Here is a 115,343-nt window from a genome sequence, read left to right as displayed (position 1 = left end):
CTTCACCATAGCTGGAATTGGCAACGGTAAACTGCACCTGCTTGCACCGTTCCGGCAAGACATTCTGTTCGGCAGCGACGAATTCAAAACGCTTGGCTTTCAAGCCCGGGATAAGCGAGCCGAATGGCGTGACCGTCCAGTCAACTTCTTCAATGCCAAGTTTTTTGAAGATCGCTGCCGCCACGTCAGGGCCAATACCCTTCGCCGCCCCGCTTTCGTCCATGTAACCATAGGGCATCTCGTTGGCTGTTGCGCCACGGACAAAGCCAGCGCTTTTCAGATCGTCGATCGTGACGGCGTGAGATGGCAGGGTGAGGGCAATGGTTGCTGCCGCAGAAAGCAGGGTAGAAATCGTATAAAGTTTCATACGCATTGTGTTCACTCCTCTTTGAAATTACCGGTTTGTTTTAATCCGGCTTATTGCTTCGGTAGTTCAATGGGTTTCAGTTAACGCGCTACGGGTTCCTCGCAGATTGTGGCAATGACCGAGAGGCAGTCACCCATCTTGACGAGCCCCGGAAAGTGACGGGCAGCCAGAACACCGTCGAGCTTGGCGCGGTGTTCCTGCGGTGCACTGCCGGTTCGCGCTATGTTATGGACGCGGGCGATGAGGTCACCCTTCCAAATTTCGGAACCCAGATCGACGAGCGGTTCCAATAGGCCGTCTGTGTCTGCAAAGCCGAAACAATCCTTTGACGGCATATCGAGCCAGACCGTCGGCGACTGTTCAATCTCACCTTCCAGAATGCCGGAATGGCGCAAAAGGTTGCGCACGCCGCGTTTTGCTATTGCGGCCGTGCGGGCGGATATGGTTCCACCACCTGCGAGCTCGGTTGTCACAAAGACCTTCCCAGCTTCTTCCGCAGTGGTGTCATACATGCCCACCGCATCTATCTCGACCATGCGCATGGAATAGGGCGCGGAGAAGGCCTTGACTGCGGAAAAGCAGCGGCTTTCCTGTACCTTGTCGGGCAGAGCATGTGCAGCCGCATAGGGTAGGAAATCCAGCGTGCGCCCCCCTGAATGGAAGTCCAATACGATGTCGGCTTCTGGCATAAGATAGCGCGTGAAGTAGTCGGCGATTTTCTCCGTGACCGTACCGTCAGGACGGCCCGGAAAACTGCGATTGAGATTGCCCTTGTCGATTGGGGAGGTGCGGGTGCCCTTCTGAAAGGCTGGGAAATTCATCGCAGGAACGATGATGACGCGACCATTGATTTGCTCCGGCTTCAGACTTGCTGCGAGATCATAGAGCGCCACAGGCCCTTCATATTCGTCGCCGTGATTGGCGCCGGTCAGCAGTGCCGTCGGACCATCACCGTTGCGGATCACGCAGATTGGGATCATCACTGAGCCCCATGCGGAATCGTCCCGCGACCACGGCAGCCGCAAATGGCCATGCTGGATTCCATCCCGCGTAAGATCGACAGTGGGTGTGATCGGGGAGGGGCGTGGAGGTGGCGTTGTGTGCATCATGAAACTAGTCCTTGACCACCAGCTTGCGTGGTACCTTTGAAAGGCATTCGACGCCGGTTTCGGTGATGACGATGCTTTCTGTGATTTCCAGCCCCATGGTTTCAAGCCAAAGCCCCGTCATGAAGTGAAAGGTCATGCCTGGCTGCAATTCAGTGCGATCACCAGGCCTCAGGCTCATCGTGCGCTCACCCCAATCTGGCGGATAGGAAAGACCGATCGAATAGCCTGTGCGATTATCTTTAATGATGCCATATTTCTTGAGAACACCGAAAAATCCTGAAGCAATGTCTTCACAGGTGTTGCCGGGCCGGGCAGCCGCGAGACCAGCCTCCATTCCCTCCAGTGTGGCCTTTTCGGCATCGAGAAATGCCTGTGTCGGCTTGCCCAGGAAGACAGTTCGAGACAGCGGGCAATGATAGCGCTTGTAGCACCCCGCAATCTCGAAGAACGTACCTTCGCCGGATTTCATCGGCAAATCGTTCCATGTGAGGTGGGGGGCGGAAGCATCTGCACCAGAGGGCAAGAGCGGTACGATGGCTGGATAATCACCGCCAAATTCGCCCACACCTCGTATTCCGGCGTCATAGATTTCTGCCACAAGATCGCATTTGCGCATGCCCGGTTCTATTGTATCGACGATACGTTTGTGCATCGCTTCGACAATGAGGCCCGCCTTGCGCATGTAGTCGATCTCTGTGGGGCTTTTGACGGCACGTTGCCAATTCACCAGTCCCTGAGCGTCCTTGAACCGCGCATTCGGCAAGTGCCTTTGCAGAGCGTGATGGGCCGCTGCCGTATACCAATAATTGTCGAACTCCACCGCTATCGTTTTATAGCCCCAACCTTTGTCGTCAAGGATGGATGCCAGCAAATCCATGGGGTGACGTTCCAGTGACTGCACATAATGATCCGGATAGCCGATAATGCTGTCGTGGCTGATCCAGGCCGTGCGTTTTGCGCCGTTTCCGTCTTGACGGCGCCCATACCAGATTGGTTCTCCATCCATTGCAAGGACGATGCATTGATGAACATAAAAGGACCAGCCGTCATAACCGGTCAGCCAATGCATGTTGGACGGATCGGTTACAATGATGATATCGAAACCAGCCTTCTCCATAGCGCGTCTGGTCTTGGCAATTCTGGCGTCATACTCGGCGCGGGTGAAATTGAGTTCAACGCTCATTGATTGGCTCCAGCAGATTTGTTCGAGTCGATTTTGGCACCAGCGTCGCGCTTGGTTGCGCGTTCCGTGGCAAGACGTGCAATGGCCGTGTCCTGAACGCCGGTGCCCGTCAGGTCGCAAAATGTGATGTCTTCGGCATTACGGAGGAAACTGCCCCCCTCTGAAATGATCTGTCCGAGTTCAGGGAAATGGGCATCGGCAGCAACGATCCCGGCGTCGATTGCGTGATGCAATTCTCCTAACCTGCGCGTCTGGCTGAGGCTGTCCGCGACATACAGGATCGGTCGGCGAAAGATCTCGGGTTCTATTTCGTTCTTGTGTTCGGCATCCGAACCCATGGCGGTGAGATGTTGCCCCGGCTCCAGCCAGTCAGCCTCGATGAGTGGCTTTTCTGACGGTGTGGTCGTGACGATGATATCGGCCCCCGCACAGGCCTTTCGCGCATCTTCAACGGGAACGACCGGGATTCCTAGCTTCTGTTCCAGGACCGCCGCTGCGCTTGTCGCTTTCTTGAAATCGCGTGCCCAGATGCGGGCTTCCCCGATCCGGCGCACCAGAGTGAGGGCTTCGAGCTGCAATTGGGCCTGTATACCCGCGCCAAAGATTGCGGCTGTGTTGGCGTCTTCTCGGGCCAGATATTTTGCAGCGACCGCGCCCGCTGCTGCGGTGCGCAAGTCAGTCAGATATCCATTGTCGAGCAGCAGGGCTTCGATCAGCCCGGTTTTTGCGGAAAACTGGATCATCAGGCCGTTGGTCGAAGGCAAGCCAATGGAAGGATTGTTGAAGAATCCAGGGCTGATCTTGATCGCGAAACTATCGAGCCCCGGAATATAGGCGGTTTTAACATCGACTTCCCCGCGCTCGGCGGGAATGTCGAGCCGTAGGATCGGCGGCATACGGACGTCTCCACCTGCAAGCGCGCGAAACGCATCTTCGACACAGACGATGGTTTCCAGACCGAGCATAATGAACTGACGAAGATCTGCTTCGCTTAATATCCGCATTTCAGCCATCAGCTCGCTCCCCCACAAAGCCATTCATGATCATGCGATGTTGTTTGGGATCGATATTGCCACCAGAAACAATAATCGCGGTTGGGGTTGAAACTTCAAGTTTGCCACTAAGAAGCGCGCCAACACCAACGGCGGCTGCGCCCTCGATGACTTCATTTTCGTGAAGGGCCATGTGTCTCACACCTGAGGCAATCTCTTCTTCGTCAAGCAAAAGCACGTCATCCAGCAGATCGCGGCACATGGCGAAGGTCCAGCGATTATCTAGACCGATGCCGCCGCCTAGCGAGTCCGCCAGCGAATCCACTTCTTCTACATAGACAGGATGGCCGACGGCGAGACTTGCCTGCATTGCAGCGCCCCGCCGCATTGAGATACCAACTATTCGGGCTTTGGGTTTATGTGCTTTGACTGCGGCGGCGATGCCTGCCGCCAGCCCACCACCGGAAAGCGGGATAAGCACGGTTTCCATGTCAGGCATAGTTTCCAGCAACTCAAGCCCGATGGTTCCTTGGCCCGCGATCACGTGTGGATCATCGAAAGGCGGAACCGCATTCATGTTCTCATCGCGCACAAGACGGACGACTTCCTCCATCGCGTCATCTTGAGACTTTCCGACAATGCGAATATTGGCACCCAGTCGCTCAATCGCCTCGACTTTGTTTCGCGGAACGAGTGAGGAGAGGCAGATAGTGGCTGTGAGACCTTGCAGAGAAGCCGCATGGGCCAATGCGCGGCCATGATTTCCTGTGGAAGCGGTGACAAGTCCAAACTTTCGCTTGGAAGCAGGCACGTTGAGAGCGGCGTTCGTTGCACCACGCAACTTGAAGCTGCCGGTGGTTTGGTGATTTTCAAGTTTGAGGAAGATCGGTGCCCCGGACATTTCACTGAGGCGTTTTGTGCGAACGAGCGGGGTCCGCACAATTTGGCCACGCAGCCTGTCGTGCGCCTGTTCGACTTCCCGGATACTCACCATTGCGGACACGTCTTTCGCCTCTCAAAACTAGTCGAGGAACGGAAAGGCTGCGGCCAATTGCATTGGTGCTGAAATGCAGGACGCAATAATGCACCGTATGCGAAACCGTGTGGTCGCAAGCTCGTTCCCCATGTCTTGAATATTTTCGTTGCAATATGTGTGAAAGACGGGAAAGATCATGTCAATGATTATATTGGATCATTACAATTAGATTTGCGCCACTGTTCTGGCGGCTAGCCTTGCCAGCCCTGTTTGCTCATGCAAGGAAGAGCGCACTGAATTCTCACTGGAACCGGATCAACCGAATGAAATCTGCCCTTAAGCTCGATGCTGTTGATCTGCGTATTCTCGATGCGGTGCAGGAGAATGCGAAAATCACAAAACTTGCATTAGCGGAAAAGGTCGGGCTGTCGCCGACGCCGTGTTGGCTGCGCCTTCGCAAACTGGAAGAAGCTGGCATAGTGACCGGTTATCATGCGCATATCGCCTACCGTAAAGTCGCTCCCATCGCGCATGTCATTGTGCAGATTACACTTGGTAATCATCGTCAAAGTGACTTTGATCGGTTTGAACGTGCCGTTTCGGCGTTGCCGGAAATCATTTCGTGCTGGTCGGTTGGTGGTGGTGTGGACTATTTCCTGATGGTCGCTGCGCGCGATATTGATGGCTACCAGCGGCTGATCGACCGGCTTTTGGACCAGAATATCGGTATCGAGCGCTATTTCACCTATATCGTGACCAAGCTGGTCAAGCATGCGAAGGGCGCTGCGCCACTATCGCTTCTTGCCGACGATCAAGCGTAGACCAAGCGGACTATGCACTGGGCCAAGTTTGGTCCAAATAACCAGTGGCGTCGGTCGCTTTGGTCCAAATCAACGGTGCTCCTATGAGATGCTTTTCCTGAATTGGGAGAAGCATTATGAATGCCGTTCTGGATCATCCGATACAACATGACGGGCTAAAAAGGCTGCGTGAGAAACATCTCTTTCGCGAGCTGGCCTATATCAACGGGCGTTGGGTGGCTGGAGAGAAGGCGGAGACATTTCCGGTTGTGGACCCCGCGACAGGGCAGCGCCTGGCACGGGTCGCAAGCCTGAATGGAACCCAGACGCTTACAGCAATAGATGCGGCGGAAAAGGCCTTTCCTGAATGGGCGCTGTTGCTCCCACAGGAGCGGGCGCGCATTCTGCGGCGATGGTACGAACTGATCGTCCAGAACCAGGATGACCTGGCAGTACTGATGACGCTTGAGCAGGGCAAGCCGCTGACGGAATCCCTCGGCGAGATCGATTATGGCGCGTCTTTCGTTGAATGGTTTGCAGAAGAAGCAAAACGCCTGAACGGTGAAACAATAGCGAGCCATCTGCCCGATGCAGACATGCTGGTACGTCGCGAGGCTCTCGGCGTTGTGGGGCTTGTAACGCCATGGAATTTTCCAAACGCGATGATTACGCGGAAGGCCGCTGCCGCTATCGCAGCGGGTTGTCCGGTCGTTGTTCATCCGTCATCCGAGACGCCGCTTTCCGCACTTGCTCTCGCGGAACTTGGCGAAAGAGCGGGTTTTCCCGCTGGCATCTTCAACGTTGTGACAGGCAAGGCGGCGCCAATCGTCGATACGCTTTGCAATGATACGCGCATACGCGCTTTGAGCTTCACGGGTTCTACTGAGATCGGCAAGCTGATCGCTTCCAAATGTGCGGCAACGGTCAAGCGCCTTGTCATGGAACTTGGCGGGCATGCACCATTGATCATTTTCGATGATGCCGATCTGGAGCGAGCTGTAGACGTGGCCATGGCCGCGAAATTCGCAACCTCCGGTCAGGACTGTTTGGCTGCAAATCGTATTTTTGTTCAGCGCGGCATTCTCGCGTCTTTCACCGAAGCCTTTGCGGCGCGAATTGCTGCGCTCAAGGTGGGCCAAGGCTTTGAAGCGGGAGTAGATATCGGGCCGCTGATGCATAGCCGCGCGGTCGAGAAGGTCGAAGAACACGTGGCGGATGCGCGTTCGCAAGGAGCGCGGGTACTCGTTGGCGGCAATCGCATCGGTGACAATACGTTGTTTTATGAACCGACTTTGCTTGTCGATGTGCCTGATGATGCGGCTATCATGCAGGAAGAAACCTTTGGCCCGGTGGCAGCTATTGCTGCATTCGATCAGGAAGATGAGGTCATCGCGCGGGCCAACGATACAGAATACGGCCTTGTCGCTTATGTTGTGACCGCCAATGGTGCACGGCAGCTGCGGATGGGGCGTGCTCTCGAATACGGCATGGTCGCCATCAATCGCGCCAAGATCACCGGTGCGCCCATACCCTTCGGCGGTTGGAAACAGTCCGGACTGGGACGCGAAGGTTCCCATCACGGCATCCACGCTTTCACTGAACTCAAATATCTCTGCATCGATACCGCCGCATGAATGTGTCGCGCAATGAAAGGAAACTGACAGTGTTAAACAACAGCAACGAATTGACCGCGTGGGACCGCGATCATTTTTTCCACCCATCGACACATATGGGCATGCATGCACGTGGTGAGACTCCAACCCGTGTGTTGGACGATGGCAAGGGTGTGTTTATCACCGACGTGAATGGACGTCAGAGCCTTGACGCCTTTGCCGGACTATACTGTGTGAATGTCGGCTATGGCCGTAAGGAGATCGCCGATGCGATCGCTGAACAGGCCCATAAACTCGCCTACTATCATGCCTATGTAGGCCATGGTACGGAAGTGTCAATTACGCTTGCCAAGATGATTATCGATCGTGCGCCCGATCATATGAGCCGCGTCTATTTCGGCTTGTCGGGTTCCGACGCCAATGAAACCAACATCAAACTGATATGGTATTACAACAATATTCTGGGGCGCCCCGAGAAGAAGAAAATCATCTCGCGCTGGCGCGGTTATCATGGCTCCGGCGTCATGACCGGCAGTTTGACCGGTCTTGCGACTTTCCATAACGCCTTTGATCTGCCGCGTGCGCCCATCTTGCATACGCAGGCGCCTTACTTTTTCCGCCGCGAAGATCGCTCGATGAACGAAGAGCAATTCTCACAATATTGCGCCGACAAGCTTGAAGAGATGATCCTGGCGGAAGGGCCTGACACAATTGCTGCTTTCATCGGCGAGCCTGTGCTGGGTACGGGGGGTATCGTGCCGCCTCCAGCAGGATATTGGCAGAAGATACAGGCCGTGCTCGACAAATACGACATTCTGCTCGTGGCAGACGAAGTCGTGACAGGCTTTGGCCGCCTCGGCAGCATGTTTGGCTCAGACCATTACGGGATGAAACCCGATCTGATTACCATCGCCAAGGGATTGACATCGGCATATGCGCCACTTTCCGGATCGATCGTCTCGGATCGCATGTGGGAAGTGTTGGTCAAGGGATCAGACAAGATGGGAGCGATTGGTCATGGCTGGACCTATTCGGCGCATCCGATCTGTGCTGCTGCCGGTGTAGCAAATCTGAAGCTCATTGACGAACTGAAGCTGGTGGAGAATGCTGGTTCAACCGGCGCTTATTTCCGCAAGGCGCTTCAGGACGCTATCGGCGATCACAAGCATGTCGGAGATGTGCGCGGTGAGGGGCTGATGGCTGCTATCGAGTTTGTGGAAGATCGCGATGATCGTCAATTCTTCGACCCGTCACTCAAGATTGGCGCACAAATTTCGGCCGCCCTTCTTGCCAATGGCGTCATCGGGCGTGCAATGCCCGAAGGTGACATTCTGGGCTTTGCGCCTCCGCTTTGTCTGACGCAGGAAGAAGCGGATCAGGTCGTTTCTGCAACGAAAGCGGCGATTGAAAGCGTTTTCGCAGACCGGTGATAACAAGGCCGCACGGGGCCAACTTCACGAGGAAGTGGCCCCACCTTGTTGACGATATTTCTGCATTCTGCGACATTCGCTTTATGCAGAACTCCATCCCCATTAATCAGGACTACCTTGTTACAAGGCTTAAAGCGCTTCTTTCGATACCAAGCCCAACGGGTTTTACGGATGAAGCCGTCCGCTATGTCGCCCGTGAACTGGAAATGCTCGGTCTGGAAGTGATGCTGACCAGACGCGGTGCAATTCGGGCCCGTAGACCGGGCGCATCCCGGCGCCCGGCGCGGGGTATCGTATCGCATGTGGATACATTAGGCGCGCAGGTTAAGTACCTGAAAGATAACGGTCGTCTTGAACTGGTCTCTATCGGAAACTGGTCTGCCCGTTTCGCAGAAGGCGCACGGGTTTCCATCTTTTCCGGCAAGGGAACCTATCGCGGGTCCATCCTGCCATTAAAGGCATCCGGGCACACCTTCAACGAAGAAGTCGACACTCAGCCGGTCGGCTGGCCCCATGTCGAATTGCGGGTTGATGCACTGGCACGCAACAAGGAAGACCTTGTTCAGCTTGGGATTGATGTGGGCGATATTGTTGCTGTCGATCCCGCGCCAGAGTTTATTGATAACGGCTTCATCGTCTCTCGCCATCTGGATGACAAGGCAGGCGTGGCCATCATGCTCGCCTCACTCGAAGCCATGCAGCGAGGCGGGATCGAAACGCCGGTTGACACCTATTGGCTCTTCACCATCGGCGAAGAAGTTGGGGTCGGCGCGTCGGCTGTGGTGGTTCCCGATATTGCCTCTCTCGTTGCCATCGATAATGGAACGACCGCGCCGGGGCAAAACTCGTCGGAATTCGGCGTAACGCTCGCTATGGCCGACCAGACGGGGCCCTTCGATTATCATCTGACCAAGAAGCTTTATGAACTCTGTGGCGAACAAGATATTCAGGTACAGAAAGACGTGTTCCGGTATTATCGCTCGGATGCGGCTTCTGCCGTGGAGGCAGGGCATGACGTACGGACCGCGCTGTTAACATTCGGCGTTGATGCGTCCCATGGGTATGAGCGCATTCATTTGAGCGCCTTGACCTCAATTGCTAAACTGGCCGTTCATTATGCAATGAGCGACGTGGAAATTAAACGTGACGCCGAAGAAACAGCCAAGGGTTTGAAGGGCTTTACGCATCAAAAATCCACCAAAGCCGAGCAGGATTTGAAGCCTGAAGACACTCCCGCCGAATAGCAGAAACCTTCACAGTTTAAGGGCGGGCCGAGGTCCGCCTTTTTCAGCAGTATGAAATTTATTATGATAATTAGTTGATCCAGAAAAGTTTATGCCTATAAATTAGTGTTAGCTAAATAGGCATAACGAAAGGGGATCGCTCGATGAGAAGATTATTTCGTGCTGCGCTGGCGGCAATGGCGCTCGCAATTGCGGGGCCGGCAATGCCGTCACTGGCTCAAACGCCGCCCAACGTGCTGATCGTGGGGCAGATTGCGGAGCCGCAATCGCTCGATCCGCATACAGTCACCGCAACCAATGATTTCCGTATTCTGGTCAATATCTATGATGGTCTCGTGCGCTATAAGGATGGGACACTCGAGGTTGAGCCTGCATTGGCCGAAAGCTGGACCATTTCAGATGACGGCAAGACTTATCGGTTCAAGCTGCGTCAGGGTATCAAATTTCATGATGGGTCCGATTTCAACGCCGAGGCGGTGAAGTTCAACTTTGATCGGATGTTGAAGGAGGATCATCCTTTCTACAACACCGGGCCATTTCCCCTTTCCTTCAATTTCTCGTCGATTGAAGCCGTCAATGCGATTGATCCGACAACAGTCGAGTTCAAATTGAAAGAGCCATTTGCGCCATTTCTGTCCAATCTGGCTTATCCGACGGGTCTTATCGTTTCGCCCGAAGCTGTGAAGAAATATGGCAAGGAGTTTGGGCGGCATCCATCGGGAACAGGTCCGTTCAAATTTACCGAATGGCAATCCGGTCAACGCGTTGTGGTGGAACGAAACCCCGATTACTGGGACGGCGCGCCCGCTTTGGAAGCCGTTGTGTTCCGCCCAATAACTGATCCGAATACCCGCGTTGCAGAAATGATGGCTGGTGGCCTCGATGTCATGGTGGAAGTGCCGCCAGACAATCTTGCCACGTTCAAACAGGACGCGAATTTTGCCGTAGCGGAACAGGCCGGACCTCATGTCTGGTTCACTATTCTGAATGCAAAAACTGGCCCTTTCGCTGATAAGAAGGTACGGCAGGCTGCAAATTATGCAGTCAACAGACAGGCGCTTGTCGATAATGTTTTGCAAGGCTCCGCGACTGTTGCAGCCGGTCCCATTCCACCGGCGTTCAACTGGGTTGAAGACAAGACGGAGGCTTATCCCTATGACCCCGAAAAGGCCAAAGCATTGCTGGCCGAGGCCGGTGTCACCAATCCGGAAATCACTTTCTATGTGACAGAGGGCGGCTCTGGCATGCTTGATCCCATCACCATGGGGGCGGCGATCCAGGCGGATCTTCAGGCCGTTGGGTTCAAGGTTAAAATCGAGACTTACGAATGGAACACCTTTCTGGGCCGCGTGAACACGGGTCTCGAAGGCAAAGCCGATATGGCCGAAATGGCGTGGATGACCAATGACCCGGATACTGTGCCGTATCTGACGCTGCGGACTGATGCCTTGCCTGACAAGGGCGGATTTAATTCCGGCTATTATTCCAACCCGCAACTGGACGCGCTTCTTGAAAAAGCGCGCACGTCGAACAGCCAGGCCGAACGCGGCAAGCTCTACGGCGAGGTACAGGCGATTGTGCATGACGACGCGCCATGGCTTTTCGTAGCCAATTGGAAACAGAATGCGGTGACAACCGCTGCCGTCAAAGGCCTCAAGCTGCAACCGTCCTTCCTGCTGCATCTGAAAACGGTGACAAAGGAGTAAGCCTCAAACCCGCTTGCCAAAGTCTAGGGCAGCAGTATCTCGGATTTAAAGGAGGGCTTGAAATGCCAGCCTATATTTTAAAACGCCTTGTAGCGGTGATCCCCGTGTTGCTGGGACTTTCGATCATTGTTTTTCTCGTGATGGCCATGATCCCCGGCGACACGGCAACCGCATTGCTCGGCTCCTATGCAACGCCTGAAAACGTCGAGCGGGTAAACCGCGATCTTGGTCTGGATAAGCCTCTCGTGCAGCAGTATTTCATCTGGATCAGCAATCTGCTGCATGGCGATTTCGGCCGTTCCTTCGTTCTCAACAGGCCGGTACTCGATGAGGTTCTGGAACGATTTCATGCGACACTGATCCTGGCTGGCGTGGCGCTCGTCCTGTGTTCCATCGTCGGATTGCTGGCGGGCATCGTCTCAGCCGTACGTCAGTTTGGTTGGGCGGACAGGGCGATCACCTTCGTCGTTCTTGCTGGAATTTCCATCCCCTCATTTTGGCTCGGTCTCCTGCTGATTTATCTTTTCGCTGTTCATTGGCGAATTCTGCCCGCATCCGGTATGTATGCCGTCTATGGCGGCGGTGATCTGAAGGACTTGATCTGGCACCTGATCTTACCTGCTGCAACACTTGCCGTTGTGGCGGCGGGTGTTATCGCCCGATTGACGCGCAGCGCGATGCTGGAAGTTTTGCGACAAGACTATATCCGCACCGCCCGCGCCAAGGGGCTGAACGAGCGACGAGTGATCTACCGCCATGCGTTTCGCGCTGCACTTGTCAGTGTCATTCCCGTGATCGGTATACAGGCAGGGTTTGTGCTGGGCGGAGCGGTCTATATCGAAACCGTATTTCAATGGCCGGGCATAGGCGCGATGCTGGTGAAGGCAATATCCACGCGCGATATTCTGCTGGTCCAAGGCGGTGTGCTTGTGGTGGCTGCGAGCTACGTCCTTTTCAATCTGGTTGCCGATATTTTCCAGACCATGCTTGATCCGAGGATTCGCACATGAGTTTGCTGACACAAAGTGCGGCGGTTGCGGCGCAGACACGATTGACCTCATGGGGGCTGCTCATGAGCAATCGGCTGGCCGCTTTCGGCTTTTTTCTACTGGTCGCGATCTGCCTTGTCGTTCTGGCGGCGCCTTTGCTGCCGTTACCCGATCCGGATGCCACGTCACCCGCGACGCGGTTGCAGCCCTTGTTCACGTCCGGCCATTTGCTTGGAACGGATCAACTGGGCCGGGATATCCTAAGCCGGGTCATCTGGGGGACGCGTGTATCGGTCGCAGTGGGTTTTGCTGCTACTTTGATCGCGGCTGTTATCGGTTCTTCTATCGGTCTGGTCGCTGGCTTTGTGGGTGGGCGCACCGATAATCTGATGATGCGCGGTGTCGATATGCTGATGGCATTTCCCTATATCCTGCTTGCTTTGGCGATTGTCGCAGTTCTTGGCCCCGGACTGATGAATGCGCTGTTTGCAATAGCCGTCGTCAATATCCCGTTCTTTGCGCGCAATGTACGCGGTGTTACGCTGGGTCTCGCACATCGCGAATTCATCGACGCGGCGCGGCTTTCTGGAAAAAGCCCCATCTCGATATTAGCGAGCGAAGTCCTTCCCAATGTGATGCCGGTAATCGTCATCACCATGTCTACGACTGCCGGCTGGATGATCCTCGAAACGGCTGGTCTCAGCTTTCTCGGTCTGGGCGCGCAGCCGCCACAAGCTGATCTGGGTTCGATGCTGGGTGAGGGCAGGGCGCAGCTCTTCAATGCCGCGCATGTGTCGATTGTTCCGGGGCTGATGATTTTCCTGCTTGTGATTAGCTTGAATGTCCTTGGAGACGGTGTACGCGACGTTCTTGATCCACGCCTACGGTCCGGTGCCCTTGCGCGTCCCGGTGCACGAACCGACGTCGCCAGAGATCGAGTTACAAAACCCGAAATATTGGGCAATGCGGCATTGTCGATTGATGGGTTGGAAACAGGGTTCGTCAGCGGCGGGCATTTCTCCCCTGCCGTCAAAAATGTTTCTCTCCAGTTGGAACGGGGGGAATGTCTCGGCCTCATTGGAGAAAGCGGATCAGGAAAGAGCGTTACTGCGCTTTCAATCATGGGGCTTGTCGCATCGCCGCCCGGGCTTATCCGCAATGGCTCCATATTTCTTGAGGGCAGGGATGTGCTTTCCATGCCGGAGACTGAACTGACGGCCCTTCGCGGCAGCAAGGTGGCCTATGTGTTTCAGGACCCGCTCACGACATTGCATCCGATGTATTCCATCGGCTGGCAGGTCGAAGAAGCGATCGGAGCGCATCGGCGCATCACCGCAACGGAGCGGCGCGCGCAAGCAATAGCACTGCTTGAGAAAGTTGGCATTCCAGACGCCAGGGAACGCGCCAGTCACTATCCGCATCAGCTTTCCGGCGGCCAGCGCCAGCGTGTTGGCATTGCAATGGCTCTGGCAAATGATCCCGATATCATCATCGCCGACGAACCGACGACGGCGCTCGATGTAACGGTACAGGCCAAAATTCTCGATTTGCTGCGCGAATTGCAGCGTGAACGCGGCATCGCGCTGTTGTTCATCACCCATGACTTTGGCGTGGTTTCAGAAATCTGCGATCGCGTTGCGGTGATGAAGGATGGCGAGATTGTCGAGACGGGCACGGCGAGGGCAGTCCTGTCCAACCCGCAGCATGACTATACCAAGCGGCTCATTGCGTGCGTGCCAGAACTCGGACAGGGCGCAAGTTTTTTGAACAAAGTAGCTAAAGTCTTTGGACGCGGGAATAAAGGCATGACAGCATGAGTGAAATTGCTATCAGTGCACGCGATCTGACCAAAACCTTTGGCGGGGGACGAACGCTCTTCGGTCGAAAACGCCATCAGGTTGATGCGGTTAAAAAAGTATCTCTTGATTTGCGGCGGGGGGAGACCCTTGCCGTGGTCGGCGAAAGCGGCTCCGGCAAGAGCACCCTTGCGCGCATGTTTGTCGGGCTGACGGAACCCACAAGTGGGACCATGACAATCGCGGATCGCGATGCGACCGATCTGCGCAAAGCGGGGGCTTCAGCATTTGGCAAGGTCATCCAATACGTCTTTCAGGACCCTGTCGCTTCGCTCAACCCCCGCAAGACAATAGGACAAATTCTTGACGTTCCGCTTAAGCTTCTGGGCAAACTCGACACGGCGCAGCGCAAGCAGAAGATGGTGCAACTGCTTGATGCCGTGCAGATGCCAAAAGACACGCTGGAACGCTATCCGCATGAGTTCTCTGGCGGGCAAGCACAGCGGATTGCAATAGCGCGAACACTCGCAGCGGAGGCCGAGATTATCGTGCTGGATGAACCAGTCAGTGCACTTGATGTTTCGGTGCAGGCTCAGGTTCTGTTGCTTCTGGACCAGCTCAAACGGGAGTTCGATCTCTCCTATCTTTTTATAAGTCACGACCTTGCGGTTGTGGAAGCAATTTCAGATCGGGTGGCGGTGATGTATTTCGGAGAAATTGTGGAAGAAGCCCCGACCCGCGATCTTTTCGCTCATCCGCAACACGCCTATACGCGACAATTGCTGGAAAGCGCACCCCGCATCAGGAAAGAGTAGAAGCGTATGGTCAAGACGGACCTTAAAAACAAGGACGAAACACGGGCGCGTGCGCGCGTGAATAAAGCCAAGCGTAGGCCGGAAGAGATCGCCGATCGCATCAAGGATTTCATTAGGGCGAAAACCTTGGAGCCCGGGGACCGGTTGCCTCAGGAAAAGGAATTGATCGATCAGTTCAAAGCCGCCAAGGGGACTGTTCGTGAGGCAATGAAAGCACTTGAAACGCAAGGGCTTATCTATACGCGCAGCGGGCCGGGCGGCGGCGCATTTGTGGCGGAGCCATCGGCACGACATGCTATGGAAATGCTGGGCAGCTTCTTCTTCTTCGATCAGCCAAGCTTGAGCGAAATCTACTCCATCCGCAAACTTCTGGAACCGGAAATTGCGGCATTGCTGGCAGGCAGGCTCATGCAAGGCGATATCATCCAACTGGAAAACACCATGCGCCTTTATGATCGCCCGCCTATCGATCTGGACGACCAGTGCCAGCAGCGTGTGGCGGAACTCGATTTCCATTCGCTGCTGGCGCGATTGTGTCCTGACCGACTGCTCGGTTTCATCTGCGGGCTGACGCACCATCTTCTGCGGAACCTGCCTGTCGCACGGAGCATCTATGCAGATCCCACGCCTGCATCCCGTGAAGCTGGCCTTGTTTTCCAGCACCGCCTGCTGGCCGCACTTATAGAGGACAGACCAGAGGATGCACGACGCATCGCCTACGAACATATGCTAGCTGCCGAAGATTATATGCTCGCGAAGGCCAAGACAGTTGGCGGAGCGGATTAGGAAAAACCGATAAAATTGGGAACCATCCCGGCGCTCCTGCATTTGCAACTATGAGGGCCGCCGCCAGTTGTTATGCGACGGCCCCTTTCGTGAGGGCATAGCCCGTAAGCTGTGAAGCAATTTTCGGGCTGTGCAATGAACGAGGGCAGGGACAAACGGATTTCCGTTTGAAGCGGCTCTCGTGATGACAATGGAGGTTTTGACCCTTTTTATGTGTGGAATTTGCGGAGAAGTCAGGTTCGATGGCGGTACGCCATCGGTTTCGGCAGTCTCGAAAATGGCGGATGTTTTAAGCCCCCGCGGGCCGGACGCATCTGGTATCGTCATCCGGGGCAATATTGGCTTCGGTCACAGAAGACTGAGGATCCTCGATCTTTCCGAAAAATCGCAGCAACCAATGATCGACGCCGACCTCGGTCTCACACTGGTTTTCAATGGATGCATCTACAATTTCCGCGAGTTGCGCGCAGAACTTGAAGCAAAGGGTTATCACTTCTTCTCCGATGGAGATACGGAAGTGATTTTAAAGGCCTGGCATGCATGGGGAGAAAATTGCGTCTCTCGATTTTTGGGAATGTTCGCATTCGCAATCCACGAACGGGACACGGGAAGGATCATTCTCGCTCGCGACCGTTTCGGGATAAAGCCGCTCTATCTTGCCGAGGTCAACGGCGCGTTGCGTTTTGCGTCTTCGCTGCCCGCATTGGTGAAAGCTGGCGGCGTTGATACTTCAATCGACCGCGCTGCTCTCCACAATTACATGAGCTTTCACGCGGTCGTTCCACCGCCGCGCACGATCTATGAAGGTGTGCGTAAGCTTCCACCTGCAACGATGCGCATTTATGAAGCCAATGGCAATTTCAAAGACCGGATTTACTGGCAGGCGCCCTATCGCCGACTGCCGGGTGACAGCACTCTGAGCCGTGAGGAATGGCAGGAGCAATTGTTGGACATGCTCCGTGTGGCAGTCAAAAGACGCATGATTTCTGATGTTCCGGTCGGCGTTCTTCTTTCCGGCGGCGTGGATTCCAGCCTCATTGTAGGGCTGCTGGCTGAAGCAGGTCAGACCGGCCTTATGAGTTTTTCTGTCGGCTTCGAAGAAGCCAATGGTGAGAAAGGCGATGAGTTCGTCTATTCGGACCTGATAGCCGAGCATTTCGGAACGGATCACCACAAAATCTTTGTTCCTTCGGCGGTTCTCATGGACGCCTTGCCTGGAACCATTGCCGCCATGTCGGAGCCGATGGTTTCCTATGACAATGTGGGCTTTTACCTCCTCTCGAAGGAAGTGTCGAAGCACATCAAGGTTGTCCAATCGGGGCAGGGCGCAGACGAGGTGTTCGGTGGCTATCACTGGTATCCGCCTCTCGTCGATTCCAACGATGTGGTCAGCGACTATGCCAAGGGATTCCGCGACCGGACGCATGCAGTGCTCGCAACGCAATTGTCTCCGGAGTGGATGTCTGAACAGGATTACAGCCAGCAACTTCTGGAAGAGAGGCTGCTTGAGGATGGCGCCGATACGCCCGTGGATCGCGCGTTGAGGCTCGATACCAATGTGATGCTCGTGGACGACCCGGTCAAACGCGTCGATAACATGACGATGGCATGGGGTCTGGAAGCGCGGGTGCCCTTCCTTGACCATGAGCTCGTTGAACTGGCAGCGCGGATACCTCCTGAGGAAAAGCTGCGCGACGGCGGCAAAGGTATCCTCAAGGACGTTGCGCGGAAGATCATCCCAAGCGAGGTCATCGACCGGAAGAAGGGTTATTTTCCGGTGCCGCAGCTCAAATATATCGCCGGGCCCTATCTCGACATGTTGCGCGATGCGTTGTCATCCCAGAAGGCGCGCGAACGTGGGCTTTTTCAGCGCGACTACCTGGAGCGTCTGTTCACAAAACCCTCAGACCACATCACGCCATTGCGTGGGTCGGAATTGTGGCAGGCGGGCCTGTTGGAGATGTGGCTCCAGACGCAGGAGGCATAAATGCATAACCATGGTGAGGAACGTATGACCCGGCAGAAAGCCAGGGGCGGTAAAGCTCTTTCGCATCGTCTGACACGCTTGCGCACGCCTGAAAGTGCAGGGTTTTACCAGGAGCATTCTCAAGGCCATAAGGCGGAAACTGATAGCAGGCATCGCAATGTAGCACTCGATTGTGGATGGGGCCGTTTGTTGTTTGCTCAGACATTTGACAGCAACCAAGCCATTGTTGACGCGATGCGGGCCGAAGCTCCGGCAAGTAGAGATATCCTGTTTTATGTCAGCGATCCGCATGTGCTATTGTCGCTGGCACCGCACGAGATTTTTCTCGATCCGTCGCATACTTACCGTCTGGAACTGTCGACCTACCGGGCTGGCGGGCGTCGCACACGCGGCATCACCATTCGTCGCGCCATTTCGGAAACTGATGCAGATGGTATCAATGGGGTCTATACAGCGTGCGGGATGGTTCAGCTTCGGGAAGATTTTTTCTCAGCCGAGCGCGTCAACCGCGCTGTGACCTATTTTGTCGCTCAGGACGACGCCACTGGCGAAATTGTTGGAACGGTCACTGGCATCGACCATCAGCGCTTGTTCGACGATCCTGATCGCGGGGCGTCCCTCTGGTGCCTCGCGGTTCATCCGCAGGCGCGTCAACCCGGTATTGGTGAAAAGCTGGTGCGCATGCTGGCCGAACATTTTCAGGCGCGTGGGTTGCGTCATATGGATTTGTCGGTGCTGCATGACAATGAAAACGCTATCCGTCTGTATGAGAAACTTGGATTCAATCGCGTTCCGCTTTTTGCGGTTAAGTGCAAAAACGCCATCAATGAAAAGTTCTTCGCATCTCGTCTCGAAGCCGTTGAGGCACTTAATCCCTATGCGCGGATCATTGTGGATGAAGCAATGCGCCGGGGTGTCCAGGTTGATGTAACAGATGCGGAAGGCGGCTTCTTTCGTCTCTCTTACGGGGGGCGTTCGGTTCATTGTCGCGAAAGCCTGTCTGAGATGACCTCCGGCGTTGCGATGTCGATCTGTGATGATAAGGCCGTGACCAGACGGGTTGTTGAAAAAGCGGGACTGAGCGTGCCTGCACAGATTTCCGCCGACGCCCCCCCTGAAATACTCGAAGCTTTCTTGCGTCAACATGGGAAGCTTGTCGTCAAACCGGCGCGCGGAGAACAGGGCCAGGGGATCTCTGTTGGAATATCCGATATGAAGCAGCTGCAAACGGCAATCAAACAGGCGCGCACTGTTTGTGATCGGGTTCTGCTGGAAGCTTGTTTTGATGGGGAGGATTTGCGTCTGGTTATTATCAATTATCAGCTCGTCGCAGCAGCGGTGCGTCGCCCCCCACGTGTGGTGGGTGACGGAAAGACACCTGTGCGAAAGCTCATCGAGATTCAATCACGTCGTCGCTCTGCCGCTACTGGTGGTGAAAGCCGCATCCCTATCGACGCTGAAACTAAAAGATGTCTCCAAGAGCAGGCGCTATCGCTCGATAGCGTACTTGAAGACGGCCATGAGATCACGGTGCGCAAGGCTGCCAATCTGCATACTGGCGGGACCATTCATGACGTCACATCTATTGTCGATCCTGAGCTTGTCGACGCGGCTCGTGGTGCCGCGCGTGCAATCAATATTCCGGTGGTCGGCATCGACTTTATGGTCAAGAAACCGGATAGACCGGAGTACATTTTCATTGAGGCCAATGAGCGACCAGGGCTAGCCAACCATGAACCGAGACCAACAGCGGCCAAGTTTGTTGAGTGCCTGTTTCCGCAGCTTCACCACGACGGTTGAAATGGTTATGCATTGACATACTACACGAATAAGTCAGGTTAAGCTGCTATCATATAACGGTAATTTCTTAGTACAAAAGTAAAACATGTGGCCCGCTTTCCGGCGGGCCACATGTTTTGTGTCATGGTCGGGTTGGGGCAGGGGCTGCCCCAAGTGGGTTGTTTGTTATGCCTTGCCGAGACGCTTGCGCAATTCGGTGTTTTCGGAGCGAAGCTTTGCAGCCAGTTCCTTGCGCAGCTTGAGGTTTTCAGCTTCCAGTGCAACAAGCGCCTTGAGATCGTCGCTCGACGATGCCTTGGCAGCAGCCGGTGCTGCGGTCTTTCCAGCAGCATTCTTCCAGTTGTAATAGGTCTGTTCGCTGACTTCAGCCTGCTGCAATGCAGCTTTCAACGTGACCTTGCCACCCTTGGTAGCCTTTTCAACGGAGGCAAGAATAGAAGCGCGTTCGGCTGGCGAATATTTCTTCACCTTGCGACCAGCTGGTGCTGCAGCAGCTGCAGCGGCCTTGGGTGCGCTCTTGGCAGCTTTGGGAGCCTTGGCTGCCTTCGCCGCAGGCTTTGCAGCGGCTGCTTTAGGCTCGGCCTTCTTGCGCGGTGCGCGGGTTTTCGGCTTGCTGCTTGCGGGCTCTGCGGCAGCGGTCTGGTTTGCTTCTACAATGGTTTCATCAGCCATGTTCAGTTTCTCCTGAATTGATACTCGGGTAAGCTTTCCGGGTGCCGAATATATGGGACAATGCTTAATGCAACCATAAGTGCCATTACTTTGACAATTTGTGAAGAGATGCCATCCAAAGACATGCGGCGAGCGATCTATTGTGAAGGCGGATTGATTGTTGAAAACGGGCCCCGAAATCTATAGGTAGAGCGCAGTACCTGTCGTACACTTCCATGGAATTTGATCGAGAAAGCTATTTTCGGATGAAGAATCCAATCCGCAATGTTGTGGTTGAATATAAGAACCGGCGTGCGCGCAAGAGCGGCAACTCTCTTTGGGGCAACCTTGATCTGAAATCGATTGCCCGTGAAGTGGACGAGGATGTCAAGGCGCCGCTCGCAGTCGAGCCGTCAAAGCCCGCTATCTCGCAAACTGGCAGCAAGCCTGCTGAGACCATCGAAGAACCCGCCCCACAGGGGAAAGCCGTTGTTGAGCCGGTAATCTTGGAAGCAATCGCGTCACCGCAAGAAACCGAAACCCTTCCGGCTATCGCCGCTCTCGTCTCGGCAACGCCTGAAAAGAAAAAGCGAATTCCTCGCCGTCACTTGAAGCCGATTGCTGACAAGCCGGTAAAGGCAAAACCATCTCCGAGAGCGAAACTTGATATTCTGGATGAACTGCAAGCGCTTGAGGCCGAGAATACTGCACTAAAACGGCAGTTGGCTGAAAAGCTCAACGCCGAAAACCAGAAAATGCGAAAAATGCTTATGAGGTAGAGGTTAATAATTTATCCGATTGATTGTTTGAATATCTTTCCCGGCGCCTAAACCTGTATTCCCGCCTAAGCAGTAATTATCGTGTCTTATTTGATTTGGAAAAATATGTCGATTTAGTATAAACAATCCGGCGACTGGGGAGCTTTTCGACTTCTTCAGCATCGAAGAGGCGAGACATGGATGCAAAGTCGGTCTATATCACAGTGATGCTGATCATTCTTGCGAATGGCGGCGTCCTGAGTGCAATCCTCTCCGATTTTCCAACCACGCTAAGACCTGCCGCACGGATATGGCAATGGGCGACACTGCTCGTCGCCCTTGGATGTGGAATATTCGCTGCCGAAGTTTACTTGCCGTCGAACCTGGCGATCATTACGGCAAATGTGGTTTTGATGATAGCGCTGAGCATGTATCATCTGGCCATCAGACAGTTTCACGGTTTGCCCCTTTACTCGCACGTTCTGTTGGTGCCGGTCTTGGGTATGCTCCCGTTTCTTTATTACGTTGTCTTCGTTCCAGACATCAAAGTGCGGGTGGTCATCGTTTCGATTCTTTGGACTATCATCATGTTGGCCTCGACAGCTATCCTGATCAGTCCCGAACACTCAAAGGAGTATCAATCCCGTAGTCGGTTTGCGATGGCTGTAATTTACATAATGGCGGCGCTTACTACGATACTGCGCGCAATCCTTTACGTTTCGCTAGATACACAACCGAATTTCACGATTGCGGACAACACCCACTGGATGAACAGCGTGACGCCAGTGTTTCTATCGGTATTGCCGGTTATTGGAACCACAACATTTTTGCTCATGTGCTCCGATCAGGTCAAACGCCGTTGGCAGAATGCTGCATCACGCGATTATTTAACAGACCTGCCAAACCGGCGTTCCCTGATTGCCTATGGCACGTCGATCATAGGGTCCACCGAGGAAACATCCAGTCACCGGGCAGTTGCAATCCTCGATATCGATCAGTTCAAATCCATCAATGATCGTTATGGTCATTTTTCAGGCGACGTCGTTTTGCAAACGCTTGCACAAAGACTAAAAGCCGTTCTGCAGGCTGATGATTTTATTGCTCGTACAGGCGGTGAGGAGTTCGTAATCATTTTTGGCGAAAAAAGCAGCCGTGATGCAGAAATGGCCGCCGAACTAGTCCGTAACACCGTTGCGAGAAATCTGTTTTCTATAGGCGACGCGTCAATATCAGTCACGGTGTCGATCGGACTTGTCGTCCAGAACAAAACGATGAAGTTCGATGACGTGATGATACATGCTGACAAGGCGCTGTATGTCGCAAAGAATAATGGACGCAATCGGATTGAAGTCGTTGCGATAGACACGGAGTGAAACCTTGGCCGTTGCAGGTGAAGGTTCCATAAGATAGATTACGCGATCCAATTGTATAACAGCGGTGGGTTCTAGCTTGAAGTGCGACTTGCAAGCGAGGTAGTTTCGTATCAAGGGTTGATCCATTCAGAGGCCATGACCACGCCAGCAGGGTCATAGCTGAATCGCGCCCTGCGATTGCCCTCCCGCCGAAGCTGAAACCAATCCAATGTGTCGGCGCGGAAAGCCAGCACGCCGAAGTGCTCTTTACCATCAGCACCGTCTGCAAGTTCCGATACAAAGGGCTGCTCGTCAGTTACAAAGGCAAGCTCATCTCCGGGTGGGCCTCCTGCATAGGTCGCACGCGTCCTAGCAGGGAGCATTTCCCAAGCTGTTTCGGCAACTGGGCTACCCGGCGCGTGAAGCTCTACCGTTCCCTGCAATCGAAGCTGCAAACGCGTCTGTGAACAGTAACCGAGCAAGGTCGCATAAGGATGCGCGCCAAATTCACGCCATTTGGCGCTGCGTGTATCCGTGTGGAATTCAAGCATCCGTTTGGTCACGTCGGTTCGCCGAAGCACAACCATTCGCGCCTGAGGGAGGTTTTCGGCATCAACCGAACAGAGATTCACATAACGGAAGCAGGATTCCGGAGAAGACGCCGCCGCTTCAAGCTCGGCCCAAGCAGCAAGTTCCACTTCCTCGATAGGTTCCATTCTATGTCACTCCATATGATAAAAAGCGGCGCTGGCCCAATGACCGACACCGCTTCTTGATTGTTCCAAACAAGAACCGATCAAACGGAACGGGTCACACCACCGTCAACGCGAAGGTTCTGCCCGGTGATGTAACCTGCCCCATCAGACACCAGAAACGCGATCGTCGCGGCGATTTCCTCTGCCGTGCCATAGCGATTCATCGGCACGCTGTCGCGCCGCTCATCAGTAGACGGAAGACTGTCGATCCAGCCGGGCAGCACATTGTTCATACGGATGTTCTTGGCGGCATAGTTATCCGCGAAGATCTTGGTGAAGCTGGCCAGACCCGCCCGGAATGTTGCCGAAGTCGGAAACATAGCCGAAGGCTCCGAGGCCCATGCCGTCGAAATATTGACGATAGCGCCGCCGCCCTGTGCTTCCATAATCGGCGTTACCAGACGGATCGGGCGCACGGCGCTCAGGAAGTAAACCTCCATGCCCTTGTGCCAGTCTTCGTCGGTCAGCTCAAGGATCGGCGCACGCGGACCATGACCGGCAGAATTAACCAGTGCATCCACCCTGCCCCACTTGTCCATCGCCAGATCGACAAGTCGCTTCACATCGTCATTGACCAGATTTGAGCCGGTGACGCCCACGCCGCCCAATTCCTGCGCCAGCGCTTCGCCCTTGCCGGACGAAGACAAGATCGCTACGCGATATCCGTCCTGTGCCAGCTTTCGTGCAGCCGCAGCGCCCATGCCGGAACCGCCAGCGGTGATGATTGCAACTTTTTCTCCAGACATCAAAGGCTCCTTTGTTTCGATATTGAGCACACTATGCCAAATTTTGATAAGACTTTCGCGCCAGAAAGAAACGCATTATACTGTAGAAAATCTACAGGCTAATCCATGAACCCGTCACGCCGCAAATTGCCTCCATTAAATGCCCTGCGCGCCTTTGAAGCTTCGGGCCGCAGGCTGAATTTCCGCGCCGCAGCGGACGAATTGCGTGTCACGCAAGGCGCTGTTGCACAACAAGTCCGTGCGTTGGAGGATCATCTCGGCCTGACGCTTTTTCATCGCCTGCCACGTGGATTAGCCCTGACGACGCAAGGTGCGAACTATCTGGCGGATGTGACCCGTGCCTTCGATACGCTTGGAGACGCCACCGGACGGCTTCTGGACAGACCGGAGACGGTTACGATTAGCGTTACGCCGACTGTCGCGGCGAAACTTCTTATTCCACGACTGGCCAGACTTCATGCAGATCTCGCAGGCGTGGAATTGCGCACCGTTGCGACGGAGGCGGTTTCCGATTTTGACCGGGACAATGTGGACATTGCGGTGCGCCTCACGCGGCCGCCTTTCCCGTCTACGCTTGATGCAAAACTGTTGTTTCGTCAGGAACTGGTAGCTGTTGCCAGCCCCTATCTCATCGACGGTAGGTCTTTGCCACTGACAAGCGAACAGCTTCGGGAAATGCCGCTTCTGCACGATGCGCATAATCACTGGCCCGAGCTTCTTGGCTCAAAAGGAAAACTGCCAGGTGCGATGTTCAACCAGACAGCACTTGCACTGGATGCTGCTCTCGCCGGTCAAGGCGTCGCTCTCGCATGTAGAGCCTTCGTCGCGTCCGACCTGGCGACCGGACGACTGGTGCAAGTGGCCGAGCCTACAATCATGATAGAACCAGATTATTACCTTATCCGCAAACGCTCAACCTCACCGAGAAAGGCGGTCGATGCCGTTTGGACCTGGTGCTCTGAGCGGTTGCTTCTGCCCGAAATGAAGTAAGGCTGAAACAGCATAGTCTTGCTAAGGGTTAGCCGACGTCCCGAAACTGTCTGTTTTCTAGGACCCAGAAGAAGACAATTGTTATGACGAGCACGATCAGAAGCAGGATGAATGCTGCTGCCGAACCCTCGTTGAGGGAGAGTCCAAGAAACGCCTGTCTATAGGCGAAGAAGCTCAAGACTTCCGTCGACGTGCCGGGGCCACCCTTTGTGAGAACATAAGTCAGATCATACGTGCGGAACTCATTGATCAGCTGGATGATGATGGCGATAGCCGCAACGGGACGCAACATCGGCAGCGTCAAGTACCAGAACTGTTCGATCTTGCCAGCGCCGTCTACTTCCGCCGCCTCGTAAGGATCGCGCGGCAACGAAGCCAGTCCAGCCGCAAGGATAAGCACGACAAAGGATGTTTGCTGCCAGATATCGATGGCTGCCATAGACCAGATCGCGAGGTCGGACGAGCCAAGCCAGTCAAGCCTTGGCAGACCTATGGTCTCCATCATGTGGTTCACGATACCCAGATTGGGCTGCAGCAGCATACGCCAGATAAGGGCGACACTTACCGGAGACATGGCCATCGGTATGGTCAGGATTGCGAAGTAGATGGGTTTGGTTTTCACGACCGCGTTCAGCATGAGCGCAATCCCCAACCCGAGTATAAACTCGGCAACCACGGTGACGATCGAGTATTTGACTGTCAGCCATAGTGAACTCCAGAACTGCGCATTGCTCATGATCCGCGCGTAGTTTTCAAAGCCCGTGAACGGTAACAGCGATGGCCGCATCAGTGTCATCGAGGAAATCGACATGAGAACGGCATACAGAAGCGGCAGCCCCATGACGACTGCAAGTGTCAGTAATCCTGGCAAGGAAAACGCCCAGCCGGTTTTCCAGGTTCGGTCGATTGCAGTGGTGGACGTGGACATACGAATGTTTCCTAGAATGCCGTCGGGATGAAACTGAAAATTTTCTGCCGCCCTCCCTTCAACAGGGAGGGCGGCAAAGCATTATTTCTTGAGAAGGTCTTCCAGACCGGAAGCGGCTGCCTTTATGGCTGCGTCCGGCGCAATCTCGCCGCCTGCCGCCTGCGATACTTGCGTGCCGAGAACATCTTCATACTGCGCCGAATAGGCGAATATCGGGAACGACTTTCCAGAAGCGACAACATCCAGAGCCTGTTCATAGAACGGGTACTTCTTCAAGACGTCGGCGTCCTTGTAGACAGCTTCGCTGACAGGCGCATGGCCCTCAAGCGCGCGTGCGACGCCGATCTTTTTGCTCTGTACCCACTTGATGAAAGTCCAGGCTGCTTCCTGTGCTTCTGGTGATGTGTTCTTCGGAATGCCCCAACCCCAGCCACCGCTTTCGCCGTGGCCACCCGGCATCACGGAAAGACCGACCTTGCCAGCAACATTCGGGCACTTTTCGGCATTGTCCATCTGAGGCAGCATCCACCAATAGGTGACCATGCTGAAAGCTTCGCCGCTGCACATGAGGCGCATCGTATCATCCAATGTGGCCGACAGTGCGCCTTGTTGCGCCGCATTCTTGATCGCATCGACATAAAGCGTCAGCGCCTTGACGGCTTCCGGGCTGTCGAGCGTAACCTTGCTGTCCTTGTCGAGATAGCCGCCACCTGCCGAGAACAGGTAGTTGGAGAACTCCATGCTGTTCGGATCGCCACGCTGGCCCTGCATGGCCGTGCCCGCAACATTTGCCTTCGCCTTCATGAATTTGGCGACCTGCACATAGTCTTCAAGCGTTTCTGGCTTCTTCAGCTCGGCATTGAACTCGCTTTTATAGGCTTCCTTGAGCTTTGGATCGTCCAGCAGGTCTTTTCGATAAAGCATTCCCATCGAGTAGTTGTACATCGGCAGGATCGGCATGGCCTGGTCGGTCCGGCCAAGCAGATCGAGTGTTGAGGGGATAAATTCGGACAGATCAAGCTTGTCGCGTTCGGCAAGAGGCTTCAGATCAGTCAACCAACCGGCAGCGGGAAATTCGCCCGCCCATAGAAAATCTACCTCAAGGAGATTGTAATAGCTTTCCGGCGAGACAAGCTGCGTGGCGAGCTTGTCATGCATGTCGCCATAGCCCACTTTTTCAAATTCCACCTTGATGCCGGTTTCCTTCTCGAAGTCCGGCAGCAGTTTTTCAATGATGTGCGTTTCGGGCACATCTTCCATCAGTGCGCGCAGCGTAACGGTTTCCGCGTGTGCGTATCCCGCACCCGCCAGAAGAAGCAGGCTGACGCTCGCCAATAATTTGTTCCCATATTTCAGCATTTTCGTGGTTCCCTTTGTTATGTTTACCTGCATGCAATTTATCTTGGCGTCATTTGACGCTGCCGAATGTGAGCCCCTGCACGATGAAGCGCTGGATGAAACGCGATGCGATCACGAGCGGCAAAATGGCCAGAATGACGCCCGCCGCCACTTTCGCAATCTGAACCCCGTTGGAGGTCTGTAGAGAGGCAAGACCGACAGGCACGGTCGCTGTCGCCGGGCCGCTTAGCACCAGAGCAAACAGGAATTCGTTCCAGGCAAGGATGAAGCCCAGCACACCTGCCGCTGCGATACCGGGCAGAGAAACAGGCACGACAATACGCCAGAACGCACCCCAGGCGCTGGCGCCATCTGTCTGCGCTGCCCATTCCAGATCGACAGGAATACCCTCGAAGAAACCCATGAGAATCCAGATCAGGAACGGCAGATTGATTGCAGCATAAGCAATCGTCAGGCCGAGCACAGAATTGGTCATGCCCACTGAGCGGAACAGCATGAAGGCTGGCAAGACAATAGCCACTGGCGGAAGCATCTGAGTGGCAAGCACGGTGAAACGGGCCAGCGGACCGCCGGTCTTGAAGCGCGCAAAGGCATAGCCCGTCATTGCCGCAAAGGGCAGCGCGAGTAGCACAGAGCCCGTCGCCACAATCAGACTGTTGAGGTAATAGACGCCAAAGCGCTTTTGCGTGAACAGATCCACATAGTTCTGGAAGGTGAACTGAGGCATCAGTTCGGTGGAATAGGCCATCTGCTCCGGAACAAAGCTTGTTCGAAGAGTCCACAGCAATGGTAACAGGATCGCAAGCGATACGATGAAAAGGCCCGTATGGATGACTATCTTGCGCATCACCGTCTCCTAGACCGTCACAAGGCCGGGTTCTAACGGTGGTCGTTTGATGACCTTTTCCGTCTGGGCATCAAAGAGATGCATCGGTTTGGTATCGATGAACAACCGTACCTTTTGCCCGACTTCAGCGGTAAAGTGGCGGCTCACGCGGGCATTCAGTTCCAGCGGTTTGTCGTTTCCAATCTGCCCGATGACGACCGTCTCGACGCCCAGTTTTTCGACCGCAACGACAGTCAGATCGAGCGGTTGCCAATCGGGATTGTTCTGGGCTTCGTAGATGTCTTCAGGCCTGATGCCTAACAGAAGCGGTTTGCCGCTGCTGGCCGCATAATGCGGCTTATGCATCGCTGGAATGCGAATATCGACACCATCGCCCTTTGCCTGCAACTCGCCATCGTCAGATGGCATTAGTTGCACAGGGATGAGATTCATCGGCGGTGTCGCCAGAAACTTTGCAACAAACGTATCCGCAGGATTGGCATAAACCTCCAGAGGAGCCCCCACCTGAACCATCACACCGTCGCGCATGATACAGATGCGATCTCCCATGGTCATGGCCTCGACCTGATCGTGCGTCACATGGATGATGGTCTTGCCAAGCCTGCGATGCAGCTTGACCAGTTCCAGCCGCATTTCTGCGCGCAATTGTGCATCAAGGTTTGAAAGCGGTTCGTCGAGAAGAAAGGCGTTGGGCTCGCGGACAATCGCCCGGCCAAGCGCAACGCGCTGGCGCTGCCCGCCGGACAGTGCGGCAGGTTTGCGATCAATATATTTGTTCAGCCCCAGCATATTGGCAGCATCGGAAACCTTGGCTGCAATCTCGGCAGCGGGCACGCCACGCATCTTGAGACCGAAGCCCATATTCTGCCGCACGCTCATATGCGGATAGAGTGCATAGGATTGAAACACGACCGCAACATTGCGATCTTTTGGCGGGAGCCGCGTCACGGATTTACCGCCAATACGCAGGTCGCCGGAGGTGATGCCCTCAAGCCCTGCTATCATGCGCAATGTCGTCGATTTCCCGCAACCAGATGGTCCGAGAAAAATTACAAACTCGCCGTCCTCGATCTTGAGATCGACATCACGCACCCCATAGGCGCCATTGGCGTATAGTTTGGAGACGTGTTCTAGTTCGATCGACGCCATTCAGGTCTACCCTTCTGCACGATCAGCGACACGGGCCATTTTTAGCCGGCCGCCGTTATTCCCCTGGAGGTGACTGCACTTTGTCAGCCATTCTTGTTCGTGGGCGCCTCACATCTGGCGTGAAGCGCCTTGTCTGCACTAGGTCGTATAGACGCCGCCGGTCACATTGATGCCTTGTCCGGTCATAAAGCGCGCGCCATCCGAGCAGAGGAACACAACCACTTCAGCGACATCTTCCGGTTCTTCGAGACGACCCAGCGGAGTCTGCGATACATAATCGGCAATGACCTGTTCAGGTGTAATGCCGCGCAGTTCTGCTTCCCATTCCACTTCGCGCGATTGCATGGAGGTTTTGACGAAACCGGGACAAACTGCGTTCACGCGAATTCCATTCGGCGCGAGTTCACGCGCCAGTGCTTGTGTCCAACCAAGAACTGCAAATTTGCTTGCTGAATAATGGGCCAGAAGCGGTGCCCCAATCTTGGCGGCGAGCGATGCCGTATTGACGATCACGCCCTTGGTGTCGCTGGCGAGAAAATAGCGGGCGGCAATCTGATTGGTCAGAAACACGCCACGTGTGTTCACGTCGAAATTGAAGTTCCACTCTTTGTCAGTGAGGTCGACGGCACGGTTCATCGTGGAAACACCGGCATTTGCCGCGACAATATCAAGACCACCCCATTGGGCGATCAGAGCTTCGAAACCCGCCTCGACGGATGCGCGCTGGCTGACGTCCATCGCCAGTCCGACAGCATCCCCGCCAAGTTCGCTTGCTGCGCGTTTCGCAGCATCACCGTTGATATCGGCAATTGCGATACGAACGCCATGGCGCGCCAATGCACGCGCTATCGCTTTGCCTATGCCGGAAGCAGCCCCCGTCACAATGGCGCGCTTTCCGTTCAGTTCGCTGGCCAGTTTGCCCGGCATTGCAGCGTTTGTCATTTTGTTCACCCTCGGAACGAATGTTATCGATCACGAAAAAGCATATTCACTGTTTGATTATGTTGGCAATACATAAAATTATGTTCGTTTATGTTTTTTTGCGATTGATTTTGTTCGATCCTTCTCCTAATGAATAAGTTGAATGTCTGGTCGAACCACCGGAGGAAAGTATGACGGACAAGCAAAAGGACATCCAGCCAGCGGAAGCAAAACGGCTGCCTGCCCGCGTTCGCCATGCCCATCTCGTCGACGCCGCACGCAAGCGTGGATTCCTCCAGGTTGTTGATATCGCTGCTGAACTTGGCGTCTCTGAAATGACCATTCGCCGTGATCTCGTTGAACTGGAGCGCGATGGCCTGCTGGTTCGAACCCATGGCGGAGCGGTTATCGACGAGGACGCGCCGGAGCCTTTTCTCGACCGCGAGGAACCTGCTTTTTCAGCCCGCCTGCGTGAACACAATCCCGAAAAGCTGAGCATCGTTGCCAAGGCACTGGAGCTTGTTGAACGCCGCATGAGCGTCGCGCTTGATGTCGGTTCGACCACTTATCTTCTCGCCGAAGCCTTGTGTGACACCGTGGGCGTCAAGTTTTTTACATCCAGCCTCCGGACCGCGCAGCTTCTCGGTGGCGCACAACGCGAAGTCTATGTCCCTGCGGGTCAGATCCGCGGTGAAGAGCTTTCCATCTGCGGCAAGTCGGCCTGCGATGAGTTCGAGCGCCTGTGGTTTGATATCGCCTTTATTGGCGTTTCGGGCATTACGGCAGATGGTCTCTTCGATTATTCGCCGGAAGACAGTGACCTGAAGCGGGTTTACCTGCGCCGCGCCAATCGCAAGGTGCTTCTCTGCCATAGCGCCAAGTTCAACCATATGTCCCTCATCAGGATCGCCGATCTCGACGAAATCGACACCTTGATCAGCGACGCGGCCCCTCCACCGAATATCGCCAGCGCGCTTTCCAGAGCGAATGTCGAGATCATTATCGCTCCCCCAGTTACAGGCATTTGACCGGAAATTTCCATGAGCTGCGTTCTAGGTCTTGATATCGGCACCACCTCTACAATCGGCATTCTCGTGCGACTTCCGGACGAAGTGCTCGGCATCACATCGCGACCCGTTACCCTGACGTCGCGTCAGCCCGGTTGGGCTGAAGAAGACCCGGAACAATGGTGGAGCAATTGCTGTGCCATCATTCAAGAGCTGATTGGTGCAGCCGGCATCTCAACCACCGAGATTGTAGGCGTTGGCGTCACTGGTATGCTGCCTGCAGTTGTTCTCCTTGACGAGAATGGTGCTGTGCTTCGACCGAGCATTCAGCAAAGCGATGGACGTGTCGCCGCTGAGGTCGCGGAACTGCGCAGTGAAATCGAGGAAGTTGAATTCATTGCCAAGGCTGGCAACGGCATAAACCAGCAGCTTGTCGCCACCAAGCTGCGCTGGATCGAACGGCACGAACCAGAGGTCTTTGCCAAGATCGCAACCGTTTTCGGCTCCTATGATTACATTAACTGGAAACTGACCGGAGAACGGCGGATTGAACAAAACTGGGCTCTGGAAGCTGGTTTTGTCGACATCGCAACCAACGAGTTGTCCCCGGAGTTGATCGCCCTCACCCACCTGCCTTTGTCGGTCGTTCCAGCGAAGGTCTCATCTCATGCGGTCATGGGAACGATAACGAAATCCGCTGCCCTCTCCACAGGCCTTGCAGAGGGGACACCGGTCGTCGGCGGCGCTGCCGATATGATTGCCTCAGCGCTTGCGGCAGGTGTTTCGCAAGAAGGTCAGGTACTGCTCAAATTTGGCGGCGCGCTGGACATTCTGGTTGCGACCGCAAAGGCAGCGCCAGATCCGCGCATGTTCCTCGACTACCATCTGGTACCGGGGCTTTATATGCCGAATGGCTGCATGTCGACCGGCGGTTCCGGGCTCAACTGGTTTGCCGAGAACTTTGCAGGCGGCGAAAAGCAAGCTGCAGTTGATGAGGGTTTAAGCTTGCACCAGCATCTCGATACGCTTGCCGCGAAAATCGATGCGGGCGCTGACGGCGTGGCGATTGTTCCGTATTTTCTTGGCGAGAAGACGCCTATCCATGACCCCTTTGCCCGAGGCACCATTACCGGTCTTAGTCTCAATCACAAGGTCGGCCATGTTTGGCGGGCATTGCTTGAGGCCTATGCCTATGCTGCACGCCACCATATCGAGGTGCTTCAGGATATGGGACACCACCCCAAGCAATATCTCGCTTCTGACGGCGGCGCGAACAGCCGCGTCTGGATGCAGATCGTGGCGGACGTGCTTCAGGCTCCAATTCGTCAGCTCAAAGGGCATCCAGGCTCATCATTAGGCGCAGCCTGGGCGGCGGCTGTGGGCGCAAACGCCGTAGACGGCTGGTCGGGAATTGCCGCCTTCGTTGAAAATGGCGATCTCATCCAGCCACGGCCTGAAAATGCAGTGACTTACAACAGCGGTTACCAACGTTTCCGCGAAATCTACACCAACCTCAAGCCGCTTTACAGAGAGTAATCACAACGATGACGATCAAAGCCATCGCATGGGATATTGACGGTACGCTCGTAGATAGTGAGCCGCTTCACCATAAGGCACTTCTGGCCGGCACGGCGCATTTCGGCACCGATCTCAGCGATATTCCAGAAGAACGATTTCGCGGGGTCCATATGGATGCTGTCTTTGAAGCTGTCAAACCGCGATTGCCAGCCGATTTGAGCTTTGAGCCATGGATCGAACGCATTCGTGACCATTACATCGCCCATGCGGGCGAACTTCGGCCCATCACGGGCGTCCTGCAAGCAATGGACGCGGCAATGGAATACGGTCTGTTGCAGGTATGCGTCTCAAATTCCGGTCGAAATATTGTCGACACCAACATCGCCGCGCTTGGAATTGCAGACAAGCTTCGCTTCTCCATCAGCATCAACGATGTGCTGCATGGCAAGCCTGATCCAGAGCCTTATCTGGCTGCGGCCAAGCGGCTACGCCTTGCTCCAGCACAGATGATAGCAATCGAAGACAGTTTGATCGGAGCAATCTCAGCACATGCCGCAGGCATGAAGGTCGTCGGCTACGGTTTGGCTGAACAGCCCGGAAATCCAATCGACCACTACCTGGATAACTACGCAGAGCTACCGGCAATCCTGCGCGCTCACATGTGAGCGTGCAGACCGCATGAAGATCAACCGACCCGAGGTCGGAAGAAGAATACGAAGCTAACGCCGTCTCCGGATTGAACCGAAGACCGGCACAACAAAGGGGTTCACCATGAGCAAGTTTTTTGATCTTTTCCCGACGAAGAAGCCCATCATCGCGATGGTGCATCTTAACCCGATGCCTGGCGCTCCGCTTTATGACGCGGAAGCTGGCATCGAAGGTATCGTCGAGGCAGCGCGTCGCGATCTTACTGCTTTGCAGGACGCTGATGTCGATGCTGTCATGTTCGGCAACGAAAACGACCGTCCATACGAACTTGCTGTCGACGTCGCTTCCACGGCGACCATGGCCTATGTCATTGGCCGCCTGCGTGGTGAAATCGCAAAGCCTTTTGGCGTTAACGTTCTCTGGGACCCCAAAAGCTCGGTCGCTTTGGCCACGGCAACCGGCGCGTCCTTCATGCGCGAAATCCTGACTGGCACTTATGCCTCCGACATGGGGCCATGGACGCCAAATGCGGGTGAAACGATGCGCTATCGCAATCGTCTTGGCCGTTCGGATCTTGTCATGCTGGACAACGTATCTGCTGAATTCGCGGATTCAATGGATCGCCGCCCCCTCCCCGACCGGGCACGTTCGGCGGTCTTCTCGTCCATTCCGGATGCCGTTCTGGTGTCGGGCACGATCACCGGTGAAGCCGCCAATGTTTCGGACCTCGAAGCCGTCAAGCGGGTCCTGCCTAACACGGCGGTTCTGGCCAATACGGGCGTGCGTCATGCAACCGTCGCCGATATCCTCAAGATTGCCGATGGCTGCATTGTCGGTTCGTCGCTGAAGGTCGATGGTAACACCTGGAATGCGGTCGATCCGGAACGCGCCAAGGAATTCATGAACATCGTGAAGAAAGCCCGCAAGGACTGATAAAAAGACAATCGCGCGCGGTGACTGTTCGCCGCGCGCGATTGACGCCTATCACGCTCCCAAAGGCTGCGCCAGACGCGCCCGATGTCGGCTCAATCGCTCGATCAATATCGGCAAGCCCGTACCCACCACAATCAGACAACCTATTACGACCTTTTGCCAATAGGATGGCACACCCGCCATCAACAGCGTTGTATTGATCATTGTGATGACAAATACACCAAGTAGCGTCCCGAGCACTGTACCGTGACCGCCTGTTATTCGGGCTCCACCGAGAACAACGGCTGCGATGACATTCAGCTCCATGCCGACCAGATCGAACGGATTAGCCATGCGCGACAGGGTCATATGGGTCATGCCAGCCAGACCAGCAATTGCGCCCGCCAGAACATAGATCAATAGCTTGACGCGCCCCACGCGAATGCCAATACGAGCGGCAGCTTCTTCAGAACCGCCGATGGCGTAGATTTTGCGCCCGAACAGCGTGAAGTTCATGATGAAGGCGACGAATACAGCGACCCCTACCAGAACAAAGAATGACATTGGAAGCGATACCATCTGGCCCAATGCGTTCTCCATCCGCACCAGAATGCTGCGCGCAAAATTGATAACTTCACGCGGCACTGACGTGACGTACACCGTCCCGACGAAGGTCAATAACGCCCCCCGAAAAAGGCTCATTGTACCAAGGGTGACGATAAGCGTCGGTAGACCGAGTCCACCGACCAGTATTCCATTGATAAGACCAAGACTGGCCCCTATGAGGGCTGCCAGTCCGAAATAGGCGATAATCGGAACATGGATATCAATACCCATGACGATTTTTACCGTCGCATACATCGCAAAGGCGCCGATTGCCGTGCAGGACACGTCAATGCCGCCGGATGCCAGCACCATCATAACGCCAAGCGCGAATATTCCGGTCACCAGTGAGTTACGTGCCAGGTCTATCAGCGTTGCCGGTGAAAAGAACGCAGGATTGAGAATGCTCAGCACAATCGCAAAAGCAACGGCTGTCAAAAAGACGACACCCTGTGGTGTCGAGAGCACCCGGATCAATGAATAGTTCATGGCCGGTCCTCCCGAATGACTTCCTGATAGAGTGTTTCTTCGTCGATATCACCGGCATCGAAACTGGCCACAATTCTTCCCTTCACCATCACCTTGATCGTGTCGGACAGTGCAATGGCTTCGCCAATGTCGTCGGTCACCACCAGAACCGCTGTTCCCGAACGGCTCAATGCGAGCAATAGTTCGTGGATTTCCCGTTTGGAGCCGACATCGACGCCGACTGTTGGACCATTGAGGATAAGCAGCTTCGGCTTTCTCTCCATCCATCGCGCCAGAACGACACGCTGTTGATTGCCGCCTGACAGCGTCACCACAGGTGGGAAGACACTGGGTGCCTTGATACGCAACCGCTTAACGGCTTCGCGCGCGCGCTCGGTGAGGCTCGACGCGCTGACAATGCCACCTTTAGTATCCGCTTCAAGACTTGAGACGATGATGTTTTCACGGATCGGCTGATTGAGAAAAAGGCCTTCTGTCAGTCGATCTTCCGGCACATAGGCAATGCCGTGTTCCATCGCGTCTGCGGGAGCCGTAAGATGCAATGGTCCATTCACGTCTTCAATGCGACCCTCGTCCGACGCAAGACATCCAAACAAAGCCAGCGCAAGTTCCGTTCGCCCTGACCCCAGAAGGCCCACAACGGATATGATTTCGCCCGCGCGCAAATCGAGATTGATCGAGACAAACTGGCCGCGTCGTCCAAGATTACGCACTTTGAATATGGCTTCCGAAGGCGTAACCGCCTCACGCGCCAGACGCTGGCTGTCAATTGGTCGACCGGACATGGCCTCTACCAGACGCGCTGGATCGAATTCACCTATCGGTCCTGCCACCACGACATGACCATCACGCAGAACCGTGACGCTGTCGCAAACAGCAAAAACTTCCTCGATCTTGTGACTGACAAACAGAAAGGCAACGCCTTCCGCCTTCAGCGCAAAGACGATATCAAGAAGCTTGGCGACCTCGCTGCGAGTCAAGGCCGTGGTGGGTTCATCCATAACGATAATGCGCGCATCATTGGCAAGCGCACGTGCAATGGCAACCAGCTGCTTGGAAGCAACAGGCAGTCTTTCCACCAGAATATCGGGATCAATATCGACCTTCATTCGTGCAAGCGTTTCAATCGCCCGCTTACGTCCAGACATGCGATTGAAGAAACGCTTGTTCTCGGTCACTGCCGCCAGAAAGCTGACATTCTCCCAAACAGTCAGATTGGGAAGAAGCGCAAAGTCCTGATAGATGACTGAAAGCCCCGCTGCTATAGCGGCTTTTGCGTCATTTTCGATGAACTTGCCGCCAATCGTGACCGTCCCGGCGTCGGCACGAACGACACCGGATAATATCTTGATCAAAGTCGATTTGCCCGACCCGTTTTCACCGGCAAGACAGCGCACCTCGCCCGGTCGCAGGCTTAAACCCACATCTTCCAGTACCCGGACGGGACCGTAAGACTTGGCAACAGCCTGCATTTCCAGAACAAAAGCGCCGGAATTCTGCGTATCACTCATGCAGCTCTCCCATAGAGGCCGCCGGTTGTCCCGGCGGCCCATTGTCCATGGATCAGAAGTCGTAATTGCCCATATTTTCCTTGGTCACATCGACCCAAGCCTGGCCATAGACAACCTTGTCCTTGAGCTGAACCTTGTTGTAGCCTTCGACACCTAGGTCCATGCCATCGGTTACGGCCTTGCCATCAATGGCCATTGCGGCGAGCTTGTTCATGGCGATACCAGCCTTGGCCGGGTCCCAGAACGAGATCATGTTGATCGTGCCGCTTTCAAGATATGGGCCTGAAACCGAGACAAGGCTGGTGCCGACAATCTTGACCTTGCCCTCAAGACCCGCTTCCTCGACCGCAAGCGCCGCACCGGCGACATCTTCACCTGCGGAGCCCTGAATACCCTTGAGATTCGGATAGGTTCTCAACAGTTCCTTGGTCTTGGCATAGGCCGTCTGTTGCTGCTCGTTGCTCTCGATCTTGTCGGTCGCGAGCTTCATCTTCGGATAATGCTCTTTCTGATAGGCAATGGCTGCATCAACCCATTCATTGTGGGTTTTTGCCGTCAGATGGCCAACGAATACCGCATATTCGCCCTCTTCGCCCATCGCTTCGGCCAGCGCCTTCATCAGATGTTCGCCATAGGCGCCATTGTCGAAAGCTTCGACGTCATAGGTGACATTCTTCATGCTCGATGCTTCGTGGCCGATTACCTTGATCCCGGCCTGCAAAGCCTTGCCGAGCACGGGCTCCAAAGCTTCCGGGGAATTCGGCACCACGGTGATCGCGTCCACCTTTTTTGCAATCAGGTCTTCGATCAGCTGAACCTGCAGCGCAGCATCAGCCGAAGCGGGTCCGATCTGAGTGGCGTTGTTTCCACTTTCCTTGGCATATTCCTTCACGCCGGTTTCCATACGGTTGAACCAGGCAATGCCGGAAAGTTTGACGACAGTGACGATGGTGTGTTTTGCGTCCTGCGCGTTCGCATAGAATGCACCACCAGCAACAATAGCTGCGCTGACGGCAAGACCGGCTGCCATTTTCCTCAAGCTGATATTCATTGTTATTCCCTCCGTTGGTTCACCTCTGCTTGCCTCCCCGGCAATCAGTCAGGCTGTGTTCTGGCGAAGCTTCTGCGGCTTTCACCAATTCCTTTCCGGACGCGTGACTGCGTCCGGCCTCCCTTCAAGCCGATGCGATCCGCATCAGATCGGCTGTCCGCTCGTAGAGCTTCTTGAACGTATCGAAACCCTGCTGATAGACGCGCTTTGTCCCCGCATCAGGTTCAATGCGCCGCTCCACCGGGTTCCATTGTTCAATGTCAGCCTTCGCCACATCGCCCACCGCAAGCGCCCCCAGAAAACAGTTTCCGTAGGCCGCACCGATAGTCTTGCTTCTCACAAGCTGAAGCTTTTCGCTGACATCGGAAATGGCCTGTGACCAGACGGCATTTCTTGTACCACCGCCCACAGCAGCGATGCGCTCCAGCGGAGCATGTGCTTCGTGATAGGTATTGAAAATGTCGTTGACGCCATAAGCGACGCCTTCAAGAAGCGCACGATAAATGTCAGCGCGGATATGGGTCAGATCGAGACCGAAAATCATGCCTCGTGCTGACGGATCATGAACAGGTGTTCTCTCACCGGAAAAATAGGGGAGTACGAAAAGCCCTTTTGCGCCGGGCGGTGACGATACGGCTTCTTCCGCCAGTGCTTGCAAGGCGCTGGCGGCGGGCAACTCGCGAGCGAACTGCTCCTGAAACCACCGCGTCAGCGTTCCGCTGGTCGACGTGCCGGACATACAGGCATGTTCTCCACGGAAAAGCCAAGGCGCATACCACAGCCGCGTATCAGCGATGCGTTGATCCGTGACCAGAATGATGAACATGGTCGAGCCATACATGACCATCATTTCGCCAGACTTCTGCACGCCGACGCTGACAGCCTCAGCGGCGGCATCGATGGTGCCAGCGATCACAGGCGTTCCAACAGCGAGCCCGGTCGCGGCTGCGGCCTGCGGTGTCACTGCTCCCGCAATGTCGGTTGTCCAGAGAAGATCGGGCAGCCGCTCACGTGAAACGATGCGTTCGGCAAAATCGTCAGTCCAGTCCTGCCGTGCAACGTCATAAAGCGGCGAGAACCCGGCCGCGGAATAGTGATCGATCGTATAGTTGCCCGTCAGCCTGTGAACGAGGAAGGAGGAGGAATTGAGAAACTTGTGCGTGCGGTCAAAAATATCAGGATGGTTCTTCTTCAACCAAAGGATTTTCGGGCCGACCGATTGCGAGGTCAACGCATTGCCGCCTTCCCGCATCAGGCGTTCAAGCCCGATTTCAGCGGTCAGTTCCTCTATCTCAACAGCTGCGCGCGTGTCGACACCATAAAGAACGGCCTTCATGAGCGGAGCGCCGTTTTCATCAACCGGCAGCATACATGGGCCAATGCCGCTGGCCGCGACTGCGCGAATATCGCTGGCCGCCACTGAACTTTGTTCGATCAATTCACGACTGATCGAACAAAATTCACCCCACCAGTTTTGTTCAGCATCATGTTCCGCCCAACCCGGTTGTGGAACCAGCATGCGATGCGGACGTGCGGCAGAAGCGACGATCCTTCCTTCCTCATCGGAAAGAACGCCCTTCGATTCAAATGTGCCGATGTCGATGCCCAGATAATAACGCATCAGGTGTAAAGATCCCTGTCGAGGCTGAAGTCCTTGTTGATCCTGCCAATAGCCGCGACCAGAAGCGCAGTGAGACTTTCAAGATCACGCAGATCGCACATTTCAAGCGCCGTATGGGTATAACGGCACGGGAAACACACATCGATACAGGCAACGCCCTCATTGACGAGTTGCACGTAAGACGAATCCGTCAATGCGCCTGTATGGGCCGTGCGTTGCAACGGAATGGCTTCGCTGGCAGCGGCGTCGGAGAATAATTTCGGCAGTGCCGGATGGGGGATCGTTCCATTGAGCGTGCCGCGGCCATGGAAAGAGTAAAGGCTGATGGCTGGACCGCCGCCCAACTGAATTTCACCGCGATGAGCCATATCCGGCGTATCGGCATTGAGCCCGATATCAAGCTGAATGGCGATATCCGGTTTGATGGCCTGCGCTGCGACCATGGCACCACGCAGGTTGAACTCTTCCAGAACCGCGAAAACAAAATGAACTGTTGGTCGTGGACCACCTTTCGCGAGCTGACGGGCAACTTCCATCACGACGGCACAACCGGCCCGGTCGTCAACCGACGTTCCGATAACGCGATTTTCGTTGAGATGGATGACGCGCGGTGCATAGACCACCGGCGTACCGATTTCGATGCCGAGCGCCTTTACATCCGCAGCGCTTTCCGCGCCGACATCGATGAAAAGTTCGGCATAGGGCGTAACCTTGTATTTTTCTTCGGCTGGCGTGGCATGATGGCTCTTATTCGCAATGACGCCGTGAACGTCGCGCCCTTCGCCGACACAAAATAGCACCGCTTGCGCAGGCAACGCCTTTTCCGGAATACCGCCCAACCGCTCGATACGGATCAGGCTATTATCCTCGACCTTGCGCACGATGAAGCCCAGCTGATCCGTATGCGCAAACAGCATGACGGAGGGCGCATTTTCATCCCCCTTCATCGTTGCAATCAGATTGCCCAGACGATCGGTTGCAAATTCGAGCGGCAAATCAGCCAGATCGCGGGCGATGAGACGCCGTACGCGATCCTCATGGCCCGACAGGCCAGGCGTCAACATCAATGCTTCGAGCGTTGAACGTAATCGATTTTTCATGCCGTACGGGCCTTTCTTTGTAAAACGGACGCAAGGCCAAGTCGGCCTGCCAGAACGCGTGCCGACATGACGACCACAAGCAGGCCACCAAAGAACAGATCGCGTGAAAACGCACTGAACGACAGAAAATTCAGTCCGCTCGATATGAGCTGGAGACAGATGACGGCTAACGTCACACCGGTCACGGTGCCAAAGCCGCCGGCTGGCGAAACGCCTGCCAGAATATTGATGAGAATGACAAGAAGCAGATAGGAGCTACCATAATCGGCATTGGCGGAATTGACACGCGCCAGAACCACAAGCCCGGCAATTGATGCGATGAGACCGGCAATAGCGTAGATACGAAGCAACAGACCTTTTTCGCGCGTGCCCGCAAAATGGGACGCGACGGGATTGGCTCCGAACAGCCGCAGGTGGATACCAACCGGTGTTCTCTTCAGCAGAAAGCCCAACAGAAGCGCTGTGGCTACAAACAGGACGAGTGGCAGTGGCACCACGCCGCCGACCGACCAGTTGCCAAAGGCTGTGTACCACTGTGGCAGGCCCGTAATTGCAGGGCCGCCGGTAATTACGATACCAATCCCGGAGAACAGCTGCATCGTGCCAAGCGTAGCCAGAATTGGCGGAAGGCGCAGATAGGCAATCAAAAAGCCGTTGAGCAGCCCGCAAGCAACGCCTATCAGAAGCGCAACCGGAATGGCGAGGATGGCGAGTTCGGGTCCTGCCCTCATCATCACTGCTGCGACGATAGCGGCGAGATTGGCTGTGGCCACGACAGAAAGATCTATGCCACCAGACACCATCGTCGGCAGAACGGCCAACGAAAGCAGCCCGAATTCAGGAAACTGAAATCCCATTGAATTGAGGTTTGCAGCCGTTAGAAAGCCCGGCGCGAGCAGGCTCAACACTCCAAAGATGGCAATAGCCAGAACGGCCAGCCCCTTCAGATAATTGCCCGTCGTGTCCTGTCTTGCATCCATTGGCGCTCTCCCCTGCGCTGGTTGCCTTGGCCCGCTTAGCGGGCGAAAACGTGTTTGGCGATTAGCATTTCAGTTCCTCCCCCGAGGCGCCCGTTATACGGTTTCCAGAAAAGGCAGTTGGTCGCGATAAGGCTGTAAAGAGCCTTCGAAACCAATATCGGTGATAAAGCCGCTCAAATCCTGCAGCCCACAAACCGGCGCAAAACTGCGGCATCCAAGTTTACGCTGATCGGCGACAAGTATCGTCTTATGCGCAATGGCGATTGCTGCGCGTTTCACTTCTGCTTCCTCGACGGTAGACGTGGAAACACCGTCAAGATCGACACAGTCTGCGGACAGAAAGAAACAATCGGCGCGGATATGGCGTAGCGTTTCCGTGGCCCAGGCCCCGATGAGCGAATAATAGTCATTTCTGACCCGACCGCCGATGATATGCACTTCCGTTGCGCCGACGGCCGCCGCTTCGGCAATCTTCAGGTCCATCGTTACAAGCGTGATCGCCCTGCCCGCAAGCGCGCGCGCGACAGAAAGCGCTGTCGTGCCGGAGTCAAGAATAACGGTGGAATTATTGGCAACATAAGCAGCAGCTGCTTCGCCAATCCGCGCCTTGGCGCTCTGGCTTATGCGCAGCTTTTCCAGAAACATCGGCTCGGCAACACCCTCGCCCGCACCGCGGGCAACGACCCCGCCGTGAATTCTCAGGATCAATCCCGCCTGTTCCAGCGTGATGAGATCACGACGCAATGTCGGAAGCGAAACACCCATGATGCCAGCCAGATCCGAGGTGCCAATACGCTTCGCATCGGCGATGACGTCCATCATCTGCCGGTGACGTTCCTGCGGAAAACGTGTTCTTGCTTCGCTCATGTCCTGCTCCCAACGTGAACATTAATGATCGTTTTGAGCGAGTCAAGCGATTCCGTTCATATTCGGAACTGTGCAGAGCGGCGTTCAGACAGCTTGGGAAAGCATAATTTAGAAGGTCTGCAGCGGTTCAAACCAGCATTGCAAGGCAGCGCTTTTTCAGATCAGCCAATATGGACGCGCTGCGGTCGCGCGGACGCGGTAGTCCGACATCGAACACATCACGCACCCGACCGGGATTAGGCTCCATGATCAAAACCCGGTCAGCGAGATAAAGTGCTTCTTCCACATCATGCGTGACGATAATGATGGAGACCTTGTTCTTCTCCCAGATAGACAAAAGTTCATCTTGAAGACGCATCCGCAGGATGGAATCCAAGGCACCGAAAGGTTCATCCATAAGCAGAATATCGGGTTCTTGCGCCAGCGCTCTGGCTATCGCCGCGCGCTGCGCCATCCCGCCTGAAAGCTGCTTCGGATAGGCCTTCGCATAGTCACTGAGACCAACGAGCGCGAGGTAATGCTGTACTCTTTCGCGCTTGGATGCGGGCGGAAGATCAGACTTGTCGAAAGCCAACTCGACATTGCCCTCGATAGTTAGCCACGGGTACAAGCGATGATCCTGAAAGACCATACCTGTTTTCGCCGGAACCGTTGTGGTTGAAACGCCACGTGTAATTGACCCACGATAGTCGCCATCCAGTCCGATAATCAGCCGCAGCAACGTGGACTTTCCGCAGCCAGACGCACCGACAATGGATATGATCTCGTTGTGCCCGACCTGAAAATTGATATCCCTCAACACCGGGCGAGGTGCGCCATCCAGAACAAAGGACTTGCTGACATGTTCGATTGAAAGGGCGTTCGTCAATTCTCTGAGCTCCAGGGCGATATAATCGATGTGACATGGCGAATGATGGACGCGAGCAAGACGCCGCCCGTTGCCAGGGTGAAGACGCCGACAATCACAATGTCCATGCGAAACTGGTCGCGCGCGCTGGCAATGTAGCTGCCCAATCCACGACCATTTCCAATGGCGTATTCCGCACCGACAGTTCCGATCCAGGCCGATAGAGCGGCAATCTGCAAACCAACATAGATATTCGGAAGCGCCGACGGCAGGCAAAGCCGGCGAATGCGGGTCCAGCGCCGCAAATTCAATGTATCAGCGACTTCAATCAACGAGGACGGCACCTGCCGCACACCCTGCTCTGTTGCAAGAAAGAGCGGGAAAAATGTCGAGAGAGCGGTAAACACAAGTTTGGTGCCCTCACCATTTCCAAACCATGCCGTCAGCAGTGGTATCCAGGCAAAGAGCGCAACCTGACGCACGGCATGAATAGACGGTGCAAGCGCCAAACCGGCCCAGCGGTAGCTGCCAACAACATAGCCGAGTGCAAGCCCAGCAATGCACCCGATAGTGCCACCGATCATCACGCGAACAATGCTTGCCAAAAGCCCCGCCCACAATTCGCGCCCCGAAGGGTCAAAGAACGGCGCCTCCAGCACCTGCAAGGGATGAATGGCCATGGGGCCAGTGATCAGCCCTGCGGATACACCACCCCACCAAACGGCGACCGCCACAAGCGGCACCACTGTGCCACGAGGAATCCGCAAAGCGGAACGTTCAGCCTTAGACATGACTACCCTTCCGCATCAGCGCTTCCGCCCGCTTCAGGAGAAGGTCGAGGGCAAAGCCGACAACGCCCACAACGATCATGCCAACAATAACGATATCGAGCTGGAAAAGCGTGCGGCCCCAAACCATCATGTAACCAAGCCCGTCAGTGCCCGCGAGCATTTCCACAACGATCAGGGAAAAAAATGCCTGACTGAGCGAAAGCCGGACGCCGCTCGCGATATAGGGCGCCATGGCCGGGATTGTCAGCTTGAAAAACCGGGTACGCGCACGGAGGCCGAGAATGTCGGCAACCTCGTTGAACCCTTTAGGAATGTTCCTTGCTCCTTCGGCAGTACTGATAGCCATGGGCACGAAACAGGCTTTGGAAAGGATGATGATCTTCACGCTTTCTTCGATGCCGAATAGTAGGATCAGTATTGGCAGCCACCCAAGTGAGGGTACTGCGGCAAGCGCTCTGAAGCTTGGTCCCAGATAGGCCTCTACGATTTTAGATTTCCCAATCAGGAAACCGAACGCCAAGCCGAGAGATGCTCCAATCAGAAAACCCTCGGCAATGCGTTGGAAGCTGACGATGGCGGCAGAGAATATGTCGCCATCCGCCAGAAGATCCAGAAAGGTGTTAAAGACCCAATCCGGACGTGGAAGTACCTGCGGCGAAACCCAGCTGTTGGCCGACGCGGCCCACCAGAGAACTAGCAAGCAGACCGGCCCGGTCAAGACCAGAACTGAGCTTTTGATGAGAAACTGCAGTTTCGCCAGTCGCTCGTCTTTCATTCTCCGGGAGACGCTAAAGTCGGCTCCAGCTTCCAACGTCGCCATCAGCTTTCTCCGATCAGTTCAGAAGTTCACCCGTTGCGGAACGATCAGGCCACAACGACTGAAGGTTCAATGTCTTGACAGCATTGTCCACGTAGCTTCTATCGACCCATGTATCGAGATCGATATCATGCCTAATGAGCTTCTGCTGCTTGTCGAAGTCGATGCCGCTGCGATAACGCGCCGCAAAGAACCCATCGAGACGCGGATTGTATTTCTTACCAAGCTCGCCGCCTTCATTGGACTTGCGAATGACCTCTATTGGCGACCCTGCCCGCGACCAGATACTGAATGCCTCTTCCCGGTTTTTGTCATCCGACAGCCATTGCGCGGCTTTGACAAAGCCCGTCACGACTTTCTGCGTTGCTTCCGGATAGGCTTTACGGAACTTATCGGTGACGAGGAATGCGCCGAAACCGTCACCGGTCGCGCCAACCGCAGAGGATTTGTAGAAGATCTTGGCCAGACCTTTATCCTCAAGTGGAAGCAGGAAGTCTGCACCGAATACGGCATCGACGCTCTTTGCTGCAATAGCCGCAAGCTGGTCCGCATTTTTCAGATCGACGATGGTGATATCTTTTTCAGATAAGCCAGCATTCTTCAAAGCGGTAATCAACGCCCAGTGAATGATGGTTGCCTTCTGGATGGCGACTTTTTTGCCCTTCAAGTCGGCAATCGTTTTGATGTCGAGGTCCGGCCTGGACGCACCAAAGATCGTGGTGCCGCCATAGGACGCCAGAATGACGGTATCGAGACCATTGGCCTTCCCAATAATATTGGGAACCGCACCATAGGACGCAAAGTCCAGTTGACCGTTAGACAGCGCTTCGTTGATCGCTGGACCCGTTCCCGTGAAATAGGTAAACTCGATCTTGGTGGGAGTTCCCTTGAATTCATCCGCGATGAAGCCTTTGGCGTCCGCTATCGCCTGAAGGCCGACGCCGAACGGCGTACCAAAGCCGAAGCCCACATCACCGAAACGAATAGTTGCTGGTGCATCCTCGGCCAGCGTAGGAGCAGCCGCGGCGGTTATAACGCCGACCGCCAGCAGGAAGGTCGATAAAAATCGTCTCATAAATTTCTCCAGTCAGGGTATGATTTTTCCGGTCTCGAATATCCGGTAACTCCAGTCGCCAGCCGTTCCGCGCGGCTTGGCATTTTTCCATCCCATCTCTCGACGGAAACTGCCCATCACGCCACGCGCAATCAGCTCGCTCTCGGTCGCGCCTTCAATCGCCTCGGAAAGCGGTGATACGTAGAGCGCGTCGGTTGGGCAGAAAAGCTCGCACAGGAAGCAGGTCTGGCAGTCCGACTGGCGCACGATGATGGGCGCGCTGTCGGGAACCGCATCGAACACATTGTCCGGGCAGGCGTCGACACACAGGTCGCATTTGATGCAGCGATCTTCACTGACGATCTCTATCATGACGCTGCCCTCACTCGATTATCCGTCTCAAACGAAGCCCAGATGTTTTCAATGCCCCCGGAGTCAATTGGCTTTGCCATATTCGGGTTCGTCTCCGGAAAATCTGTGCGGCGCTGCAAGCCACGGCTTTCCTTGCGTAACAGCGCACTTTGGGTCGCCCATCGGGCAGTCGCAATAAGCGCTTCGACCTCTCGCACCTTTGTCGTGCGGTGCAATCGCCAACTTTCGTCACGCCAAAGCGAGGCCAGTTTTTCGGACACTACCGACAACCGATCATGGTTTCGGAAGAACCCACCATCCAGCGGAAGAACCTGCTGCTTAACGTCGTTCAAAACTGCATCGACATCGCGGGTCGCATGATCTGCCCGTTCTCTCAATTGACCACTGGCGGAACGCACTTCCCTGTCGCGCCAGTTCGCGCCCAGCGATTGAACGAACTTCGTGGCATCCTCGCCAGCCCAGGAACCTGTCGCCATCGCCCAGCTGGAGTTTGGGCCGCCGCCACCGCTGGACGCGCCCGACATTCCCTGCCGGGTTGCCGCGTCTCCGGCAGCAAACAAGCCGGGGATCGTTGTCGTTGCGCGACCGTCGATCTTGAGACCACCGGTGCCGCGAACCGTCCCTTCGTGGCGAAGGGTAATTGGAAAGCGCTCAGTGAAGGGATTGATCCCCATGCGATCAAACGGCACAAAGATATTCGGCTGGCCGCGACGAAATCCTTCTTGCAAACGCGGTGGCGCTTTATCCAGAACGGCGTAGACCGGTCCCTTGATCAACTCGCGCGCGACAACGCTCTGGCGGTCACCTAACGAGGAAAGTTCATTGCCCTGCTCGTCGCTGAAAGTGCCCCAGAAATACACCACGCCTTTCGTAACGCTTGAATAGGCTGGCGAAATACCGAATTGGGCGGAAAACTCCATGCCTGAAAGAACAGCACCAGCTTCCGCGGCCATGAGATAACCATCGCCGGTGAGGTTGTTCGTGCCAAGCGCGCCGCTGCGAAACGCGCAGCCGCCTGTCGCAATGACCACCGCGCCAGCGCGGATGTGCAGCAACTCACCCGACCGCCGATATCGCGCTATTGCACCTGCAACCGCACCGTCGGACACAAGCAATTCTTCTATCGGGCAATGATCGATAACCCGCACGTGCACCTTGATCAGCTTCTGTCGCATGAACCGCAAATAGTCCGGACCGCGCAGCATTCCGCGATAGGGCCTGCCATCCTCGTAAGTTGGAAAATTGTAGCCCCATTGGGCGAGCAGATCGAGGTTCTCGACAGTCCGGTCAAGCACGCGCTCAATACGTTCGTGTTCCGCGAGGCCCTGCCCGAGCCGCACCCTTTGGGCAACGGTCGCGCTCCGTTCGGCGGTGCCGCGATGGGTGTATATCGTGGTGGTATTGCCTGCCGCCGTGGCGCCGCTGGTGCCGACATAACCCTTTTCGACAAGGACGACGCTCGCGCCCCTGGCCGCTGCATTCCATGCGGCCCAGCACCCGGCTGGTCCCCCTCCGATCACAAGCACGTCCGCTGATATTTCTACTGTATCTATATTCATGGTCTCTCACATTCGCGAAAAACCTATACTTTATATAGAATTTATCAAGGAAGGTCTGATTGGCGTCAGGGAGGTGGGTTAAAATAGTTTTCCATAATGATAAAACGCGCCGCAAAGACTTAAAGGTCTGCGGCGCGAAACTGAAATATTAGGCAGCGGATCGTGGTCGTGTCGGGATTTGCCTTAAAGCACCATTTTTGGCATGCCCTCGGGCCTGAGATAGCGCCTCAGAGCCGCGATACGGAAGATGGCGTTCACGGCCCCATAACCCTTGTAGCCACGCCGTTGCACGACTTCGAAGAAGAAGCCCTGATCGTCTGTCGGACTGTACAATTGAAAATATTCGCCGGTTTCATCGCGATCATAAAGAACATTGGCTGCTTTCAACTGGTCCGTAAAATCCGGATCAAGCCCAAGTCGCGCTTCAAGATCGTCATAGTAGTTGGGCGAAATCTCCAGCGTGTGGAAACCGTTGGCTTTTAGCGCGGCAGCGGTTGCAAAGATATCGTCGGTCGCGAAGGCCAGATGCTGAATGCCGGAACCAAAGGTTTCGGCAATGAAGCGGCCAGCCAGTGTGCGCCGGTTTTCAGCGCCATTGAGCGTGATGCGCAGCGATCCGCTGTCATTTTCAACGACCTGACTGCGCACGACACCAGCCGGATCGACAATGTCGACCATAGGCGATTTTCGCGATTCCGTGAGGGATGTATAGAACAAAAGCCAGGTCAGAAGTTCGTCGAACTTCATCGTCTGCGCCACATGGTCGATATGGGTGAGGCCCACGCCCTGGAAGTTGCTGGTCTCCGCGACAGGTTCGAACTCAATGTCGAAGATACGGGCAAGATCGGTCTTTTCATCAAGGAAATAAATAAGACCGCCCCCAACACCGCGTATTGCTGGCATGCCAATTTCGCCCGGATCGAGCGGCTGTTCGAATGGCTCTGCGCCCAAGGCAATCGCGCGTGCTTGCGCCGCCGCAGCATCATCGACAACGAGGCCCATGGCATAGGCTGTTGTCCCGTGCACCGCATAAGCGGAGCTTGCGAAGCCGCGTATATCAGTGTTGACGACCAGATTGATGTCGCCTTGACGATAGAGCACGACGTCCTTGCTACGATGCTTGCCCGCGAGCTGAAAACCCAAAGCGCCGAGCACCGATGCTAGTTTATCGGCACTTTCGGCATGCGCGGTAAATTCGATGAACCCAACCCGATCCACTTTGGCTCTCGCGGGCATTTCGGTCACCGTCAGCCGGTTTTCCGGCTCCACACGACGGACCTGATCGCCGAGATAGATTAGCGAGCGACGGCCATCGGCGGCGATAGACGCGGGCAATCCGCCTCGGAACTGATCATTGAAAATCTCCAGCGAGAAATAGCCGTCATAACCGGTGGCGGCCACGGCGCGCATGAAATCCAGAACCGGCAAATCGCCCTCGCCCGGCATGTTGCGATAATGACGGCTCCAGTAGAGCAGATCCATATCGATCAGCGGCGCGTCGGCCATCTGAACGATGAAGAGTTTTTCCTTTGGAATGGAGCGTATCGAATTCACGTCGATCTTGCGCGCCAGCGTGTGGAAACTATCAAGGATCAGGCCAACATTGGGATGATCAGCGCGACGCACAATCTCCCAGGCATCGCGATGATCATTAATGTGGCGACCCCAGGCAAGCGCCTCGTAACCCACGCGCAAATCGCGGCGGGCGGCACGTTCGCCAAGCTCGCGGAAATCATCGGCTGCCCGATCAATCCCACCCATAGCAACCGGCGATATATTCGAGCACACCAGTACGAGGTCTGTACCAAGTTCCTGCATCAGATCGAACTTGCGCTCGGCCCGGTCGAACGTACGGCTGCGCAATGCTTCAGGCATGCCTTCAAAATCGCGGAACGGCTGGAACAGAGTGATTTCCAGTCCCAGATCGCGTGCCATACGTCCCACCTGACGCGGACTTTCGTCAAAGGTGAGAAAGTCGTTCTCGAAAATCTCGACACCGTCGAAGCCAGCTTTGGCAATGGCTTCGAGTTTCTGTGGCAGATCACCACTGATCGAAACCGTTGCTATCGAAGTTTTCATGAGAGACTCTCCTGGTCCGGTTTACCGTATATCCGCGTTTAAAGGGTTGGTGCTACTATCGGCGCTTTTGGATTATCAAGCTCGACATGTCCGCCAAGGAACAGCTGCCCCACGCGCGGGTCTGCTAGAAGCTTTGCGGCTTCGTCGTGCATCCGCGTTTGCCCGAGCTCGAGAACCAGACCGTAATCCGACATGGCAAGTGCTGCCTTGGCGTTCTGCTCGACCATCAGGATGGTGACGCCCTGATCACGCAGGCGAATGAGTGTTTGAAACACCTCTTGAACGAGATTGGGTGACAGACCGATGGACGGCTCATCGATCAAAATGAGTTTGGGATCAAGCAAAAGAGCACGGGCGACCTCCAACTGCTTCTGTTGGCCGCCGGACAGCTCGACTGCCTTGCGATCACGGAACTGTCGCAGCATAGGAAACTGGTCCATGACCTGTTCGATACGGGCGCGGACCTTGGCAGGATCGGGCGATGTGATGCCCCCAAGTTCAAGATTGTGGTAGACGGAAAGCTGCGGCACGACATTGCGCCCTTGCGGCACATAGGTCACGCCGTTGGCGATCATCTGGCGCGGCGTATTGCGGGTGACGTCTTTTCCGTCCAGCAGGATTTGCCCCGAATGGATGTTCAGGAGGCCAAAGATCGCCTTGAATACGGTCGATTTACCGGCTCCATTAGGCCCAATCACGGTCGTGATGGTGCCCTTTGGAATGGAGAAAGACACGCCGTTCAAAATGGTGATCTTGCCATAGCCGCCGTGAAGGTCTTTGAGTTCAAGCATATGTCATCCTCCCAGATAAGCGTCGATAACCATCTGGTTTGCCCGGATTTCTTCGGGTTTGCCTTCAGCAATGATACGGCCTTCCGCCAGCACAATAATGCGCGTGCAAAGGCTCATGACGAACTCCATATTGTGTTCGATGACCACGAAAGTCGTTCCATGTTCGGCATTATAGGCGACCAAACGATCTTTGAGATTGGCAAGCATCGTCAGATTGACGCCGCCAGCCGGTTCATCGAGCAGAACAAGACTAGGGCCTGCCATGAAAGCCATCGCCGCATCGACCAGCTTTTGCTGGCCATAAGAAAGCGACCCCGCCAATTCATCACGCAGATGGTTGAGACGGAAGAACGAAATCATCTGTTCCGCTTCTTCGGTCAGTCCGGCATCGCCCGGTCCAAACAGCCGGGAAACCATGGTTCCCTTGTGTTCCTGACCTGCCAGAATGATGTTCTCAAGCACGGACATCTTCGGGAAGACGGAAAGCTGCTGGAAAGTGCGTCCGACGCCAAGCTTGCTGAGGTCGGATGCCCGCATGCCGGAAACGTTCTTGCCATTGACCTGCACTTCACCGCCATTGGGCTGAAGCTGGCCAAGAATGCAATTGAACAGCGTCGACTTGCCGGAGCCGTTCGGTCCGATCAGTCCGAGTATCTCGCCCTGATTGACGTCGAAGGACACATCGCGAACGGCGTGAATGCCGCCGAAACGCTTCTCGATATTGCGTATGGAAAGTACAGGACTGCTCATTTCAGCCGCGCTCCTTCGCTCATGTCACCGCGCACCTGACGCTTCGGCCAGAATTTTTCGCGGAACTTGCCCCACACTCCGATCAAACCCGAAGGCACGAAGACCAGCATGACAATCACAAGTACCGAGTAAATGATCAGATAGTAGCCTTCGGTGAAGCGAAGTACTTCCGGCAGCAGAATAACGACTGCGGCTCCGATGAAGGGGCCGAAGAAGAAGCCTGCGCCACCCACAACGACCATCAGCAAAATGCGCAGTGAATGGACGAGACCAAAGGAACCCGGCTCGATAAACTGAACCAGCGGTGTGATCAGTGATCCGGCAAGCCCGCCATAGACCGAGCCGATGGCAAACGCCAGAAGCGTGATGCGACGTGTATCAACGCCAAGGCTTTCAGCGCGGATCGGGTTCTCGCGCAGAGCTTTAAAGGCGCGTCCCCAAGGGGAACGCACAATACCCCACATGATCAACGCGGCTATGATCGTCACGCCAAGCGTAAAATAGTAGAATGGCATCTGCTTGGTCGTTGCGAAAAGACCAAGATCAGGACGCGGCATGCCGACAAGACCGTAATTCCCGCCGGTCAACCATTCTTCGTTGCGCAACACCAGAAAGACCAGAGTGTTGAAGGCAAGCGTCACAAAGGCCAGAAAGTGTCCTTTGACGCGCAAGGCTGGATATCCCAGCACAAGGCCGACAATGAAACACAGGACGAGGCCGAGCGGCATTGCCAGAAACCAGTGCCATCCGGCCAGTGTCAGAAGCGCCGTCGTATAGGCGCCAATCGCCATGAAGGAAGCCTGCGCCAGTGAGATCTGACCTGCATAACCAAGCGTCAGGTTAAGCCCCATCGCGGCAATCGAGAAGATCAGCCAGGATGTCAGCACGTAGATGATATAGTTGCCCTGCCCAATCGGTGCGAGCATTGATAAGAGCAACAATATGGCAATAGAAATAATGCGTTTATGTGCGGTCATCACACGGTCCTCCCCTCGGAAGTGCCCATGATGCCCTGTGGCCGCACGAGGATGATCACGATCAACAGTACCAGCGGCAGCGCCGCGCGATATTGCGCAGTAACATAAGCCGCCGTGAGATTATCGAGAACGCCGATCAGCAATCCGCCAACGAGTGCACCACGGATCTGGTTGAAACCGCCGACGATGGCCGCGATGAAGGCGATAAGGCCAAGCGTTTCGCCATTGGAGAATTTCGCAAGATAGACGGGGCTGATCAGATAGGACGCAAGCGCCGCCAGAGCCGCATTGATCAGAAACGTATAGAGGATCATGCGCTTGACATTGACGCCGAGGATTTCAGCCACCGCCGGATTTTGCGCTGTTGCCTGCATGCAGCGCCCCGTACGTGTCCGGTTGAGGAACAATGTCAGCAAAACGACAATACCCAGCGACAATCCCAGATTGAGCATGTCTCGCAGCGAAAGGACCGCGCCGAAAACATCAATGGGATCGTTCGGGAACATTGACGGGAACGGTTGCGCTTCTGCCGAATAGAACTCTTTCACGCTCTCTTTCAGCAAGATGCCCAAAACCATCGTTGCGATGATCAGCGTGATACCCCCATGGGGCAGAATGGGTTCAACGATCAGCTTCTTGAACAGAAGCCCAAGCACGATCAAGGCGACCACAAGCCCGATGAGCAAAGCAGGCCAGAACGGCACGCCGAAAATGGTCATTGCCGCCAGAACGAAGAAGGCCGGCAGCATCACGAATTCACCCTGAGCGAAGTTCACGGTCTGGGCTGCTTGCCAAACCAGCGTGAAACCAATCGCAACAAGTGCGTAAATGGAGCCGGTCGCAAGACCGGATAACAAAACCTGTAGAAACTGGGACATGACTTTACCCGTCTGAGGCGGCAGCCAGGCCGCCGCCTCTGCTGAAAGGATTGATCAGTTTGCCGGAACAGTACCAATGACCGTCGGCACACCGTCCTTCACCTGAACCATGAAGCTTGGGCGGGACATTTCTCCGCGGTCATCCCAGCAGGTGTCGAGAAGCACTTTCGGATAATCAGCCGCCTTCAGGCAAAGACCATGCATCTTTTCAGCAAATGCTTCCCCGTCGAGCTTGCCCACCATGTCGGTGACATATTTGGTGGTCCAGACGCCGACATAGCCCTTGAGCGCGTCATGCGTTGGCTTGCGCTTGTAGGCTTCTTCGAACTTCTTGGAGAATTCGCCGATACCCGGCACCTCGGTTGCGGCAGCGGTGATGCCGACATGCGCGATAGCACCGTCAGCCGCACCACCGGCAAGCTCAACCACCTTGGCTTCCGTCAGCGTCACTTCGCCAACCAGAGGCATTTTCAGGCCCTGCTTCTTGGCTTCGATCAGAAACCGCGCAGACTCTTCTTGGTTCATGTAGACGAAGATCGCCTCGGGATTGGCCTGCTTCAGTTTGGCAACGTCGGCGGCGTAATCGGTTTGCGCCTGCTCGGAGGCAACGTCGGCAATGATTTCGATCCCCGCCTTCTTCATTTCCTCAACGAAAACGTCATGGCCACCCTTGCCGAATTCGTTGTTGAGCCACGCGACACCGACCTTCTTCGCCTTCAGCGTGTCGGTGAAGTAGGACGTCAGTGCTGGAACGCCCTTCTGAGCGCCGGTCGAGGTGCGGAACACGAACGGGTTGCCCTTTTCGACAATGCTCGGCGATTCAGAACCGACGAATTGCGGAATGCTGTTCTGCTGGGCAACCAGCATATTGACCATGGTTGAGCCGGAATAGATCGTGCCGAGAATGGCATAAGCGCCGTCGTCGATGGCCTTCTGCACCAATGCGCGCGAGACCTGCGGATCGGTCTGGGTATCATATTCACCCAGTTCGACCTTCTTGCCGAGAATGCCTTCGTCAGCATTGACTTCGTCGATTGCGATCTTGATGCCATCGCGCCAGTTCGTGCCTGCCGGAGCACCCGGACCGGACAGTTCGACCACCATGCCGAGCTTGACCACGTCTTCCGCCTGTGCAGCTCCAACAGTCGCGAATATCGCCGTCGACAGCGCCAGAAGTTTCTTACGATAATGCATTTTAGTTCCTCCCCTTAAGTTCATAGAGATCAAGATATAGGGATAAGCCTACCCTTTCGTGGACGTCGGCAACGGAGCGCGACCGCTATGGTGCAGATGCCCGTATTGACCAGTCAGAAAATCCGCCAGGACCTCCGCCTGCGCATCGAACATTCCAGCACCAATCATCGTCTGGCAGCCCCGTTTTCTAGCTTCCTCAATAAATGGCGATACGTGCGGTTTGGTAATCACGCAAGCAGCAAACTGCTCTGAACGCAACTTTGTTACGTTTACCGGTAAGGGATCGTTCGATTTCAAGCCCATCGGTGTCGCATTTGCAATCAAATCGAACCCGGATGGGTCGTCGCTCCCCATAGCGACCTTACCCGTATAACGAGCATCAAGCTTGCGGATCACAGAATCACGTTTCTCTCCGTCAACATCGTGAATAGCGAGGCGGGCGGCACCCCGCCTCAGCATTTCCAGCCCAATGGCCGTTCCCGCACCGCCGCACCCGACGAGAAGCACAGTTTTCCCCTGGACATCGAACCCTTCCCGCTCAATCCCGTTGAGAAAGCCGACCCCATCCGTATTGTCGCCATACCAACCATTTTCGACCCGTCGAACGACATTGACCGCCTCAATGCAAACCGCATTGTCCGTTAGCCCTGTGCAGAGCTGAAAGGCCTGCTGCTTATGCGGTATCGTCACCAGCAAGCCGCCGACGTTATCGACCTCTGTTAATGTGCTGAAAACGGCAGACAGACCGGATGATGAGACATGGAATGGAACAACAACCGCATTTTCACCGCGCGCCCGAAACAGTTCCGTCATGATTTCTGGCGAACGCACCTGTTCAATGGGGTCGCCCACCACAGGGAAAAGACGAGTTGCTCCATTAGGAAACGGCTTCAAGTCTTTCAAATGTCGGGCATTATCGTCATGCGTCATTTCTGTACTGATCCCGGTCTGCGCGCTCGTTCTTGCGTCCTTCCATGATCAGCTTAGCGAATGGTAGAGATAATATCGCCTACCAAATCAATAGCAATCCATAACATCATGTTAATTCACACGCTTCAGTCTTTACGACTGGATGAACTCACAGCATTCATCTCCTGACGCAACACATCAATGAAATGTTCGGCGTAGACGGAAAGCGGCAGATCGTTGCGGTAGGCGATGTAAGTATGAAAGGCGCTCTCGGCGTCAATTGGAATGCTCTTCAGCCCCCGTACCACGCCATGCGCGACGGTAAACTCGTCGATGATTGCAATGCCGAGCCCTGCCGCCACCAGACTGCACACGGTCGTTCCAAAACGGGCTTTGATATTCATGCGATAATCGAGGCCTGCATTGGTGAACATTGCCGCCATGATTGCTCCATATGGATCTTTCGGATTAATGCCGATCAGCGGAAATTCCGACATTTCCTCCGGCGTTATCTTTTCCCTCGAAGCCAGCGGATTTGCTTCCGGCACAATGCAAAGCAATCGGCCCTTCGCAAGCGGCTCGAACTTGATCAGCGGATGCTCGAAGCGCGATGATATTGCAACGATCTCACCGCGCCCTAACAGAAGATAATCAACGGCTTCTTCGATTTTGAGAATGTTCAGGTCGAGGATGAGGTCGCTGTAACGCTCCCGTACCTTTGCCACAGCACGCGGCACCATGACATTGGCGATGCTCGGCACGGAAGCCACGCAAAGCTCCTGCGCTTTGCCTTTGCTTAAATCTGCAACAGCCGATTGCAGGTCGTCGATTTTCCGATGCACCGTATCCAACAAATCGAAGATGTTGCGGGCCTGCGACGTTGGAACATAGCGCCCGCCACGACGATCAAAAAGCCGGATGCCAAGCGAATCTTCCGAATATTTCATCAGCCTGCTGATGCCCGGAGCGGAGACATTCAAGAGCTTGGCCGCGCCGGCAATCGTCCCGGTCACCATGATGGCCCGGATCACTTCGATTTGTCGCAATGTCAGCATTTGTTTCCCGCCTGTTTATTCGTTACGCAGGCATATTCAACAAATGTAGCCGGAATTGCCACAGCTTCCTACAAAACCCATAGAATCCTTAAGTCACCGACGGGATCATGACATTCGAACGAAGCAGCTAAGGCATATTCTTCATCATTTCCGGGCTCATCGGCATCATGTTCTCATTGAGGTGATGCATAACCCAAAGTGATCCAGCCAGTGCGATGCCGACAATGATGAGTGTAAAGATCAGCGCCATCAGCGTCCACCCGCCTTCGGAGCGGGGGCTCATGTGCAAGAAATAGACCATGTGAACAACAATCTGGACAGCGCCAATGCCCATGACCAGCATGGCAGTCAACTGCCTGCTGGCGAAGACATCGCCCATGACGAGCCAGAATGGGATGGCGGTGAGAATAACCGACAGGACAAAACCCGTCATGTATCCGCCAAAGGTCGCATGGACTTCATCCGCGCCCGACCCATGATTGTCGTGATGGCCCGATTGGGCTCCATGGTGCTCGCCTTGTACGCTCATCCCAGAACTCCCAACAAATATACAAAGGAGAATACGCCAATCCATATAACGTCGAGAAAATGCCAGAACATCGAAAGGCACATCAATCGTCTGCGGTTCTCGACAATCAGGCCATCACGTACGACCTGCAACATCAGCGTGACCAACCAGATGATGCCGAAGGTGACGTGCAGTCCGTGGGTGCCAACGAGCGTGAAAAATGAGGATAGGAATGCCGAACGGCCCGGCCCGGCGCCTTCGCGAATAAGATGGCTGAATTCATAAATTTCGATTGCAAGAAACAATGCGCCGAAAATACCGGTAATGCCCAACCAGAACAGCGTTGCCGTCTTGTCATCGCGCTGCATCTGCAACATGGCGAAACCATATGTGATGGATGACAGGAGCAGCATTGCAGTGTTGATAGCCACCAGATTAAGGTCAAACAGGTCTGCCGGCGACGGTCCGGCAGCGTAGTTGCGACCAAGCACGCCATAGGTAGCAAAGAGAACAGCAAAGATCAGGCAGTCGCTCATCAGATAGAGCCAGAAGCCCAGCATGGTGCTGTTTTCCGGATGATGCTCTTCCGTCAGATAAAACTGCGGCTTCTCGGTTTGGTCCAGATGTGTTTCTGTCATGGTGCGACCTGTTCAGCGAGAAGTTTTGAACGTGCATCTTCTGTCGCCGTCACCGCTTCAGCGGGGATATAGAAGTCACGCTTATAATTGAATGTGTGCCCGATCGCGGCGAACAGCAAAGCAACGAAAGACACAATCGCCAGCCACCAGATGTACCAGATCAAGGCAACCGCAAGAACGACGCTCAACCCGGCAAGAACTACGCCAGCACCCGTATTGAGCGGCATATGGATGGGGCGATAGCCAGTAAGCGGGCGCTCGTAGCCGCGATTTTTCATGTCATACCAGCTGTCGTGATCATGCACGACAGGGGTGAAAGCAAAGTTATAGTCCGGCGGCGGTGATGATGTTGACCACTCAAGCGTCCGTCCGCCCCATGGATCGCCAGTCAGATCGCGCAGTTGTTCCCGCTTCAAATAGCTGACCACCAGCTGAATGAGAAAGGATGCAATGCCGAGCGCAATCAGAAACGCTCCAAAGGCAGCCAGAACAAACCATATCTGCAACGATGGATCTTCAAACTGGCTGACGCGGCGCGTAACGCCTTTAAGGCCCAGAACGTAGAGCGGCATGAAGGCAAAGAGAAAGCCGATCTGCCAGAACCAGAAGCTCATGGTACCCCAGAATGGATCGAGCTTGTATCCGAAGGCCTTAGGCCACCAGTAGACCAGTCCCGCCATCAGCCCGAAGACAACGCCACCAATAATCACATTATGAAAATGCGCAATGAGAAAGAGCGAATTATGCAACACGAAATCCGCAGGTGGAATGGCGAGCATCACGCCAGTCATGCCGCCGATCACGAATGTCACCATGAATCCCAACGTCCATAGCATTGGCACTTCATAGCGTATGCGTCCACGATACATCGTGAAGAGCCAGTTGAACATCTTCGCGCCCGTGGGGATGGAGATGATCATCGTCGTTATGCCGAAGAACGCATTGACAGACGCGCCCGACCCCATGGTGAAGAAGTGATGCAGCCACACGAGATAGGAGAGGATCATGATAACGCAGGTCGCATAGACCATTGAAGCGTAACCGAACAGGCGCTTGCCGCAGAATGTCGCCACCACCTCGGAGAAAATGCCGAATGCAGGCAGAACGAGAATGTAGACTTCCGGGTGCCCCCATATCCAGATGAGGTTGATATACATCATCGGATTGCCACCAAGATCGTTGGTGAAGAAGTTTGTCCCTACATAACGGTCCAGGGATAGCAGTGCGAGCGTTGCAGTGAGAATGGGGAACGTTGCCACAATGAGAATGTTGGTGCACAAAGACGTCCAGGTGAATATCGGCATCTTCATGAACGACATGCCCGGCGCGCGCATCTTGACGATTGTGGCTATCAAATTGATGCCCGACAGGGTAGTGCCGACCCCCGCAACCTGCAAGCCCCATATATAATAATCGACCCCGACATCGGGACTGTAATCAATACCGGACAAGGGTGGATAAGCCAGCCAGCCCGTGCGGGCAAACTCTCCAACAAAAAGCGACATCATGATAATGATTGCGCCGCCGGTCGTCATCCAGAATGAGAAATTATTGAGAAACGGAAAAGACACGTCCCGCGCGCCGATCTGAAGCGGCACCACATAGTTCATCAGGCCCGTCACAAATGGCATGGCCATGAAGAAGATCATGATCACGCCATGGGCGGTAAATATCTGATCGTAGTGATGGGGCGGCAGATAGCCCTCATAACCATTAAAGGCAATAGCCTGCTGGATACGCATCATGATCGCATCCGCAAAGCCACGCAAAAGCATGACCAAGGCCAGAACGACATACATGATGCCGATCTTCTTGTGGTCCACGCTGGTGAACCACTCGTGCCAGAGATAACCCCACAGCTTGAAATAGGTAATCAAACCCACAATGGCGATCCCGCCAATTGCTACCACGATGAAGGTCAGCAGAAGGATGGGTTCGTGATAGGGTATCGCCTCAACAGAGAGACGCCCGAAAATCATACTCGTAGGACTGTTTCCGCCAATCATGATAGAACATTCCCGAAGTTATATTCACGCGATCATCGCGTTTTCAATGTTTGGACCTGAGTACTCGTCTAATCTCTACCGTAGTTTCACACCCAACTTTTTCACGCGATCGAACTGATCCAGCTTCATGGCATGTTGTGCATGTCATGCCCCTGTTCCTGATGGGTGTCCGGAGTGGTCTGAACGTCTGTCGCCGCAGATTGAGCTTGGTCACGGCTATATCGATTGTCGTGTTCAAGCTTGAGCTTGTTTTCCCGACTGTCGATGCCACCACCACCCGTCCGATCAATGTGCATCATGTCGCTCATGCACATCTGGCCGGGACGAACACACATATTCAATATGGCTTGAAAAAGCCCGTTTTCGACTGCGCCAAAATACCGAACGGGCTCCCGGACACTGGGCTTTTCGAGCTTCAAATAGGTATCGCGGTTTAGCGCGGTTCCGTTCTGCTTGACCTGACTGATCCAAGTGTCGAAGCCGGAATCATCGAGACCGTGAAACTGGAAGCGCATATGTGAAAAGCCTTCACCGCTGTAGTTCGATGAGAAACCTTCATATTCACCAGCCTTATTGATCACCGCGTGCAGTCGTGTCTGCATTCCGGGCATAGCGTAAATCATGCCCGCAAGTGCTGGAATATAAAAGGAATTCATTACAGACGAGGCGGTGATCTTGAAATCAATCGGCCTGTCGACGGGGGCCGCCATCTCGTTGACTGTGGCCACACCGTACTCCGGATAGAAGAACAGCCACTTCCAGTCGAGCGCCACAACCTCCACCGTCAGCGGCTTTGTTCCCGCCTCGACCGGTCGTGTGCTGTCTATTCTGTCCAGCGGCCTGAAGGGGTCAAGCTTATGCGTGTTGACCCATGTAATCGCACCCAATGCAATGATAATGAGCAAGGGCGCGGTCCAGATAACCACTTCCAGCGCGGTGGAATGATGCCATTCAGGATCGTATTTAGATGCACTATTGGATTGCCTGTATCGCCACGCAAAGAAAAGCGTGAGGAAAATAACCGGCACAATAATGATCAGCATCAGGATCGTCGATATGACGATAAGGTCCCGCTGCTGGGCTGCAATGTCTCCTGACGGGGACATGACGACCATATTACACCCGGCCAGCCCCAAAAAAAGTGAGGCCAGTATCGTATTTCGTATGAAACTAAAGAATGCGTCCATGTTAAACCCGACCTACATTCTGTTCCTTTAATCATGATAAGGCACAATCGCATTTCGGGAAGACCCATTTTTCAGTTTATGAAATTTTCACGGCAAAGGAGCTTTTAAGCAACTATATCTGCTTTTTTTTTGCCCTGTTCCTTGATATCGTGCCACCGTGCGACATCATAAAGCACATGATACGTTTCCCTCGGAGAGTTTCATGAGTTCGTCCGCCACGCCGACATCGACTGGTCTTGAACAAGACGCGCGACGCATCCACAGCGACGGAAAACCCTTGTCTCCGGGAAACGTCGCCATCGGTGTCGTCATCGGTCGCACATCCGAATTCTTCGATTTTTTCGTTTATGGGCTCGGTTCCATTCTGGTTTTCCCCAAGCTGATTTTCCCGTTCGCGCCTGATGCGGTATCGGCGACATTGATGTCATTTGCCGTCTTCTCGCTCGCATTCATTGCGCGTCCCGTCGGTTCTTTCATCTTCATGTGGATTGACCGCCATTACGGACGAGGAACAAAACTCACGCTCGCCCTCGTTATTTTGGGTGGCTCAACCGCTTCTATCGCGTTCTTGCCCGGCTATGAGACGATCGGTTATTGGGCCGTGTTCCTGCTTGCCCTGTTCCGGTTGGGGCAAGGCTTTGCGCTTGGCGGCGCTTGGGATGGTCTGGCTTCGCTGCTCAGCCTGAGTGCGCCCCAGAATAAACGGGGCTGGTACGCAATGATACCGCAATTGGGAGCGCCCATCGGCTTCGCGCTCGCCAGCATTCTCTTCGCCTATTTCGTACATAATCTCAGCGAAGCAGACTTTCTCGCTTGGGGTTGGCGCTATCCATTCTTCGTTGCCTTCGCGATCAATGTAGTCGCGCTCTTTGCGCGCCTTCGCATCGTTGCGAGCAGTGAATTCGGCGCGGCGATGGAAGCGCAAGAATTGCAGCCGCGACCGGTGTTTGAAATGCTGAGCAAGCATAGCATCGACGTCCTGCTCGGCGCATTCGTGCCGCTGGCAAGCTTTGCCATGTTCCATCTTGTGACGATTTTTCCACTCAGTTGGGTTGTCCTTTCAGGAACGCAGCCGGCAGAACGTTTCCTCTGGGTGCAGGTAGCTGGCGCTGCAATCGGCGTCATCGGCATCATCTTGTCGGGCTTTGTCGCCGATCGCATCGGACGACGCAGCGAATTGATGGTCGGCGCCATCATCATCGCGATATTCAGCTTCTCCGCGCCCTTCCTTCTCGATGCGGGCAGCGCGGGACAAGATGCTTATATCCTGATTGGTTTCGGCGTATTGGGGCTGACATTCGGCCAGTCTTCTGGTGCGGTCTCCTCCCGTTTCACGCAGTATTATCGCTATACCGGTGCGGCACTGACATCGGATCTTGCTTGGCTCGTCGGAGCAGCTTTTGCCCCGCTCGTCGCTCTTGGCCTTGCAAGCAGCCTTGGGATAATTTTCATCGGCGGGTATCTGATATCCGGTGCAATCTGCACGCTGGCTGCCTTGCGCCTGTCGCGGGTATTGGATCACAACTGACGGATATTTCGGCAAGCCAAATCAAGATTGTCTTGCCGAAGATTACTATCGTTTATGCCAACGGCTTATAGGCGATGACGTCCATTTCCACCTTGGCGTCGACCATCAATGGCGATTGCACCGTGGAACGCGCTGGCGGATGGTCGATAAAGTGCTTTTGGAACACAGCATTGAAGCTGGAGAAATCGCGCGCATCATCCAGCCAGACATTCACTCTGACGACATCAGCCAAAGTACAGTCCGCGAGAGCCAGCACGTCCTTGATGTTGGTGATCACCTGCTCGGTCTGGGCAACGATATTGCCCACCACCACCTCACCGTTGAGCGTTGGCACCTGTCCGGAGACATAAACGAAATCGCCGGCCCGAACCGCTTTTGCAAAAGGGCGGCGCTGACCGCCTGCCTGATTGTCAGCCGTCTCGTAACGGATCAGTTTTTCGTTGTTCATATGTCATGCTCCTTATTCAACGATTGAGGTCGCTATCATTCACGCAGCAGATAAGCGTCCGCCCCATTCCGTGAAATCCTGCACCAAATGCCCAGGAGAAACCTCAATATAGTTGCGTTTCGGCGGAACATAATCGAGCGGTCGCAATGGGCTTTTAATTTCTTCGCCAAGTTCCGGGCGCACCAGTCCTCGTGAAGCCGGGTCGGGAATCGGGACGGCCTCTATAAGACGGCGCGTATATGGGTGCTGGGGGTTGCCAAAGATCGCTTCGCGCGGACCAATCTCGACAATTTCGCCGAGATACATCACTGCCACGCGGTGGCTGATCCGTTCCACGACAGCCATGTCATGGCTGATGAAGAGATAGGCAAGATCATGCTGCTCCTGCAAATCAAGCAGGAGATTCGCCACTTGAGCCTTGACCGAAACATCGAGCGCCGACACCGCCTCATCCGCGACGATCAGCTTTGGCTTCAACGCCAAAGCGCGCGCGATGGAAATTCTTTGTCTTTGCCCCCCTGAAAATTCATGCGGAAAGCGGTCTGCAATCGAAGCCGAAAGCCCGACCTGCTCCAGCAGTTCTGCAACCCGCGCCCTCGCTTCGCCTTTGCCCATCATCTTGTGGGCCAGAATGGGTTCGGCAATCGCCGCGCCAATGCGGATGCGCGGGTTGAGCGAGGCAAAAGGGTCCTGGAAAATCATCTGCGCATTGCGCCGCATTTCGCGCAACTGCGACGCGCCAAGCCTGGTCACGTCCTGTCCATCAATGACGATATTTCCAGATGTCGGCTGCAGCAGACGCATGATCGTGCGACCGGTTGTCGATTTCCCGCAACCGGATTCTCCTACCAGTGCCAGTGTCTCTCCGGGGCGAAGGTCGAAAGAAACATCTTCAACGGCGTGAATGCGACCGTTTGGAAGTTCAAACCGAACCACAATATTGGAGGCTTCGAGAAGCGGCGCTCGATCCGCAGGCAGGGGCTTTGTCTGCGCGCCCTCGGCAGCTTGTCCGGTTTTCGGATCGACTGTCGGGAACCGTTTTGGAGCCGTTGCGTCTCCCATGGTTCCCAACCGGGGAATGGAAGCAAGCAGAGATTTTGTGTAAATTTCTCTCGGCGCAGCAAAGAGTTCTTCCGTACGGCCAGTCTCGACCATATCGCCACGGAACATGACCACTGTGCGATCTGCGACCTCTGCAACCACGCCCATATCATGCGTGATGAAGAGAACGGCCATGTTCTCTTCCTGCTGCAATTCACGAATGAGATGGAGGATTTCGGCCTGAATAGTCACGTCCAGCGCTGTCGTCGGTTCGTCGGCGATCAGAAGCTTTGGGCGGCAGGCAAGCGCCATCGCAATCATCACCCGCTGGCGCATGCCACCGGAAAATTTATGCGGATATTCTTTCAAGCGGGATCGGGCTGCTGGAATGCGAACGCGCTCCATGAGGCGAACGGCTTCCTCTTCGGCCTGCTTCCAGCTCAGTTTTTGATGAAGCACCAAAGCCTCGGCCAATTGATTGCCAATCGTGAAGACGGGATTGAGCGATGTCATCGGTTCCTGAAAGATCATGCCGATGGAGCCGCCGCGCACCGAACGCATTTCCGCTTCCGATACTTGCAGAAGATTGCGCCCATCGAGCAGAATTCGGCCTTCTGACTTTGATTTTGCAGGCGGCAGCAATCGCATCGTGGAAAGCGCGGTGACACTTTTTCCTGATCCGCTTTCGCCGACAATGGCAACCGTCTCGCCAGCATTCACATGGAAATTGATATCGCGGATGACGGGCCGCCAACCCTCTGCGGTCTTGAACGATGTCGTGAGGTTCTCCACCAACAAAACCGGGCGGGTATCACTGCTGGACTCTTGATACATGGTCAGCTTTCCTTCGCGAGACGCGGATCAACCAGATCGCGCAGGCCATCGCCGACAAGTTGCAGCGAGAGGACGGAGAAGACGATGGCAAGGCCGGGAAACAGCATGAGCCAAGGCGCGTTGTTCATATATTCCCGTCCCGATGCCAACATGGTTCCCCAGGTCGGCATATCCGCCGAAACGCCAACGCCTAAGAACGACAGGCTTGCCTCTGCCAGCATTGCAGATGCGAAGACGAATGTTGCCTGTACCAGAATGGGCGAGGCCAGATTAAGCAGCACGTGACGCAACAATATTTGCCAGGTGGGAAGTCCCAGCGAAATTGCCGCCTCGATATAGGGCATCTCGCGGATCACCAATGTCGAGCCGCGGACGATACGCGCAAGGCGTGGCGCATAGGTGATCCCAAGGGCAATGATGACGGTCATGAGCGAAGGGCCAAGTGCTGCAACAAGCGCAATCGCAAGCAGAATATCCGGGAAGGACATCATCGCGTCGAGCAGTCTGGAGATAGGCGTATCCAGCTTGCGGAAATATCCGGCCGTTACGCCGAGTATGACGCCCAGAACGGTCGAGATTACAACCACGCCAAGACTGACGAGCAGCGAAACGCGTCCCGCAAAGATCGCGCGCGAGAAAATATCGCGTCCGAATTCATCAGTGCCGAAAATATGCTTCCAGGAAGGGCCCTGAAGCTTGTTCACGATAGAAAGTTTGTTCGGAGCATAAGGCGCAACCCAAGGTGCGAGAATAGCTGCCAGCACCACGGCGAGCAGGATCAGCGCACCGAGCAAGATCGCCCGATTGCCGAACAGACGTCGAAAGCCCGACGCAAAGGGCATGGAGAAAGAAGCGAGCGTCACAGGCGTACCCTCGGATCTACGAGAATATAGAGCATATCGACCACAAAATTGATCAGTACATAGATAGCGGCCACGACCAACAGCGTTCCTTGGATCACCGGATAGTCGCGGCGGAGCACCGCCGACACCACCAGATTTCCAATGCCCGGCAGACCGAATACCGTCTCCGTTACGACGGCACCCGCGACCAGCATCGCGATGGAAAGTCCAATGACGGTGATAATGGGCACAAGCGCATTCTTGAAGGCATGCTTCAGGATCACGCGGCCTTCGGTGGCGCCCTTTGCGCGTGCCGTCCGCACATAGTCATCCCCCAGCACATCAAGCATGGCTGCCCGGGTAAAGCGGGTGATGAGTGCGGAATTGACCACGCCAAGCGCCACGGCAGGCAAGATCAGATGGTGCAATCGTTCCAGAAAGCTAGTGTCGGGGCCACCATAACCGGATGCCGGGAACCAGCCATATTGAACCGCGAAAATCTGGATAAGGAGCAAGCCCAACCAGAAACTTGGCACGCTTGCAGCTACCATGGTCAGCACGACCACAGTCTGATCGAAGAAGGTTCCTCGTTTCACGGCTGAGAAAACCCCGACCGGCAAGGCGATCAGCACCGCGATCAATATGGAGAACAGCGTGAGAAAGAATGTCGGCTCCGCACGCGAAGCAAGGGCTTTCGTCACCGGCTGGTTGAGAAAGATGGACTGACCAAGATCGCCTTGGAAAATGCCCAGCACGAACTGGCCGTATTGCACCAGAAGGGGCGCATCCAGCCCCATCCGTGCTCTCAAATCTGCAATGTCCTGCGGGGTCGCGTCAGACCCCAGCATGACGGCAGCGGGATCGCCCGGCGTAACCCGGACAATGACGAATACAACTGTCACGACAAGGGCAAGCACAACGGCCATGCCTATCAAGCGGTGCAACAGTGCCCGGGCGATCCTCGACATGGTCTGCCTCACTTCTTCGGGGCTACATTCCAGAAATGCGGCCAGTAGGTTGGCGTGTAACCGGCAACCCCGTCCGCAACACCGGAAACCGCATTGAAATTGCCGACCTTATAGAGCGGTGCGTCATCATAGATGACGGTCTGGATGCCTTCCCACGCCTTCTGCTTGGCTTCATCGGTCGTCGCATCCATATAGGTCGCGACGGCTTTGGCTTTCTGGTCCGACACATACCAGCCCGGATATGTATCGGTGATGGTGTTAATCGTCGTCGGATCTCCCGGGAAATTCGAATGGGTGATGAAGATATCCCATTCCTTCGGATCGGCGCGACGCGTCGTCAGCGTAGCCCAGTCGACAACCTGCATATCAACCTTGAAGCCTGCCGCTTCAAGATAGGCTTTCGCCACCTCACCGATCTTGTAATGGAACTCATATTGGCGGCTGGTCAAGAGCCGGATCGGCGTCCCGTCATATCCGGCATCCTTCAGGAGCTTGGCAGCTGTTTCAGGGTCGCCTTCGCCATAGCGGGCCACGCCGGCTTCAGTGTGCCAGAACGATCCTTCGGGGAATATGGAGCCATCGACGCTGTAAAAACGGTCATCGGAAAAAGCTGCGAGCATCATGTCGGATGCATTGAGTGCAGCCTGAACTGCTTGACGCAGTTCCTTTTTGACGAGCGCGCCTTCCTTCATGTTGATATTCATGGAGGCCCAGCCCGAATTCTTGAAGATGACTGGTTTGGCCTTACCGCTTGCTTCAACACGCTCATAGGCGCTGACGGGAAGCGAGTCTGCGAAATCAAACTGACCCGAAATCAGGCCCTCAACGCGGGTGTTGGCATCGGGAACGGGCACAAAGCGCAGTTCCTTGGCAATGGCCTCGCGCTTACCCGCATAATTGCTCGGCTCGCCTTTGGGAGACTTATAATCGTCAAAGCGCACGAGCTGCGTATACTGATCGGGCTTGCGCTCCTTGAGCGCATAGGGGCCGGTGCCGACGAACTGCGTCAGCGTGTCGGCGATGGTCTCGGATGGAATGATGATCGATGCCTGCGATAACGTCGCCAGCAATGGCGCATAGCGCGACTTGAGTTTGATGATGACCGCATGGTCGCCATCTTCGCTCAGGCTTTCTACGATGCCAGCAACCTGCTTGCCCTTGGAATTGATTTCCATCCATCGCTTCAAGGATGCGACGACGTCCTTGGAGTCAAAATCGCTGCCATCGTGGAACTTCACCCCTTCTCTCAGCGAAATCTTGTAAGTCAAACCATCTTCGGAGATTTCCGGCATGCCAGCAGCGAGCAACGGAACCGACTTCCACTGTTCATCATAGGTATAAAGCGTCTCAAAAATATGCTGGTCAATCGTCAGGACAATATCGGTTGGGGTCTGCATCGCATCCAGTGTTGGCGGCTCGCCGATGGTTGCGATGGTCAGAACGCCATCCGACGATTGCGCGAAAGCCATCACGCTTGAACATAGAAGTGCTGCAGTAGCCCCCAGCAGAAAACGTTTTTTCATGGTTACTCCCCTTTTATGTAATCGAACCGACTGAGTGTTCGCTGTGGTTAGTCCAGCCCGAGCGGGTCGGCGACCCGTGGCCAGAGTTCCAGACTTGCTTTCCGATATGGTGTGACCGCTGGATTGGTCGGGTACGAAGTTGGAGCCGCTATATAGACAATCTCCGAGGCGACAGGCTGGAAACCGGCCTGAAAGTGGTTGGTCGATTTGACGACAAGGAAATCCTTTCGCGCAAAATCGATCCCCAGATTGGAGAAGATGTCCGGCTCATAGGTCTGTGAGCGGCTGGTAATCAGAATGATATCGATCTGTGTTCCGACAGGACGGATTACCGCGACACGTCCCAGATTGACCCGGCTGTTGCGAAAGCTTTGCCAGCCTGCGTCCACGACCTTCTCGATGGTCACACGCAGATCGAGCGGCTCGCCGCCTTGCCATGACGACTTTCCACCGACACGGATTTCGAGCTCAGCCCCCTCGCCTGCCGCATGACAGAAAGCCACCGCGACAGGATCCCAGATGGTGGCTACCGCGAAATTGTCGAGCTTGCGCTCCAACATGCGGCGCAGAATATAGGTGGCGTCGCCAGCCACGCCCCCGCCCGGATTGTCCCAGATATCGGAGACAACAACGGGACGCGATGGGTCACTGGCGCGACGTTCCAGAACGCGATCCAGTCCGGCTTCCGTATCAAGCATCTCCATGGCCGTAAGCTTTCGCATACGGTACAGTTCATGGCCCAGTTGACGCGCAAGCTCGTCGCCTTTGGCTTTGTCATTATCGGTGACCACGATAATCCGTGTCCCCATGTCGGGCGTGTCGCCAGCCATGAAACCATGGATTACGGAAATGGAAAGGATGCCATTCTTGCCCTGCAGGGCCACAAGGCGATCCACATAAGACCGCATTGGCTCGCGATTGGTGGGATAAATGGTGATCATGCGGCAATCGAAGGTCGAAATGACAGGCTTGATTTCCCCACGCAGAGTCCGGAGAGCCAGATCAACGACATGTTCTCCGCGCTCTTCGAAATCCGTATGCGGGAACTCCAGAAACGTTGCCATGACGTCGAGATTGGCCACACGTTTTGCAGTCAGGTGACTGTGGGGATCAAATTCCGCCGCGATCAGAACATCAGGGCCGACAATTGCGCGTACTTTTTCCAGAAAGTCCCCTTCCGGATCATCATAGCCCTGCGCCACCATCGCGCCATGCAGTCCGAGAACAACCGCATTCAAGGGGAGCGCGGCCTTCAGTTCAGCCAGTATGGTATCGCGCAATGTCTCATAGGTCTGGCGTTGAATGAGACCCGCTGGCTCGGCCCAGCACGAGGTGCCTTCGACAACGGTAAAGCCCTCCGCTTTGCCGCGACGGCGCAAAATCGGCACAACGGATGAACACAAGGTCGGTGTTTCCGGGTGTTCGCCGGGCTTGGCATAAAAGGCTGCCTTAAACGCATCCATATCCGTTGGAACGGGTGAAAATGTATTTGTTTCCGTAGCCATCGAGGCCGTGAATATGCGCATGATATGGTTCCAGGTGTACGGCTTGATCAAAAGTCGTGTCGGCATCTGTTCGCGCGGAAAACTCGACGCCCGTGCGCGCGCTCGTTTCAGGTTTGTCGCTCACGTCCTGTACGCAAAACAGTTCACGCAGACTGGCGACAATGCCGACGCAACGATTGAAATCGGGATATGATGGTGGTCTCCGCCTCGTGTTCGCCCTTTGATTATTATTGTAATTTATTTTCTTGATAATGCGTCGAATATTGTCCGTGTCAACAGAATATCGCGCACTGAACTGCGCCGTCGGCGTTAAGGTGAAACTTTATGAAATTGATTTTCATGAAGCGGCGACGGACCCACCGCGATGATGAGCGGAAAATGCATGCTCATTCAATGCCTTTAAGGCGGCTCTCAATGCTTCATGTGATATGAATTTACTTATCAGATGAAAAAGGAGCCGAAAAATTCGGCTCCTTTTTCATGTTTTCCGCGCACTTTTTTCAGCGTTAGGCCGTCATTTCACGCCACCATTGGCGCACAGTTCACCAAACGGTCCCACGTGCGGCAACATCTTCAACACGAGTCACCACACCGTCACGATGAAAAACAATGCGATCGAACAGGTTGCTGACGACGCACGTGTGATTGGGGATGACCCGAACAACAGCCCCCACCGGCGCGAAATCTTGTTTACAATCCATCAGATCGACCACTCCGTGCTCTTCCGAAAGGGAAACAATCCGCGCGCCCTCAAAGCCTTCGATAACACCATGGTCAACAAAACCAAGCAGGTCCGATGTCAGAGCTTTGGAACCGCAATCCAGCACGGCCCTGCCCGGCGCGGGTCTGGAAACTACAGTTGCAAGAATATGCATGGCAAGATTCTCATTGGTGCAGTGCCCTGCCCTAACCATGCTGCGGTCGTTATAGACATAGGTGCCAGCGCGGTGTTCTGTCGCTGACGGTACGAGATGCGCGGAATAGAGGTCCGGCGAGCCGCCATTCGACCGGATCGGGCAATCTATTCCTTTCGCGGCCAGCTTTTCGATCGTCTCGACGATGAAATTTTCGACTTGCGCCGCGCCTCCCGCCGCCGGGTAAGTCAGGATGCCTGCAAAACGAAGACCGGGCTTGGCGGAGATCACTTCAGCCAATGCCACAACGGCATCCGGCGTCTGGACACCGCATCGCTTGCCGCCTGTGTCGCATTCCACTAGCACCGCCAGTGGTCGCTCGGCATCAAAGGTTTCAGCAAGTCCCTTGATCGTGACTTCACTATCGACAGTCACTTTTAAAGCGCCGATTTTCGCATTGAGCACTTTCAACCGCGCGAGCTTTGCAGCTCCGAGAATATTGTAGGTTATCAAAATGTCATCGAAACCGGCCTCGGCAAAAACCTCCGCCTCGGTGATCTTCTGGCAATTGATGCCTTTGGCGCCCGCTTCAAGCTGTAGCCTTGCGATGGAAGGTATCTTGTGCGTCTTGATATGCGGACGAAAAGCCTTCCCGTGCTGGTCGAAATAAGCCTGCGCGCGGGCAATATTCGAGGCCATACGGTCTTCATCGATGATGGGCATTGGGGTCGGGATATTTTCAACAGGCGTGCCTGCTTCTGGCCAAGGGAACGTCATGGATTGCCTCTTCGGGTACGGTGCGCGATTGTTTTAGGCGGTGTATATTATTTTCTTGATTAACCTCGTGTGAGAGATAACCATTGATCAGAACGTGGAAAATTTCCATAGTCATGTAATTATTTTTCATCAGTATAGATATGGAAAGCGCTTTCAAAGTGCGTTTCCTTCTCGACCGGAGTTCCAATGGACGTCATTCACGCATTGTCGGACAAGGAAGGCAAACTTTCCGGTCTCGAAAAAAAGCTCGCAGCCGTGGTGCTGGAAAATGTCGATTTTGTCGTGAATTCCTCGATTGGTGAACTGGCGGAGAAGGCAGGCGTTTCTCCGCCAACCGTAACACGGTTTTGCCGACGGATAGGCTGTCAGGGCTATTCCGACTTCAAGGTGCAACTGGCAAAGATAACCTATGTCGGATTGCGCTATCTGATGCCGGAAACCGAGACCAGCTCGGTGGAAGAAGTCGCCGAAGACATTATAACCAAGGCGCAAAATGCGCTCTTCCAGTTACACCGGCAACTCGATCTCGCCGCAATAGAACGTGCCGCCCACCTGATCCGTGGGGCCGAGTTTATTCAGGCCTTCGGCGCGACGGGCAACTCGGCCATGATTGCCAATGAACTCCACAACCGGTTGTTCCGCCTCGGTTGTCGCATCAATGCATCGACGGACCACAGCATGAACCACATGCTGTCAGCTGCTGCGCAGCCGGGAACGGTTGTCATCGGTTCATCCATTACAGGGCGAGATCGCGAGCTGGTGAATTGCATGAATTTGCTGCGCGCCCGGGCCATTCCCACCATTGCGATAACGCAGAGCAATTCGCCTGTCGCACAGGCTTCCGATGTATTGATTGCAATTGATCTGGACGAAGGCAAAAATATCTTCCGTCCCACATCCACCCGCTACGCCTATCTGGCCACAATCGACATTCTGGCAAACATGGTTGCCTATGCAGACCGTAACCGCTCCGCGCATGTTCTCCGACAGATCAAGGAAGAGCTTGTCCGCTCCAGGGATGGCGACGACAAACAGGTGCTCGGAGATTAAGCGTTTGTCTCTCAGGCCGCAGTGGTTGCGGCCTGAGAGTTTTAAAATGCGCAGGCGTTAGCGCTGCGCCACCGGCCTGACCAGCGGTGTCACTCGGCGAATGGTAACACGGCGGTTTTCCTGCTCTGGCCCGTCGGTCTTGATCTTCAGAAAGCGCTCACCATAGCCCTGCGTGACGAGATTTTCGGCAGGAATATCATAGACTTCCGTTAGCAGGCTTGCGACTGACTCTGCGCGCTTGTCGGAAAGAACGAGGTTCGATCGATCAGAGCCGACAGCATCCGTGTGGCCTTCGATGAAGAAGGTTTCACCCGGGTCCTTGGAAAGAACCTTCTGCATGGCATCAGCCACTTTGCGCAGCGTCTTGGCCTGTGAAAGCGAGACTTCCGCGCTCCCGGTGGCAAAGTGGATGGTGTCCAGATCAATGCGGCGCACCTTATCGCGCAGACGTGCCGAATGACGCACCTCGTCAATCGTATACACGCGTTCAACCCGCTCTACCGGAGGCATGGCCAGGAAGTCATAGAAGTCGCGATCGCGGTCGTCTGTGACGTCAATGATATAATCGCTGACAGGAATTGTGAGACGCATCGGCGGTAGCTCGTAGCCGACATCGGCAATAGCTGCACGGGGTGTATCTTCATAGTCGGGTGCGTAGACCATGAGATATTCGTTGCCGTCGCGATCAATACGGGAACGTTGCACAACATCACCATAGCGATCATAGACAGTAACCACGCGATAGCCGCCGGGACGCACAATCGTTTCGCGCGTGCGGCCGCGCGGAAGCTCATCATAATAGGCTTCTTCAGCGTTGCGGCGCAGACGTGGGCGGTCATCGCCGCGCACAAAAATTCGATCTCCCACATTCATAACAACGCGGTTGTCGATTTCTTCAAGCACTTTCACATTGCTGACGTTGTTCGTCACATTGTTGACTGTCGTGTTATTGACGACCGTGTTGTTAACAACGGTGTTGTTCACAATGTTTGTGGTTTCCGGGACAACGAAAGCGGGTGCCTCATCGACGCGCTTTCCCTTTTCCTTCAGATTGGCTTCAATCTTCTTGGGAAGATCGGCTTTGATTTCTGCAGGAATAGCAACCTGAGCAGATGCGTCGTCTGCGGGGGGCGGCGCTGAGGCTTCGGCTTCGCGCTGTTGTCCACGCTGCTTGCGACGTTCCTCGCGAGCCTGATTGCCACCGTTATTATCGGCATCCTTGTCGCTGTCGAGAATCGCAGCACCGTTCTCGACCGGAAGAACCACCGTTTCGTCCGTCTTCGACGGATCTTTCGCGATGGCTTCCTTTTCTGCCGCGGAACGCTCGTCCACGATTGCAGGAACAGGCTCTGGCTTCTTCTCAGCCTCCTCTGGTTGTTCCGCTGGTTGCTGTTCTACCGGCGACGGGTCGCGCTTCTTCTTTCCATGCTGTTCTTTGACAGCTGGCTGTTCCGCAGGTTGAACGGGAGTGACTTCACCAGTCTGCGGTTCGGTCGGTTGCACCGGAACAGGTGCAGATTCCGGCTGTGGCGATGGCTTTTGCGCCTGTGCATCGTCGGCAGGAGCGGGCCTCTTCTTTGGCCGTTCCGCAGGCTCCTTCGTGGTCTCTTCCGATGCACCGTTTGCATCCGGCGTCTTCGCTGTTGGCTTTTTATGGGCAGGAACCTGTTGTTCTGGTTCAGCTTCGCCTTTCGGCGCGCTCTCTTCCGATGCAGGCTTCTTCTCTTGGGCTTGGCGCTGCGTCTCTTGCTCTGCCGCCTTCTTTTGCTCGACAGCCTGCTTTTCAGCCTCGTCGGCAGCAGCCTTCTCCTGCTTCTGTTTCTCAGCCTGGCGTTCCGCTGCTTCCTGCTCAACTTTACGCTGCGCCTGTTCTGCCGCCCTCTGCTGTGCGGCAGCTTCTTGTTCGGCCTTTTTCTGTTCAGCCGCCTGACGCTGCATTTCCGCTTCAGCCGCCTTGCGTTCTTCAGCCTGCCTGGCAGCCTCCGCCTTTTCCGCTTGCTGCTTTTCTATTTCCTGGCGCTGCACTTCCTCACGTTCAGCATGCTTCTGCTCCTCAGCCTGACGATGCCCCTGACCTTCCTCAGAAGGACGCTCGCCTTCTGCCTGTGGCTGTTCAACGGGCTGTTCCTGCGGCGCTTGCTCCTCGCTGTTTTCCTGAGCCACTTGATAGGACTGCGACAGCCTATCCGCGAAAGATGGCTGCGCCAGAACACAGACCGATATCACTGGGATCGCAACAGTAGTGCGAAGCTTGGAACGAATAGACATATATCCTTCTCCTTCTCGAAGGCAGAACTGATAAGCAAAGGGCCTGCTTCCGATTCCGCACATGCTGGAATGCAAATAGAGGCAAATTGCGGCAACTTCACAGAAGCGTTACCGCTGTGATCATGAACCGAGGCTGAATGCCATTTTGGGAGCATTAAGTTTGGCAACCGATGCACATCGAATCGATTTTCGAGGCGCGGCGATGGCCACATTGTGGTTTCGTCATGGTCATCAAAGTGTAAGAATCTGCTCCGCGTGGGAGCAATTACCGACCCAGCAACTGATGTTCCGTTGCGCCATTAATCAAATGTCTTTTTTGTTTTAGCTGCATGGCCGTTCGCTGCCATGCCCGCAGAAAAATTCTGCGCAATATCCGCAAGGGTCACACCCTGCAATCGGCTCAAAAGCAGTTGCTCTGCTTCCTTGAAGACACTTTCAAGCTTTTTATTAACCGCTTGTTCTATAACGCAACCGGGCATGTCATAGGCGGGGCCGACAGCGAAAATAGAAGGTTCCCCGACCGCGCGGTAAATGTCCAAAAGTGTCAGCTGGTCGAGTGGCCGCGCCAGTGTCCAGCCGCCTCCGTGCCCCTTCTCTGAATGCACATAGCCCTCTTTACGTAACCCTGCCATCGTGCGTCGGATCACCACCGAATTGGTATCCAGCATCGCTGCAATTTCTTCAGACGTCATCGCGCCATCATGATGATCCATGTGGATCAAAACATGCAACATGCGAGAGAGCCGACTATCCTGCCTCATATGCGTTCACTCTTTATATCTGCCTGATAGGACTGCCCTGTTTATCGAACATTTCGTGTCAGAAAGCAATTTGACACACTATAAGTTACATGACTATTGACTCGAGCATTTCATGTAACTTAAGTTGTGTCATGTCGATTTTAACCCGCTTGATGTCCTGTCGAGGAGGTTCGTGCAGACTGCTCTGGCGCGTCATCGTCAACAGCTATCAAATGACCGGATAAACAATCATGCAAAATTACGAGACCATCATCATTGGCGGTGGCCCTGCGGGGCTTTCCGCAGCCTTGATCGCAGGACGCGCTCTGCGCAAAGTGCTCGTCATCGATGGCGGAGAGCCCCGAAATCGAAAAGCGCCCGCCATGCACAGTTACCTGTCACGGGATGGAATTCTGCCACAAGAATTTCGGAAGGTGTCGCGTGAAGAGCTATCGCGTTATGACACAGTGACCTATCGCGACGGTCTTGCCCAGGCGATCTGGCCAACAGATGGGGGCTACTCAGTAGAATTGGTCGATGGAGACATTGTTTCTGCGTCCAAAATTCTCCTGGCCCTTGGCCTGTCGGATCAGCTCCCGGCGATTGAAGGCTTAGCGGAGAACTGGGGACGAGGTGTTCATCATTGTCCATTCTGCGATGGTTTCGAACATCGCGGCGAGCATTGGGGTGTACTTGCCGAGAACGCCGCCATGCTGGATCATGCACCGTTTTTCAAAAACTGGGCGGGGCGTCTGACTATATTGACCAACGGCGCTGATCTTCCAGCCGACAAATTGACCGATTTATCGCGCGCCGGAATCAACCTGGTAACGACGCCAATCAAACAGGTTCTTAGCGGTGATGGTCACACCATCGGCGGCGCAATGCTCAAGGACGGTCGCCGGGAAGGCATCCAGTCACTGTGGATAAGGCCGCTTCAAAGTCAGACCCGCATCGTGGCAGATCTGGCGCTGACTATGCGCGAGGATGGCGGCCTGTGGCGCAACGAAATGAACGAGACTTCAATGAAGGGTATCTATGCCGCGGGTGATTGCGCGGCAGGGCCAATGCAGCAAGCCATCCTTGCCGCAGCCGATGGCGCCCGCACGATGTTTTCGATCATTCATAGCCTTGTGACCGCGCATTAAAGACGCGCTTCACGAAGGCAGCTTGAAACGGCTGCCTTCGGGTCAGATAATGCTTGAACTTAATCCAGCACGTAGCAGGCTTTTCCTTTGCCCGGTGCCGGATCTCCGAACGAATAATTGTCGCAATCGACTCCGTCACGGAAAGTCCGTTCGATAAAGCGACCTTTCGCGCCATAGCGAACCCGTTTGCGCCCGTAGAAGTCGCAATATCCGCCTTCCTTCGCGCAAGGCCGCCAATCGCGATCCCGATCATAACGGTCGGGACGATCCGGACGACCGGGGCGGTCGTAACGGTCACGGACAACGAAAGAGCAGCTCTTCTTCTTGCCCGGTGCTGGATCGTTAAAGACGCGGTTCGAGCACGGCACTTCCGGACGATCGATAAAGCGAGAGGTGTTGCGTCCGCCTGTCCCATAGACCACTTCAGCCGGGTAAGGCAGCCGGCAAATACCGCCTTCGCTTGCACAACGCTGCAATTCTGCCGCCGACGCGGATGTTGCGAGCAGCGGCGAAACCATTGTCATCACACCGCCCAGACATAGCGATGCAACCATCTTTTTAACTACAGATACCATACTGGGGTCCCTCCATATGCGCCGGACTATGCTTTAAATCCAACAGTTTGAATAGAGGATGAATGAGGTCGTACGCTTTGCGCCTAAGATAATTGCGTCGCCATATGGCGCAGACCTTTTACGGCACCTAAAACAGAAAAAGCCCCGCAAAACGGGGCTTTCCTAAAAAGACTAGAGCGGAGTTCGCTTAGCCCTTCGGGCTCAAATTCATGGAGAACCACTTTTCCGACATCTTGGCGAGCGTGCCATCTGCCCGCATTTCGCCCAGTGCATTGTCGAGCTTGGCTTTCAGTTCTGGCTCTTCCTTGCGCAGGCCGATGCAGACATTGGTTGCCTGAATGCCACCAACCAGAAGCGGCCCGGTGATCTTCAGCCTGCCATTGCTCTTCTCAGCACGGTCACGCGCGAAAACCACATTATCGTACTGACCGTCAACACGACCGGATTCGAGATCCAATTTAACCTGTTCCGATCCCTTATAGGTGCGGACCTGAACGCCATCACCGAAGTTCTGTTCGACAAACTGCAACTGGCTGGTCGAAAGCGACGCACCAATTGTCTTGCCTTTCAACGCTTCTTTGAGATCAGCAATCGCCTTTTTTCCTTCATCTGTATCTGTGGAAAGGCTTTCACCCGTATGCGGCAGATTGGCCAAAGGTCCATCAGCTGGCACCAAGAACGTATTCGGCGTAATCACATAAGGATCGGAGAAATCGATGACCTTGCGACGCTCTGGGTTTGGGCCCATCGTCAGTACTACGTCGAATTTTCCGGCTAGCAGCGACGGAATCTGGCTGTCCCAATCCTGCGCAACAATATTGCATTCAAGCTTGGCGCGCTTGCAAACTTCCTTGATGACATCGAGGTCAAGGCCCTGAAGCTCTCCGCCCGGGCTTGTAAGGTTGAAAGGCGGAAAGGCGCCCTCGACACCAACGGTCACAGCTTTCCAGTCTTTCGCCAAAACGCTGCCACTGTAAAGCATCGATAAAGTGCAAAGGCCAATGGCCGCAATTTTCTTCAGCATAGTTCCCTCGTGCGTATTTGTGTTTTTTATCTGCAATGCGGGCGGCGATTACGCGCTTTTCTCTGCCCGGTTGCTAAGAGTTTGAACCCGCTAACCAGCGATGAAAAGCGGAATTTGGTTCATATATATGAACTTTGTTCTGCCTTATGAAATCCGTGCATGACCGGTACACGTAAACACACCCGGTCCAAAAATCGGGCCAAAGTGAGTTTCAGCTGCACCGCAAAGTTCTAGTTATCAACCATTTAGCTTGGCATAACATGCAATATCCGCGTGGGTCGCAAACCATATATCCTTATAGGTGCGAATATGCGCAATCAGTTCTTTCAGTATCCAGATTCTCGAACGGTGCCCGATGATATCCGGATGCATGGTTAGCTGGAAAATGCCACCCTCTTCGTAAGCTGCATCGAACTCCCGGAGAAATATCTGGAGAATATCGTGCGGTGCGATCTGCGGGCGTAACCCACCCCATCTGTCCATGACGAGATAGGCTGCGTCATCTCGAATCCATTCCACAGGTAGTTCGGTGACACCACACGGCTCGCCATTAAGCAAAAGCTCGTAGCAATCTACATCCGCCATAAGCGATGAATCGTAGATCAATCCCATTTCAGAAGTGATCTGCAATGTGTTGTCGCTGAAATCCCAGGACGGCGTACGAATGCCGACCGGGCGAACACCGGTGATCTTTTCCAGCGTATCAGCGGCACGATGTTGAAGATCGCGCTCTGTTTCACCGTCAAGCAATGTGTTGCGCTCGTGTATCCAGCCATGAAGGGCAATTTCGTGCCCCTCGCCGATCAGGGCGCGTTGCTCATCAGGATAATGCATGGCCGAAATGGCAGGCACGAAGAATGTTGCCGGGATGTTATCGCGGCGCAGAATTTCGCGGATACGAGGGATGCCCTGCCTTGGGCCAAACTGCCCCTGCGACAAAGCCGATATTGATTTTCCGCCATCACGCAGTTCAAACGTGTCATGGTCTGAATCGAAGGACAAAGCGACTGCGCATCGAGCGCCGCCTTGCCAGGAAGACGGTTTGAAACTGCGGCCAGCGCGGGCACGATTCATGATGGTCTGAAGCCGTTCTTCAGACCATGTCCAGGTTGGAACAGGCGCGTCAGTTGTCATGATGTCGGCCCTCCACTGACCGATAATGTCTGGCCCGTGATCCAGCTCGCAAAGGGAGATGCGAGAAAAAGCACAGCATTCGAGATGTCTTCCGGCAGTCCGATCCGGCGCAACGGAATTTCGTTGATCATTGCGGCCTGCCCCTCATCACCATAGGAAGCCCACTGACGCTCATAGTCAGGGCTGGTGCGCAAAAAGCCGGGAGCAACGGCATTGACGTTGATCCCGAATGGTCCAAGCTCGTGACCCAGTTGGCGGGCAAGACTGATCAACGCAGCCTTCGCGCTCGCATAGGCCTGAATGCCAGTGAGGCTAACGCCAAGACCGGCGCCGCTGGAAATGAAGACCATTTTGCCCGTGCCCCGCCGCTTCATGGCCGGCACAAGTGCCCGGGCGACCAGAAATGCCCCGCGCACATTAATGTCGTAGATGCGATCCCAATCAGCGGCTGGAACGTTCTCCACCGGACGCTTCTTCTGTCCGAGGACACCACCGGCAACATGGACGAAGATATCAAAGCCTCCATTGGCCTCTTCTACCGCCGCCAAAGCGGCTATCGCGGCTTCATCGGTCACATCCAGATGTACTGTTCTGATCGAGCCGCCACGCCCGGGCTGTGCCTCACGGGCCAATTCTGTCAGTTCATTGTCCAAAACATCGGTAGCAGTAACGATTGCACCGTCCGCAGCAAATGCCTCGCAGATAGCCCGCCCAATTCCCCTTGCGGCTCCGGTCACCAGAACCCGCTTTTCTTTGAATTCTATATCCATGTTATTGCTTGTCTGCTGTTGTTGGTTTGTATCCAAGGCGCGCGCTCAACTCTGCCGCATGCTTGACGACAGCGTCGATCATGCGCTGACGGCATGCGGTAAAGCGCGATGAGATGGTGGCCATATTGAGCGTTGCGACCACTTCACCGCTGGCATCAAAAACTGGAGCAGCGACGCCGGACCCGCCGACAACCGCCTCTTCGTCACAGATTGCAAAGCCGTCCTCGCGGGCAACTTCAATGATACGACGTATCTGTACGCGATCGATCACGGTCTTATCCGTCAAAGGAACGATCCGTTCTTTGGCCAGATAGGAAGATGTCTTTTCCGGCTGCCAATGCGCCAGAAGAACCCGCCCCATTGCCGTGCAATAGGCAGGATCAGACCCTGTCAGATCAGAATCGAAGCGGACCGCCTGATGACTGACGCTCTTGGCGAGAAGCTTAACCCGCCCATCCTTGCGGCGTGTGCCGAGAAAAACGGTTTCGCCCTCACTGTCACGCATGGCGTCCATGATCGGCTGAGCCGTTGCGATCAGATAGGCATCGCTGCCGCTCGACCAGCCCGGCCCGTCACGAAACGCCTCATGGATGCGATAGGACTCGGTATCGTCCCGCACCACATAGGCGCGGGCCACCAATGTAGCCAGCAGATTGAACGTACTGCTTTTGGGATAACCAAGCTCAGCGACAATTGCTTTGAGCGTCACTGGCTTATGCGCACGACCGAGGAATTCGAGGATCTCGAGAACCCGAACGGCCGACTTAACTTCACCACTGTTTTCAATGTTCATATACGTGAACCAAATTCCTATTGTGGAATAATGTGGCAGACATACGATCAAGTGGCAATACAAAAAGGAGCGCATCTGGAAATGAACTCACAAAACAAGGTTGCCATTGTTACTGGCGGGGCAAGAGGCATCGGAAAGGCTTGCGCTCTCGATCTGGCGCGTGCGGGCTATGACATTGCGCTGGTTGATCTGCTGGAAGTGGAACTGGCGGCAACCGCAGCCGAAATTGAAGGCCTCGGCGTCAAGGCGATCTCCTGCGTGGCCGATGTTTCCAGCCACAAGCGGGCTGGTGAAGTCGTCGCACAAACCGTTGAAACATTTGGCCGTCTTGACTTTCTGCTCAACAATGCAGGCCGTTCTGCCCCGGTTGGCATTCTCGACATTTCGGAAGATGAGTTCGACCGCGCGATCGCCATCAACCTGAAAAGCTGCTTCAATTATATCCAGCATTCGGCGCCACATATGCTGAAACAGGGCGGCGGCCGCATTGTTTCCATGTCGTCGCTCAATGCACTTTCCGGGGGTGTGACCGCAGCCGTCAGCAGGTTTGCCTATGCTGCCGCAAAAGCCGGCATTCTGGGCATGACCCGCTCGCTCGCCAAGGAACTCGGCCCGAATATCGCCGTAAATGCGATCTGCCCCGGCGTCATCCGCACCGAGATCGACACGAATGTTACCGAACGCGCCGATGAAGTCATCAAGGGCATCGCGCTCGGTCGCCTTGGTTGTGCTGACGACGTGGCACGCCTTGTCACGTTCCTTGCCACATCCGAACCGTGCTTCATAACCGGTCAGGCATTCACGGTTGATGGCTTTCAATTCAATGTTTGACATGAACGCAGAAGGAAGTAATCAGCACCACTTCAGATTACTCCCTTCGACGGGATTGCGCTGAAAAGCGCAATCCCGAACATAAGGGCGACAATAACGGACCTCAATACAATGGGAGCCAGACGATGGAGGGTCGAGCTATGGCGAAGAACCATCACGATATCTGGGATATTGTGGACGGCAAAAGTGCCGCTTATTTCGAACTCAGCGACACGGTTTGGGATCATCCTGAGACCAATTATGAAGAATATGAGTCCAGCACAGCTCATGCTGCAATGCTTGAAGCTGAAGGGTTTCGCGTCTCGCGCGGCATCGCAGGACTGCCGACCGCCGTCATGGGCGAAGCAGGTGACGAAGGTCCGGTCATTGCCATTCTTGGCGAATTCGATGCCCTTCCCGGCTTGAGCCAGATCGCGGGCATTGCAGAAGAACAGCCCATCGAGGCAGGCGGACACGGCCATGGCTGCGGCCATAATCTGCTTGGTGCCGGTTCACTTCTGGCAGCGGCGGCAGTGAAGCAATATCTCGAAACACATGGGATCAAGGGACGTGTGCGCTATTACGGCTGCCCGGCGGAAGAAGGCGGATCAGCCAAGGGCTTCATGGTGCGCGAAGGCCTTTTTGACGATGTCGACGTCGCCTTTTGCTGGCACCCGGCACCTTTCGCAGGCGTCAACGACCCCGTATCGCTGGCCTGTAACGAAATAAGCTTTCATTTCACCGGTCGCGCGGCCCATGCAGCCTCCGCCCCCCATTTGGGACGCAGCGCTCTCGACGCCGTTGAGTTGATGAATGTCGGCGTCAATTACATGCGCGAGCACATGCCTTCTTCGGCCCGCATTCATTACGCTGTGACGGATTCCGGCGGTTTCGCGCCCAATGTCGTGCAGGCCAAGGCCAGCGTGCGCTATCTCATCCGCGCGCTGAGTCTGCCCGTGATGCAGACCTTGTTGGAGCGGGTTAAGAAGATCGCCGACGGCGCAGCGCTTATGACGGAAACGACGGTACGCAGCGAAATTGTTAGCGGCGACGCCAATCTGATCGGCAACAAGCCGCTGGAACAGCTTATGCAGCGCGAGCTGGAGCGTTTGGGACCACCAGTATTCGACGCAAAAGATCAGGAAATGGCACAGCGTTTTCAGGCCACGCTGACCAAGGAAGACATTTCTGACGCTTTTCGCCGTTTCGGCGTCGAACCGAAGGAAGGCCTTGCTCTTTGTGAAGATGTTTATGAACCCTATAAGGGAGACAATTCCCTCGTTGGTTCGACAGACGTTGGTAGCGTGAGCTGGGTTGTCCCCACCGTGCAGATGCGTGGCGCTACCTGCGCTATTGGCACGCCGCTCCATTCGTGGCAAATGGTGGCGCAAGGTAAATTACCTGTGGCTCATAAAGGAATGGCTCATGCTGCAAAGGTCATGGGAAGCACGGCAGTGGAACTGTTTTTGCATCCCGAACGGATTGTAGAAGCCAAACAGGACCACGTGAAAAGGCTTAACGGCGATGTTTTCGTCAATCCTATTCCAGATAGTGTGCAGCCTGCCCTGCCCGTCGCAGCGAAATGAAACATGGTCCAGCGCGACCGCCGGAAAGTGAAATGAACTTCAATCAATCCTTCAAGAATTGGCCTCTCGCATCATGAAGGCTTTTTTCGACATTCTAAGCTTCGGCCCCGACGGCTGGGGCTATGTTCTCGTGATGGCGGCTTTGGTAACGGTCTCGCTGGCCGTTGTCGGTTTCCTGCTGGGTGCAACCATTGGCGTATTCGCCGCCTGGGCAAAGATTTCCGGCGGACGCACACTGCGCGGCGTTGCTGATGGCTACACCACCATCATTCGTGGCGTTCCCGATCTTCTGGTGATCTATCTGTTTTATTTCGGCGGCAGCGCCGCCGTTACGGCGCTTGGAAAGTTCTTCGGCGCTCAAGGCTTCATCGGCTTTCCCGCTTTTCTGGCTGGCGTGCTGGCCATTGGCATTTCCTGCGGTGCGCATCATACGGAAGTGTTTCGCGGCGCATTCAGAGCCGTATCCAAGGGAGAGCTTGAAGCTGCATCGGCCTGCGGCATGGGTCAGGCGCTCAAATTTCGTCGTATTATCGCGCCACTGGCCCTGCGCCATGCGCTGCCCGGTCTTGGCAATGTCTGGCAGGTTGCGTTGAAAGAATCTGCTCTGATCTCTGTTGTCGGCGTGGTCGATATTCTGCGTCAGGCGCAGATCGGCGCAGGCTCGACTGGACTCCCTTTCAACTTCTTCCTGATTGCAGGCGCGCTCTATCTGCTGATTTCCTCGGTTTCCGGCAGCATCCTGCAAGCTGCTGAACGTCATTTCTCGCGTGGCGTCAGGAGGGCAAAATGAACCGTCAATTCTACACAGAATCCTTTCTGGCAATGATGGGCGGGGTGCCGTTGACGTTGCAGCTTGCGGCCATATCCATCGTGTGCGGCGCAATTCTTGCCCTGCTGTTTGCTATGATGCGGTTGTCGGGAATAAAGGTCCTCGACTGGATTGCTCGGCTCTATGTGTTCGTGTTCCGTGGAACGCCGCTTCTAGTGCAAATCTTCATCATCTATTATGGTCTCAGCCAGTTTTCGACGATCCGCTATTCGTTCTTGTGGCCCATTCTCCGTGAGCCATACTGGTGCGCAATCATCGCGCTGACGCTGAACAATGCAGCCTATGCCAGCGAGATTATTCGCGGTGGTCTGCTGTCTGTGCCGCACGGCCAGATTGAGGCGGCAAAAGCCTGCGGCATGTCGCGTTTCACCTGCTTCCGCAGGATCGTGATGCCGCTTGCTATCCGACAGGCGCTACCCGGCTATGGCAATGAAATGATCTCGATGATCAAAGCAACCTCGCTTGCCTCCATCATCACGCTCATGGAAGTCACCGGCATTGCAGCCAAGCTCATTGCCGAAAGCTACCGCGTGATTGAGGTGTTCGTGATTGCGGGCGCGATCTATCTTGCTATCAATTTCGTTCTGACACGCTTGCTGCTGATCGCCGAATACAGGCTCACGCCCTATTTGCGCCAGCCCGTCGCTCGTATCTCCACCGAAGGAAAAACATCGTGAGTAAAGCCATCTCTCCTAACGCACCGGTGGCGCTAAAAGTCGAAAACCTGCGTAAAAGCTTTGGCGCGAATGAAGTGCTGAAGGGCATTTCGCTTGAAGCACGCGAAGGCGAAGTCATCTCAATCCTTGGCTCTTCCGGCTCCGGAAAATCCACTTTGCTGCGTTGCATCAACCTTCTGGAAATTCCAACATCCGGCACCGTCACCGTTTCTGGCGAAACGATCCGGATGGCCAAGAACTCCAAGGGCGAAGCCTATCCCGCAGACAAGAAGCAGGTCTCGCGAATCCGCTCCGAACTTGGCATGGTATTCCAGAGCTTCAATCTCTGGTCACACAAGACCATTCTTGAAAACATCATCGAAGCGCCGATCTATGTTCAGGGTCGGCAGCGCGCGGAATGCATTGCAGAGGCCGAAGCGCTACTCGCCAAGGTTGGCATCGCAGATAAGCGCGACTTCTACCCCTCACATCTCTCCGGTGGTCAGCAACAGCGTGCCGCCATTGCCCGCGCATTGGCAATGAAGCCAAAGGTGATGCTGTTCGACGAGCCAACCTCCGCGCTTGATCCCGAACTCGTCGGCGAGGTACTGCGTGTCATGCGCGGCTTGGCCGAAGAAGGACGCACCATGCTCGTCGTCACCCACGAAATGGGCTTTGCCCGTGATGTGTCGAACCGGGTCGTCTTCGTCCATCAAGGGCTGATCGAAGAAGACGGTGCGCCCGAAGAGGTGTTTACAAACTCCAAATCAGAGCGTTTTCGCAAGTTTATCAGCCATGAAAACGCCGGCTGATTATTTCAAACGTCACTGATTTATGCCAAAAGACCGCTCAGCACTTAACTGCAGTAAGGTAATTAAGATGAAGACCAAGGGATTGTTCAAAGCCCTTCTCGTTTCGGCCCTCGTTGTGACCGCTGCTTCGGCCCATGCCGAAGAGAAGAAGTGGACCAAGCTCACTATCGCGACCGAAGGCGCGTTCCGTCCATATAATTTCACCAAGCCAGACGGTACGCTGGACGGTTATGAAATCGAATTGAGCAAAGACCTCTGCGCCCGCATGAAGGTTGAGTGCACCATGATTGCACAGCCTTTCGACGGCATCATCCCGGCCTTGAATGCAGGCAAGTTCGACGCAATCATGGCTGGCCTTACCGCTACGCCGAAACGCGAAGAAACCATCGACTTTTCCGTCTCTTATGGCTTGACCCCGCAGACCTTCGCCACGCTGAAGGATAGCCCATTCGCAAAGCTGCCACATACGGGCGAAACGCTCTATCTGGCCAAGGACGAAGCTGCCGCTCAGAAGGCGATTGACGACGTCAACGCTGAAATCAAGGGCCGCACAATCGGTGTACAGACTGCCTCGCTCGGCCTCTCGCTGCTCGACAAGTATTTCAAGGATTCTGCCGATATTCGTGAATACAAGACCACCGATCAGCACGACCTCGACCTCAAGTCGGGCCGCGTCGATCTTGTCGTCGCTTCATTGGCTTATCTGAGCGATGCGGCCAAAAAGCCCGGCAATGAAGATATTGTCATGACCGGTCCTTTCTTTAAGGGCGGCATTCTGGGTCGCGGCGTCGCCGTTGGTCTTCGCAAGAACGAACCTGAACTTCAGAAGATGTTCAATGAAGCCATTGAAGCCGCTAAGGCCGATGGCACCATCAAGCGTCTTTCTGAGAAGTGGTTCGGTTTCGACGTGACACCGTAATCGATTCGTCAGCGATACTGTTGAAAGGCCGCCTCAAGGGCGGCTTTTTTATGTCAAGAAGCCGCTTGATCAGGCGCCGTATTTCGACTCCACCGGCCACACTGACTGGAGCTTTTCACCACCTAGAATACGGTCACGGGCCGAAGCTTCGTTTGCGCCCAGCTTGTCGGCCTGATCCGCGACTGCAGCAACCATGTTCTTAGGGATGACGACAACGCCATCGATATCCGCGAAGATGACGTCGCCCGGCATGATCTTCACGCCGGCGATTTCGATTGGAACTTGCGAGAGCTTCGGTTCCATCTTGCCGGATACCGAAACCGGAGACCGCGCGCGACCGAAAAGCGGATAGCCAAGATGGCGAACCTGCGCGATATCACGCACCGTTCCGTTGACGATCGTGGCAGCCGCGCCCCGCGTTTTCGCGCCTGTGCTCATCAGCTCTCCCGAGCAGGAACCCTGCGCGCAGGACGCATCAACGACAACAATACCGCCCTTTGGCGCGTTGTCGATGGCATTGTGATAGACATCCTGCGGCTGATTGCGTCGTTCGCTTGGCGCAAACTGCACCGTGACTGCGGGACCGCAAACCACTTCGCCCGGCTTCAATTCACCCTGTAACGATATACCGTCCAGATAGCCCCAGCCACCCAGTTGTTCAAGACTGTCATGGACATCGCCGGAATACCATTTCGAAAGACGCTCGATCGACGCCCAGTCTGTATCGGAATAATCGAAGTTGCTCATTTGGTTTTGACCTTGTTCTTGAGATTTGAATTGTCTAGCGCCACCTTGAGATAACGCGAACTTTCATCGATCTGTCTGCGAATGGATTGCCGGGCGGTCTCGGGTTCTCTGGCCTTGATGAGGTTGTAAATTTCCTCATGCTCGGCAAACCCATCTTCCAGCGATTTGTTCGGCACGCGGCTCGTGACCCGGATGACGTCGATGATGATCGAGAAAAGATTGTCATAAACGACATTGAGGATTTCGTTGCCCACGGAATGTACGAGCCCAAGATGAAAAGCGGCATCGCTATCGGTAAAACGGGCCATGTCATTGGCGTCAGCCGCAGCCCTCATACTGGCAAGCGCTTCGTCAACTTCCGGCGTCATCACCAGGTCTTCCGAACTCAGTCGCGTCACGACTTCCGTCTCGATGATCCGGCGCACATCCATGAGTTGGACGAGATAGTCGGAATTATTGGCAAAGAGCTGTTTGACAGTCGTTGCAAGCGAACCGAGAAATTCTCCGACATCGTCACGTACAACAAGCGCTCTTTCACCGTGTTTGCGGCGAACGAGCCCCTTTGTTTCGAGGATTTGAAGCGCTTCACGAACAGATCGCGTGCTTACATTGAATTCACGCGCCATTGCGGCTTCGGCAGGCAGACGATCGCCAATCTTGAGCTTGCCGGAAAGTATCTGAGCTTCCAGCGCCTCAACGACCGAGACGTGCAGCTTGTCACGATCAGGTAACGCGCGCCTCGTCAGATATCGATTGTCTGCCTGTTCTGTCACCATGCCGTAAAGCCTCCATCCACAACGACATTCGAACCTGTCATATAGGACGAGGCATCGGATGCCAGAAACTGTATCACGCCATTATATTCATCGATCTCTGCTTGTCGGTTCATCGGAACGCGTTCGAGAAACGCATCCACAAATTCCTTGTCAAAGTTTGCGGTTTTCACGCCACCGAACGAAATCAGGTTTACTCGGACATTTTTGGTTCCCCAATAGGTGCCAAGATAGCGGGTCAAGTTGACAAGACCGGATTTGGAAGCCGCATAGGAGACGGCCTTGATGAACGGCTCGCCATCTCGTGCTTCGCGATATGCATAGAGCGCCTGATTGGGCGACACGATGCCGTAGATCGAACCGACATTGATGATGCTGCCGCGTCTGGCGTCGGCCATCTTCGAGCCGATGACCTGACAGCACAGCATCACACCCGTCAGATTGGTCTCGATGATCTCGTTCCAGTATTTCTGCGGGTAAATTTCAAAAGGGCTGTTCTGGTCGGCAGAGCCAGACGGCTTTGAATCAATGCCAGCATTATTGACCAGAATATGCGGCACACCCCAATCGGCGATGAGCTGTTCGGTTGCCTGCTCAAGGCTGGCCTTGTCCGTAACACTCGCGACATAAACGCGAATGTTCTTCGTCAAGCCCGGAAACTTCGCTTCGAGATCGGCAGCGTCGATTGCCCGGCGGCTGAAGATCGCCACCTTGGCGCCAGCTTCGGCAAGCGACTTGCTGAACTGGGTTCCGAGCTGCCCCAACCCGCCTGTTACAATGGCGATCTTGTCTCTCACACTGAACTTGTCTGTCATAATTTCATTCCTGCACCTTAGAGCTCGTTTCGATCTGACCGGATCAGATCGGCGCTCTAAATGTTTGTTTTAACACGCATCTTTTCCGAAAGCTGTTTCATGCTTTTCGGGATGCGCTCCAATCTGCTGGCTTCGGGGTCGTCCAAGTTCTCAAGAGCAAGGTTCCGTTCCATCAGTATTCAGACCAGCACTGTGGCGGGTTGTGTCTTTCACAGCCCCGCCACGGCAGTTGTGTCACGACCGAGGCAAGTCACTGGCCAGCAGTTTCTGCGGGTCCAGACGAGCGCCATGATATTTTTCGTAAATGTCGATCAGCTTGCCGTTGTCGAGATTGGTCTTGATCCACGCGTCGATCCATTCCTTGAGCTTCGGCTCGTTCTTGCGGAGTGCAATGCCCAGCGGGTAAGCCTTGGCGACAAACTTTTCTTCGAGGTCGAGCTTGGGGTTGGCCTTGATCAATTCCGTCAGAAGCGGGCGGGACGTTGCATAAATTGCAATCTGGCCGCTGGTGACTGCCGCACTCGATGTTGGATCATCCTCAAACCGCACGATCTGCACGCCGGCAACATCCGCCGTCTTTTCCGTCAGATTGGTGTCGTTGACCGTACCGCGCGTGACCGCAACAGATGCATCGGTTAGATCCGCATAGGATTTCACTTTTGCTTCTTTGGGTGCTGCAACGACAATTGCGGTTTCAGCATAGGGAATGCTGAAATCAACAACCTCCAGCCGCTCCTTTGTTATTGAAAGCGTGGACACCGCCAAATCAGCCTTGCCGGAGACAAGAAACGGAATGCGACCCGAGGTTGGAACCGTCAGGAACTCCACATCCACGCCCAGGTCCCTGGCCAACAGCTTCGCTGTTTCGACTTCCGAGCCGGTCGGCTGGAACTGTGCATCGCGCATCGCATAGGGCGGGTTGCCAAGATCAATGGCGACCTGCAGTTTGCCTTTCTGGCGGATCGTATCCAGTTGATCGGCAAAAGAGGTCTGGGGCATCATGGCCGCCATACCGATGCCAAGTCCCATTATTGCCAGAAATCTTCTCTTGTTCAGAATAGTCATATTTCCTCCTCCTGTTGTTGATGATGTCGCTCCTCATCGACACCACATGCTTATGATCGGATTTTCAGTGATGCGCGCCAACGAAGCTGCGCAATTCAGGTGTTTGCGGATTTGCCAAAATTGTCGGCTCGCCCTGTTCGCAAATCTGGCCCTGATGCATGAAGACAATTCTGTCTGCCACGCGCAGGGCAAAATCCATTTCGTGGGTGACGAGCAGCATCGTCATGCCACCCCGCGCCAGATCTTCGATGACCTTCAGCACTTCTCCGGTCAGTTCAGGGTCCAGCGCCGAAGTGACCTCGTCGAACAGCATGACCTTCGGCTTCATCGCGAGTGATCGGGCAATGGCTACACGTTGCTGTTGTCCGCCGGACAATTGCTCGGGATAGGAATCTATCTTTTCCGCCAGTCCAACCTGCCGCAAAACCGTCTCGGCTATTTCGCGCGCGGCGGGTCTTGTCAGTTTCTTGACCCAGCGCAGCGCCAGAGTGATATTTTGTTCAACCGTCAGATGCGGGAAGAGGTTGTAGCTTTGAAAGACAATGCCAACATCCTGTCGGAGCGCGCGCAGATTGATATTGGGATCACTGACACGATGATCGCAAACCCAGATATCCCCGCTGTTGACGGTTTCGAGCCGGTCGACACAGCGAAGCGCTGTGCTTTTGCCGGAACCGCTTCGTCCGATCAGAGCAACAACCTGTCCCTTCTCAATTTCGAGATTGATACCTCTGAGCACCGGCAGCGAGCCATAGCTTTTATGAACGTCAACAAACTTAACGACGGCTGACACTGTACATCCTCTCGAATTTCCGGCTGGCCGCTGAGAGCGGGAAGCAAATGCAAAAGTAGAAGAATGCGATCACGAGATAGGTCGTGAAGGGCTGGAACGTCGAAGCGTTGATTTCCTTGCCAATATAGGTCATCTCGGCCATGCCGATGATCGATGCGAGCGACGTGTTCTTGACGATCTGGACCATGAAGCCGACTGTTGGCGGCGTTGCGATGCGAATAGCCTGGGGCATGATGACGAGGAACAGCCCCTGCAATCCAGTCAAGGCCAGACAATCGGATGCTTCCCACTGCGTGCGTGGCACGGATTGCAGACTACCTCGCCAGATGGCGCCAAGGAAGGCGCTCGCGAAGATCGTCATCGCAACGCTGGCCGCAAAAAGTGACGAAACTTCAATGCCGAAGACCGGCAAACCGAAGTAAACGATGAACATCAGGATCAGAACCGGTGTGCCCTGCACCAGAACGGTATAACCATCGACCAGAGCAACCAAAGCCTTGTTCTTTGCTATTCCAGCCAGCGCCACGGCAAAGCCAAGCAGGCCGCCGAATATGAAGGCGATGATCGAAAGCAGAACTGTCCAGACCAAGCCTTGAAGCAGAACTTCGATGTGAATCCAGGAGAAATTCGTAAACATCCCGACCTCCTAAAGATTGGTGCCAAGACGGCGTTTGCGTGGAAACAACGCCAACCCCAGAAGCTTGAACAGTCCCCGCATCAATAGGGAAAGAACGAGATAAATCACCAGAATGACGAGATAGACTTCGAAAGAACGAAAGGTCATCGACTGGATTCTGGACGCAGCTCCGGTCAGCTCTTCAGCCGATATCTGCGATGCAACACTTGTTGCCAGCATCAACAGCACATACTGACTGACGAGAGCGGGATAAACCTTCTCAAGTGCTGGCGGCAGCATAATCCCTGCAAGCATTTGCAGCCGGGACAGTCCCAGTGTGTCAGCAGCTTCCAGCTGGCCGGGGTGAATGGCCTGCAAGCCCGCGCGAATGATCTCGCTGGAGTAAGCGCCAACATTGATGGTCAGGCCGATTAGCGCCGAGGTCTGGGCGGAAAATTTGACGCCCATGGAAGACAGTCCGAAATAGACCAGAAACAGCTGCACGAGCAGAGGTGTATTGCGGATCGCCTCGACATAGATCGCCACGAGAATGCGCAGGAACTTGTATTTGCTGATGCTGGCAACCGCACAGATCGTGCCCAGCACGAAGCCCAGCGCCGTGACAATCAGGGACATTTGGATCGTCGCCAAAGTACCTTTGAGCAGCAGCGGCCAATACTGGCTGAGGAAGCTGAAACTGAACTCGTAGCTCATAGAGACTTCACCAGTTCAGGCGAAGAACCCTGCAAGGCACAAGTCAGTTTCTGTTCCACGCCCAACCACAGACAGGCAGATGCTCCGCCTGAAACACAGCCGCACGCGATCATACAATCGAAGATTGCAGTGTACAATCCAGTCACAAATATTTCCTCCCAAGCTCGATGTGCTCCACCCTCACAAGGGTCTCCTCGAAGCGACATCTGCTCAATTTTAACCAAGCTAATTCCAACTTATGACATATGTCAAGATTGTGGGCGGATTTCTTTGCTATGGGGATGAAACTTACGTTTTCACCCGAAACTTGTTCCGCTTTTGGTCGAGTAATCGCCGTGTGCGCAATAGGCAGACGGTACAAAAACAAACAAACGGGCAATAACCGGTTGGCTTACTTTGCTAACAACTCATTGAAATATTTTAGTAATGGCGTATCCGCCATCAATCACAACGGCTTCGGACGAAAAAGAATATCGCCCGTTATCCGTTCACTCCCATTTAAGCAAGTGCGGCACTCAAATCATGGGAGAGATCATTGATTTCCCGCAGGTCGAGCTCGGATTCCACATGTTCAAGGTGGTGTGCCATCAGATCGGCGGCCTTTGTGACGTCGCCATGCAGAATCGCTTCTACAATCTCCGCGTGTTCATCAGGCCCGCAGTTGAAGCGGTTGGTATTGCGGTAGACAGCCGTGATGAGAGAGGTGCGCGAAATGAGATCGCGCATCGTTGTGAACAGAAAATCAGACCCCGTCAATTCGGCCAGCAGCAGATGAAAACCACCTGACAGCTTGATAATATCGGTCGTGACATTGTTCTTGTTGGCGACACGTTCTTTCGCAACATGTTCGCGCAAAATCTTGATCTTGTCCTTTGACGGAGAACGCCCAAGGCGCTCGACCACACAACGCTCAACAGTCCGGCGTACGAAGAACACATCCCGCGCTTCTTCCACGGTCGGCTTGCAAACAAAAGCGCCGCGATTGGGAATAATCGTGACAAGCCCTTCCCGTTCAAGCGCGGCAAGCGCCTGACGGATACGCGCACGGCTGACGTGAAAAATCGTCGCCATCTGCTCTTCTTTAAGCTGCACCCCCGGACGCAGACGGCGCTCGGCAATGGATAGCCATACTTTCTCAACAATCTGCTGCGTCGAGACACCTGTCTGATCAGTCATGGTCTTGCTCCCGTTCCGATTCAGGAAGCGTGATGCGACCGAAAAAGTCAACTATTGCAACCGCAAAGCGCCTACAAAATTGTCAACAATACATCGTGATGCTTCTATTTCAGGCACATATTCCGCAGATGGCGTTCGTATTGCCCGTCTTCACACGCGGATAGTCATAGGTGTTCACCTTCGAAGTCGCGTAGCCCGCTCCGACCAAAGCTTCGGCAAGCTTCACCGCCGCCGCAACGCCGTCGATCACCGGAACGCCCGTTGCATCCCGCAACCGGTCGCACAAGGACGTCATGCCCGCGCAGCCGAGAATGATCGCCTCCGCCCGATCTTCGCGTTTGGCGAGTTCGATCTCGTTGATCAAAAGCCGTTCTGCTTCCGCAGGATCATCTTCCAAGCCGAGTACCGGCAAATTGATCGCACGCACTTTTCTGCAATGACGATCTGCGCCGTAATCACTGACCAGATCTTCGATGATCGGAACCGACCGCGGCAAGGTCGTGATAATTGAAAAGCGCCGGCTGATCGTCATAGCCACCTGTACCGCCGCCTGACAAATACCCAGTACCGGACCCTTCGCGATCTCTCGCGCCGCATGCAGGCCGGGATCGTCAAAGCAGGCGATCACATAGGCGTCCACACCTTGCGCTTCACCTTTTCGGATTTCCGCAAGCATGCCCGGCACAGCCAGTGCTTCGTCGGTTCCGCCTTCAATGCTGACAGGCGTGTCGGCAGGATTTGAGGCTGAGACCGTGGTGCTGCTGTGTTTGACGAGCAGAGCACTATCAAGAGCTTGCTCTGTCATAGACGCTGTTGAGTTAGGATTGATCAGATGAATGTGCATGGTAAAAATTCTCGAAGAACCGTCGTTCTGGCCTAGTTTTCCGGCTTCACGAAATCGGCGATGGGCGGTGCCTTCAAAACGAACTGACGATCTGAAGTGATGTAATTGTCGGCGTGAAGCCGGGCAATCGGTTGATAGAATTCGGGATCGACGTAGTGGCCGTCGGCATCCAGACAATTGCGACGAACGTGCATATGCACCACCTCACCCAGGATAAGCGCGCGACGCGGATAATCGATCACACGTTCGACACGGCACTCGAAGGTGCAAGGTGCCTGCTCAGCAAAAGAGACATCGATTTTCTGGCAGGGTGTCGCTGACAGCCCCGCCATCTCAAGCTCATCGACCTCGCTGTCGAAACCCAATCCGCAGATCAGCATCTGTTCCGACAATGCCATGTCGATCATGCTGATTGCGAACTCGCCAGTGCGACGGATATTCGCCAGCGTGTCCTTCTCCTCACCGGAAAGACGTGGTTGAATGCCCAGAACGACAATGGCCGGGTCGTGCGAAAACACGTTGAAGAAACTCATCGGCGCGGCATTGCTATGGCCTGCTGGTGAACGGGTTGTCACAAGTGCTATCGGTCGTGGACCGATGAAATTCGTCAGAAGCCTGTAACGGCTTTGAGGGTCCAACTCTTCAAAATCGAATTCCATCACGTCCCCAGAACCTGATTTATTATCTACAATAATATTTCATATTGTCGACAATTTAACAACCCGCTTTAATCCCGACTGGAGCACTTATCCGCAGATCTCGGCACCTGCTTTAAACGTGCAACAGTAGCCCAACGCGGTGCCTGAACACCCTACCTATATCAGGCAGCTGCTGCGGCCTCTTCCACCAGATGACAGGCGACGCGTGTGCCATTCGACAAAGTCTGCATCTTCGGCGCTTCTTGCGCACAGCGCGCCACCGCAAACGGACACCGCGGATGGAATGTGCAACCCGAAGGCGGTTTCAGCGGGCTTGGAACTTCACCGCTTGCCGGTGTGCGGTTGCGATTGGGAGATTCAATGTTGGGGATCGTCTGCAACAAAAGCTGCGTATAGGGATGACGCGGCTGCGCGAAGAGTTCTTCCGTATTACCCTCTTCAACAATCCGCCCCAGATACATGACCGCGATACGATCGGACATGTGGCGAACGACGCTCATATCATGGCTGATGAAGAGGTAGGTCAGGCCCAGCTCATCCTGCAAGCGGCGCATAAGATTGAGCACCTGCGCCTGCACCGAAACGTCCAGCGCCGAAGTCGGCTCGTCGCAAACAAGAAACTCAGGCTCGCTCGCCAAGGCACGCGCAATTGAAATGCGCTGCCGTTGCCCACCGGAAAACTCATGCGGAAACTTTTCGCCGTCGGAGGGTGAAAGCCCGACAGTACGCAGAAGTTGCTCCACGCGCTCGGTGACTTCCGCCGCCGTCTTACGCAGTTTCAATTCCCGCAATGGCTCAGCGATGATGTTCTTGACGCGCCAACGAGGATTGAGCGAGGCATAAGGGTCCTGAAATATCATCTGCGCCGTCAATGGCGCACCACTTTTGCCGGGCGCAAACCGCATTTGGCCGCTTGTCGCGCCATGCAATCCGGTGACCAGTCGGGCCACGGTTGACTTTCCGCATCCACTTTCACCAACGATACTCAGACAACCGCCTGCTGGCACCGTAAAGCTGATATCGTTGACAGCCTGGAGGTACTGGCGCGGCTTGCGCTCGATCACTCTGTTGAGCCATGGAGCCGAGACATCAAATGTCTTGACCAGACGCTCGACGGTCAAAGCCGCAGTTTCTTTCGACGGATTCGTCATACGCTGCCTCCTGCGTTGAGCCAACAAGCGCTTGCGCCAAGGTTGGGGTTTTGACTGATAAGGTTGAGTTCGGGGCGCTCCTCAAGACAGCGTGGCACCGCGACCTTGCAACGCGGATTGAAAGCGCAGCCCTTGGGAATAGCGTCAAGACGCGGCATTGAGCCATCGATCTGATTCAGCTTTTCCACGCGCGCACCAAGCGAAGGGATCGAGGCCATCAAGCCCTGTGTATAGGGGTGACGCGGCTTATGCAGAACCTGTTCGACAGGCCCGATCTCAATCAGTCGCCCCGCATACATTACGGCAATGCGATCAGCGGCTTCGGCAATCACGCCCATATCGTGCGTAACGAGCATAACGGCGGTTTGCTTTTCCTTGCAGAGTTTCCGCAGGAGCGAAATGATCTGTGCCTGGATCGATACGTCCAGCGCCGTCGTCGGTTCATCGGCAATGACGAGCTTAGGGGAAGCGGCAAGTGCAAGTGCAATCACCACGCGCTGCCGCATACCGCCCGAGAACTGATGCGGATACTGGTTGACGCGGTCCTCCGGCGAAGGAATGCCAACATCGCGCAGCAACTGGATAGCCCGTTCACGCGCCTGAGCCTTGCCAAGACCAAGATGCCGCCGGATCGTTTCGACAAGCTGCGCGCCCACCGTGAACAGCGGATTGAGCGAGGTGAGCGGATCCTGAAAGATCGCGCCGATTTCACGTCCGCGAATTTTCTCCATGGCGCGGTCATCCAGTGTGTCTATCCGGCGCTTGCCAAGCCACACTTCACCGTCGGCGATATGCCCAGGCGCTTCCAGCAGGCCCTGAATGGCCAGACCGGTCATCGACTTGCCAGCACCGGATTCACCCACAACACCAAGGATTTCACCGGGCCGGATCGACAGGCTGACATCTGACAGAGCGGTAACCGTGCCATGACGCCCTGGAAAATCCACGCGCAGATTGCGCACTTCAATGATTGGTTCTTGCATGTCATGCATTGAAATCACCTTCTATCGGATAGCTGGAAGGGAAGATTTCCGCGACAGGAGGATGGTTCCAGCTGCGCTCGGGATATTTGGCGATAAGTCCGTCGAACTGGGCCTGTGCCTGACGACGAGCTTGTTCCATATCCAACCCTGCAAGCTTTCGATTAATCATGGAAGCGCGGCCATCGACAAAGACCGCGCGCGTGATCTTGCCCGAACCGCCTGTGACAATGGTCGTGATGGGGTCAACTGTCGCGGCCATGATGGTATCGTCGAGATCGAAGATCGCTATATCCGCTCTCGCACCCCGTGAGAGGTGACCGAGATCATCGCGTCCGAGTGCTTTTGCGCCACCAATGGTCGCCGCGTCAAAAAGATCGGCTGACCGCAAACGGTCCGGCGCACCATCGGCGATGCGGCCAGCGATAAGGCCCGTCAGCAAATTCATGAGCATATCTGGCGGCGTGGTATCTGTGCCCATGGCAATATTGATCCCCCGCTTGCGGCAAGCGGAGAAGGATTTGAGGATCGAACCGCTGCGTGCCGATACCAGCGGACAATGCACAATGGAAACGCCATTGGCCGCATAGAGGCCCAGATCTTCATCTGTGGCATTCGTCGCGTGAGGTGCAATCATCCGGTCGCTGAGCAGACCATGTTTCGCAAGCCAGACCGGAGCAGTCGAGCCATGCAGCATCCGCACAGTATCGACTTCCATCGTGCCTTGAGCCATGTGAAGACGGAACTTGCAGCCAAGGTCGCGCGCCGCTGCATCAGTGCGTTGCAACAATCCAAGTGTCGAAGTCTCGACCCGATCCGGGGCCAACATACCGCGCACCAGATCGCCGTGACGCCCATTCTGGCGCTCGATATAGGCAATGGCGTCTTTCAGCCCCTGAAAACCACGCTCTTCGTCGAAAACCGGAATAATCTTTCCCGGTTCTTCCAGAACCATACCGCCGGAACGGTAGGCAGGACTCAGGTAAACGCGTAGCCCCAGTTCACCAGCCGCCTCGGCAGCAGCATCGAACTCGGCAACTGTTTCGCCCCATTCTCGATAGAATAGAGAGGCGATAGGCGCTGCCGTGGTGATCCCGTTCAACAGGAGTTGGCCGAACGCAAAGCGCTTTTGAAAAGCCAGCTCGTCCTGACTGTACATCTCATAAGGGCCAGCCTCGATATAAGACCGTGGCCAGACGCGACCCTTGGCCCAACCAGGATGGTTGTCTATGCCAAGAATGGTGGTGTCGAGGTCCGACAAGGCATCAAGATCAATGAGACCCGGCGAGATTAGCGCATTGCCGAAATCGATGCGGCGCGCCAGTTCTCCGGTGAAGCCATGTCCAACAAAGACAATCTCGCCGTGTTCAAAAACGACTTCACCATTGCGCAAAAGCGTATGGCCGCCATCCTTGTGCCCAACCACCCAACTGGCAGTAATCAGAGTCCGTCCATCAGGTCGCTGACCGAGGGTTAATGTGTCCATAGCGTTGTTCATCACGGCATCTCCACCACAGCAACGCCGTTGCGTGCAGTGACGCGACCGTTCTTGACCACCAGAGGGCGCGGCGCGATATCCACCACGGCATGGGCCAATGTTTCACCCGTCAAAAGGGTGAAGTCGGCATTGCAGCCCACATCGAGACCATAGTTTTCAAGACGCATCACATCCGCGCCGCCTTGAGAGACGATGTACAGGAGATGTTCCAGATCATGGTCCGAGCGGACGCCGTTTTTCATGCCGATGATCTTGGCACGATCCAGCATATCCGGCTGGCCCCAAGGTCCCCAGGTGTCGCGAATGCCATCACAACCACCACCAACGCGCACGCCCGCTTCATTCAGGCGTTTGATCGACGGCACCGTGGCCGATGGCGCGCCGGTCGTCAAAATTGCGACATCCAGAGCCGCGATCTGTTCGATCAACTGGCCGACGCGCAAATAATCATTCATGCCGAGCGCGAAAGCATGGCTGATCGCCACCTTCCCTTCCATACCGTTGGCGCGGATACGCTCAAAGATGAGTTCCATCGTGAACGCGCCAAGATCGCCGGTCTCATGCAGATGAATATCAATCGGTACGCCGTGCTTGAGTGCGAGCGCGAACAGAATATCGAGCTGACCCTTTGGGTCGCGATCAATACCGCATGGATCAATACCCCCCAGAACTTCACAACCCTGACGCAAGGCCTCATCGAGCAATTCTTCCGTACCAGGCATGACCATCAGACCCGACTGCGGGAATGCAACGATCTCGATATCGATGATGCCTTTCAGCTTCTCGCGTGTTGCCCAGACGCCTTCGACCAATGACAATCCGTGAGTGGGGTCGATATCGACATGGCTGCGGATATGCGTTGCGCCATGGGCAGCAAGACCGATTGCATGACGCATTGACTGACGATGCGGATCAAGGCCGATTTCCAGTCGGTGCTCGCGTTCGAAGTCGATACGTTCGCGCAGGATCGCGGCACGATTATTGACATGCCAGGGCATGCCCCAGGTCGTCTTGTCGAGATGCGTATGCGCATCAATCAGGCCGGGCGCCATGATTGCATTGCCACCATCTTCGATGGCCATACCCGGCTTCGCCTCGAACCGTCCGAAACCCGCAATCTTCCCATCCTTGATCAAGACATCGCACGTATCGCCAGCCATAGGGCGCACATTGCGGAGCAAAAGATTGTTCATCGATATTACCTCAGTTTCGGATTGAGAGCATCGCGCAGCCAGTCGCCAAGCATATTGACGGCCACGACCAGCAGGCAGAGCTGAATGACAGGGAAGAGCACGATCCACCAGGAACCGGAAAACAGGAACTGGTTACCGATGCGGATCAGTGTCCCGAGAGAAGGCTGGCTCGGCGGCATGCCGATACCGAGGAAGGACAGCGTGGCTTCGGTAAGAATGGCCATGCCGAAGTTAAGCGTTGCCGCCACCATGATGGGCGTCAGCGTATTGGGCAGAATATGCCTTGCCATGATGCGGCGCGCCGGAACGCCGATCAGACGGGCGGCGGATACATAATCCTTGCCGGTTTCAACGATGGCCTGAGCGCGGACAGTACGGGCATATTGCACCCATGCGGAAAGCGCGATGGCCAGAATGAGAACCGCGGATGCTCCGACCTCGCGCAGGCTGACAGGCAACATCTGTCGCACGACGGTTGAAACCAGAATGGCGACCAGAATGGTCGGGATCGACAGCGTGATATCGCCGATGCGCATCAGTAGATTGTCGATAAAACCGCCGAAATAGCCTGAGACCAAACCGGCACTCATGCCGATGACCAAGGAAAGCACAACGGAAGCGATGCCGATAACGATGGAAATGCGCGTGCCATAAAGAATGGCTGACAGCATATCGCGCCCTTGCGTGTCGGTGCCCAGCAGGAAGGGCCATTCGCCGCCGTCTTCCCAGATAGGCGGCAGCTCTGCTTTCCACATATCGAGTGCAGCGCCATCATAGGGGTTTTGCGGTGCAATGAGGGGTGCAAACAATGCCGTCAAGATCAGGATTGCAAGCAGTGCTGCGCTGATCATTGCGGTCTTGCTGTGTGTGAACGACCACCACAAGTCGCTTTTACGAATCCGCTGTACAACCGACGGGCGGGAGATGGTAGTGGTTTGCGTGGTTGGGGTGCTCATCGGCTTTGACTCCACAATCGGTTCCATGGGCAACTCAACGCGCCGTGCGCAGGCGTGGATCGATCACCGCATAGGCAATGTCCACGAAAGTGTTGAGTACAACGAAGATGAAGGAAATGATGCAGAGATAGGCTGCCATGACCGGGATATCGAGGAAGGTAACGGCCTGAATGAACAACATGCCCATGCCCGGCCATTGAAACACGGTTTCGGTGATCAGCGCGAAGGCGATCAGCGAACCGACATTCATCGCTGTCATCGTCACAACCGGCATAAGGCAGTTGCGAAGCGCATGACGGAAATAGATACGCCAGCGCGGAATACCGCGGGCACGGGCGAATTTCACGTAGTCCGAACGCAGCACTTCCAACATTTCTGCGCGAACCAGACGCATGACAAGCGTGACTTGATAAAGCGAGAGCGCAATGGCCGGTAGCAAAATCGCGATACGACCGGAATGCGTCAACAATCCCGTGGACCACCAGCCAAGCTGTACGACATCACCCCGTCCGAATGCCGGGAACCAGCCAAGCGTGACCGAAAAAACCAGAATGAGCAGTATACCGACCACAAAACTTGGCAGCGAAACACCGACAATGGAGAGAAACTGTAATCCCTCCGTATACCATTTGCCACGTTTAATTGCTGTTAGTACGCCAAGAGGAAGGCCAAGCAACAACGAGATCAAGGTGGCCACCAGCACCAGTTCCAGTGTTGCCGGAAACCGCTCGGCGATAAGGCCAAGCACATCCTGACCATTGCGATAGGAAATGCCGAAATTGCCCTGAGCGGCGTTCACCACGAACCGGGTATATTGTGTCATCAGGCCATCGTTAAGCCCCAGACGCTCACGCAGATTATCGCGGTCGGCCTGTGTCATCTGTTCGTTGGCCATCATCTCGACGGGGTCGCCCGCCAGACGAAAGATCAAAAAGGCCAGCAAGGCAACAGCCAGCATGACCATGATGGCATTGGCCAGACGCTTGATGATAAAAACCAGCATGTGAATTCCTTGGGAACAGGACGCTCCGGAACGGCGTGCCCCGGAGCGTCTTGATGAGACTATTCGGCAAAATGCGTCAGCCAGTGACGCGGCTTGTTGTCTGGCAACTGGACGATATGATCAATCTTATTCGACATGACCCACGCCATCGGCTGTTGATGCAGCGGCAACATGACGATCTCGTCCTTGACCATTTGCAAGGCCTTTGTCTGCAACGCTAGCCGCTTGCTGCGATCCATCTCCGTGGATGCCTCAATGATCAGCTTGTCGATTTCCGGATAGCTCCAGCCACCCCAGTTGAAAACACCAGCATTGTCTGTCTTGGTTTCAATCATTTGCAACAGAATGGAATAGCTGTCGAGCATGGGCTCTGTCGCCCAGCCTATGATATAGACATCGGCCTTGCCGCCCGTGCGTTTCGGTGCCTGCGCAGCCGTTGGTGCAATATCAAGCTGCGGCTTGAAACCGCCCCGGCTCAGCATGTTCACGAGCCCCTGGCACAGTTCTTCCTCGTTCACATAGGCATCAGTTGTACAAACCAGTGTGAACGGAAAATCCGTGGCGCCAGCCTCGGCCAGAAGCTTCTTGGACAAGGCCGGATCAAAGGCCAGAGTGGTATCCAGTTCCGGCGTGTAGCCCGGAATTTCCGGCGCAACCACCGCACCTGCCGTGCGCGACTTGCCGCGCATGATGCGCTTCTGTATCAAATCACGATCAAGCGCATGTGCGAAAGCCTGACGCACACGCAAATCGTTGAATTTATTTTCCGATCCATTATCGAGCTTCGGCTTGCGATTGAAACCCATCATGACTGTACGCAAATCGGTACGTTCCATGACCTTCAGGTCAGGCTGTGCCTGAAGGCGCGGCAAATCCTGCGATGGCGCACTTTCCGTAAAATTGACTTCTCCAGAGAGGAGCGCCGCCACGCGTGTCGCAGCCGAAGTGATCGGATTGAACTCGATGCGGTCGATGTTTGATTTCGACGTTTTGTCCCACCAGTCCGGGTTCTTAACCAGAATGGTTTTGGAATCCGGTACGCGGCTTTCCAGCTTGAACGGACCCGTACCATTGGTGTGGTAGGTTGCATAACCTTCAATCTTGGCACCAACGTCAGTCGGCTTTTCCGAATTATTGGTCTTCAGCCAGCCCGCATCGAAGATGTGAATATTGGTGAGGTCGTTGAGGAGCAGCGGATAAGGGCCGCTCAACTCGATATCGATTGTGTAGTCGTCCACTTTCTTTGAGGACTTGTAGGCAGGCAAATTACCACGCAGCGGCGAAACCGGATCGCTCACGCGCTTCAATGAAGCAAGCACATCGTCGGCATTGAAATCAGCGCCATCATGAAACTTGACGCCCTTGCGCAGATGAAAGCGCCAAACCGTCTCGGAAACATTTTCCCAAGATTCAGCAAGGGCAGGCTCGATCTTCAGCTCGGCGTCGTAGCGCACGAGGCCTTCATAGATGTGATTGAGGAAGGACAGTGTATAGCTGTCGCCATAAGAATAGGGGTCAAGCGAATAGATATCGCGCGCAGCGCCCCATTTGAGCGTTTCGGCGTGGCCAGCCAAAGTCAGCCCAGCCAGCATTGTGACCGCAAGGCCAAGTTTTCTTAACATAGATTTTGCTCCGCTTCTGGAAATTTGCGCCTCCTTTTTTGGAGGTCTGTTTTCATGCATCGTTGCATCCGTTTCGGTGCTGCGTTTCAGTGTCTGCTCACGCCATGCAGGCGGGTAATACTGATTTCTCCTTTTTTGGGGTGACCTGCCTCCCAGATCACGAAATGGAGTATTGCCAGTCGATATAAGGTTGTCAACGTAATTGTAGACAATTTTGTGGGTTTCAATAACCTATTTGTCGACAACTGTGCTCTACAATTGGTCAGGCGCTGCCACATTTCTGAGCAGCAATCAAAGTGCGGCTTTTGAATGAGTGTTGTCGCATCTCCAGATTGTGCACCACATAAAAAAAGCGCCTCACCAAGGTGAAGCGCTTTTCGGTTTTCGCTTTGCTGGCCTTACTCGGCCATTTGCGTGTGCCAATGACGCGGCTTGTTATCGGCCCGGAAATCCACGCTCTTGACCTTGTCCAGCATGCCCCAAGCGATAGGCTGCTGATGAAGCGGGATCAGAATAGCCTTGTCCTTGGCAACTTTCAGCGCCTGTTCTTCCAGCGCCAAGCGCTTCGCCGTATCCGGCTCCTGCGCCGCTTTTTTCATCAGCTCATCGAGTTCAGGATAAGACCAGCCACCATAGTTGGATACGCCGGTCGAACCGCTGCGCGTGGAAAGCACCTGCGAAAGCAACGAATAGGCATCGAGCGTCGGCTCATTGGCCCAGCTCAGATTGAACATATCGGCCTTGCCATTGGTGCGCTTGGGCTGCTGAACGGCACGCGGCCCCATATCGATGGACGGTTCGAACCCGCCACGTTTCATCATATTGGCGATGCCCGAGCAGATATCTTCCTCGTTGATGCTCTCATCATTCATGCAAAGATAGTTGAAAGTCAGGCCTTTCTGACCAGCATCTTCAAGCAGCTTTTGGGCAAGCTTGGGATCGGCTGGCTGATAAGTGTCGAGCGCTTTCGAATAGCCTGCGATTTCCGGCGCAATCAGCGAACCGGAAGGACGCGCCAGACCGCGCATGATTTTCTTGTTGATGAGATCACGATCGATACTTGCCTCGACGGCCTGACGCACGCGGACATCGAGAAACGGGTTCGGACGCCCATCCTCAAGCTTCTCCTTGCCGTTAAAGCCGATAAATACTGTGCGCAGCTCGGTGCGTTTGTCGACCTTGATGCCCGGCGTCGATTCCAGACGCGGAATATCCTGAATGGGTGCTGAATCGACCAGGTCAATTTCATTAGAGAGAAGCGCCGCAACGCGTGTCGCAGCCGAAGAAATCGGAATGTATTCGATGCGATCCAGATTGTGCTTTTTCTGGTCCCACCATTGATCATTGACGATCAGAACCGTCTTTGAATCAGGTACACGGCTGTCGAGCTTGAACGGGCCCGTGCCGTTGGTGTTATGCGTAGCATAATTCTCGGTCTTGGACGCGATATCGGTCGGCTTTTCGGCGTCATTATCCTTCAGCCACTTCGCGTTGAACATGAAAATATTGGTCATGTCATTGAGGAACAGCGCCGACGGTGCCGAAACCTCGATATCCACCGTGGAATCGTCCACTTTCTTGACACCAACATAGAGCGGAATATTGCCGCGCAGAGGTGATGTCGGGTCGGAAACACGGTTCATCGAGGCCACAACGTCATCAGCCGTAAAATCTGCGCCGTTGTGGAACTTCACGCCCTTGCGAAGGGTAAAACGCCAGAACTTGTTATCGACCAGCTTCCATTCGGTAGCCAGCGCAGGCTCGATCTCGAAGTTCGGGCCGTAACGGATCAGACCTTCGTAAATGTGGTTCAGGAAAGCCAGATTGGATGTGGACGGAACAGAATCTGGATCGAGCGAGTAGATATCCGCACGACTGCCCCAACGTAACGTAGCCGCGTCGGCAGAACTGGCCAGCGCCGGCGCCGCAATAGCAGCTGCCGTCAGGGCCGATATAAAAAACCTATTTAAACGCGACATGCTTTTCCCCTCATCTATAACGATAAGATTGTTGGACTGAATTTCGTCGCAGTATCTTAATCCATTCTTTTATTGTCAACGATATTGTCGCCAATTAAGTTCAAAAACATCGACACATCGATATGAGACCGCACAGTGTCAAACGCTGTCGTCTTGGACATAAAAAAGGGGAAGATATGACTGGATTGCTGCTGCTTCACGGGACTGTCGTGACAGTCGATAAAACACGGCGGATCATCGAAGATGGAGCTGTAGCAATCGAGAACGACAGAATTGTCGATATTGGCACATCGCAGGAACTCGCTCCTCGCCATACTGACAAGAATGCAATCGACTGCCGTGGGAAGATGCTCATTCCGGGCCTCATCGACGCGCACGGCCACGCTGGTCACGCGCTGATACGCAGCATTGCCGCCGACACCAATTCACTCTGGATGCGGATCGTCACACCAACCTATTATCATTATGTAACCCGCGACTACTGGTACGCCGATGGCCTCGTTTCCGGTCTGGAGCGACTGCGCGCAGGCGTAACAACCTCTGCCAGCATCATCACCTCCATGCCGCGCAGCGACGATCCGGTCTTTGCAGCCAATCACGCGCGCGCCTATTCGGAACTCGGTCTGCGCGAGATCATCTGCGTTGGCCCCGCTGGACTACCCTGGCCGCAATCGGTGACGCGATGGGAGAGCGGCAAGCCTGTGCGTCACACTGTTTCATTCGAAGAAATGATTGAGGGCGCTGAAGCCACCGTCGAAAGCCTTAACGGAACAGCCGAGGGCCGCATTAAGGTTTTTCTGACGCCTTTCACAATCGTCCCTTCGGTCGAGCCTTCTAACGCTTCCACACCGGATTTCGCGGTCAATCTGACGCAGAACGACCGGATGCAAGCGCGTCGTATTCGCGAAACGGCACGCAAATGGGGTGTGCGCATCCATTCGGATGCCTTTGCCGGGCAAATTCGGATGGCTTATCAAGATAAGGAAAACGCGCTGCTGGGTCCTGACGTGCATTTGCAGCACTGCTGGGGCATCTCTCATGAGGAAATTGATATCCTCGCCGAAACGGGCACCCACGTCACCCATGCGCCGCCCGGACGTTCCACGCCGATTATGCAGATGCTGGCGCGGGGCGTGCCTGTTGCTATTACGTCCGATGGCGCAGCGCCGAGCCGCCATTTCGATATGCTGCAGGTCGCGCGGATCGCGCAATCGACCCAGCATATATTGCACAATCACGACCGCTACCTTCTGCCGCCCGGCAAAGTTTTCGAGATGATCACCATCGACGCAGCGCGTGCGATTGGTATGGATCATGAGATCGGTTCTCTTGAAACTGGCAAGAAAGCGGATATCGCGATCATCGATATGCGCAAACCGCATCTGACACCCAATTGGATGCCCGTCCATCGGCTGGTTCATCAGGTTCTTGGCAGCGATGTTGATACCGTCATCGTCGATGGCAAGATTATCATGCAGGACGGCGTGGTCCTAACTGCTGATATGCACGAGGCGCTTGCCTTCGGTGAAGCAGAGGCGCGTGCGCTGGTTGCAAGAGCCGGACTGGACGCCCATATGCACGATCCGGGCTGGGGGCAGTTGCAGCGCACTTTCGAACAGCCGGTCGTACCGCCCTCACCGCCCGAATGTTGAAGGTAGCGGCCATAATCCGTCGGTCGATAGCGCTTACTGAATAGGTTTCAGCTATCCACAATATTACTCAATGGCGATCCGAAAGCGCCGTTGAACCCGCGATAGCGCTGATGGCTGCGATTGAGATGTGCCTGCATCGCTTCACGTGCCTGCTCTGCATTTCCGGCGCTGATCGCTTCACAAATCGCGCGATGCTCGATGACCGTGTTCTGGATATAATCAGGCGTGATAAGTGAGGGGTTCAGATCCCGCGAAAATGCTGGCTGTGGCAGTATTTTCAGGCTCATGACGCTGAAAAACTCGATAAACGCCAGATTATTGGTTGCTTCCGATATGGACCGGTGGAAAATGAAGTCCAGTTCATCCAGCGCTTCTTCATTTTCAATAGAAGCCTCGAACTGCTTCAGCGCATCCCACATGTTTGCTTCCTGCGCCCATGACCGGCGCTGTGCGGCCAATCCGGCGGCATGGACTTCAAAAGCCATACGCAACTCAAGCAAATCCATAAATGGAAGCGAAAGCCGCGCCAACGGCTCCAGCATGGAATCGTCTGAAACGGGAGATGCTGCCTTTCCGGGATCGCGAATGAATATTCCGACCCCGTGCTTTGCTTCCAACAATCCGTCAGAGCGCAGAGCCGCCACAGCTTCCCGGATAACCGTGCGGCTGACACCAAGCTTGTCCCCAAGTTCGACAAGGGTCGGCAACTTGTCGCCGACCTGAAGCGTACCGTCACCGATCAGTGTCTTGAGGCTCTCAATCGTTCGCGCAGTCAGTGTTTTCAATATGAGGCTACCCCGGTGAAAATATCGTCTTTCCATGGTGATACGCGGTAAGCACGCTCAAGACAAGATACTATCATCATATCAGTGATAATATCACTTAAAATCACGCTTCGCTGTGCCACTCAATCTGGTGCCCCGTGGAGCGCCTAACAGGCACTATCGGAACAAAATGCCTCGACAAAAGTAGATATTCAGCCACTTAGGACAGCCCTCTGAATTCGTTCAAAGATTGATCAACATGCTGTTTTCCATATCGTAATGTCCAGTATCAATCGCTTTTTTACCAAAATAGACGCCCGAGATTCATTCTTGACAAGTGATATTATTTCAGCAAACCTAACATCACAAAAAGGCGCCATGTGATATTATCACTACGCAGTTGCAGGTAGTTCCATGCTACAGCAATTGCAGAACAGGCGAACAAAAACAGGGGAATTCGAGATGGGAATCGTTTCTTCCAGACTGGCGGAGTTGGGCCTTGCCCTGCCCAGTGTGACGGCCCCGAGCGGAACCTATGTTCCGTTTCGGTTGAGTGGAAGCACACTCTACATTTCCGGACAGGTGCCGCGCGTCAATGGCGTTGACCGTTATCTGGGCGTCGTCGGCGACACTATGGATATAGCGGAGGCGTATCAGGCAGCGCGTGTCTGCGCGCTCAATCTTCTGGCACGCGCCTCAATGGCCGTTGATGGCGATCTCGACCGCATTTCGGCCTGTTTGCAGGTGCGCGGCTTTGTAAATGCCGTGCCCAGCTTCAAAGACCATCCCGCCGTTATCGATGGCGCCTCCGATCTTCTGGTCGAAGTTCTCGGCGAGAAAGGCCGACATGCCCGCACGGCATTGGGAGCAGGCTCTCTGCCACGCGGATTTGCTGTCGAAGTCGACGCCATTTTTGAAGTTCAGCCCTGAGCGGGCAATTTCCGTTCTGCCTACACATATGAAGCGAGAGATAGATGTCTGAACAAGCCATCACGATGAGCGCGGTCAATAAATGGTATGGCCAGCTTCACGTACTCAAGAATGTGGATCTACACGTGAAGCGGGGCGAACATATCGTTCTGTGCGGCCCTTCCGGTTCGGGTAAATCAACGCTTATTCGCTGTATCAATCATCTTGAAGAGATTCAGGACGGCACCATCGATGTGAATGGAACACGACTAGGCAACAAAGGGGCCAATGTCGATCATATCCGGCGCGACGTCGGTATGGTGTTTCAACAGTTCAACCTTTTCCCCCATATGACCGTACTCGAAAACTGTATGCTGGCGCCGCGCCGCGTACATAAAGCTTCAACAGCCGAGGCCAAAGAAAAGGCCATGCATTTTCTCAAGCGGGTGCATATCGCCGAACAGGCCAACAAATATCCAGCCCAGCTTTCCGGAGGTCAGCAGCAGCGTGTGGCCATTGCTCGCGCGCTTTGCATGGGGCCAAAGATCATGTTGTTTGATGAACCCACATCAGCGCTTGATCCTGAAATGGTGAAAGAAGTCCTCGATACCATGATCTCGCTTGCGGACGACGGTATCACGATGATCTGCGTAACACATGAAATGGGTTTTGCGCGCGCCGTTGCGCACCGTGTCATCTTCATGGATCGCGGGGAGATTATCGAAAGCGCCCCTCCTGCAGAGTTTTTCGGCAATCCCAAGCACGAACGCGCCAAGGCATTTCTGGGCCAGATTCTCAATCACTAACCACAAAGGGGAACCAGACGAAATAACGGGAGCTTGCCAATGCAATATAGTTTCGACATGGGGCCGGTTCTGGCGGCCTGGCCGCTGCTGCTAAGCGGCGCATTACAAACCCTAAAGATATCCTCCATCTCGATGGCGCTTGGTTTGATGCTCGGCATTGTCTTTATGTTGATGCGCATGAGCTCGATACGAACCGTATCCCGGGTGGCATTTGCCTATATCGAATTGATCCGCAACACGCCGTTTCTGGTGCAGGTATTTTTCATCTTCTTCGGAATGCCTTCCCTTGGCGTCACCTTGACAGCCACACAGGCGGCAATTCTCGCCATGACGCTCAACTGCGCAGCTTATGCAGCCGAAATCGTGCGCGGTGGGGTGGACTCCATCAATAAGGGGCAGGTGGAAGCAGGACGGGCGCTTGGTCTTCACACACTTGAAGTCTATCGCTTCATCATCTTTCGGCCAGCCATTCGCGCGGTTTACCCAGCGCTTTGCAGCCAGTTCATTTTGATGATGCTCAATTCCAGCCTGGTGGCTTCAGTTTCCGCGGAAGAACTCACCTATGTCGGTCAAATGATCGATTCCGAGACATTCCGCAGCTTCGAAGTCTATTTCGCACTCGGCGTTATCTATCTCGCGCTTTCGCAGTTCTTTTCCCTTGTTCTCCAACTCATTGGCAGAACTTACTTTTCCTATCCGACGAAGTGAGGCAGACCGATGATACGCAGTTTCGGCTTTGCAGAATTCTTGTTCATTCTTGAAGGGGCTCGCTGGACAGTAATCCTGTCACTCCTCGCTTTCGTCTTCGGTGGTGCCTGTGGTCTCATCGTGGCCCTTGGACGCACCAGCAACAAGAAATGGCTTCGCTATTTCATGGCGACACATATCCAGATCTTTCAGGGCACACCGCTGCTGATCCAGCTTTTCTTCGTCTATTTCGGCCTGCCGCTGCTCGGCATTCATGTCGATGTCTGGGTCGCGCTGATCATCGGTCTTTCGCTCCATACCAGTGCATTTCTCGGTGAAATCTGGCGGGGCAGTATCGAGGCCGTATCGGCAGGGCAGGATGAAGCGGCCCGCGCGCTTGGTATCGGCTATATCCGCCGCATGTCGGATGTCGTGCTTCCCCAAGCCTTTCGCATCGGCCTGCCCGCAACGATTGGCTTCCTCGTCAATCTGATCAAGGGCACCGCCCTTGCGGCTCTGCTCGGCCTGACCGAACTCACACGCTCGGGTCAGCTGATGGCCAACATCACTTTCGAGCCACTCAAAGTCTACGGCGCTGTCGGTCTTGTCTACTTCGTGATCTGCATTCCGCTCACCTATTACAGCGCCCGGATTGAAAAGCGGATGAATGCATCCCGTTGAATAACAATAAAACAACCAGAGGTAAGAACATGTTCAATTCTAGTTTCGCTCGTTCCGACGCTTCACTCGGCTTCACGTTCGGTCTACTCGCATCCGTATGCATCGCCACAGCGGCTGGCGCCGCTACGCCCGAGGAAATCAAGGCCAAGGGCACCGTTACCATCGGCGTGCAGATGGACCAGTTTCCATGGGGCTTTATCGATGAGAACGGCAAAAATGGAGGCTATGACGTCGATGTTGCTGACCTGATTGCCAAGGAACTGGGCGTTCAGATCAAGTTCGAGCGCATTACCGGTCAGAACCGTATTCCGCTTCTCACCAATGGCATGGTCGATTTTCTCGTTCCATCCATGACCATCACGCCAGAGCGCGCCAAGGTCATTCAATTCGCCATTCCCTATTCCTCCAATGACATCACTGTCTGGGGCAAGAACGACGTTGATATTAAGGGCAATGATGATCTGGGTAAATACATCATCGGCGTTAATCGCGGCAGCGTTTTCGAACCGGTCCTGAAAAAGGTCGCGCCCGCCAACACGCAGATCAAGCGCTTCGATGATGATGCGACTACCGTGCAGGCGCTCCTGTCGGGTCAGGTCGATGCCATTCTGGGCAGCGTGACCTATGGGCTGGTGATCGACAAAACTGGCAACAGCGGCAACTACGGTCGCAAATACAAAGTCGCTGACAATTTCCAGGCAATGGCGGTACGCAAGGGCGATCAGGAAATGCTCGACTATCTAAATGATTTTGTCACGCGCCATACGGCGGACGGTTCACTCGACGGTCTTTACAAAAAGTGGATCGGTGTGGATCGCGCAAAGCTGCCGACCACCCTTGATGGAGTGGACTTCACCGGCAAGAACTAACCACAGACTGACTGGTGAACGTCTGAACGTTCCGAGTTAGCCGAGGCACCGCAAACAACATTTATGAACCGGCAGGCACCACCTGTCGGTACGAGGAAACACGTGCATGAACCGTGGCCTTCCAGCCCGGCCCCGCACTTAACGCATAGAATCTGATCTTGGGAGTTAGGCAAGACATGACAATAGATGGCAAACTGATCAGGGTTGGCGTCGACATTGGCGGAACCTTCACCGATGTGGCGATGGAGGTTGGTTCGACACTGCACTCAACCAAGGTTCTGACCGATTACGCGTTTCCTGAAAATGCAATTGTCAAAGCCATTCGCGAGGTAGCGGAAAAGGCTGGGATAGCGCTGAACCAGATCGATACGGTGATCCATGGCACCACTCTTGCGACAAACGCTCTGATCGAGCGTCGCGGTGCAAAAACGGCGCTCGTCACGACCAAAGGCTTTCGCGACGTGATCGAAATGCGCACCGAAAGCCGCTTCGAACAATATGATCTCGATATTGTCCTCCCGGCCCCGCTGGTCGACCGCAGCGACCGGTTCGTCCTTGATGAGCGCATGGGCGCAAGCGGCGAAGCGCTTAAGCCTCTGGATGAGAGCGAGATGGAAGCGCTTTGTGATCGCATCGTTGCGCAAGGCTATGAGAGTATCGCTGTCGGCTTCATCCACTCCTATCTCAATGGCGAACATGAGCGCCGTTTCCGCGACAGACTGCTGGCCAGAAAGCCTGATCTTTCCGTATCGATTTCGTCGGAAGTCTCGCCGCAGATGCGTGAGTTTCAACGCTTCAATACCGTCTGTGCCAATGCCTATGTCAAACCTTTGATGGCCTCTTACCTCAATCGTCTGGTAGGCCGTCTTCACGATGAAGGGCTTGTTGCACCGGTCTTTATGATCCACTCGGGCGGTGGCATTATCAGTGTCGACAGTGCCATTGAGTTTCCCGTTCGTCTGCTTGAATCCGGACCGGCGGGCGGCGCGATTTTCGCAGCCCATATCGCAGCCAATCACAAGCTTGATCAGGTCGTGTCCTACGATATGGGCGGCACTACCGCAAAAATCTGCCTGATTGAACAGCAGACGCCGAAAACGTCGAAGACCTTCGAAGTGGCGCGTACCTATCGCTTCAAGAAGGGCAGCGGCATGCCAATCTCTATCCCGGTCATCGAAATGGTTGAGATTGGCGCAGGCGGCGGTTCGATTGCAACCGTCGATTCCATGCGTCAGATCCGCGTCGGTCCTCATAGCGCAGGCTCCGAACCGGGACCGGCTTGCTACGACCGCGGCGGTGTCAACCCAACCGTAACCGACGCCGATGTTATCCTCGGTCGCCTTGATCCCGACAGCTTTGCTGGTGGGTCGATGAAACTGTCGCGCTCGGCATCCGAAAACGCCATGGATGCAGATATTGGCAGCAAGCTGGGTTCAGATATCGCAACCTCGGCTTATGGTCTTAGCGAAGTTGTCGATGAGAACATGAGCAACGCCGCGCGTATGCATGCGGTGGAAAACGGCAAGGAACTTTCCGAGTTCACCATGATCGCCTTTGGCGGCGCGGCCCCAGTTCATGCCGCGCGGCTTTGCGAAAAGCTTGGTGTCAATGATCTGCTGATCCCGCCTGGCGCCGGTGTCGGCTCTGCAATCGGCTTCCTGCGTGCGCCTTTTGGTTTTGAATCGGTCCGCAGCGCTTATAGCCGCATCAGCCGCTTCGACGCCAATGCGATCAATACTGTGATTGCCGAGCTGGTGCAGGAAGCAACCTCCTTCGTGCGCTCGGGCGCACCCAGCGCCAATCCTTCACTCGAATGCACTGCTTATATGCGCTACGTTGGTCAGGGATGGGAAGTGCCGGTCACCATCGAAGTTCGTGATTATACTCAAGCGGATGCCTCACTTTTCAGCTCGCTTTTTGATGAGTGCTATGAACGCTTCTTCGGTCGCGTAATCGATGGGCTGGATGTCGAAATTGTCAGCTGGTCGCTGCGCGCCAGCGCAGATGCTGCGGTACCAACCCCCGCCAAACCTGTCACGAAACAATCAACCGCAACAATATCCGGCAAGCGCAAGGTGTTCGACGTTCTTGAAGAACGTTTCCTTGACGCAAGCGTGGTTGATCGCAGCGATATGAAACCGGGTGACTGGATCGCCGGACCAGCCGTCATCACAGAACGCGAGACATCGACCATCGTGACCTCAAGCCGCGAAGCGATCATGCAGGCCGATGGTTGCCTGTTGCTGCGCGCCAAGGCTGCCTGAAGGAGTTTACCCATGTCAGTGAAACCTATTTCCGATGTCCACATGCAGATCATGTGGAACCGCCTGATCTCGGTCGTTGAAGAACAGGCCGTAACGCTCATTCGTACAGCCTTCAGCACCAGTGTGCGTGAATCCGGCGATCTTTCAGCTGGCGTGTTCAATCGCGCCGGGCAAATGATCGCGCAGGCCGTGACCGGCACGCCCGGCCATGTGAATGCGATGGCGGAAGCGGTTGGCCATTTCATCAACGATATCGGGCGCGAGAATATCTTCGAAGGTGATGTCTACATCACCAACGACCCGTGGAAAGGCACCGGTCACCTGCACGATTTCACCGTCGTATCACCAAGCTTTCGCGATTGCGCGCTGACAGGTTTCTTCGCTTGCACCGCCCATGTGGTGGATGTGGGCGGACGTGGTTTTGGCCCCGATGCCAACGAAGTTTATGAGGAAGGCATCTTTGTACCGATCATGAAATTCGCGGAACGCGGGGTGGTCAACAAGGATCTCGTGAACATTTTGCGCAACAATGTTCGCGAAAGCCATCAGGTCGTCGGCGACGTCTATTCCCTCGCCGCCTGCAACGAAATCGGGCATCGCCGCTTGATGGATATGATGGATGAGTTTCGGCTCGACGATCTGGAAGGGCTGGCCGAATTCATCTTCAAACGCAGCTATGATGCAACGCTTGAAAAGCTGGCGGCATTGCCGCACGGCACTTATTCCAACGTGATGCGGGTTGACGGTTACGGCGATCCTATCGATATCGCGGTGCGTATCGACGTCCATGCCGATCACATACTTGCGGACTTCAACGGCACATCTGCACCAAGCCCCAAAGGTATCAATTGCCCGCTGATCTATTCAGCTGCCTATGCCTGTTACGGCCTGAAATGCTCGATCGCGCCGGAAATCCCGAACAATCACGCATCGCTTCTCCCCTTCAAGGTGATTGCGCCGAAGGATTGTATCTTGAACGCGCAGCACCCTGCCCCCGTTTCCGTCCGCCACGTGCTCGGCCATCTGGTGCCCGATGCAGTGCTTGGCGCTGTCCATAAGATGCTGCCCGGTCGAGTACCAGCGGAAGGCTCAGGCGCGCTTTGGAACCTTCATGTTAGTGCGCGTCCGCTTTCCGGCGACAAGGCCCCCAAAGACGGCGGCCAGCGTGCCGAGGTTCTTCTGTTCAACAGCGGTGGAGCCGGTGCCCGCTCCCATCTCGACGGGCTGAGCGCCACCGCTTTTCCAAGCGGTGTTCATTCGATGTCCATCGAGGCGACGGAACATGTCGGTCCGGTTATTTTCTGGCGCAAGGAATTACGCGACGGTTCCGGCGGCGCCGGAAAATTCCGTGGCGGGCTTGGTCAGGTTGTCGAGATCGCGCCGACTGACGGACATGAGATCTACTTCAATGCCATGTTTGATCGCATCAAACACCCGCCGCGCGGGCGTGAAGGTGGCGAGAACGGCGCACCGGGCGCCGTCCTGCTCGATGACGGTTCGGTGCTCAACGCCAAGGGCCGGCAGCATGTCCCAGCAGGACGCAGGCTGATCCTGCAATTGCCGGGCGGCGGCGGCTATGGCGCTGCGGATGAACGGTGCCCGGAGGCCAAGCAGCGCGACAGAGAATTCGATTATGTCGTGAATGGTTGACCAGCAGATCCTGTCAGAAGCCGCCTTTAGGGCGGCTTCCCCTTTCCCGACCCACAAACAAGAGCATTGTAATGCAATATGAAAATAGACGATCGGCGGGCATCCAGTCATCGCCGAGCATGGCTGTTTCGATGGCCGCCAAAAAGCTGCGTGCCGAGGGGCGAGACATTATCGATTTGTCGCTGGGCGAGCCGGATTTTGAACCGCCGCGCCATGTTCTCGATGCTGCCTGCACAGCGGTCAATGCCGGCGGTATTCGTTACGGAGCAGCAGCC

Annotated in this window: 107 protein-coding genes (2 of these 107 running past the window's edge); 36 read left to right on the top strand and 71 right to left on the bottom strand. The window is 54.9% G+C overall.

Going from position 1 to position 115,343, the window contains the following annotated elements; genetic code table 11:
* The 5 genes from ehuB to eutB form a co-directional block, all read right to left on the bottom strand.
* A protein-coding gene (gene ehuB / locus D8666_RS11365) for an ectoine/hydroxyectoine ABC transporter substrate-binding protein EhuB (RefSeq protein ID WP_121537926.1) crosses the window boundary here: on the bottom strand, nt 1-373 show its 5' portion. 491 nt of this gene lie to the left of the window's left edge; only the first 373 of its 864 coding nucleotides appear in the window; its start codon is at nt 371-373; its stop codon lies off the left edge, out of view.
* Nucleotides 374-447: 74 nt separating this feature from the next.
* Entirely contained in the window at nt 448-1,476 is a 1,029-nt protein-coding gene (gene doeB / locus D8666_RS11360; RefSeq protein WP_121537924.1) for a N(2)-acetyl-L-2,4-diaminobutanoate deacetylase DoeB, read from the bottom strand.
* Between the two features lie 4 nt (nt 1,477-1,480).
* Nucleotides 1,481-2,659, bottom strand: coding sequence for an ectoine hydrolase DoeA (doeA, locus tag D8666_RS11355; RefSeq protein WP_121537922.1), 1,179 nt, complete (start codon nt 2,657-2,659; stop codon nt 1,481-1,483).
* Complete coding sequence (locus tag D8666_RS11350; RefSeq protein ID WP_121537920.1) at nt 2,656-3,672, bottom strand: cyclodeaminase; 1,017 nt, start codon at nt 3,670-3,672, stop codon at nt 2,656-2,658. Before D8666_RS11350 ends, doeA begins: the two co-directional genes overlap by 4 nt.
* Nucleotides 3,665-4,645, bottom strand: a complete 981-nt coding sequence (eutB, locus tag D8666_RS11345) for a hydroxyectoine utilization dehydratase EutB (RefSeq protein WP_121537919.1) — start codon at nt 4,643-4,645, stop codon at nt 3,665-3,667. The genes D8666_RS11350 and eutB overlap by 8 nt, the downstream gene beginning before the upstream one ends.
* A 305-nt stretch (nt 4,646-4,950) precedes the next feature.
* On the opposite strand from eutB, the gene D8666_RS11340 reads away from it, so the two are divergent.
* The 11 genes from D8666_RS11340 to ngg all read left to right on the top strand — a co-directional run bounded on the left by D8666_RS11340 (nt 4,951) and on the right by ngg (nt 19,593).
* Complete coding sequence (locus tag D8666_RS11340; RefSeq protein WP_121537917.1) at nt 4,951-5,448, top strand: Lrp/AsnC family transcriptional regulator; 498 nt, start codon at nt 4,951-4,953, stop codon at nt 5,446-5,448.
* A 116-nt stretch (nt 5,449-5,564) separates the two neighbouring features.
* Nucleotides 5,565-7,061, top strand: a complete 1,497-nt coding sequence (locus D8666_RS11335) for an NAD-dependent succinate-semialdehyde dehydrogenase (RefSeq protein ID WP_121537915.1) — start codon at nt 5,565-5,567, stop codon at nt 7,059-7,061.
* Nucleotides 7,062-7,090: 29 nt separating this feature from the next.
* Nucleotides 7,091-8,470, top strand: coding sequence for an aspartate aminotransferase family protein (locus tag D8666_RS11330; RefSeq protein ID WP_121537992.1), 1,380 nt, complete (start codon nt 7,091-7,093; stop codon nt 8,468-8,470).
* Between the two features lie 83 nt (nt 8,471-8,553).
* Nucleotides 8,554-9,714 (top strand): osmoprotectant NAGGN system M42 family peptidase, encoded by a 1,161-nt coding sequence (locus D8666_RS11325; RefSeq protein ID WP_121537913.1) that lies wholly within the window; start codon nt 8,554-8,556, stop codon nt 9,712-9,714.
* 143 nt (nt 9,715-9,857) lie between these two features.
* Nucleotides 9,858-11,420 (top strand): ABC transporter substrate-binding protein, encoded by a 1,563-nt coding sequence (locus D8666_RS11320; protein WP_121537911.1) that lies wholly within the window; start codon nt 9,858-9,860, stop codon nt 11,418-11,420.
* A 62-nt stretch (nt 11,421-11,482) separates the two neighbouring features.
* Nucleotides 11,483-12,430, top strand: coding sequence for an ABC transporter permease (locus D8666_RS11315; protein WP_121537909.1), 948 nt, complete (start codon nt 11,483-11,485; stop codon nt 12,428-12,430).
* The gene (locus D8666_RS11310; protein WP_121537907.1) at nt 12,427-14,226 is read left to right on the top strand and encodes a dipeptide/oligopeptide/nickel ABC transporter permease/ATP-binding protein; all 1,800 of its coding nucleotides are present in this window, start codon (nt 12,427-12,429) and stop codon (nt 14,224-14,226) included. Before D8666_RS11315 ends, D8666_RS11310 begins: the two co-directional genes overlap by 4 nt.
* Nucleotides 14,223-15,020 (top strand): ATP-binding cassette domain-containing protein, encoded by a 798-nt coding sequence (locus tag D8666_RS11305; protein WP_121537905.1) that lies wholly within the window; start codon nt 14,223-14,225, stop codon nt 15,018-15,020. Before D8666_RS11310 ends, D8666_RS11305 begins: the two co-directional genes overlap by 4 nt.
* A gap of 6 nt (nt 15,021-15,026) precedes the next feature.
* On the top strand, nt 15,027-15,806 hold the full coding sequence (locus D8666_RS11300) for a FadR/GntR family transcriptional regulator (protein WP_121537903.1): 780 nt from the start codon (nt 15,027-15,029) through the stop codon (nt 15,804-15,806).
* Nucleotides 15,807-16,017: 211 nt separating this feature from the next.
* Entirely contained in the window at nt 16,018-17,793 is a 1,776-nt protein-coding gene (locus tag D8666_RS11295; protein WP_121537901.1) for an N-acetylglutaminylglutamine amidotransferase, read from the top strand.
* Nucleotides 17,794-19,593, top strand: coding sequence for an N-acetylglutaminylglutamine synthetase (gene ngg, locus D8666_RS11290; protein WP_121537899.1), 1,800 nt, complete (start codon nt 17,794-17,796; stop codon nt 19,591-19,593). It begins immediately after the preceding gene.
* A gap of 165 nt (nt 19,594-19,758) precedes the next feature.
* Here ngg and D8666_RS11285 read toward each other — a convergent pair whose 3' ends face one another.
* The gene (locus tag D8666_RS11285) at nt 19,759-20,265 is read right to left on the bottom strand and encodes a transposase (protein ID WP_121537897.1); all 507 of its coding nucleotides are present in this window, start codon (nt 20,263-20,265) and stop codon (nt 19,759-19,761) included.
* Between the two features lie 245 nt (nt 20,266-20,510).
* Between D8666_RS11285 and D8666_RS11280 the strand changes: the two genes are divergently transcribed.
* Nucleotides 20,511-21,023, top strand: coding sequence for a hypothetical protein (locus D8666_RS11280; RefSeq protein ID WP_121537895.1), 513 nt, complete (start codon nt 20,511-20,513; stop codon nt 21,021-21,023).
* 176 nt (nt 21,024-21,199) lie between these two features.
* Entirely contained in the window at nt 21,200-22,375 is a 1,176-nt protein-coding gene (locus D8666_RS11275) for a GGDEF domain-containing protein (RefSeq protein WP_121537893.1), read from the top strand.
* 110 nt (nt 22,376-22,485) lie between these two features.
* On the opposite strand, the gene D8666_RS11270 is transcribed toward D8666_RS11275, so the two are convergent.
* A complete protein-coding gene (locus D8666_RS11270; protein WP_121537891.1) occupies nt 22,486-23,070 on the bottom strand; it encodes a pyridoxamine 5'-phosphate oxidase family protein in 585 nt (194 codons plus the stop codon).
* A gap of 80 nt (nt 23,071-23,150) precedes the next feature.
* Complete coding sequence (locus tag D8666_RS11265; protein WP_078337470.1) at nt 23,151-23,855, bottom strand: SDR family oxidoreductase; 705 nt, start codon at nt 23,853-23,855, stop codon at nt 23,151-23,153.
* A 105-nt stretch (nt 23,856-23,960) separates the two neighbouring features.
* On the opposite strand from D8666_RS11265, the gene D8666_RS11260 reads away from it, so the two are divergent.
* A complete protein-coding gene (locus tag D8666_RS11260; protein WP_121537889.1) occupies nt 23,961-24,845 on the top strand; it encodes a LysR substrate-binding domain-containing protein in 885 nt (294 codons plus the stop codon).
* Nucleotides 24,846-24,873: 28 nt separating this feature from the next.
* Here D8666_RS11260 and D8666_RS11255 read toward each other — a convergent pair whose 3' ends face one another.
* The 5 genes from D8666_RS11255 to D8666_RS11235 all read right to left on the bottom strand — a co-directional run bounded on the left by D8666_RS11255 (nt 24,874) and on the right by D8666_RS11235 (nt 30,070).
* A complete protein-coding gene (locus D8666_RS11255; protein ID WP_109365973.1) occupies nt 24,874-25,773 on the bottom strand; it encodes a carbohydrate ABC transporter permease in 900 nt (299 codons plus the stop codon).
* 81 nt (nt 25,774-25,854) lie between these two features.
* Nucleotides 25,855-27,132, bottom strand: a complete 1,278-nt coding sequence (locus tag D8666_RS11250) for an ABC transporter substrate-binding protein (RefSeq protein WP_121537887.1) — start codon at nt 27,130-27,132, stop codon at nt 25,855-25,857.
* A 49-nt stretch (nt 27,133-27,181) separates the two neighbouring features.
* Nucleotides 27,182-27,979 (bottom strand): carbohydrate ABC transporter permease, encoded by a 798-nt coding sequence (locus D8666_RS11245; RefSeq protein WP_078337097.1) that lies wholly within the window; start codon nt 27,977-27,979, stop codon nt 27,182-27,184.
* 9 nt (nt 27,980-27,988) lie between these two features.
* Nucleotides 27,989-29,128: an ABC transporter ATP-binding protein gene (locus D8666_RS11240; protein ID WP_109365975.1), complete on the bottom strand. Its 1,140-nt coding sequence runs from the start codon at nt 29,126-29,128 to the stop codon at nt 27,989-27,991.
* A gap of 138 nt (nt 29,129-29,266) precedes the next feature.
* A complete protein-coding gene (locus tag D8666_RS11235) occupies nt 29,267-30,070 on the bottom strand; it encodes an SDR family NAD(P)-dependent oxidoreductase (RefSeq protein ID WP_235858937.1) in 804 nt (267 codons plus the stop codon).
* A gap of 170 nt (nt 30,071-30,240) precedes the next feature.
* On the opposite strand from D8666_RS11235, the gene D8666_RS11230 reads away from it, so the two are divergent.
* The 4 genes from D8666_RS11230 to D8666_RS11215 all read left to right on the top strand — a co-directional run bounded on the left by D8666_RS11230 (nt 30,241) and on the right by D8666_RS11215 (nt 34,155).
* The gene (locus D8666_RS11230) at nt 30,241-31,077 is read left to right on the top strand and encodes a DeoR/GlpR family DNA-binding transcription regulator (RefSeq protein WP_109365976.1); all 837 of its coding nucleotides are present in this window, start codon (nt 30,241-30,243) and stop codon (nt 31,075-31,077) included.
* 12 nt (nt 31,078-31,089) lie between these two features.
* On the top strand, nt 31,090-32,592 hold the full coding sequence (locus D8666_RS11225) for an FGGY-family carbohydrate kinase (protein ID WP_121537885.1): 1,503 nt from the start codon (nt 31,090-31,092) through the stop codon (nt 32,590-32,592).
* Nucleotides 32,593-32,600: 8 nt separating this feature from the next.
* Entirely contained in the window at nt 32,601-33,239 is a 639-nt protein-coding gene (locus D8666_RS11220) for an HAD family hydrolase (protein ID WP_121537883.1), read from the top strand.
* A gap of 106 nt (nt 33,240-33,345) precedes the next feature.
* Nucleotides 33,346-34,155 carry a BtpA/SgcQ family protein gene (locus D8666_RS11215; protein WP_109365979.1) on the top strand — a complete coding sequence of 270 codons (810 nt, stop codon included), beginning with the start codon at nt 33,346-33,348 and terminating at the stop codon, nt 34,153-34,155.
* Nucleotides 34,156-34,206: 51 nt separating this feature from the next.
* Here the strand turns inward: D8666_RS11215 and D8666_RS11210 are convergent, their stop codons facing one another.
* The 25 genes from D8666_RS11210 to cyoA all read right to left on the bottom strand — a co-directional run bounded on the left by D8666_RS11210 (nt 34,207) and on the right by cyoA (nt 60,768).
* On the bottom strand, nt 34,207-35,226 hold the full coding sequence (locus tag D8666_RS11210; RefSeq protein WP_109365980.1) for an ABC transporter permease: 1,020 nt from the start codon (nt 35,224-35,226) through the stop codon (nt 34,207-34,209).
* Nucleotides 35,223-36,737 (bottom strand): sugar ABC transporter ATP-binding protein, encoded by a 1,515-nt coding sequence (locus tag D8666_RS11205; RefSeq protein ID WP_121537881.1) that lies wholly within the window; start codon nt 36,735-36,737, stop codon nt 35,223-35,225. Before D8666_RS11205 ends, D8666_RS11210 begins: the two co-directional genes overlap by 4 nt.
* A gap of 52 nt (nt 36,738-36,789) precedes the next feature.
* Nucleotides 36,790-37,788 carry an autoinducer 2 ABC transporter substrate-binding protein gene (locus tag D8666_RS11200; RefSeq protein WP_209445980.1) on the bottom strand — a complete coding sequence of 333 codons (999 nt, stop codon included), beginning with the start codon at nt 37,786-37,788 and terminating at the stop codon, nt 36,790-36,792.
* A 124-nt stretch (nt 37,789-37,912) separates the two neighbouring features.
* The gene (locus D8666_RS11195) at nt 37,913-39,409 is read right to left on the bottom strand and encodes an FGGY-family carbohydrate kinase (protein ID WP_109365982.1); all 1,497 of its coding nucleotides are present in this window, start codon (nt 39,407-39,409) and stop codon (nt 37,913-37,915) included.
* The gene (locus tag D8666_RS11190; protein ID WP_235858936.1) at nt 39,409-40,473 is read right to left on the bottom strand and encodes a M42 family metallopeptidase; all 1,065 of its coding nucleotides are present in this window, start codon (nt 40,471-40,473) and stop codon (nt 39,409-39,411) included. Before D8666_RS11190 ends, D8666_RS11195 begins: the two co-directional genes overlap by 1 nt.
* A 32-nt stretch (nt 40,474-40,505) precedes the next feature.
* Nucleotides 40,506-41,489, bottom strand: a complete 984-nt coding sequence (locus D8666_RS11185; RefSeq protein ID WP_109365984.1) for an ABC transporter permease — start codon at nt 41,487-41,489, stop codon at nt 40,506-40,508.
* Nucleotides 41,490-41,582: 93 nt separating this feature from the next.
* Nucleotides 41,583-42,356 carry a DeoR/GlpR family DNA-binding transcription regulator gene (locus D8666_RS11180; protein ID WP_109365985.1) on the bottom strand — a complete coding sequence of 258 codons (774 nt, stop codon included), beginning with the start codon at nt 42,354-42,356 and terminating at the stop codon, nt 41,583-41,585.
* Between the two features lie 127 nt (nt 42,357-42,483).
* On the bottom strand, nt 42,484-43,224 hold the full coding sequence (locus D8666_RS11175; protein WP_109365986.1) for an ABC transporter ATP-binding protein: 741 nt from the start codon (nt 43,222-43,224) through the stop codon (nt 42,484-42,486).
* The gene (locus D8666_RS11170; RefSeq protein WP_235858935.1) at nt 43,221-43,994 is read right to left on the bottom strand and encodes an ABC transporter permease; all 774 of its coding nucleotides are present in this window, start codon (nt 43,992-43,994) and stop codon (nt 43,221-43,223) included. Before D8666_RS11170 ends, D8666_RS11175 begins: the two co-directional genes overlap by 4 nt.
* Nucleotides 43,987-44,814, bottom strand: coding sequence for an ABC transporter permease (locus tag D8666_RS11165; RefSeq protein ID WP_121537877.1), 828 nt, complete (start codon nt 44,812-44,814; stop codon nt 43,987-43,989). Before D8666_RS11165 ends, D8666_RS11170 begins: the two co-directional genes overlap by 8 nt.
* Before the next feature lie 13 nt (nt 44,815-44,827).
* Nucleotides 44,828-45,886, bottom strand: a complete 1,059-nt coding sequence (locus tag D8666_RS11160) for an ABC transporter substrate-binding protein (RefSeq protein WP_109365988.1) — start codon at nt 45,884-45,886, stop codon at nt 44,828-44,830.
* 12 nt (nt 45,887-45,898) lie between these two features.
* The gene (locus tag D8666_RS11155) at nt 45,899-46,237 is read right to left on the bottom strand and encodes a 4Fe-4S dicluster domain-containing protein (protein WP_109365989.1); all 339 of its coding nucleotides are present in this window, start codon (nt 46,235-46,237) and stop codon (nt 45,899-45,901) included.
* Nucleotides 46,234-47,796 (bottom strand): FAD-dependent oxidoreductase, encoded by a 1,563-nt coding sequence (locus D8666_RS11150; protein WP_121537875.1) that lies wholly within the window; start codon nt 47,794-47,796, stop codon nt 46,234-46,236. Before D8666_RS11150 ends, D8666_RS11155 begins: the two co-directional genes overlap by 4 nt.
* A gap of 183 nt (nt 47,797-47,979) precedes the next feature.
* Complete coding sequence (locus tag D8666_RS11145; protein WP_121537873.1) at nt 47,980-49,875, bottom strand: bifunctional sugar phosphate isomerase/epimerase/4-hydroxyphenylpyruvate dioxygenase family protein; 1,896 nt, start codon at nt 49,873-49,875, stop codon at nt 47,980-47,982.
* Between the two features lie 38 nt (nt 49,876-49,913).
* The gene (locus D8666_RS11140) at nt 49,914-50,666 is read right to left on the bottom strand and encodes an ABC transporter ATP-binding protein (RefSeq protein ID WP_109365992.1); all 753 of its coding nucleotides are present in this window, start codon (nt 50,664-50,666) and stop codon (nt 49,914-49,916) included.
* 3 nt (nt 50,667-50,669) lie between these two features.
* Complete coding sequence (locus D8666_RS11135; protein WP_109365993.1) at nt 50,670-51,416, bottom strand: ABC transporter ATP-binding protein; 747 nt, start codon at nt 51,414-51,416, stop codon at nt 50,670-50,672.
* Nucleotides 51,413-52,393 carry a branched-chain amino acid ABC transporter permease gene (locus D8666_RS11130; protein WP_109365994.1) on the bottom strand — a complete coding sequence of 327 codons (981 nt, stop codon included), beginning with the start codon at nt 52,391-52,393 and terminating at the stop codon, nt 51,413-51,415. Before D8666_RS11130 ends, D8666_RS11135 begins: the two co-directional genes overlap by 4 nt.
* Nucleotides 52,393-53,271, bottom strand: a complete 879-nt coding sequence (locus tag D8666_RS11125) for a branched-chain amino acid ABC transporter permease (protein ID WP_109365995.1) — start codon at nt 53,269-53,271, stop codon at nt 52,393-52,395. The genes D8666_RS11130 and D8666_RS11125 overlap by 1 nt, the downstream gene beginning before the upstream one ends.
* Before the next feature lie 54 nt (nt 53,272-53,325).
* Nucleotides 53,326-54,465, bottom strand: a complete 1,140-nt coding sequence (locus D8666_RS11120; protein WP_121537871.1) for an ABC transporter substrate-binding protein — start codon at nt 54,463-54,465, stop codon at nt 53,326-53,328.
* 48 nt (nt 54,466-54,513) lie between these two features.
* Complete coding sequence (locus tag D8666_RS11115) at nt 54,514-55,395, bottom strand: shikimate dehydrogenase family protein (protein ID WP_121537869.1); 882 nt, start codon at nt 55,393-55,395, stop codon at nt 54,514-54,516.
* Nucleotides 55,396-55,520: 125 nt separating this feature from the next.
* On the bottom strand, nt 55,521-56,429 hold the full coding sequence (locus D8666_RS11110) for a LysR family transcriptional regulator (protein WP_121537867.1): 909 nt from the start codon (nt 56,427-56,429) through the stop codon (nt 55,521-55,523).
* 127 nt (nt 56,430-56,556) lie between these two features.
* Nucleotides 56,557-56,958 (bottom strand): cytochrome o ubiquinol oxidase subunit IV, encoded by a 402-nt coding sequence (gene cyoD / locus D8666_RS11105; protein WP_109365999.1) that lies wholly within the window; start codon nt 56,956-56,958, stop codon nt 56,557-56,559.
* Nucleotides 56,955-57,575 carry a cytochrome o ubiquinol oxidase subunit III gene (gene cyoC, locus D8666_RS11100; protein WP_121537865.1) on the bottom strand — a complete coding sequence of 207 codons (621 nt, stop codon included), beginning with the start codon at nt 57,573-57,575 and terminating at the stop codon, nt 56,955-56,957. Before cyoC ends, cyoD begins: the two co-directional genes overlap by 4 nt.
* Entirely contained in the window at nt 57,572-59,581 is a 2,010-nt protein-coding gene (gene cyoB / locus D8666_RS11095; RefSeq protein WP_109366001.1) for a cytochrome o ubiquinol oxidase subunit I, read from the bottom strand. The genes cyoC and cyoB overlap by 4 nt, the downstream gene beginning before the upstream one ends.
* 125 nt (nt 59,582-59,706) lie before the next feature.
* Nucleotides 59,707-60,768 (bottom strand): ubiquinol oxidase subunit II, encoded by a 1,062-nt coding sequence (gene cyoA, locus D8666_RS11090; RefSeq protein ID WP_109366002.1) that lies wholly within the window; start codon nt 60,766-60,768, stop codon nt 59,707-59,709.
* Nucleotides 60,769-60,970: 202 nt separating this feature from the next.
* Here cyoA and D8666_RS11085 point away from each other — a divergent pair, with 202 nt between their 5' ends.
* A complete protein-coding gene (locus D8666_RS11085) occupies nt 60,971-62,296 on the top strand; it encodes an MFS transporter (RefSeq protein WP_109366003.1) in 1,326 nt (441 codons plus the stop codon).
* A 52-nt stretch (nt 62,297-62,348) separates the two neighbouring features.
* Here D8666_RS11085 and D8666_RS11080 read toward each other — a convergent pair whose 3' ends face one another.
* The 7 genes from D8666_RS11080 to D8666_RS11050 form a co-directional block, all read right to left on the bottom strand.
* The gene (locus tag D8666_RS11080) at nt 62,349-62,744 is read right to left on the bottom strand and encodes a RidA family protein (protein WP_109366004.1); all 396 of its coding nucleotides are present in this window, start codon (nt 62,742-62,744) and stop codon (nt 62,349-62,351) included.
* Nucleotides 62,745-62,783: 39 nt separating this feature from the next.
* Nucleotides 62,784-64,619 carry an ABC transporter ATP-binding protein gene (locus tag D8666_RS11075; RefSeq protein WP_121537863.1) on the bottom strand — a complete coding sequence of 612 codons (1,836 nt, stop codon included), beginning with the start codon at nt 64,617-64,619 and terminating at the stop codon, nt 62,784-62,786.
* A gap of 2 nt (nt 64,620-64,621) precedes the next feature.
* Entirely contained in the window at nt 64,622-65,482 is an 861-nt protein-coding gene (locus tag D8666_RS11070; RefSeq protein ID WP_371830808.1) for an ABC transporter permease, read from the bottom strand.
* Nucleotides 65,479-66,429, bottom strand: coding sequence for an ABC transporter permease (locus tag D8666_RS11065; protein ID WP_371830807.1), 951 nt, complete (start codon nt 66,427-66,429; stop codon nt 65,479-65,481). Before D8666_RS11065 ends, D8666_RS11070 begins: the two co-directional genes overlap by 4 nt.
* Before the next feature lie 8 nt (nt 66,430-66,437).
* Nucleotides 66,438-67,952 carry an ABC transporter substrate-binding protein gene (locus D8666_RS11060; protein ID WP_121537861.1) on the bottom strand — a complete coding sequence of 505 codons (1,515 nt, stop codon included), beginning with the start codon at nt 67,950-67,952 and terminating at the stop codon, nt 66,438-66,440.
* 47 nt (nt 67,953-67,999) lie between these two features.
* A complete protein-coding gene (locus D8666_RS11055; RefSeq protein ID WP_121537859.1) occupies nt 68,000-69,478 on the bottom strand; it encodes a M81 family metallopeptidase in 1,479 nt (492 codons plus the stop codon).
* 521 nt (nt 69,479-69,999) lie between these two features.
* Nucleotides 70,000-71,088 carry a D-TA family PLP-dependent enzyme gene (locus tag D8666_RS11050; protein ID WP_121537858.1) on the bottom strand — a complete coding sequence of 363 codons (1,089 nt, stop codon included), beginning with the start codon at nt 71,086-71,088 and terminating at the stop codon, nt 70,000-70,002.
* 186 nt (nt 71,089-71,274) lie between these two features.
* On the opposite strand from D8666_RS11050, the gene D8666_RS11045 reads away from it, so the two are divergent.
* Complete coding sequence (locus D8666_RS11045; RefSeq protein ID WP_109366010.1) at nt 71,275-72,138, top strand: MurR/RpiR family transcriptional regulator; 864 nt, start codon at nt 71,275-71,277, stop codon at nt 72,136-72,138.
* A gap of 57 nt (nt 72,139-72,195) precedes the next feature.
* Here the strand turns inward: D8666_RS11045 and D8666_RS11040 are convergent, their stop codons facing one another.
* Nucleotides 72,196-74,406, bottom strand: a complete 2,211-nt coding sequence (locus tag D8666_RS11040) for an OmpA family protein (protein ID WP_121537856.1) — start codon at nt 74,404-74,406, stop codon at nt 72,196-72,198.
* A 299-nt stretch (nt 74,407-74,705) separates the two neighbouring features.
* Entirely contained in the window at nt 74,706-75,167 is a 462-nt protein-coding gene (locus D8666_RS11035; RefSeq protein ID WP_109366012.1) for an RrF2 family transcriptional regulator, read from the bottom strand.
* A gap of 230 nt (nt 75,168-75,397) precedes the next feature.
* Here D8666_RS11035 and D8666_RS11030 point away from each other — a divergent pair, with 230 nt between their 5' ends.
* A complete protein-coding gene (locus D8666_RS11030; RefSeq protein WP_109366013.1) occupies nt 75,398-76,294 on the top strand; it encodes an NAD(P)/FAD-dependent oxidoreductase in 897 nt (298 codons plus the stop codon).
* A 59-nt stretch (nt 76,295-76,353) separates the two neighbouring features.
* Here the strand turns inward: D8666_RS11030 and D8666_RS11025 are convergent, their stop codons facing one another.
* From D8666_RS11025 to D8666_RS11005, 5 genes are all read right to left on the bottom strand, one after another.
* Nucleotides 76,354-76,869 (bottom strand): hypothetical protein, encoded by a 516-nt coding sequence (locus D8666_RS11025; RefSeq protein ID WP_121537854.1) that lies wholly within the window; start codon nt 76,867-76,869, stop codon nt 76,354-76,356.
* 187 nt (nt 76,870-77,056) lie between these two features.
* Nucleotides 77,057-77,893 (bottom strand): transporter substrate-binding domain-containing protein, encoded by an 837-nt coding sequence (locus tag D8666_RS11020; protein WP_109366015.1) that lies wholly within the window; start codon nt 77,891-77,893, stop codon nt 77,057-77,059.
* A gap of 237 nt (nt 77,894-78,130) precedes the next feature.
* Nucleotides 78,131-79,027 (bottom strand): polysaccharide deacetylase family protein, encoded by an 897-nt coding sequence (locus D8666_RS11015; protein ID WP_109366016.1) that lies wholly within the window; start codon nt 79,025-79,027, stop codon nt 78,131-78,133.
* Nucleotides 79,024-79,797, bottom strand: coding sequence for an SDR family NAD(P)-dependent oxidoreductase (locus tag D8666_RS11010; RefSeq protein ID WP_109366017.1), 774 nt, complete (start codon nt 79,795-79,797; stop codon nt 79,024-79,026). Before D8666_RS11010 ends, D8666_RS11015 begins: the two co-directional genes overlap by 4 nt.
* Before the next feature lies 1 nt (nt 79,798).
* Nucleotides 79,799-80,590 (bottom strand): IclR family transcriptional regulator, encoded by a 792-nt coding sequence (locus D8666_RS11005; protein WP_109366018.1) that lies wholly within the window; start codon nt 80,588-80,590, stop codon nt 79,799-79,801.
* Nucleotides 80,591-80,671: 81 nt separating this feature from the next.
* Between D8666_RS11005 and D8666_RS11000 the strand changes: the two genes are divergently transcribed.
* The 6 genes from D8666_RS11000 (at nt 80,672) to D8666_RS10975 (ending at nt 86,202) form a co-directional block, all read left to right on the top strand.
* Complete coding sequence (locus D8666_RS11000) at nt 80,672-81,421, top strand: SDR family NAD(P)-dependent oxidoreductase (protein ID WP_109366426.1); 750 nt, start codon at nt 80,672-80,674, stop codon at nt 81,419-81,421.
* Between the two features lie 140 nt (nt 81,422-81,561).
* On the top strand, nt 81,562-82,986 hold the full coding sequence (locus tag D8666_RS10995) for a M20 family metallopeptidase (RefSeq protein WP_235858934.1): 1,425 nt from the start codon (nt 81,562-81,564) through the stop codon (nt 82,984-82,986).
* Nucleotides 82,987-83,059: 73 nt separating this feature from the next.
* Nucleotides 83,060-83,776, top strand: a complete 717-nt coding sequence (locus D8666_RS10990) for an ABC transporter permease (protein ID WP_109366020.1) — start codon at nt 83,060-83,062, stop codon at nt 83,774-83,776.
* On the top strand, nt 83,773-84,492 hold the full coding sequence (locus tag D8666_RS10985; RefSeq protein ID WP_121537850.1) for an ABC transporter permease: 720 nt from the start codon (nt 83,773-83,775) through the stop codon (nt 84,490-84,492). The genes D8666_RS10990 and D8666_RS10985 overlap by 4 nt, the downstream gene beginning before the upstream one ends.
* Nucleotides 84,489-85,283 carry an ABC transporter ATP-binding protein gene (locus tag D8666_RS10980; RefSeq protein WP_109366022.1) on the top strand — a complete coding sequence of 265 codons (795 nt, stop codon included), beginning with the start codon at nt 84,489-84,491 and terminating at the stop codon, nt 85,281-85,283. Before D8666_RS10985 ends, D8666_RS10980 begins: the two co-directional genes overlap by 4 nt.
* A 67-nt stretch (nt 85,284-85,350) precedes the next feature.
* A complete protein-coding gene (locus D8666_RS10975; protein WP_109366023.1) occupies nt 85,351-86,202 on the top strand; it encodes a transporter substrate-binding domain-containing protein in 852 nt (283 codons plus the stop codon).
* Between the two features lie 69 nt (nt 86,203-86,271).
* Here D8666_RS10975 and D8666_RS10970 read toward each other — a convergent pair whose 3' ends face one another.
* The 18 genes from D8666_RS10970 to D8666_RS10885 all read right to left on the bottom strand — a co-directional run bounded on the left by D8666_RS10970 (nt 86,272) and on the right by D8666_RS10885 (nt 104,786).
* A complete protein-coding gene (locus D8666_RS10970) occupies nt 86,272-86,949 on the bottom strand; it encodes an RraA family protein (RefSeq protein ID WP_109366024.1) in 678 nt (225 codons plus the stop codon).
* On the bottom strand, nt 86,946-87,725 hold the full coding sequence (locus D8666_RS10965) for a FadR/GntR family transcriptional regulator (RefSeq protein WP_078337161.1): 780 nt from the start codon (nt 87,723-87,725) through the stop codon (nt 86,946-86,948). Before D8666_RS10965 ends, D8666_RS10970 begins: the two co-directional genes overlap by 4 nt.
* On the bottom strand, nt 87,719-88,537 hold the full coding sequence (locus D8666_RS10960) for an SDR family oxidoreductase (protein WP_121537848.1): 819 nt from the start codon (nt 88,535-88,537) through the stop codon (nt 87,719-87,721). Before D8666_RS10960 ends, D8666_RS10965 begins: the two co-directional genes overlap by 7 nt.
* Nucleotides 88,538-88,771: 234 nt before the next feature.
* Complete coding sequence (locus D8666_RS10955) at nt 88,772-89,602, bottom strand: transporter substrate-binding domain-containing protein (protein WP_121537846.1); 831 nt, start codon at nt 89,600-89,602, stop codon at nt 88,772-88,774.
* 64 nt (nt 89,603-89,666) lie between these two features.
* Nucleotides 89,667-90,395, bottom strand: coding sequence for an amino acid ABC transporter ATP-binding protein (locus D8666_RS10950; RefSeq protein WP_121537844.1), 729 nt, complete (start codon nt 90,393-90,395; stop codon nt 89,667-89,669).
* On the bottom strand, nt 90,379-91,032 hold the full coding sequence (locus D8666_RS10945; protein ID WP_121537842.1) for an amino acid ABC transporter permease: 654 nt from the start codon (nt 91,030-91,032) through the stop codon (nt 90,379-90,381). The genes D8666_RS10950 and D8666_RS10945 overlap by 17 nt, the downstream gene beginning before the upstream one ends.
* Before the next feature lie 9 nt (nt 91,033-91,041).
* Nucleotides 91,042-91,725 (bottom strand): amino acid ABC transporter permease, encoded by a 684-nt coding sequence (locus tag D8666_RS10940; protein WP_109366028.1) that lies wholly within the window; start codon nt 91,723-91,725, stop codon nt 91,042-91,044.
* A gap of 498 nt (nt 91,726-92,223) precedes the next feature.
* Nucleotides 92,224-92,901 carry a GntR family transcriptional regulator gene (locus D8666_RS10935; RefSeq protein ID WP_078337166.1) on the bottom strand — a complete coding sequence of 226 codons (678 nt, stop codon included), beginning with the start codon at nt 92,899-92,901 and terminating at the stop codon, nt 92,224-92,226.
* Between the two features lie 109 nt (nt 92,902-93,010).
* Complete coding sequence (locus D8666_RS10930; RefSeq protein WP_121537840.1) at nt 93,011-93,745, bottom strand: aspartate/glutamate racemase family protein; 735 nt, start codon at nt 93,743-93,745, stop codon at nt 93,011-93,013.
* Nucleotides 93,746-93,777: 32 nt separating this feature from the next.
* On the bottom strand, nt 93,778-94,404 hold the full coding sequence (locus D8666_RS10925; RefSeq protein ID WP_121537986.1) for a flavin reductase family protein: 627 nt from the start codon (nt 94,402-94,404) through the stop codon (nt 93,778-93,780).
* 161 nt (nt 94,405-94,565) lie between these two features.
* On the bottom strand, nt 94,566-95,555 hold the full coding sequence (locus tag D8666_RS10920; protein WP_121537838.1) for an ABC transporter ATP-binding protein: 990 nt from the start codon (nt 95,553-95,555) through the stop codon (nt 94,566-94,568).
* Nucleotides 95,552-96,547 carry an ABC transporter ATP-binding protein gene (locus D8666_RS10915; protein WP_121537836.1) on the bottom strand — a complete coding sequence of 332 codons (996 nt, stop codon included), beginning with the start codon at nt 96,545-96,547 and terminating at the stop codon, nt 95,552-95,554. The genes D8666_RS10920 and D8666_RS10915 overlap by 4 nt, the downstream gene beginning before the upstream one ends.
* Entirely contained in the window at nt 96,540-98,033 is a 1,494-nt protein-coding gene (locus tag D8666_RS10910; RefSeq protein WP_121537834.1) for an amidohydrolase family protein, read from the bottom strand. Before D8666_RS10910 ends, D8666_RS10915 begins: the two co-directional genes overlap by 8 nt.
* Nucleotides 98,033-99,226 carry an amidohydrolase family protein gene (locus tag D8666_RS10905; protein WP_121537832.1) on the bottom strand — a complete coding sequence of 398 codons (1,194 nt, stop codon included), beginning with the start codon at nt 99,224-99,226 and terminating at the stop codon, nt 98,033-98,035. Before D8666_RS10905 ends, D8666_RS10910 begins: the two co-directional genes overlap by 1 nt.
* A gap of 5 nt (nt 99,227-99,231) precedes the next feature.
* Nucleotides 99,232-100,182, bottom strand: a complete 951-nt coding sequence (locus D8666_RS10900) for an ABC transporter permease (protein WP_121537984.1) — start codon at nt 100,180-100,182, stop codon at nt 99,232-99,234.
* Nucleotides 100,183-100,216: 34 nt separating this feature from the next.
* The gene (locus D8666_RS10895; RefSeq protein WP_078337171.1) at nt 100,217-101,185 is read right to left on the bottom strand and encodes an ABC transporter permease; all 969 of its coding nucleotides are present in this window, start codon (nt 101,183-101,185) and stop codon (nt 100,217-100,219) included.
* A gap of 59 nt (nt 101,186-101,244) precedes the next feature.
* On the bottom strand, nt 101,245-102,807 hold the full coding sequence (locus D8666_RS10890) for an ABC transporter substrate-binding protein (RefSeq protein WP_121537830.1): 1,563 nt from the start codon (nt 102,805-102,807) through the stop codon (nt 101,245-101,247).
* A 398-nt stretch (nt 102,808-103,205) separates the two neighbouring features.
* The gene (locus tag D8666_RS10885; protein ID WP_121537828.1) at nt 103,206-104,786 is read right to left on the bottom strand and encodes an ABC transporter substrate-binding protein; all 1,581 of its coding nucleotides are present in this window, start codon (nt 104,784-104,786) and stop codon (nt 103,206-103,208) included.
* 176 nt (nt 104,787-104,962) lie between these two features.
* On the opposite strand from D8666_RS10885, the gene D8666_RS10880 reads away from it, so the two are divergent.
* Nucleotides 104,963-106,438 (top strand): amidohydrolase family protein, encoded by a 1,476-nt coding sequence (locus D8666_RS10880; protein WP_121537826.1) that lies wholly within the window; start codon nt 104,963-104,965, stop codon nt 106,436-106,438.
* A gap of 47 nt (nt 106,439-106,485) precedes the next feature.
* Here D8666_RS10880 and D8666_RS10875 read toward each other — a convergent pair whose 3' ends face one another.
* Complete coding sequence (locus D8666_RS10875; RefSeq protein WP_109366038.1) at nt 106,486-107,223, bottom strand: FadR/GntR family transcriptional regulator; 738 nt, start codon at nt 107,221-107,223, stop codon at nt 106,486-106,488.
* 441 nt (nt 107,224-107,664) lie between these two features.
* Here D8666_RS10875 and D8666_RS10870 point away from each other — a divergent pair, with 441 nt between their 5' ends.
* The 8 genes from D8666_RS10870 to D8666_RS10835 all read left to right on the top strand — a co-directional run.
* A complete protein-coding gene (locus D8666_RS10870; protein WP_109366039.1) occupies nt 107,665-108,132 on the top strand; it encodes a RidA family protein in 468 nt (155 codons plus the stop codon).
* A 44-nt stretch (nt 108,133-108,176) separates the two neighbouring features.
* On the top strand, nt 108,177-108,917 hold the full coding sequence (locus D8666_RS10865) for an amino acid ABC transporter ATP-binding protein (protein WP_121537824.1): 741 nt from the start codon (nt 108,177-108,179) through the stop codon (nt 108,915-108,917).
* Nucleotides 108,918-108,956: 39 nt separating this feature from the next.
* Nucleotides 108,957-109,625, top strand: coding sequence for an amino acid ABC transporter permease (locus D8666_RS10860; RefSeq protein WP_121537823.1), 669 nt, complete (start codon nt 108,957-108,959; stop codon nt 109,623-109,625).
* A gap of 9 nt (nt 109,626-109,634) precedes the next feature.
* Complete coding sequence (locus tag D8666_RS10855) at nt 109,635-110,285, top strand: amino acid ABC transporter permease (RefSeq protein WP_121537821.1); 651 nt, start codon at nt 109,635-109,637, stop codon at nt 110,283-110,285.
* Nucleotides 110,286-110,314: 29 nt separating this feature from the next.
* Nucleotides 110,315-111,154 (top strand): transporter substrate-binding domain-containing protein, encoded by an 840-nt coding sequence (locus D8666_RS10850; protein WP_121537819.1) that lies wholly within the window; start codon nt 110,315-110,317, stop codon nt 111,152-111,154.
* Between the two features lie 176 nt (nt 111,155-111,330).
* Nucleotides 111,331-113,418, top strand: a complete 2,088-nt coding sequence (locus D8666_RS10845; RefSeq protein WP_121537817.1) for a hydantoinase/oxoprolinase family protein — start codon at nt 111,331-111,333, stop codon at nt 113,416-113,418.
* Between the two features lie 12 nt (nt 113,419-113,430).
* A complete protein-coding gene (locus D8666_RS10840) occupies nt 113,431-115,068 on the top strand; it encodes a hydantoinase B/oxoprolinase family protein (protein WP_121537815.1) in 1,638 nt (545 codons plus the stop codon).
* Between the two features lie 71 nt (nt 115,069-115,139).
* Nucleotides 115,140-115,343, top strand: partial view of a pyridoxal phosphate-dependent aminotransferase gene (locus D8666_RS10835; RefSeq protein ID WP_121537813.1) — the 5' end (the start) only. The gene runs 996 nt beyond the window's last position; only the first 204 of its 1,200 coding nucleotides appear in the window; its start codon is at nt 115,140-115,142; the stop codon falls past the right edge of the window.

Origin of the sequence: Ochrobactrum soli (genome assembly GCF_003664555.1) — a bacterium.
Taxonomy (GTDB): domain Bacteria; phylum Pseudomonadota; class Alphaproteobacteria; order Rhizobiales; family Rhizobiaceae; genus Brucella; species Brucella teleogrylli.
The sequence above is the reverse complement of the archived record's forward strand: the minus strand, read 5'-3'. Positions and strand labels throughout refer to the sequence as shown.

Coding starts and splice junctions, on each gene's coding strand:
- D8666_RS11230 (WP_109365976.1), top strand. CDS start 30,241: ATGACGGACAAGCAAAAGGACATCCAGCCAGCGGAAGCAAAACGGCTG.
- D8666_RS11180 (WP_109365985.1), bottom strand. CDS start 42,356: ATGAGCGAAGCAAGAACACGTTTTCCGCAGGAACGTCACCGGCAGATG.
- D8666_RS11340 (WP_121537917.1), top strand. CDS start 4,951: ATGAAATCTGCCCTTAAGCTCGATGCTGTTGATCTGCGTATTCTCGAT.
- D8666_RS11080 (WP_109366004.1), bottom strand. CDS start 62,744: ATGAACAACGAAAAACTGATCCGTTACGAGACGGCTGACAATCAGGCA.
- D8666_RS11245 (WP_078337097.1), bottom strand. CDS start 27,979: ATGCGCAAGATAGTCATCCATACGGGCCTTTTCATCGTATCGCTTGCG.
- D8666_RS10935 (WP_078337166.1), bottom strand. CDS start 92,901: ATGACTGATCAGACAGGTGTCTCGACGCAGCAGATTGTTGAGAAAGTA.
- cyoB (WP_109366001.1), bottom strand. CDS start 59,581: ATGATTGGCGGAAACAGTCCTACGAGTATGATTTTCGGGCGTCTCTCT.
- D8666_RS11310 (WP_121537907.1), top strand. CDS start 12,427: ATGAGTTTGCTGACACAAAGTGCGGCGGTTGCGGCGCAGACACGATTG.
- D8666_RS11125 (WP_109365995.1), bottom strand. CDS start 53,271: ATGTCCCAGTTTCTACAGGTTTTGTTATCCGGTCTTGCGACCGGCTCC.
- D8666_RS11000 (WP_109366426.1), top strand. CDS start 80,672: ATGAACTCACAAAACAAGGTTGCCATTGTTACTGGCGGGGCAAGAGGC.
- D8666_RS11165 (WP_121537877.1), bottom strand. CDS start 44,814: ATGGCGACGTTGGAAGCTGGAGCCGACTTTAGCGTCTCCCGGAGAATG.
- D8666_RS11145 (WP_121537873.1), bottom strand. CDS start 49,875: ATGAAAACTTCGATAGCAACGGTTTCGATCAGTGGTGATCTGCCACAG.
- D8666_RS11235 (WP_235858937.1), bottom strand. CDS start 30,070: ATGACAAACGCTGCAATGCCGGGCAAACTGGCCAGCGAACTGAACGGA.
- D8666_RS11225 (WP_121537885.1), top strand. CDS start 31,090: ATGAGCTGCGTTCTAGGTCTTGATATCGGCACCACCTCTACAATCGGC.
- D8666_RS11215 (WP_109365979.1), top strand. CDS start 33,346: ATGAGCAAGTTTTTTGATCTTTTCCCGACGAAGAAGCCCATCATCGCG.
- D8666_RS11120 (WP_121537871.1), bottom strand. CDS start 54,465: ATGCATTATCGTAAGAAACTTCTGGCGCTGTCGACGGCGATATTCGCG.
- cyoD (WP_109365999.1), bottom strand. CDS start 56,958: ATGAGCGTACAAGGCGAGCACCATGGAGCCCAATCGGGCCATCACGAC.
- ngg (WP_121537899.1), top strand. CDS start 17,794: ATGCATAACCATGGTGAGGAACGTATGACCCGGCAGAAAGCCAGGGGC.
- D8666_RS11325 (WP_121537913.1), top strand. CDS start 8,554: ATGCAGAACTCCATCCCCATTAATCAGGACTACCTTGTTACAAGGCTT.
- D8666_RS11025 (WP_121537854.1), bottom strand. CDS start 76,869: ATGGTATCTGTAGTTAAAAAGATGGTTGCATCGCTATGTCTGGGCGGT.
- D8666_RS11305 (WP_121537905.1), top strand. CDS start 14,223: ATGAGTGAAATTGCTATCAGTGCACGCGATCTGACCAAAACCTTTGGC.
- D8666_RS11020 (WP_109366015.1), bottom strand. CDS start 77,893: ATGCTGAAGAAAATTGCGGCCATTGGCCTTTGCACTTTATCGATGCTT.
- eutB (WP_121537919.1), bottom strand. CDS start 4,645: ATGGTGAGTATCCGGGAAGTCGAACAGGCGCACGACAGGCTGCGTGGC.
- D8666_RS11045 (WP_109366010.1), top strand. CDS start 71,275: ATGGACGTCATTCACGCATTGTCGGACAAGGAAGGCAAACTTTCCGGT.
- D8666_RS11240 (WP_109365975.1), bottom strand. CDS start 29,128: ATGGCGTCGATCGAACTAGAACACGTCTCCAAACTATACGCCAATGGC.
- D8666_RS10915 (WP_121537836.1), bottom strand. CDS start 96,547: ATGCATGACATGCAAGAACCAATCATTGAAGTGCGCAATCTGCGCGTG.
- D8666_RS10985 (WP_121537850.1), top strand. CDS start 83,773: ATGAACCGTCAATTCTACACAGAATCCTTTCTGGCAATGATGGGCGGG.
- D8666_RS11075 (WP_121537863.1), bottom strand. CDS start 64,619: ATGTATCAAGAGTCCAGCAGTGATACCCGCCCGGTTTTGTTGGTGGAG.
- D8666_RS11280 (WP_121537895.1), top strand. CDS start 20,511: ATGAAGAATCCAATCCGCAATGTTGTGGTTGAATATAAGAACCGGCGT.
- D8666_RS11015 (WP_109366016.1), bottom strand. CDS start 79,027: ATGACAACTGACGCGCCTGTTCCAACCTGGACATGGTCTGAAGAACGG.
- D8666_RS11160 (WP_109365988.1), bottom strand. CDS start 45,886: ATGAGACGATTTTTATCGACCTTCCTGCTGGCGGTCGGCGTTATAACC.
- D8666_RS11085 (WP_109366003.1), top strand. CDS start 60,971: ATGAGTTCGTCCGCCACGCCGACATCGACTGGTCTTGAACAAGACGCG.
- D8666_RS10845 (WP_121537817.1), top strand. CDS start 111,331: ATGACAATAGATGGCAAACTGATCAGGGTTGGCGTCGACATTGGCGGA.
- D8666_RS11210 (WP_109365980.1), bottom strand. CDS start 35,226: ATGAACTATTCATTGATCCGGGTGCTCTCGACACCACAGGGTGTCGTC.
- D8666_RS10855 (WP_121537821.1), top strand. CDS start 109,635: ATGATACGCAGTTTCGGCTTTGCAGAATTCTTGTTCATTCTTGAAGGG.
- D8666_RS10885 (WP_121537828.1), bottom strand. CDS start 104,786: ATGTCGCGTTTAAATAGGTTTTTTATATCGGCCCTGACGGCAGCTGCT.
- D8666_RS11110 (WP_121537867.1), bottom strand. CDS start 56,429: ATGCTGACATTGCGACAAATCGAAGTGATCCGGGCCATCATGGTGACC.
- D8666_RS11205 (WP_121537881.1), bottom strand. CDS start 36,737: ATGAGTGATACGCAGAATTCCGGCGCTTTTGTTCTGGAAATGCAGGCT.
- D8666_RS10990 (WP_109366020.1), top strand. CDS start 83,060: ATGAAGGCTTTTTTCGACATTCTAAGCTTCGGCCCCGACGGCTGGGGC.
- D8666_RS10925 (WP_121537986.1), bottom strand. CDS start 94,404: ATGGAATTCGATTTTGAAGAGTTGGACCCTCAAAGCCGTTACAGGCTT.
- D8666_RS10895 (WP_078337171.1), bottom strand. CDS start 101,185: ATGCTGGTTTTTATCATCAAGCGTCTGGCCAATGCCATCATGGTCATG.
- D8666_RS11135 (WP_109365993.1), bottom strand. CDS start 51,416: ATGAGCAGTCCTGTACTTTCCATACGCAATATCGAGAAGCGTTTCGGC.
- D8666_RS11010 (WP_109366017.1), bottom strand. CDS start 79,797: ATGGATATAGAATTCAAAGAAAAGCGGGTTCTGGTGACCGGAGCCGCA.
- D8666_RS10860 (WP_121537823.1), top strand. CDS start 108,957: ATGCAATATAGTTTCGACATGGGGCCGGTTCTGGCGGCCTGGCCGCTG.
- D8666_RS11265 (WP_078337470.1), bottom strand. CDS start 23,855: ATGTCTGGAGAAAAAGTTGCAATCATCACCGCTGGCGGTTCCGGCATG.
- D8666_RS11060 (WP_121537861.1), bottom strand. CDS start 67,952: ATGAAAAAACGTTTTCTGCTGGGGGCTACTGCAGCACTTCTATGTTCA.
- D8666_RS11200 (WP_209445980.1), bottom strand. CDS start 37,788: ATGAATATCAGCTTGAGGAAAATGGCAGCCGGTCTTGCCGTCAGCGCA.
- D8666_RS10975 (WP_109366023.1), top strand. CDS start 85,351: ATGAAGACCAAGGGATTGTTCAAAGCCCTTCTCGTTTCGGCCCTCGTT.
- D8666_RS11285 (WP_121537897.1), bottom strand. CDS start 20,265: ATGGCTGATGAAACCATTGTAGAAGCAAACCAGACCGCTGCCGCAGAG.
- D8666_RS10995 (WP_235858934.1), top strand. CDS start 81,562: ATGGCGAAGAACCATCACGATATCTGGGATATTGTGGACGGCAAAAGT.
- D8666_RS11190 (WP_235858936.1), bottom strand. CDS start 40,473: ATGTTGACGCCTGGCCTGTCGGGCCATGAGGATCGCGTACGGCGTCTC.
- D8666_RS11150 (WP_121537875.1), bottom strand. CDS start 47,796: ATGAATATAGATACAGTAGAAATATCAGCGGACGTGCTTGTGATCGGA.
- D8666_RS10880 (WP_121537826.1), top strand. CDS start 104,963: ATGACTGGATTGCTGCTGCTTCACGGGACTGTCGTGACAGTCGATAAA.
- doeA (WP_121537922.1), bottom strand. CDS start 2,659: ATGAGCGTTGAACTCAATTTCACCCGCGCCGAGTATGACGCCAGAATT.
- cyoC (WP_121537865.1), bottom strand. CDS start 57,575: ATGACAGAAACACATCTGGACCAAACCGAGAAGCCGCAGTTTTATCTG.
- D8666_RS11005 (WP_109366018.1), bottom strand. CDS start 80,590: ATGAACATTGAAAACAGTGGTGAAGTTAAGTCGGCCGTTCGGGTTCTC.
- doeB (WP_121537924.1), bottom strand. CDS start 1,476: ATGATGCACACAACGCCACCTCCACGCCCCTCCCCGATCACACCCACT.
- D8666_RS10905 (WP_121537832.1), bottom strand. CDS start 99,226: ATGAACAATCTTTTGCTCCGCAATGTGCGCCCTATGGCTGGCGATACG.
- D8666_RS11220 (WP_121537883.1), top strand. CDS start 32,601: ATGACGATCAAAGCCATCGCATGGGATATTGACGGTACGCTCGTAGAT.
- D8666_RS11350 (WP_121537920.1), bottom strand. CDS start 3,672: ATGGCTGAAATGCGGATATTAAGCGAAGCAGATCTTCGTCAGTTCATT.
- cyoA (WP_109366002.1), bottom strand. CDS start 60,768: ATGGACGCATTCTTTAGTTTCATACGAAATACGATACTGGCCTCACTT.
- D8666_RS11170 (WP_235858935.1), bottom strand. CDS start 43,994: ATGTCTAAGGCTGAACGTTCCGCTTTGCGGATTCCTCGTGGCACAGTG.
- D8666_RS10865 (WP_121537824.1), top strand. CDS start 108,177: ATGTCTGAACAAGCCATCACGATGAGCGCGGTCAATAAATGGTATGGC.
- D8666_RS11185 (WP_109365984.1), bottom strand. CDS start 41,489: ATGGATGCAAGACAGGACACGACGGGCAATTATCTGAAGGGGCTGGCC.
- D8666_RS11250 (WP_121537887.1), bottom strand. CDS start 27,132: ATGCTGAAATATGGGAACAAATTATTGGCGAGCGTCAGCCTGCTTCTT.
- D8666_RS11315 (WP_121537909.1), top strand. CDS start 11,483: ATGCCAGCCTATATTTTAAAACGCCTTGTAGCGGTGATCCCCGTGTTG.
- D8666_RS10940 (WP_109366028.1), bottom strand. CDS start 91,725: ATGAGCTACGAGTTCAGTTTCAGCTTCCTCAGCCAGTATTGGCCGCTG.
- D8666_RS11320 (WP_121537911.1), top strand. CDS start 9,858: ATGAGAAGATTATTTCGTGCTGCGCTGGCGGCAATGGCGCTCGCAATT.
- D8666_RS10970 (WP_109366024.1), bottom strand. CDS start 86,949: ATGAGCAACTTCGATTATTCCGATACAGACTGGGCGTCGATCGAGCGT.
- D8666_RS11035 (WP_109366012.1), bottom strand. CDS start 75,167: ATGAGGCAGGATAGTCGGCTCTCTCGCATGTTGCATGTTTTGATCCAC.
- D8666_RS11260 (WP_121537889.1), top strand. CDS start 23,961: ATGAACCCGTCACGCCGCAAATTGCCTCCATTAAATGCCCTGCGCGCC.
- D8666_RS11255 (WP_109365973.1), bottom strand. CDS start 25,773: ATGTCCACGTCCACCACTGCAATCGACCGAACCTGGAAAACCGGCTGG.
- D8666_RS10840 (WP_121537815.1), top strand. CDS start 113,431: ATGTCAGTGAAACCTATTTCCGATGTCCACATGCAGATCATGTGGAAC.
- D8666_RS10960 (WP_121537848.1), bottom strand. CDS start 88,537: ATGACAGACAAGTTCAGTGTGAGAGACAAGATCGCCATTGTAACAGGC.
- D8666_RS11155 (WP_109365989.1), bottom strand. CDS start 46,237: ATGATAGAGATCGTCAGTGAAGATCGCTGCATCAAATGCGACCTGTGT.
- D8666_RS11030 (WP_109366013.1), top strand. CDS start 75,398: ATGCAAAATTACGAGACCATCATCATTGGCGGTGGCCCTGCGGGGCTT.
- D8666_RS11040 (WP_121537856.1), bottom strand. CDS start 74,406: ATGTCTATTCGTTCCAAGCTTCGCACTACTGTTGCGATCCCAGTGATA.
- D8666_RS11270 (WP_121537891.1), bottom strand. CDS start 23,070: ATGGAACCTATCGAGGAAGTGGAACTTGCTGCTTGGGCCGAGCTTGAA.
- D8666_RS10900 (WP_121537984.1), bottom strand. CDS start 100,182: ATGAGCACCCCAACCACGCAAACCACTACCATCTCCCGCCCGTCGGTT.
- D8666_RS10945 (WP_121537842.1), bottom strand. CDS start 91,032: ATGTTTACGAATTTCTCCTGGATTCACATCGAAGTTCTGCTTCAAGGC.
- D8666_RS10850 (WP_121537819.1), top strand. CDS start 110,315: ATGTTCAATTCTAGTTTCGCTCGTTCCGACGCTTCACTCGGCTTCACG.
- D8666_RS11065 (WP_371830807.1), bottom strand. CDS start 66,429: ATGTCGAGGATCGCCCGGGCACTGTTGCACCGCTTGATAGGCATGGCC.
- D8666_RS11055 (WP_121537859.1), bottom strand. CDS start 69,478: ATGCGCATATTCACGGCCTCGATGGCTACGGAAACAAATACATTTTCA.
- D8666_RS11130 (WP_109365994.1), bottom strand. CDS start 52,393: ATGACCGCACATAAACGCATTATTTCTATTGCCATATTGTTGCTCTTA.
- D8666_RS11275 (WP_121537893.1), top strand. CDS start 21,200: ATGGATGCAAAGTCGGTCTATATCACAGTGATGCTGATCATTCTTGCG.
- D8666_RS10870 (WP_109366039.1), top strand. CDS start 107,665: ATGGGAATCGTTTCTTCCAGACTGGCGGAGTTGGGCCTTGCCCTGCCC.
- D8666_RS11335 (WP_121537915.1), top strand. CDS start 5,565: ATGAATGCCGTTCTGGATCATCCGATACAACATGACGGGCTAAAAAGG.
- D8666_RS11300 (WP_121537903.1), top strand. CDS start 15,027: ATGGTCAAGACGGACCTTAAAAACAAGGACGAAACACGGGCGCGTGCG.
- D8666_RS10965 (WP_078337161.1), bottom strand. CDS start 87,725: ATGGTGACAGAACAGGCAGACAATCGATATCTGACGAGGCGCGCGTTA.
- D8666_RS11295 (WP_121537901.1), top strand. CDS start 16,018: ATGTGTGGAATTTGCGGAGAAGTCAGGTTCGATGGCGGTACGCCATCG.
- D8666_RS11115 (WP_121537869.1), bottom strand. CDS start 55,395: ATGACGCATGACGATAATGCCCGACATTTGAAAGACTTGAAGCCGTTT.
- D8666_RS10920 (WP_121537838.1), bottom strand. CDS start 95,555: ATGACGAATCCGTCGAAAGAAACTGCGGCTTTGACCGTCGAGCGTCTG.
- D8666_RS10890 (WP_121537830.1), bottom strand. CDS start 102,807: ATGTTAAGAAAACTTGGCCTTGCGGTCACAATGCTGGCTGGGCTGACT.
- D8666_RS11195 (WP_109365982.1), bottom strand. CDS start 39,409: ATGCGTTATTATCTGGGCATCGACATCGGCACATTTGAATCGAAGGGC.
- D8666_RS10930 (WP_121537840.1), bottom strand. CDS start 93,745: ATGCACATTCATCTGATCAATCCTAACTCAACAGCGTCTATGACAGAG.
- D8666_RS10910 (WP_121537834.1), bottom strand. CDS start 98,033: ATGAACAACGCTATGGACACATTAACCCTCGGTCAGCGACCTGATGGA.
- D8666_RS11050 (WP_121537858.1), bottom strand. CDS start 71,088: ATGACGTTCCCTTGGCCAGAAGCAGGCACGCCTGTTGAAAATATCCCG.
- D8666_RS11140 (WP_109365992.1), bottom strand. CDS start 50,666: ATGCTTGAACTCAAAGACCTTCACGGCGGCTATGGCAAGATCACCATT.
- D8666_RS10955 (WP_121537846.1), bottom strand. CDS start 89,602: ATGACTATTCTGAACAAGAGAAGATTTCTGGCAATAATGGGACTTGGC.